Below are 113,063 nucleotides of genomic sequence, written 5' to 3'. Positions count from 1 at the left end.
CGGCCAGACAGGCCAGCAACAGCGGCGTAGCCAGGCGGACGGTCGAATCGAGGACCTGGATGAGGGTAACGAAAGTATCCATCGCTTAGCCCTCCTTCCGCATGGCAAGGAACAGCTTTTCCAGCGGCATGCGGACCATGTTGTCCAAGGCGCCGGTGAACAGGATCACCAGGGCCTGAATGACCACGATAAGCTCGCGTGGGATCGACGTCCACAACGCCAGCTCGGCCCCGCCCTGATAGAGGAAACCAAACAGCAGCGCCGCCAGAAACACCCCAAACGGATGGGATCGACCCATCAGCGCCACGGCGATACCGATAAAGCCAGCGCCCTCGGTCGAGTTCAGAACCAGCCGCTCTGCCTCACCCATCACGTTGTTCGTGGCCATCAGACCAGCCAGCGCGCCCGAGATCAGCATGGCGATGATGGTGATCCGAACCGGAGAAATACCGGCATAGACGGCACCGGTTTCCGAATGCCCATAGGCGCGGATCTCATAGCCCAGCCGGGTGCGCCAGATCAGCGCCCAAACGATCACACAGGCCAGGACTGCAACAAAGAATGAGATATTGGCAGGTGCGCCACGGAATACGACGTTTTCAGCGGTCGAGAACATCGACTGGAACGTCGGCAGATGCACCGCCTCGGGGAAGCGTGCAGTTGCCGGGTCTTGCGAGCCCTGCGGGCGCATGACGTTGACCAGCATATAGTTCAGCAAGGCAGCAGCGATGAAGTTGAACATGATCGTGGTGATCACGATATGGCTGCCGCGTTTGGCCTGCAGATAGGCCGGAATGGCCGCCCAAGCGGCCCCAAACACCATCGATGCGGCACAGGCGGCCAGCAAGGCGATGCTCCAATGCGGCCAGTCGATGTAAAGGCACACCACGGCCACGCCAAGCCCGCCCAGCATCGCCTGACCTTCGCCACCGATATTGAACAGCCGTGCGTGAAAGGCGACCGCCACAGCGAGTCCGGTGAACATGAAATTCGTGGCGTAATACAGCGTATAGCCCCAGCCATAGGTCGATCCCAGCGCGCCGGTGACCATCAGGTTCACCGCTTCGATCGGGTTTTCGCCAATGGCGAGGATCACCAGCGCCGACAGGATTGCAGCCAGAAGCAGACTGATCACCGGGATCAGAACGACATCGGCCCATTTGGGCATTTTTTCCATGTTACGCTGCCTCTCCCGCAACACCGGCCATCAACAGGCCAAGTTCTTTTTCATCAGTTTTATGGGGCAGGCGTTCGCCCATGATATGTCCGTCAAACATGACCGCGATTCGATCCGACAGCGAGAATATCTCTTCCAGCTCGACCGAGACCAGCAGGATCGCCTTGCCCTGGTCGCGCAGATCGACGATCTGTTTGTGAATGAATTCGATCGCCCCGATATCCACGCCTCGGGTCGGCTGACCGACCAACAGCAGGTCCGGGTTACGTTCGATTTCACGCGCGACGACGATCTTCTGCTGATTGCCGCCCGAAAAGCTTTTGGCCGACAGCCAGGGGTTCGGCGGGCGCACATCGAATTTTTCGATCTTGGCTTCGGTATCGGCGCGCAGGGCGGCGTTATCCATGAAGAGGCCACGCTTATAGGCCGGGTCACGGTGATAGCCGAAGGCCACGTTCTCCCAGGCGTGGAAATCCATGATCAGGCCTTCGCGCTGGCGGTCTTCGGGCACATGCGCAATGTGCTGCGCGCGCCGCGCCTGGCCATCTGACCCCGCCCCGCTGAGCGCAAGCGGCGTGCCGTTCAGTTTGATCTGGCCCTGGCCCGGGCGCATCCCGCCCAGAACCTCTAGCAGTTCGGATTGGCCATTGCCGGCGACGCCTGCGATGCCCACGATCTCACCAGCGCGCACGGTCAAGTCGATGCCTTTGACACGCTCGACGCCCGCGCTGTCGAAAACACGCAGGTTTTCAATCTCGAGGATGGGCTTACCGGGCTGTGCCGGAACCTTGTCGACCTGCAGCAGAACCTTGCGGCCCACCATCAGCTCGGCCAGTTCTTCGGGGCTGGTCTCGGCGGTTTTCACGGTGGCCGTCATTTGCCCGCGGCGCATGACCGACACGGTGTCGGTGTTTTCCATGATCTCGCGCAGTTTGTGGGTGATCACGATGATCGTCTTCCCCTCGGCCCGCAGCCGGTCGAGGATGCGGAACAGCTGATCCGCCTCGGATGGGGTCAGCACGCCGGTTGGTTCGTCCAGAATCAGGATCTCGGCCTTGCGATACAGCGCCTTAAGAATCTCAACCCTTTGCTGCATCCCCACACCGATTTCGTCGATACGCTTGTCGGGGTCAACGAACAGTTCGTATTCTTCTTCCAGCTCTTTCAACTCTTTGCGGGCTTTATTCAGGGACGGGGCCAACAGCCTTCCATCCTCGGCGCCCAGCACGATGTTTTCCAGAACGGTAAAATTCTCGACCAGTTTGAAATGCTGAAACACCATCCCGATGCCCGAGGCGATCGCGGCCTGGCTGTCAGGGATTTCGGTCTTTTGACCATTGATCCAGATTTCACCTTTGTCGGCTTTGTAAAAGCCGTAGAGAATGCTCATCAGCGTGGATTTGCCCGCACCGTTTTCACCGATGATCCCATGGATCGTACCGGGGGCGACGCTGATGGAAATGTCTTTGTTGGCCTGAACCGGCCCAAAGGATTTGGATATCCCTTTGAGCTCAATGGCGGGGACGGTCATGTCTTGTCCTCAGTTGCCGAAAGGACTGCCCGGTCATCCCGGTGCAGCAAAGTGGAATCGGGCCGGGAGCATCACCCCCGACCCGCGCGATATCAGAACTGCAGTGCTGGGCAGCTGTCGTTCTCGTAATAGCTGACAACTGAAACATTGCCGTCGATGATGTCCTGACGGGCTTTGTCGACTGCTGCTTTCATATCATCCGAAACCAGCGGAGCGTTGTTGTCGTCGATCGCATAGCCAACGCCGTCTTCGGCCAGACCCATGATATATACGCCGGTCTCAACGTTCTCGCCTGCGCTCATCGCCTCGTAAACAGCGACGTCCACGCGCTTCAGCATCGAGGTCAGAACTTTGCCCGGGTGCAGGTGGTTCTGGTTGCTGTCGACACCGATTGACAGGATGCCTTCGTCAGCAGCGGTTTGCAGAACACCAACACCGGTGCCGCCAGCTGCGGCATAGACCACGTCGGCACCCTGGCTGATTTGTGCCTTTGTCAGTTCCGAGCCCTTAACCGGGTCGTTCCATGCCGCAGGCGTTGTGCCGGTCATGTTGGCAACCACGTTGATATCGGGGTTCACCGCCTTGGCACCCTGAGCATAGCCGCAGCCAAAGTGACGGATCAGCGGAACATCCATGCCGCCGATGAAGCCAACAGTCCCGGATTCGGATGCCATCGCCGCCATCATACCAACGAGGTAAGACCCTTCGTGTTCAGCGAATCCAACCTGACGCAGGTTAGGCGCGTCCAGCCAGGTTACATCGACAACGACAAATTTCGTGTCCGGATAGTCGGCAACAACCGCGCTGAGCGGGTCAGCCATACCGAAACCCATGGTGATGATCGGGTTCGAGCCTGCTTCGGCAAAGCGGCGCAGGGCCTGTTCGCGTTGCGCTTCGGACTGCATTTCGATCTCGCGGTATGTGCCGCCCGTTTCTTCCGCCCAGCGTGAGGCGCCGTTATGCGCGGCTTCGTTGAACGATTTGTCGAACTTGCCGCCCAGATCAAAGATCAGTGCCGGTTCGGCCAGTGCGGCACCCGCTGTCAGTGCAACCGCCGCTGCGGCGCCCATCAAGGATTTCATCAGGGTCATTTGTTACTCCCGTTTGTTTTTTCGGTCGGAGCCAAGATAGCCCCGTTTACCCACTGTTAGCGAGCATAACCGTTGTGATGGCGGGAATTAAGGCCGTTTGCAACCGCCGCGGTCAACAGATTTTTGACCATTTGGTCCAAGAAAATTCGCGACCTGTCTCAGGTTAAATTGCATTCCATGACGATGGCATCAATTTTCTGATTATTTTCAACCGTATAGTAATTCTTGCGCGTGCCGCACACACGATACCCGCAATGCTTGTAAAGTGTAATCGCGGGCTGGTTGGCGATGGAAACATCCAGAATCGCCCGGATAGCGCCCAGTTTTTTGGCAGCCGCGTGCCATTCGACCATACGCTTCCTAGCCAGTCCCTGACGCTGAACTGTGGGATGGGTGGCAATCGTCAGCAGTTCGGCATCGTCAGCGATTGCCTGAAAAAGGGCAAAGGACTGGGTGTCGCCGACGATATGGGTAAAGCGATTCTGCAGCAGCTCTGCAAACTCTGTGGCGGTCCAGGGGCGCGCTTGCGTAAAAGCCGCCGCATGGGTATCGGCCAGGTCTTCCGGGGTCATCCGTCCAGCAACATCGGCGGTTGATCCTTGGAGGGCGCCGCGTCTGCGGGGCGTATGTATAGGGGGGCCGGTGCCTCGGTCGTAGTCTGCCATCTTTGCGCTGCCACGCGGGCAATAGCGCAGACCTGAGCCTTGGGGTTGTCGTTGAACATCAGTGTGCCCAGCGATTTTGCCTGATCAAGCTGGATCAGTGCCGGTTCCATATCAGGCTGAGAAACATAGACCTGATCTCTGGGCGCGCGAATTGCGGGCAACGCATCGCTGTCCAGGGTGGCAAGCGCGTCAAAGCCCGACACACCGATGGCCGGTATCCCCAGACCTAAGGCCAGACCCCGCGCGGCCGAGACCGAGATGCGGATGCCTGTGAAATTGCCTGGGCCTATTCCAACGCCGATCGCTGACAGGTCGCGCCATGAGCATTGTTCTGATGACAGCACCTCTTCGAGCAGCGGCATCAGACGTTCGGCTTGTCCCCGCGACATGGGCTCGACACAAGACGCCACAATCCGGTCACCGCGCAACAAAGCGGCCGCGCAATGCGCGGCCGATGTGTCAAACGCCAGAATGAGTGGTTCAGACGGCAACAGGGCGAACCTCGGTCACTTCGGGAATGTAGTGACGCAGCAGGTTTTCGATTCCCATCTTCAACGTCAGCGTCGAGGATGGGCAGCCTGCGCAGGCCCCTTGCATATGCAGGTAGACAATGCCGCGGTCAAAACCGTGAAACGTGATGTCGCCCCCGTCCTGCGCGACTGCCGGGCGCACACGGCTGTCCAGCAGGTCTTTGATCTGGTTGACCACCTCGGCGTCTTCGCCGCTGTGTTCAGCATGGCCCGAGGCCGTATTGGCATCCGCTCCCATGATCGGCTGGCCGGATTGATAATGCTCCATCACCGCGCCCAGAATGGCGGGTTTGATGTGGTCCCACTGAACGTCGTCCGCTTTGGTCACGGTCACGAAGTCATTGCCGAAAAAGACTCCGGTCACGCCACTCACAGCGAAAATGCGGTTGGCCAGCGGCGACTTTTCCGCAGCCTCAGCCGATGGGAAATCTGCAGTGCCCGCTTCCAGCACGGTCTGGCCGGGCAGGAATTTCAGGGTTGCAGGGTTCGGTGTGGATTCGGTCTGGATGAACATGGCGCGGCTCCGTATCTGTTGTCTCTGATATGCGGGTCCGCGCACTGGAAGTCAAGAATTGGAACGATTCTAAATTTATGCAGCCAAGCTTATCGCGTCGTCCAACCGATCATCGCCCCAGAACAGCTCATCCCCGACCAGAAAGCTGGGCGCGCCAAAAAGCCCTTTGGCCTGAGCGGTTTCTGTCTGCGAGATAAGCGCTGCTTTGATCGCCGGATTCTGGGTCTGGGACAGCAAATCTGTGGCAAGCCCGGCTGAGTTCAGGCATCCGGCCAGAACAGTATCATCTGCGATGTTCTGCCCTTCGGCAAATTCGGCGGAATAGACGGCGCGCACAAAGGCAGCTTTTTGCATCTGGTCGTCAATCGCCAGTGTTAACCTGGCCGCTTTCAGGCCGTTCTGCGGAAAAGGATCGGGCCGGACAAATGGCAAGCCGCGCTGGGCGGTCAGGCGTTCCATATCGCGCCACATGTACCGGCCTTTCGCCGGATACAGATTGAACGGAGAATTATCCCACCCTTGGGCGGCAAAGATCGGCCCCAGCAGAAAAGGCTGCCATTCAACCGACACGCCCTGGCGTGCGGCGACCTCTTCGATACGCATCGCGCTGAGATAAGAATAGGTCGAGGCGAATTCGAACCAGAATTGAATGCTGCGTTGCATCGGTGTGGCCTCAGGTAATCGCTTCGAGTTTTTCTTTGCTCAGATCACCAGGAACAATAGTGATTGGGATCGGCAGGCTGCCTGAGTTTTTGGTCAGTTGAGTCACCAATGGGCCAGGTCCCTTTTTGTCAGTGCCTGCACCCAGAACCAGAACGCCGATATCAGGATCGGATTGCACATGCTCGATGATCTGGGCAACGGGCTCGCCTTCGCGGATGGCCAGTTCAGGATCAACGTCTTGCTTGTCGCGCATCCATTTTGCGAAAACTTCAAAATGCGCATGGATACGCTCGCGCGCTTCTTCACGCATGACGGTGGCAACGCCGATCCAATGGTTGAATTCGTCCGGTGGGATTACCGACAGGATTGTTACGCCGCCGCCGGTATGGGCCGCGCGCATAGCCGCGAATCGCATCGCATTCAGGCATTCGCGACTGTCATCCAGAACCACTAGGAACTTGCGCATGGGTGTCCTCATTCATTTCCGGGGATCATGCCCGACTAGGTGCGTGCTGGCAACCAGAGCCTAACGCCCACTGGCGGCCCAGTCCCAATACAGGTCGCGTGCACGCCGGGCGACGGGCCCGACCTGAAACCGGGTGTCCTCCAGCGCGGTCACCGGGGTGATCTTGCTCATGTTGCCAGTCATGAATACCTCGTCGGCCCCGTAGAAATCCTCGAAACTCAGAACCGCCTCATGCACAGCCACGCCGTCGGCCCGCAGGTTTTTGATATGTCGTGCACGGGTGATGCCGGCAAGGAAGGTGCCGTTGGGGACGGGGGTAAAGACCTCGCCGTCGCGGACCATAAAGATATTGGCGGTTGCGGTTTCGGCTACGTTGCCCAATGCGTCAGCCACCAAAGCATTCGAAAACCCGTTCGCACGTACCTCGTTCAGCATCCGTGCGTTGTTGGGATACAGGCACCCGGCCTTGGCATTCACCACTGCTGATTCCAGTACCGGACGGCGGAATCGGGTCAGTCCCAGCGTGTCCGAGGCGGTCTCAGGCGCCATCGGAATCTCTTCCAGGCAGACAGCAAACCCGGTGCTGTTTTCCTGCGGTACGATCGCTGTCGCATCTCCGTCGATGCCCCAATACATCGGGCGGATATACACGGCCGCGTCGGGCGCATAGGCTTCAAGCCCTTCCAGCACGATCTCGACCATCTGGTCTTTGGTGACGGTCGGGGTCAGCATCAGCGCCTCGGCAGAGCGGTTCACGCGGGCGCAATGGGCCTCCAGATCCGGGGTCAGCCCGTTGAAGAACCGCGCGCCGTCAAAGACGGATGATCCCAGCCACGCACCATGATCCGCAGCGCGCATGATCGGTGCATCCCCATCATGCCATTGCCCGTTGAAATAGGTGCGGATGTTCTTGCCGACTGCCATGACGCCCTCCCAAGCTTTGAGGCAAACCTAGGAAGGCGTTAAGGCAACGTCCAGAGCCAATCAGCCCCGTTTCGCACCAACCATGCCGACGATGTCATAGGTCTGCTGCAGGATCGGGGCTGCAATCGCCCGGGCCTTTTCTGCGCCATTGGCCAGAATCCGATCAATCTCGGCCTCTTCACCCATCAGGCGGGCCATTTCGGTCGAGATCGGAGACAGTTTGGCAACCGCCAGATCGGCCAGCATCGGTTTGAACTCGCCAAATTGCTTGCCGCCAACGTCGGCCAGAACCTGATCCGCCGTCTGATCGCTGAGGGCGGCGTAGATATTCACCAGATTGCGGGCCTCGGGGCGGTTGTCCAAGCCATCGATTTCCGAAGGCAGAGCGTCCGGGTCGGTCTTGGCCTTTCGGATTTTCTTGGCGATCGTCTCGGCATCATCGGTCATGTTGATCCGGGTCATGTCAGAGGGGTCGGATTTGGACATCTTTTTTGACCCATCGCGCAAGCTCATGACCCGAGTTGCCGCACCTTTGATGACGGGTTCGGTCAACGGAAAAAAATCGACGCCATAGTCATGATTGAACTTAGTTGCGATATCTCGGGTTAGTTCCAGGTGTTGCTTTTGATCATCTCCGACGGGTACATGTGTCGCGTGATATACAAGGATATCTGCGGCCATAAGCGCCGGATAGGCGAATAGGCCCAACGATGCATTCTGTGCGTTCTTGCCAGCCTTATCTTTGAACTGTGTCATGCGCTGCATCCAGCCAAGCCGGGCAACGCAGTTAAAAATCCATGCTAGTTGCGCGTGCTCAGGAACCTGGCTTTGGTTAAACAGGATCGATTTTTCGGGATCTAATCCTGATGCGATATACCCCGCGCACAGCTCACGCGTTGCGTGCTGCAACTCTTTGGGGTCCTGCCAAACGGTGATCGCGTGCAAATCGACCATACAGTAGATTGTCTGATAGTCGGACCCTTGCATCCGAACCCAGTTCCGCAATGCGCCCAAATAGTTGCCAAGGTGCAGGTTACCGGATGGCTGTGCACCGGAAAACACGCGCGGCGTGAACTTGGAATCGGTCATCGAAGGGAACTCCCGTCTGGAAAAATCAGCCCCCGTCGCTTACCCATGAGGCAAAGGGACGTCAACAGCCGCGAAAGGCCCGCCCAATGAGCAGTGAGCATTATACACCCGCCGTGAACCCTCTGCCGCCCGTGGTGGTGGCTTTGTGTGTGTTCATCATGGGGGTTGAACTGGCATTTACTCTAGGTACGCGCGGGATCATTGGGGGGCCAACTGCTGTAGGCTGGCGCCTGGACGCTTTGCAGCACTATTCGTTTTCGCCGGATATCTTCGACTGGATGGTGGAAAACGGGCGCTGGCCATTCGAGCATCTGATCCGCTTTGTCACCTATCCGTTTGTATCCGGTACGTTCACACAGGCCATCTTTGTCTGCGTCTTTGTGCTGGCCATGGGTAAAATGGTGGCCGAGGTTTTTGGCAGCGTTCAGATGCTGGTGATCTTTGTGCTGTCGGGTGTGGGTGGTGCGCTGGCTTATGCACTGTTGCTGGATCCGCGCTTTCCGCTGGTGGGTGGGTTCCCTCCGGTCTATGGGCTGATCGGAGCGTTTACGTGGATATTATGGCGCAAGCTGTCGCTGGTGGGCGCAAACCAATCCCGCGCCTTCAGCCTGATCGCAGTTTTGATGGGCATTCAGTTGTTGTTCGGCCTGCTGTTTGGCGGAACGCTGGACTGGGTGGCTGATCTGGGCGGTTTTGCCACTGGTTTTGCCCTGTCGTTCCTGGTTGCTCCGGGGGGGTGGGCGCGGATTGTCGGGCGCATCCGACGCGACTGATCAGGATCGACGCAGAGCCTTTCTGAACTCGGAAAGTTTGAATGCACCAATCAGGTGGCCGAGCAGGAAATACGTGACTGCAGCAACGATGATCAAACCGAGCAGTGCCAGGTATCGCCAGCCTTCCAGGGCAAAGGCCCAGCCAAACAGCTCAATAGCGGCATACAGGACAGCTCCCATCCCCATGGACGCCGCAATGATCCGCCATGCCCTGTTCTTGAACCGGTCGTCAAACTGCGCTTCTTCCCCCATTTTTCGCGCGCCCAAGGCCAGCAGTCCAACCATGGCCCATCCGGCCACCGAGGCGGCAATCGCAGGTGCGAACCATCCCACCAACGGATACAGCCCGAAAGCCAGTGCAGCGTTCACGACCATCGCAAACACTGCATAGTGAAAGGGCGAGCGTGTATCTTCACGCGCGAAATACAAAGGCTGCAACAATTTCTGCAGCATGAACGCGGGCAGGCCGATGCCATAGATCGCCACGGCAAGTGCGGTGGCGGCGGTGTCTTCGGGGGTGAACTGTCCGCGCTCGAACAGAACCGAGACCAGCTGGGTGGGGATGAGCACAAAGGCAACGGTCGACGGGATGGTCAACAGCAACGTAAACTCACCTGCGCGAGAAAACGCATCGCGGGCGCCCGATTTGTCCCCAGCACGCAGGCGGCGAGATAGATCGGGTAACAGGACGATGCCGACGGCGATGCCCACGACACCCAATGGCAACTGGTACAAGCGATCCGCTGCAAACAACCAGCTGACGGCCTTTTCGGTTTTCGACGCAACCAGCTGGCCCACCACCAGATTGACCTGTGTAACCCCCATGGCCAAGGCGGCCGGAACCGCAATGCGGACCATGTTGCGCATTTCAGGGCTGAGTTTCGGCAGGCCCGGGCGGATACGGATGCCCGCACGTTCGGTTGCAACCCAGACCAGCGCTAGCTGCGCAACACCAGCGATGGGGATGACGGCGATCAGCCAACGGATGACCTCTCCGCCTGATATAGCGCCGGCGATCAGTGCTATGCAGGCAAAGATGTTCAGTAAAATCGGCGCGGCGGCGGCAGCCGCGAAACGGCCGGTTGCGTTCAGCACGCCCGAGAACAGCGCCGCTAGCGACATGAAAAAGATGTAGGGAAAGACCACATATCCATAATCCACGGCAAGGTCGAAGCGGTCGTCACCGTAAAAGCCCTCGGCCGTCAGCCAGACCAGACCAGGCATGAAAACCATCGCCAGCCCGACCAGCGCCAGCACCGCCACGGCCAGCAGGTTGAACGCGTCCTGTGCAAAGTCTTGCGCGTTTTCCCCGCCTTCGAGCCGTTTGGAAAACATCGGCACAAAGGCTGCGTTAAACGCACCTTCGGCAAAGAAGCGGCGGAACATGTTGGGCAGGCGAAAGGCGGCGACGAATGCATCCATTACTGGCCCGGGCCCGATGTAGGCGGTCAGCAGGATTTCCCGCAGAAAGCCCAGAATACGGCTGGCCAGGGTCCAGAACCCGACAGTGAACAGGCCTGAAAACAGCCGGATCTGCTTCATGAGACCGCGCGCTCGGCGCCTTCGGAGATGGCCTTGCGCAGCTTGGTCTCAAGCCCGCGCTGCTTGCTTTCCGAGTGATATTTCAACCCAAACATATCCTTGACGTAAAAGGTGTCCACCACTTGTTCGCCATAAGTCGCGATCACCGCATTGGCGATATAGACATTGGCGGCAGCAAGCGTTCGTGTCAGATCATAGAGCAGGCCGGGCCTGTCCCGGGTATCGACCTCGATGATCGTGTAGATCTCGGACCCGTCATTGTCGAAGATGATATGGGTCGGCACGTTAAAGGCCCGTTCGCGTTTCTTGATCTTGTCGCGTGATTTAAGGGCATCCCGCGCCACGACCTCGCCTTTCAGGGTCTTGTGGATCATCTGTGTCAGGCGCGGCAAGCGGCTGGCCTCGAACGGGTGTCCATCGGCGTCCTGAATCCAGAACGCATCGGTGACATAGCCGTCTTTGGTGGTGTAACTGCGCGCATCAACCACATTAGCCCCGACCAGCGCCAAAGCACCTGCGATACGGGCAAAAATGCCGGGGTGATCACCCATGGCAAAGCAGGCCCGCGTCGCATCGCGGTCTTCATCCGGGTGCAGACGGATTTCCATCGCGCCAGCATCACCGCTGCGGTCCAGCTCTTTCAGCATCTCGGCAAATTCTACATGGGTCGAAAGGTTCAGGCCCTGCCAATAGGGGTCATAGTGCCGACCCGTCTCGGTTTTGAGGGCGGCTTTGGTCCATTCCGCCAGCTCGGCCCGCAACGCCTTTTTGGCACCGGCACCGCGATTGGCACGGTTGAGGTCTTCCATCCCGGTCTCAAGCGCGCGCTTGGTTTCTGCATGCAGCGCGCGTAGCAGGGTGGCTTTCCAGTTGTTCCAGGTGTTGGGTCCAACGCCGCGAATGTCGCAGACGGTCAACACGGTCAGTAGGTCCAACCTTTTGACCGTTTTCACGGCCTTGGCAAAGTCGCGCACCGTGCGCGGGTCGGAAATATCGCGTTTCTGCGCCATGTCCGACATCAACAAGTGATACCGCACCAACCATTCCACGGTTTCTGAATCCGATTTGTTCAGACCCAGCCGAGGTGCAATCTTTCGGGCCATCTGTGCGCCCAAAATCGAATGATCCTCGGGTCGCCCCTTAGCAATGTCATGGATCAGCAGGGCAACATACAGAACCTTGCGATTGACCCCGCCCTCCAGGATTGAAGACGCCAGCGGCAGGGATTCCCCCAACTCTCCGCGTTCAATCTGGGCCAGATTGACGATGCACTGAATGGTGTGCTCATCCACCGTATAGCTGTGGTACATGTTGAACTGCATCATCGCCACGATGTGTTCGAACTCGGGCAGAAAGGCCGACAGCACTCCCAGTTCGTTCATGCGGCGCAGGGCGCGTTCCGGGTTGCCGTGTTTCAGCATCAGGTCGAGAAAGATGCGCCGCGCCTCTTTGTCTTCGCGCATGTCGTCATCAATCAGGTTCAGGTTGGCGCTGACCAGCCGCATCGCGTCCGGGTGGATCAGCATGCCGGTGCGCAGACCTTCCTCGAACAGGCGCAGAAGGTTCAGCTTGTCCGCCAGAAACTTGTTCGGGTCGGCTACATCCAGACGTCCATGGACGACTTTATATCCGGCTTTGATCCTGGGGCGGCGGCGGAAAATACGCTCTAGCAGAGGCGCGCTTTTCATATGCGTCGCCTCGAGTTTGGTCAGGAAGATGCGCGTCAGCTCGCCAACCTTCGTGGCCTCGCGGAAATAGCGCTGCATAAACACTTCGACCGCCCGTCGACCCGCCCGGTCTTCGTATCCCATACGGGAAGCGACCTCGACCTGCATGTCAAAGGACAGTTGTTCGGTTGCGCGCCCGGTCACCAGATGCAAATGCGAGCGAACGGCCCACAGGAAATCCTCGGCTTCCACAAAAGTGCTGAATTCCTCGGGGGTGAACAGACCCAGCGGTACCAACTCGGCCACGTCCTGAACGCCGTAGATATATTTGGCAATCCAGTAGAGCGATTGCAGGTCGCGCAATCCGCCTTTGCCCTCTTTTACGTTGGGCTCGACCATATACCGCTCGCCCTGTTTCAGATGGCGCGCGTCGCGTTCCTGCAGCTTGGACTCGATGAACTGGCGCTCAGTGCCTTTGAACAGATCGTCTTTCAGGCGCGTTTCCAACTCATTTGCCAGATCGGCGTCGCCAGCCAAATAGCGCTGTTCCAACATCGCGGTGCGAATGGTGAAATCCTCGGATCCCAGGCGCAGGCAATCCTTGATGGTGCGCGAAGAATGCCCGACCTTCAGCCGCAGATCCCACAGGATATACAACATGGATTCGATCACACTCTCGGCCCAGGCAGTGATCTTGTAGGGGGTCAGAAACAGCAGATCGACATCCGAGGACGGGGCCATTTCCCCACGCCCATAGCCGCCCACTGCCAGCACGGCCATTTTTTCTCCCTGTGTCGGCGTGGCCAGCGGGTGAAGCTCGCGACTGGCCACTTGCATCGCGGTGCAGACCAGCCCGTCGGTCAGGTAGGTATAGGAATGGGTCAGCCGCCGCGCGTCAAATGGATCGCGGACAAAGGCATCGGCGATTGCCTGACGACCGGATTTCTGGACGTTGCGCAAAATCCGCACGGTTTCGCCGCGCCTTTCGGCGTTATCAGATGTCTTGTCGAAGGCCTCTGACAGCTGTGCCATAACGGCTGCGCTGTCAAAGATTTCTTCGGGCTGGCAAATCAGGTCACCCCTTGGGATGAGTGTCAGAGCCAGCCGATCAGAATCCGGCGCCAGAGAAGCTTTGGGGGGCAGGGTCAATCACAACCACCTGTTTGTTCTGGATCGTGGCAATGGCCAGACCACGTTCATTCGTACCGTTGGGTCGCAGACGGAAGATACCGCCAACGCCCTGAAAACCGGCGTTCTGAGTTAGGGCAGATGCGGTCAGAGCGTCGGATTTGCCCTGGCTGACCAAGGCAGCAATCGCGGCTATGCCATCATAGGCTAGGCCACTGATCGGATGTGGTGCCTCGCCATAGGTGTTGTTGTACCGCTGACGATAAGCCTGTGCCTTGGATGGGTCCGGCAATGCGAACCAGCCACCCTGAACGCCTGGCAGTTCCAGTGTCTGGGCCGGGATGTCCCAGCGGGTCAGGCCCATATATTGCGTGGTTGCCGGGGAAACGCCTGCTTCTGGTAGAAGCTGGGAATACAGCGGCAACGCCCCTGCTGTGGTCGAAGTCAGAAAGATCGAATCCGCCCCCGAGGACGCTACAGTAGCCTTGATTGTCGGCACCGAGTTGATGACCCCCTGCTGAGAGCGGTCATAGCCGACCGTGCCTGCATTACCCACTCGGCTGTTGCTCAGCGCGGTTGCGATAGCCGATTGTCCAAGCCGCCCTGCGGCATCGTTGCTATGCACGATGACCGTTCCGGTCTTGCCGCGCGAACCGGCATAGTTGACCAACCGGTTGGCGGTGTTTTCAAAAGTAGGGCCGAGCACGAAGACATTACCGCCTGCGATGCTGGTATTGTTCGAAAACGACAGCAGGTTGACCTTGTTGTTCAATACCGCAAGACCAGCTGAGTTTGCCGCCTGGGCGTAGACCGGACCAATGATTATCTTTGCGCCGTCTGCCACGGCTTGCTGCGCGACTGTTGCGGCGGTACCCGAATTGCCCCGGGTGTCGTAGACCCGCAAATCAATCTGTACATTCTGCAGATCGGACATCGCCAGGCGGGCTGCGTTTTCAAGGCTGCGCGCCAGTTCAGCGTCCCCGGAATTTCCAGATCCGGCCGGAACCAGCAAAGCAACCGGTACAGGTTTTGAGGTGTTGATCGACGGGCCTCCGCCGATACTGCTGACGTCACACGCCGCCAGAATGGTCGCGGTGGCCAAGACGGCGGCTGCACGCGCCAACTTGCGAACGGGCTTGCAAACGGTAAACATCTAAATGAAAACTCCCTGATCCGGCGGCTTGGGATGCTGCCATTATTTGCGCCGCGATAATAGACGTCACGCTGTGAGGGTCCAGCTTTGAATTTTCAAAAAGTCAAATTGGGCACGGGCCTGTATTTTGTTGCCACTCCGATCGGGGCGGCGCGCGACATTACGCTCAGGGCGCTAGACGTGTTGGCGTCGGCGGACATGATTGCCGCCGAAGACACGCGCAGCCTGCGCCGGTTGATGGAGATTCACGGCGTTCCGCTCGAGGGCCGCCGCATTCTTGCCTATCACGATCACAGCGGTGCAGGCGCCCGCGGCAAAATCCTGGACGCGCTGGCTGAGGGGAAATCGGTGGCTTATGCGTCCGAGGCCGGGATGCCGCTGATCGCGGACCCGGGATACGATCTGGGACGACAGGCGGCCGAGGCGGGGCACACTGTCACCTGCGCGCCGGGGCCGTCCGCCGCGCTGATGGCGCTGACGCTGGCCGGTTTGCCGACGGATGCCTTTTTCTTTGCGGGGTTTTTGCCCAATGCCTCAGGCGCGCGCCGGACGCGGATCGAGACGCTGCGAGATGTGCCTGGGACGTTGGTATTTTATGAATCTCCGAAACGTGTGGCGTCCTGTCTGTCGGATCTGGCCGAGGTTCTAGGGGAAAACAGGCAGGCCGCGATGTGCCGCGAATTAACCAAGAAATTCGAAGAAGTTCGGCGCGGGTCGCTGGCAGAGCTGGCAGAAGAATTGGCGAGTCAGACGGTCAAAGGCGAAATTGTTCTGCTGGTAGACCGTGGGGCTTCGGAAACTGTTAACGATTCAGACATAGAAGAGGCTTTGATACGCGCCCTGGAAACTCATTCAGTACGCGATGCGGCGGATTTGGTGTCGCAGATGTATAAACTGCCGCGTCGACCGATCTATCAGAAGGCGCTGAATCTCGGGAAAGGGTAAGATGACCTCACGCAGCACTGTCCGAAGTTCGGTTTCTTATCATGCGGGTCAGGCGGCGGAACAGCAGGTTGCGGCAGATTACGAGCGGCGGGGATATTCCATAGCACATCGCCGTTGGCGCGGGGCAGGGGGCGAGATTGATCTGATCGTCCGCAACGGCGATGGATTGGTTTTCGTCGAGGTCAAGAAAAGCACAAGCTTTGAGATGGCTGCTGCCCGGATCAAACGGCGCCAGATGGACCGTATCTGTGCCTCGGCTGCCCAATTTCTGGAAGGGGAACCCAACGGCCAGCTGACAAATGTTCGGTTTGATGCGGCTTTGGTGGATGCGTTCGGCGCGGTGCAAATCATCGAAAACGCCTTTGATCAGGTCTGACCCCATTGAACCCCCGGCCTGGCTGGGCCATGTATCTGGCGTGAAACTGAGGGACACGCCATGAAAATTGCCTTTCAGATGGACCCGATCGGGGCCGTGGATATCAATGCCGACAGCTCATTCCGTCTGGCCGAAGAGGCACAGGTGCGCGGGCATACGCTGTTCTTCTACAGCCCTGACAAACTGGCTTATCAGGAGGGCCGGATCACGGCCCGCGGCCACGATATGACGGTGCAGCGCGTGGCTGGAAACCCGGCAGAATTGGGGCCCGAGCGCGAGGTTGATCTGGCCGAGTTCGACGTGGTCTGGCTGCGTCAGGATCCCCCGTTTGACATGCACTATATCACTTCTACCCACCTGCTGGACCGGCTTAAGGGACAGGCGCTGGTGGTAAATGATCCATTCTGGGTTCGGAACTATCCCGAAAAACTCCTGGTGCTGGATTTCCCTGATCTGACGCCACCGACAACCATCGCCCGCGATCTGCAGACGATTAAGGCGTTCAAAGAAAAGCACGGCGATATTATCCTGAAACCGCTTTATGGAAATGGCGGTGCGGGGGTGTTCCGGTTGGATGGCAACGACCGGAACCTGACATCTTTGCACGAATTGTTCACCGGGTTTTCGCGCGAACCTCTGATCGTTCAGAAATTCCTGCCCGATGTCAGCAATGGCGACAAACGGGTCATTCTGGTGGACGGTCAGGCTGTGGGTGCAATCAACCGTGTTCCCGCCAAAGGTGAAACACGATCCAACATGCATGTGGGGGGACGGCCCGAAAAGGTTGGTCTGACGGATCGCGATCTTGAGATTTGCGCAGCCATTGGACCTTTGTTGAAGGAAAAAGGGCAGGTTTTTGTTGGTATCGATGTAATCGGCGATTACCTGACCGAGATCAACGTGACTTCGCCAACCGGAATTCAGGAATTGGAACGGTTTGATGGCGTGAACATCGCAGAAAAGATTTGGCAGGCCATCGAAGCCAGGCTTTAAGATTCAATATTGGCGCTGATGCGAAAGCTCAGCGCCTCGGCCACATGGGGTCTTCGGACATCTGATGCGCCGTCCAGATCGGCGATGGTGCGCGCGACCCGCAAGATGCGGTGAAAGGCGCGCGCTGACAAACCAAATTTCTCAGCCGCTTTCAACAGCAGCTCTTTTCCTTCGGCATCCGGCGCGGCGATTTCTTCCAGCACATTGCCCTCAACATCCGCATTCTGGCGCGCGGACGTTCCAGTGTATCTTTGCGCTTGAACCGCACGCGTCTGCTCGACACGCGCGGCAACCGTGGCCGAACTGTCCCCGGATGGAGGCAGGTCAAGGTCGGTGAACCCGACCGGAGGCACCTCGATCCTCAGGTCGAACCGATCTATCAGCGGACCTGATATGCGCCCCAGATAATCCTCGCCGCAGACCGGCGCACGCGAGCAGGCCCGCGCCGGATCTGTCAGGTAGCCGCATTTGCAGGGGTTGGCGGCGGCAACCAGCATAAAGCGGCAGGGATATTTCACATGCGCATTGGCACGTGCAATCATGACTTCTCCGGTTTCGATGGGTTGGCGCAGTGTTTCCAGAACGGTTCGTGGGAATTCGGGAAATTCATCCATGAACAAAACCCCGTTATGGGCCAATGAGATTTCTCCTGGTTTGGCTCCTTTCCCTCCACCAACAATGGCCGCCATCGATGCCGTATGATGCGGCTCGCGAAATGGTCTGGTGCGGCTGATGCCGCCTTCGTCAAGCAGGCCGCACAGGGATTGGATCATCGAGGTTTCAAGCGCCTCGGTCGGTGTCAGCGGCGGCAATATCCCCGGCAGGCGCGCGGCCAGCATGGATTTCCCGGACCCCGGCGTGCCGATCATCATCAGGTGGTGCCGCCCTGCGGCGGCAATCTCCAACGCGCGTTTCGCCCGCTCCTGCCCTTTGACATCGCGCAGGTCGCGGGTGCTGGGGGAAAGGTTGACCTCGCCGGGCAGCGCAGCGGGCAAAGGGGCTTGGCCCGAGAAGTGGCGGACAACATCGCCCAAAGATTCAGCGCCGATCACCTGAGTAGCGTCAACCCAAGCCGCCTCGGCGCTGGAGGCCCGAGGGCACAGCAGGGTTCGGTCCTCGGCCGCGGCGGTCATCGCGGCAGGAAGCGCCCCGACAACAGGCACAAGAGACCCGTCCAGTGACAATTCCCCCAGTGAAACGGCCCCTTCAGCCGCGTCCTTGGGAATGATTTCCAGGGCTGACAGCAGAGCCACCGCAATGGGCAGGTCGAAATGGCTGCCTTCTTTGGGCAGGTCAGCGGGGGATAGGTTGATGGTGATACGCTTTGACGGCAGGGCAATGGCCATCGAGCTTAGCGCGCTTCGGACGCGATCGCGGGCCTCTGAAACTGCTTTGTCGGGCAGGCCGACGATGGAAAAGGCAGGCAACCCCGGTGAAACCGCGCATTGCACCTCGACCGGGCGGGCGTCGACACCTTGAAAGGCAACTGTATGAGAACGAGCGACCATGAACGACCTGCTTGGTTAACAGGTCGTTACTGGCACGCCGCCGGTTTAGGAATCGTTAACGGCGCTGACCATTTGAGTGAATTTCGGCCATGCCTCCGGATCGGCGAGGGTTTTGTCGCGGCAGAACCGATTGCAGAATCCCCAGCGCTGACCGTCCAGGTCCAGAAAATCTGTGACGGGCTCTCCGGAATAGGGGCAGGTCTGGTTGACCGAGGGGCCGCTCTGGGCGGCCACAGCAGACGATGCCCCGCCGATTGGCCAGGGATCCGATTGAAGGTCCAGCGAATACGGGAAAGGGTCGTACTGGACTGTCAGACCCATCGCACGCCACTGCCTGACAACCGGATCCGACAGGAGGGTCAGGCAATAGTCCCGGTTGGCGTCCGAAACAGGCAGCCCATAACCGATGATCCGCGCGGCAACGGGCGTGTAAAACACATCCACCAAAGAATATGTACCGAACAAAGGGCCGGTGTTCGCCCCAGACACTTGGCGCGCATGATCCCAAAGGGTTTCGATCCGGCGCAGGTCAGCAAGCGTTTCGGCCGCCGGTTCGAAACCCTTCCAACTATGAAGCAGCTGCATCGCGCATTCCCCGCGGAGGGCTGAAAACCCGACCACCATCTCGGTGCAAAGCCACCGTGCAGTGGCGCGGGCAGCCGCGTCAGAGGGCCACAATCCGACCTGTGGGTAGCGCTCAGCCAAGGTCTCGGCCATGGCAAGGCTTTCACCAACCACAGTTCCGTCTGGCAGGCGCAGAGCAGGCACCAGACGCGCCGGGAACAGGGGTTTCATATCCTCGGCCATAGTGCCTGAATAAAGGCCGATCATGTGGTTTCGATAGGGCAGGTCGAACTTTTCCAGCATCAACCAACCACGCAAGGACCAACTGGAAAACAGGCGGTCTCCGATAAACAAATCATAGGTCATGGGTCTAGGATGACTCAGGCTATTCAATCCGTAAAATAGAGATTTGTGCGCGGCCTGGTCACGGGCAGTGATTGATCCGACCGACCGACCAACCGTCGCCGTGATGAGTAATCTCAGTCACGGAAAGATTGTCGATCCGGTGGCCGAAAGCCTCTTGCGCGTCCACATCCATGGCACGCTGGACCTGTGTCAGGATGACGCCGAAATGGGCAACAATGATCAGGTCCTGGCCGGTGTGATCGCCAATCAACCTGTCAATAACCGCGTTGACGCGGGCTCGGACTTCATTCCAGCTTTCGCCGTTTGGCGGGCGAACTTCACCGGGATTGTCCCAGTAGGCGAAGGTTAGTTCGGGGTCTTCGGCCTCGATTTCCTCGAACCCGCGCAATTCCCAACTGCCAAAATTGATCTCTCGCAGGTCGGGGTGGTGGGGCAGGCGGTGCCGGGTGCCCTGTACCGCCGAAGCCGTGTCAACGGCACGGCACAGGTCGGATGAGATCAACAACCCGTTGGCCGGCAAGTAGCTTTTTAGCCGGCCAATGGCGGCGTGGTCGCTTAGGTCAGCAGGCAGATCGGACCAGCCGACCATGGTTTTGGCATGGGTCGGACCGTGCCTGACTAGATGCAGACGCGTCATGGCAGTTGCCCTTTCAATACCACAGGAAGCCCGGCAGTGACCTGAACCACCAGATCAGCCTGCGCGGCGAGCGCGATGTTCAGGCGGCCTTGCGCCTCGCGGAATTGGCGAGACAGGGCGTTGCCCGGGACGATCCCGTGGCCAACCTCGTTCGAGACGATGACGACCGGGGCAGGACAGTCTCGTAACGCATCAAGCAGTGCTGTCTGGGCCTGCTGCAGGTCGTGTTCCGCCAGCAGGTGATTGGTTAGCCACATGGTAGCACAATCTATCAGACAGATCTGATCCGGGGTCAGCTCGGCCAGCGTTGCGCCAAGGTCCAGGGGGGCCTCGATCGTGTCCCAACCGCTGCCGCGCTGTGAAACATGGCGCTTAACCTTATCGCGCATCTCATCATCAAACACTTGTGATGTGGCCAGATAAACGCGGCTTTTCCCTGATAAAACAACAAGTTGCTCGGCGAATGCCGACTTTCCTGAGGCTGCTCCGCCCAGCACAAAGGTTAAATCCGAACCCACGATCATTACCTTTTAAGTGATCCACCTGGTGTTGTTCTGCGTATCGACCATGGGTCGGCAAGGCAAGCCCGGGCCGCGCCAGCGAAAAAGGGAGATTTCCATGGCACTGGACAGCGCAAACGATTTCTCGATGTCGCGCAGGGCGATGAAGGCCGAGTTACTGGATGCAGAAACCGAGTTGAAGCTGGCCTATGCCTGGCGCGACCAGCGCGATGAAAAGGCGCTGCACCGGTTAATCACCGCCTATATGCGACTGGCAATTTCGATGGCGGCCAAGTTCAAACGTTATGGCGCGCCGATGAACGATCTGATCCAAGAGGCCGGATTGGGTCTGATGAAGGCCGCTGACAAATTTGACCCGGATCGCGGGGTTCGGTTCTCGACCTATGCCGTCTGGTGGATCAAGGCGAGTATCCAGGACTATGTAATGCGAAACTGGTCAATGGTTCGGACCGGGTCCACCTCTGCCCAGAAATCCCTGTTTTTCAACATGCGTCGCGTCCAGGCCCGGCTTGAACGCGAAGCGGCCACTGATGGGATGGCGCTGGACCGTCACCAGTTGCACCAGATGATAGCAGCCGAGATCGGTGTTCCGTTGCGCGACGTTGAGATGATGCAAGGCCGGCTGGCAGGGTCGGATTTCTCGTTGAACGCTGTGCAATCCACGGATGAAGACGGGCGCGAATGGATCGACGCGTTAGAGGATGAACGGGAACAGGCCGCTGAAACCGTTGAAAACAAGCACGACACCGAACAGTTGCGCGAATGGTTGGTGATGGCGATGCAGGCCCTCAACGACCGAGAGCGCTTCATCGTGCGCGAACGCAAGCTGCGTGAACCGGTGCGCACACTGGAAAGCCTGGGTCAGGAACTGGGCCTGTCGAAAGAGAGGGTGCGTCAGCTTGAAGCCGCGGCTTTTGTAAAAATGCGTAAGAACCTTGAAGCTCAATCGCGCGAGGTGCAACACTTCATCGCATGAAACAGATTGCGATTCTGATGTGTACGCTGATGGTTATGGCTGGGTCCGGTCATGCCGATGACCTGATCCCTGACGATGTTACGGCCGCGATGCGAATGGCAGACGTTGTTTTGTTGGGCGAAACCCATGACAATCCTCGCCATCATCTGGTTCAGGAACAGGCGATTACATTGATCGACCCCTCCGCCGTAGTCTGGGAAATGGTCACCGAGGAAGGCGCGCAGCGCCTGGCGCAAAAAGCGGCGTCCGATCCCGAAGAACTGTCACGCATCCTGCGTTGGGCGGAATCCGGCTGGCCCCCTCTCAGCCTGTATTACCCGATCTTTCAGGCCACGGATGCGCCGGTCTATGGCGCAATGGTCCCGCGTAAGGCAGCGCGTACAGCGATGGAACGTGGCGCTGCAACTGCGCTGGGCGCTGACGCAGCGCGATTTGGGTTGACCATACCTCTGTCAAAGGCGGAACAGGCGGCGCGCGAGGCTGACCAGATGGCGGCGCATTGCGATGCGCTGCCGGAAAGCGCTCTGCCGCAGCTGGTTGCGATCCAAAGGTTGCGCGATGCGGTGCTGGCACGGGCCATATTGCGTGCCGTTGACGAAACTGGTGGCCCGGTTGCCGTTATCACCGGAAATGGCCACGCGCGAAAGGACCGCGGTATTCCGACATTCCTGTCGCGTCTGCGTCCGGGTCTTATAGTGTATGTCCTGGGTCAGTCTGAAGACGGTACGATCCAAGGGGACTATGATGCAGTCATCGACAGCCCCACCGTGGACCGAGAAGACCCCTGCCTGGCCTTTCAACCGCAGAATTAACCGCTGGAACTGTCGGGCGCGCTTGCCTAATGTCGGGGCCGACCGAGACGGGAAGGGCACAACATGCTGGCATCGAAACGGATTCTGCTGATCATTGGTGGCGGTATTGCTGCCTATAAGTCACTGGATCTGATCCGGCGACTGAAGGAACGCGGCGCCGCCGTTACGCCGGTCCTGACCCGCGCAGCAGAAGAATTCGTGACACCTCTGTCTGTTGCCGCGCTGGCCGGCGAGAAGGCCTATCGCGATCTGTTCGATCTGACCGATGAGGCCGAGATGGGGCATATCCAGCTGTCCCGATCTGCGGATCTTGTCGTAGTCGCTCCGGCGACTGCGGATTTAATGGGCAAAATGGCAGGTGGGTTGGCGAATGATCTGGCCTCGACCCTATTGATGGCGACTGACACACCGGTTCTGTGTGCGCCTGCGATGAATGTCCGTATGTGGGATCACCCGGCGACGCGTCGTAATTTTGAACAGTTGCAGGCGGACGGCATTCGTTTTGTCGGGCCGAACGAAGGCGACATGGCCTGTGGCGAATATGGTCCGGGCCGCATGTCGGAACCGCTTGAGATCGTCGCCGCGGTTGAGGCATCGCTGGGCGGCGGACCGCTCAGCGGTAAACGCATTCTTGTGACCTCGGGTCCCACGCACGAGCCGATTGACCCGGTCCGCTATATCGCGAACCGCTCATCCGGGGCGCAGGGCACAGCGATTGCACGTGCTCTGTCTGCGTTGGGTGCAGAGGTTGTGTTTGTAACCGGACCTGCCGAGGTTCCTGCACCCGATGGGGTCGAGGTTGTGCGGGTTGAAACAGCCCAGCAGATGTCAGACGCGGTGGATTCAGCCTTGCCTGTCGATGCCGGGGTATTTGCCGCCGCCGTGGCGGATTGGCGGGTGGCCAGCGCGTCGGACCGCAAGCTGAAAAAGACACGCGACGGTCTTCCGGCGCTGGATTTTGCTGAAAACCCGGACATTCTGAAGCGGGTCGCCAAGCTGGACGATGGACGCCCCGCGCTAGTTGTTGGCTTTGCCGCGGAAACGGACAATGTGATCGAACATGCGACCGCCAAACGCGACCGCAAAGGGTGCGACTGGATCATTGCGAATGATGTCAGCCCGGGGACCGGGATCATGGGGGGGGCCGAAAACGCGGTGATCCTGATTTCCGACGATGGGGCCGAGGAATGGCCACGCATGGGCAAAGACGCAGTGGCCGAAAAACTGGCACGCAAGATTTCCGACGCGTTGGCCGGTTAGACAAGAGGATATCCGATGGTAGCAATTCGTGTGATCCGTGAGGACGGGGCCGACCCTTCGGTGCCCTTGCCATCTTATGAAACCACCGGAGCGGCAGGTGCGGATGTGCGTGCAAACTTGCCGGACAAGACGCCGGTCACGCTGCTGCCCGGTCAACGGGCTCTGGTTCCCACCGGACTGCGGATTGAAATCCCAAATGGGTATGAGGTGCAGGTCCGGCCCCGCTCGGGCCTTGCGCTGAAATACGGGATCACGCTGCCCAATACGCCGGGTACGATCGACAGCGACTATCGCGGCCCTCTGGGGGTGATCCTGTTGAACGCTGGGCAGGAGAGCTTTGAAATCACACATGGGGAACGTATCGCCCAACTGGTCGTCGCCCCGGTGGTGCAGGCGTCATTTGAGGCCACGGATACGCTCAGCGATACTGACCGCGGTGCAGGCGGGTTCGGTTCGACCGGGCGCGGCTGATGTTACTTGTCCTGATCATCGCCGCAGCGCTTTGGGGGCTCGGCTATCTGGCCGGCGTGTCACGCAATGCACGGATGATTTCGGTTGGGGTGTTGTTGCTGGGGGTAATCTCGGCACAGCTGGTTTTGCCCCTTGGTAACCCCCTGCGTCAGGCCACGGGTGGTTCTGCTGCGACCTGGTTGATTTTGGTTGGTACGGCGGTTCTGGTTCTGATCTATGGAAAGGGACTGAAAGCGCTGCGAAAACGCGCGGCGCCGGCCTCGAACAAGGAGCCAGCCATGCCCTCAGACAAATTCTCCGAGACCGAGCTTGACCGCTATGCCCGCCATATCGTGTTGCGCGAAATTGGTGGGCCAGGGCAGAAAAAGATGAAGCAGGCCCGCGTGCTTGTGATCGGCGCCGGGGGGCTTGGGGCGCCCGCTTTGCAGTATCTGGCTGCGGCCGGGGTCGGCACGATCGGGGTGATTGATGATGATGAGGTTGAGAACGCCAATCTTCAGCGTCAGGTGATCCACCAGGATGCGGATATCGGCATGCCCAAGGTTTTTTCGGCCCAGCAGGCCATGCTGGCGCAAAACCCGAATGTGGTTGTTCTGCCCTATCACCGCCGACTGACCGAAGAGGTCGCCACCGAGCTATTTTCCGATTTTGACGTCATCCTGGACGGAACTGATAACTTCGACACGCGCTATTTGGCCAATCGCACGGCGGTCGCGTTGGGTAAGCCGCTGATTTCGGGGGCTCTGTCGCAATGGGAAGGCCAGCTCAGCGTTTTCGACCCGGCCAACGATGCGCCTTGTTATCAGTGCATTTTCCCCGAGGCTCCGGCTCCAGGTCTGGCCCCGTCCTGCGCCGAGGCTGGGGTGATCGGCCCCTTGCCTGGCGTCGTCGGTTCGATGATGGCTGTTGAGGCGATCAAGGTGATCACCGGGGCGGGTCTGGCACTGAGGGGTGAGATGCTGATTTACGACGCTCTCTATGGCGAAAGCCGCAAGATTACACTGCCTCGCCGTGCAGATTGCCCCGTTTGTGGCAAAGGATAACCCCCCTGCTCTGGATCGAACGCGCCGTCGTTCTTAGGTAGGGGACAAAGGAGACTTCAATGACCAACCCGATTCTGTCCGCCTGGACCAGCGCGTTCGAAATTGCACCGTTCGACACGATATCCGACACGGATTTCGCCCCGGCCCTGGACGCGGCCATGCAGGCCCATAACGCTGAGATTGGCGCGATTGCCTCTAACCCGGAGGCCCCGACTTTTGCCAACACGGTCGAAGCGCTGGAAGCTGCAGGAGAGATGATGGACAAGGTTCTGTCTGTATTCTTCACGGTCGCGGGCGCAGACAGCAATCCCTTGCGTGAGGAGTTGCAGCGCGAATTTTCACCCAAGCTGGCCGCGCATTTCTCGGGGATTTCGTCCAACAAGGCGTTGTTTCAGCGGGTCGCCGACCTGTGGGCGCGCAAGGATGAACTGGGCCTGACGGATGAGCAGGCACGCGTTCTGATGCTGTCGCATCGCGGGTTTGTGCGCGCTGGTGCGGCGCTTGAGGGAAACGAAGACACGCGGATGCAAGAGATCAAAGCGCGGCTTGCCTCGCTGGGGACGTCCTTCACCCAGAACCTTCTTGCCGATGAGCGCGATTGGTTCATGGAATTGTCCGAAGATGACCTACAGGGGCTTCCTGATTTTGTGGTCAATTCTGCCCGGGCAGCGGGTGAGGAAAAGGGTGCAAAAGGACCGGTTGTCACCCTGTCCCGGTCACTGATCGTACCGTTTCTGCAGTTTTCACCGCGCCGGGATTTGCGCCAGAAAGCCTATCGCGCATGGACTGCCCGGGGGGCAAATGGCGGCGAGACTGACAACCGGGAAATTGCCGCCGAAATCCTGCAGTTGCGTCAGGAACGTGCAAAGCTGCTGGGCTATGAAAGCTTTGCCGATTTCAAACTGGAAACCGAAATGGCCCGCACGCCCGACCGCGTCCGTGATCTGCTGATGCAGGTTTGGGAGCCTGCCAAAACGCGCGCCAATGCTGATGCCGAAATCCTGACGCAGATGATGCAGAATGATGGGGTCAATGGGCCCTTGGAAGCGTGGGACTGGCGTTACTACGCCGAGAAACGCCGCAAGGCTGAACACGATCTCGATGAGGCGGCGCTGAAACCGTACCTGCAGTTGGATCGCATGATCGAGGCCTCTTTTGCATGCGCGAACCGTTTGTTCGGGCTGGAATTCAAGCAGTTGGACATACCGCTGTACCATCCGGACTGCCGGGCCTGGGAGGTGACACGGAACGGGCAACATATCGCGGTGTTCATTGGGGATTACTTTGCACGCGGCTCCAAACGGTCAGGCGCTTGGTGCAGCGCGATGCGCGGGCAGGCAAAGTTTCCCAAGGTGCAGGCTCCGGTCGTGATCAACGTCTGTAATTTCGCCAAGGGTGATCCGGCGCTGCTGTCTTATGACGACGCTCGGACTTTGTTCCATGAATTCGGCCATGCGTTGCACCAGATGCTGTCGAACGTGACCTATGAAAGCATCTCGGGCACCTCCGTTGCGCGCGACTTTGTCGAGCTGCCCAGCCAGCTATACGAACACTGGCTTGAAGTCCCAGAGGTTCTGGCCGAATTCGCCACTCATGCCGAAACCGGCGCGCCGATGCCGCAGGAGATGCTAAAGAAAGTGCTCAAGGCCGCCAATTTCGATCAGGGGTTCCAGACTGTAGAATATGTGGCCTCGGCGCTGGTTGATCTGGCCTTTCATGAGGGCGCAGCGCCCGACGAGCCGATGGCGAGACAGGCAGAAGTTCTGGCGGATCTGGGAATGCCCGCGGCAATCGGGATGCGCCATGCCACGCCGCATTTTGCGCATGTGTTTGCTGGTGACGGCTATAGCGCTGGCTATTACAGCTATATGTGGTCCGAGGTCATGGATTCAGACGCCTTCGCCGCGTTCGAAGAGGCGGGGGGCGCCTTTGATTCCGAACGCGCAAAAGCGCTGGAGGAAAATATCCTGTCCACCGGCGGTTCCCGCGAAGCCGAAGAACTATATCTGTCCTTCCGCGGTCGTTTGCCGGGGGTTGAGGCCCTGCTGAAGGGGCGCGGCCTTATCGCAGCCTAATATCCCAATTCGCGGTCAACGAGGTGCAGAAAAGGCTCGCCCGCCTCACCTCTGCGAATATTTTCACAGATCACCTGCGCCGATGTAACGGGGCGGGTTTCAGAGGCAATGTGAGGCGTCACCGTGACGTTTGGATGCGTCCAATACGGGTGGCTCGCAGGCAGCGGCTCGACCCGGAAAACATCCAGCGTTGCGTGACCGATCTGGCCCGTATCCAGAGCTGCCAGCAAGGCGTGATCGTCGATCAGCGGTCCTCGGCCCGGGTTGATGATATGCGCACCCTTGGGCATCAGCGACAGGGTTTCGGCGTTCAGTGTGTTTTCCGTGGCAGGCGTATCGGGCAGCAATAAAACCGCGATCTCGGCCTGTGTCAGTGCCGCACGCAACCCATCCTCACCGTGAAAGCAGGTGACCCCGGGGATGGCCTTGGCCGAGCGGCTCCAGCCGGTAACGTTGAAATTCAGTGTCGACAGCGCGCGGGCTGCGGCCTCTCCCAATGCGCCAAGGCCCAGGATGCAGACGGTTCTGTCCGAGGCCAGCGGTGGTGGATCTGGGGCCCAAACCCCATCCTGAACCGTGATGTGCCGGTCCATACCCAGATGATAGCGCAGCACGTGACCGACGACCCATTCGGTCATTCCCTGCGTCAACCCGTGGTCCACCATTCGCGCCAGCGGCACAGTCAGAGTGTCATTCTCGACGATGCTTTCGATCCCAGCCCATAGGCTGAGCACGGCCTTGAGGCGGGTGTAAGGTGCAAAATCCCGTAAGCCGCTATTGGGCGCATAGACGACGTAATCCACCTGATCTGGTTCAAACGTGGTGCCTAGCTGAAACACGACCCCGGCATTAGTCAGGTACTGTGTCATCAAGGGTTGATACACGGGCCATAGTTCGGGGCGTGCCGAGAACAGGATGTTTGCAGTCATAACGGGCCTTTCGGATCAGCGGGGGCGGTGAATATGGGCACTTTGGACGATGCCGAAAGCTGCCATCAAAACCAGCATGGCCGAACCGCCATAGCTGACCATCGGCAGGGGAACTCCTACGACTGGGGCCAAGCCCATGACCATCGACATGTTCACGGCAAAGAATAGGAAGAAGTTCAGTGCGATACCCAGCGTGACCAAAGAGGAAAACCTGTCCTTGGTTGTCAGGGCCGTAACCAGGCAGAAGATCAGGATCAGCCCATAGAGAACCAGCAGGGTGATGCCGCCGACAAATCCGAATTCTTCGGCCAGCGTCGTAAAGATGAAATCTGTGTGTTTCTCGGGCAGGAAGTTCAGGCGCGATTGTGTGCCCTGCATGAACCCGCGCCCGTTCCAGCCTCCGGACCCCAGCGCGATCTTGGATTGGGTGATGTGATACCCCGCGCCCAGCGGATCGGTGGAGGGATCAAGGAAGGTGTCGATGCGGCGGAACTGGTAATCCTTGAGCAACTGCCACTCGGTTCCGCGGCTGTTGAAGACCGTGGCGATCAGACCGACACCCGCGGCGATAACCGCAGCGAAATAGGCCCAGTGAACGCCGGCAAGAAACATCAGGCCTCCCCCCGCCGCCAGCAGCAGGATCGAGGTGCCAAGATCTGGCTGACGCAACACCATAAAGGTTGGGATCAGGATCAGGATGACAGGGATCAGAACCCAAAGGGGGCGCGACGTTTTATGCGATGGGAGCCAGTCGTAATAGGCCGCAAGCACCATCACCAGTGCTACTTTCATCACCTCTGATGGCTGCAGGCGCATGAACCCCAGGTCGATCCAGCGTTGCGCGCCCATGCCAACCGTTCCGAACAACTCGACCACCACAAGTAGAGCGATCGAGGCCAGATAAGCCAGAACCGACATATTTCGCCAGAACCAGATCGGGACCAGTGCCACAATGAACATCGCGGTTAAGCCCAACCCAAAGCGTTCCATCTGAGGTTCGGCCCAAGGGGTCCATGATCCACCCGCCACCGAGTACAGCATCAGGAACCCTGCGCTGGCCACGCTGATCAGCAGCAGGGTCAGGGGCCAGTTCATATACAGGAACTTGCGGAACCCCGATGGCGTGGATTTGACGGCATATTCAAGATAGCTCATGCGCGGTCCTTCTGGGGCGGACGCGCTTTGGGGCGGCGGTCGCCCTCCAGCCGTTTTTGCTGTTCCTTGATACGCTCACGATCGGCGGCCGGATAGGCTTCGAGTGGTGGCGTACCGTTGTACAGCGCCTGCAGCATGATATCCCGTGCAACCGGTGCCGCGGCCTTCGACCCCCCGCCGCCATGTTCCACCACGACGGCTACGGCGTATTTCGGGTTGTCATAGGGGGCAAAGCTGACGAACAGCGCGTGGTCACGGCGTTCCCACGGCAGGTCTTCGTTGCGGATAACGCCAGCCGCACGTTCTGCCTTGGTGATATTGCGGACTTGGCTGGTGCCGGTCTTGCCCGCCATACGGAACTCATCCGAGATGATACGGCTGCGATAAGCCGTGCCGCGCCGGTCGTTCGAGACCGAAAACATTGCCTTGCGGACATATTCCAGATTAGTCCGATTGACCGCGAGCGGTTCCCCCGCGCCCGAGGGTTGTTCAACCCCATTGACCGAACGCACAAGGCGTGGCGAGACCGCACGCCCAGTTGCAATCCGGGCTGTCATGACGGCTAGTTGCAGCGGTGAGGCCAGCATAAAGCCCTGACCGATTGAGGCATTGGCAGTGTCACCTACCAGCCATTCTTCGCCGTGGACACGCTCTTTCCAAGCCTGATTGGGGGCAAGCCCTGCAGCCACTGCGGACATCGGGATATCGTGTTTCACGCCCAGCCCAAAGATACGAGCCATGTCGGAGATATTGTCGATGCCTGTGCGCAGGGCAACGTCGTAATAATACACATCGCAGCTGCGTTTCAGAGACAGACCAAGATCAACTGTACCATGCCCGCCGCGTTTCCAACAATGGAACCGGCGACTGCCGACTTTCAAGTGGCCGGGGCAGTAAACAGTGTTTCCAGGACCGATGACCCCAGCCTCAAGCGCGGCCATGGCGGTGATCATCTTAAAGGTCGAGCCGGGTGGATAGGTGCCCTGTACTGTCTTGTTGGCCAACGGGCGATAGTTGTCTTGTGTCAGAGCCCGGTAATCGGCAACCGAGATTCCGCGCACAAAAAGGTTGGGATCAAAGCTGGGTGCGGAACTGATGGCTCGGATATCACCGGTCTCACAATCGATCACCACTGCTGCGGCGCTTTCACCAGCCAAACGGGCCTGAGCGTATTGTTGAAGATCGGCATCGACCGACAGTTGCAAATCGGCCCCGGCCAAACCTTCTTGACGGTCAAGTTCACGCATCACGCGGCCGGTGGCGTTCACTTCGACGCGTTTGGCGCCTGCTTTGCCGCGCAGACTGATTTCCTGTTTGGCCTCAAGCCCGACCTTGCCGATCTGAAAACGGGGAATGCGCAGAACGGGTTCCGGATCTTCTATCTGACTGAGGTCGTAATCGCTGACCGGTCCGACATAGCCGACGATATGCGCGAAATCCTCATATCTGGGATATTGCCGGGTCATCCCGACCTCGGGTGTGACACCGGGTAGGGCGGGGGCGTTGACGGCAACTTTCGAGATATCTTCCCACGTGACTTGATCGGCCAGAGTGACCGGCAGGAACGGGGCCGATCTGCGCATTTCGGTCATGGCGCGTTCGATCTCATCCTCGGTCAGTGGGATCAGTTCAGAAAGCTTGGAGATGACGGCTTCAACATCGCCCGCATCTTCGCGCACCATGACGATACGGTAGGAGGGAGAGTTTTGCCCGATGATCTGCCCGTTGCGATCGTATATTCGACCACGTGTGGGCGGGATCAGGCGGATGTTAATCCGGTTTTCCTCGGCCAACAGGCGGTATTCGTCAGCCTGATCTACCTGCATAAACCGCATCCGGGCGGCCAGACCTCCGATAAAAGCGGCTTGCAGGCCTCCAAGGATCAGCGCACGGCGTGGCAAACGTTTATAGGCGAGGCCCTGTGACTTGGGTTTGCGCTGTTTCATTACCGCCCTCCCGACAGGCCAGGGTCAGAAGGTGCGACACGATGCACACCAAAACCGTTCTGACTGAGCAGAACGATCAATGGGTAGATCCCGATTGTCAGAACCACTTGCACCACGACCATCCCCAATGCCGCTTGTTGCACGGACAGAATAGCAAGAATGACGCGATTCAGGAAAAAAACAGCTGTGATCACGACGGCAACGGTGGTCCATTCGCCCAAAAAGCCCGCGTCGCGCAACCCGGGTGTTGCGGACCGAAGATAGGCAGTACCCAACACAACAAGCGCGGCCAGCAAGCCGGGGGGACGTTGAAACAGAAGGTCGGCTGCCAGCATGATCAGGGCGACCAGCAGGGTTGGCACATATTCGGGGCGCCGCAGAACCCAGGCATAGGTCAACGCGATCAGGAAATCCGGAAACGGCCAGCGATCCGGCTGCGTGTCCAGTGGCAGCAGGTGCAGGAACAAGACCAGCAGCGCCAACAGCAGATACAGGCCACGTTTGAGCCACAGATTGGACGCGGCACTATCCATCGCCAGTCTCCGTCGGTGTCAGTGCCGCCTCGGGTTGGCGTGGGCCGACAATTCCTCCAGGGTCCTGAATAAGTGGCGCAGACTGATAGCGTAGCACTCTTAGAAATTTGAGCCGTTCAAAATCTGCAGACAGCCGCACCCGCAGGCGGCCACCCGGATCAGCGGTAATCTGACCGATCAGCAGGCCGCCAGGGAAAACGCCGCCATCCCCCGAGGTCACAACCCTGTCGCCTGGGCGCACCAGTTCGCGGTTCTCCAGAAACTCAACCACAGGCGCGGCGGTGTTGTCCCCGGCAATCAGAGCGGTCTGCCCCGACGGTTGAATCGTGGCAGGTATCGCGCTGGACGCGTCGGTCATCAGGATCACCCGTGCGGTATCTGGACCAACTCCCGAGATACGGCCGACAACGCCAATCCCGTCCATGGTGGCCCATCCATCCATAATTCCGTCACGCTCGCCCACGTTCAACAGAACCGACTGCCGGAACGGAGAACCGCTATCGGCCATGACAACCCCGGTAATATAGGTCAGGCGCGGATCGAGACGCACATTGTTTAGATCCAGAAGCCGGGCATTTTCCTGCTCAAGTTGTAGTGCGGCCTCTTTCCAGGCGCGCATCAGACGCAACTCGCTGCGCAATTCCTGGTTCTGCTCGCTCAGGCGTTGATAGCTCTGAAAATCCCGTGCCAGATTGACCGCAGCGGTAACCGGAACCATCGCCCAATCCATCGAGGGCACCACGTTGTCGACAACCTGCGCCCGAAACCGTTCGACGCGAGGGCTGTCAATGCGCCAGACCAGAAAGATGCCCAGAAGGCACAGAACCACGATCCCCAGCAACAAACGACGGAGCGGGGTGGTGTATTCATCGCGCTGTGATCGGTCCTTTGCCACAGGACTCCTTCCCGTGCTGCTCGCGCCCGAATGTACCCTTTAGAGGGTGCGCGCCTTAGCTTTCGTAGTCAATCGCGTGGCGCAGCTGTTTTTCGTATTCCAGTGCCTTGCCGGTGCCCAAAGCCACACAGTTCAGGCTTTCATCAGCAATTGACACGGCCAGACCTGTCTGTTCCCGCAGTGCCAAATCCAAATCGCCCAACAAAGCACCGCCACCGGTCAGCATGACGCCGCGGTCCACGATATCTGCGGCCAGATCAGGCGGCGTGGTTTCAAGTGCGGTCATAACGGCTTCGCAGATAGCCTGAACCGGTTCCGACAGAGCCTCGGCGACCTGCGCCTGGCTGATCTCGATTTCTTTGGGCACGCCATTCAACAGATCGCGGCCACGGATATGCATCGACTGGCCGCGCCCGTCATCAGGCATACGGGCGGTTCCGATGGTGGTTTTGATCCGCTCGGCGGTGGATTCACCCACCAACAGGTTCTGCTGGCGGCGCAGGTATGAGATGATCGCCTCATCCATCCGGTCTCCGCCGACGCGGACCGAACGGGCATAGACGATGTCGCCCAGCGACAGAACGGCAACCTCGGTGGTGCCGCCGCCGATATCCACGACCATGTTGCCGGTCGGGTCAGTGATGGGCATTCCTGCACCAATAGCCGCAGCGATGGGTTCGGCGATCAGGCCCGCCCGGCGAGCGCCTGCGGACATAACCGATTGGCGAATGGCCCGTTTTTCAACAGGCGTAGCACCATGGGGGACGCAGACAATGATTTTGGGCTTTGAGAATGTGGAGCGTTTATGCACCTTACGAATAAAGTGCTTGATCATTTCTTCAGCGGTGTCGAAATCCGCAATCACGCCTTCGCGCATGGGGCGGATTGCTTCGATCGAACCAGGGGTTCGGCCCAGCATCAGCTTGGCATCCTCACCGACGGCGAGGACTTTCTTAACCCCATCCTTGACGTGGTAAGCCACAACTGAAGGTTCCGACAGGATCACACCGCGCCCTTTGACATAAACAAGCGTATTTGCTGTTCCGAGGTCGATCGCCATGTCCGCTGAGAACAAGCCGCCCAGATTGCCAAAGATGCCCATGTTGTACTGATCCCGTTCGTCAGAATTTCTACTGCCCGCGACTCGACGGTTCCGGGACGGATGTCTTATAGGGTGCCATCTCGCCCGGTAAAAGGGCTGATTCCGCGTAACTCAGCACCTTTCCGCCTTATTGAGAGGGACTTTAGAAGGCAACATGCTCTCTTATCAACACATTTACCACGCCGGGAATCTGGCCGATGTTCAAAAGCACGCTCTTTTGGCATGGGTACTGGACTATCTGACGCGAAAAGATAAGCCGGTAACCTATCTGGAATCCCATTCCGGGCGTGGCCTGTACCAGTTAGACGCAGCAGAAGCCGTGCGCACAGGCGAGGCAGCCGTAGGTATCAAGCGAGCGCAGCGCGAAGGGTGGTTCCCAGCAGATCATCCATTGTCTCTGGCGTTGGCCAAGGTCCATGAACGGCACGGGGAAAACAGCTATGCCGGTTCACCGCTGATCGCGGCCAACCTGCTGAGGGATCAGGACAGTCTGCATTTCGCAGAGCTGCACCCGCAGGAATACGCGGCATTGTCGATGACCATGTCCCCCTTTGGGGCAAAGGAGTACAAACAGGACGGGTATGAGCTCGCGCAGTCTTTGCTGCCACCAACGCCGCGGCGCGGGATGCTGTTGATTGATCCCAGCTATGAGGTGAAGGCGGATTATGACCGGCTACCGGGCGTGATCTCAAAACTGCACCGTAAATGGAATGTGGGCGTCATCGCGCTGTGGTATCCGATCCTGACCGATCAACGTCAGGCCCCGATGGTTGCCGCGTTGAAGGCGCAGGGCTTTCCCAAGGCGATCTGTCATGAAGTCCGGTTTGCACCTGCGCGGGAAGGTCATCGAATGGTCGGATCAGGGATGTTCCTGCTGAACGCGCCCTTTGGCATCCAAGATGAAATGGACCGTCTGTCAGAGCTGTTCAAAGGGCTGTGACGCCAGTCTGATTTCGGACCACAGGGTTCTCCCGCCCCATTTGCCAGCATCTAAAGATGCCATCAAACGTGTTGGGCCCGGCAGCGCGCCGCAGGCGCGCTGCCGGGCCCAAAGCCGCAAGGGCGTCCGGCATAGCCGGGCACCCGCGGGTGCGGGAGCCCTTGGGAGTTTCATCTGGCGGTCAGGTCAGGTCCTTATAGCTGATTTCACGCGTGTCTGCACCTGGCCCGGCCTTTTCACGGCGCATGATCAGGCGGTTCAGTGCGTGGATATAGGCCTTGGCGGATGCCACGACCGTATCGGTATTCGCTGACTGACCGGTGGCGATCATGCCGTCCTCTTCCAGCCGAACCGATACGGTTGCCTGCGCATCAGTACCCTCGGTCACAGCATGGACCTGATACAGTTGCAGGCGGGCGGTGTTGGGATAGATTCGGCGAACGGCTTTGAAGGTGGCATCGACCGGACCGTCGCCATGTTCGGTGGCGACAATGTCCTTGCCATCCACTTCCAGCTCGACCGTCGATTCCGCCTGACCGCCGGTGCCGCAGGTGACTTTCATCGAAACCAACTGCAGGTGATCGTCGGCCTCATCATCCTGGCTCATCAACGCGATCAGGTCGTCGTCAAAAACCTCTTTCTTGCGGTCGGCCAGATCCTTGAACCGCACGAAGATGTCCTTGAGCTGATTGTCACCGACCTCATAACCGAGCGTTTCCAGCTTGTCGCGCAACGCAGCCCGGCCCGAGTGTTTGCCAAGCGGCAGAGAGGTGCCCGACAGGCCGATATCTTCAGGGCGCATGATCTCGAAATTCTCTCGGTTCTTCAGCATGCCGTCCTGATGGATTCCGCTTTCATGCGCAAAGGCATTCTTGCCGACAATGGCTTTGTTGAACTGAACCGGGAAGCCCGCAACCGTCGCAACCCGGCGCGAGATATGCATGATCTTGGTGGTGTCGATGCCGGTATGCCACGGCATGATGTCATTGCGGGTGCGCAGCGCCATCACAACTTCTTCCAGCGCAGTATTGCCCGCACGCTCGCCAAGGCCATTGATGGTGCACTCGATTTGACGCGCACCACCAGCGACAGCCGCCAGTGAGTTCGCCGTCGCCATGCCAAGATCGTTGTGGCAATGGGTGGCAAACACCACCTCATCCGCGCCCGGAACCGTTTCGATCAGGCGCTTGATCAGGTCAGCGGATTCGACAGGTGCCGTGTAACCGACAGTGTCGGGGATGTTGATCGTCGTGGCACCGGCCTTGATCGCGATCTCGATCACACGGCACAGATAATCCCACTCGGTCCGGGTCGCATCCATCGGCGACCACTGTACATTTTCGCACAGGTTGCGGGCGTGGCTGACGGTTTCGTGGATCTTGTCGGCCATCTCGTCCATGGTCAGGTTCGGAATGGCACGGTGCAGTGGAGAAGTGCCGATGAAAGTGTGGATGCGGTTCTTGCCAGCGTGTTTGATCGCCTCCCAGCAGCGGTCGATATCAGCGAAATTCGCACGGGCCAACCCACAGATGCGGCTGTTTTGTGATCGCTCGGCAATCTCGCTGACGGCTTTGAAGTCGCCTTCTGATGCGATCGGGAAACCGGCCTCGATGATGTCGACACCCATCTCGTCCAGCAGTTCCGCGATTTCCAGCTTTTCGGCATGGGTCATGGTCGCGCCGGGGCTCTGCTCGCCGTCGCGCAAAGTGGTGTCAAAGATCAAGACGCGGTCTTGGTCGGTCACATTGGTCATGGGATTCTCTTTCTTCTTCTGTCCTAAAGCCTATGGCGCGCGGGCGTCCTCCTCTGAGCGGGCGCGCCGGGTGGCACGCTCAGAGGCGGATTAGGATCAGTAGGCCCCGCAGAGACGCACCGCAGGGGGCGGTGTCGGCAACAAGGATATCTGCGCGGTTGATCATGGGGTTGAGCTTATACAGCGCATGCGGGGAATGAAAAGTAGGAATTTCATGCAGACGTCAAAACCTGCACGAATCGTGACGGTTGATTGCCGAGTGAAGACCGCTAGTTGATCCGGAATGGAGAAAGCTCTCATCATAGGTGCCTCGGGTGGTATCGGTGCCGCGCTGCAAAGGCTGTTGACCATGCAATCCGTAGACGTAACCACCTTGTCGCGTTCTGCTGATGGTTTCGACCTCACGAATGTCGAAGCTGTCGGCCCGGCTCTGGAAGCATTGCAATGCCCGTTTGACATGATCTTCGTTGCGACGGGTGCTTTGGAAATTAATGGTGCACAGCCAGAGAAGTCCATCAGATCAATTTCAGCGCAAGCAATGATGGACCAGTTTGCCCTGAATGCGGTTGGCCCGGCCCTTGTGCTGTCACAGGCCGCGCGGCTGTTGCCACGGGACAGGCGATCGGTTGTGGCGGTGTTGTCCGCCCGCGTCGGATCAATCGGAGATAATCGGCTGGGGGGATGGATCAGCTATCGGGCCGCAAAAGCGGCGGCCAATCAGATCGTGCGCACATCCGCGATTGAGCTGGCCCGCACCCACAAACAGGCGATCTGTGTGGCCCTGCATCCGGGCACAGTGCGTACAGAATTCACGCGCAAATATGTCGGGCGACACCCGGCCGTTGAATCGGATGAAGCCGCGCGAAACCTGCTGAGCGTCGCCAAGGCGCTTGTGCCCGCAGACACGGGCGGGTTCTTCGACTGGGCTGGAAAACCTGTGCCGTGGTGAGACCCGCTAACCGTCAGAGGCAGGGCTGGTTGCCGTTGTCGCGCTGTCGTCTGCCGGAGCACTCTCCTGCGGCTCGCTGGTGTTTTCACCCGGCAGAACACCGTTTTCCCAGACGCCGGTTTCTTCTTTGCCGTCTGCATAGCGCATCGTGCCGTCACCGTGGCGTTTGTTGTCCAAAAACCCACCTTCGTACACGTCACCAGTCGCATAGGTAGCGGTTCCGGTGCCGCTGATCTTCCCCTCGACCCAACCGCCTGTATAGGTGAAGCCGCGCGGTGTGGTTATCGATCCTTGCCCGTGGCGCTGCCCATCTTTGAAATCGCCCTTGTAGGTCGTTCCGTCCGGGAAGCTGGCTGTGCCCTCGCCCTGGCGCGCACCGTCGACCCAATCGCCTTCATATTTGTACCCGTTTGCAAATGTCAGAACACCGGTGCCGTGGTTCAGACCGTTCTTGAACTGCCCATCGTAGATGGCGCCGTTTGGGTAAGTGGCCTTGCCCTGACCCTCGAAGACGCCGGCGATCCAGTCGCCGTCGTAAATCAGGCCATCAGGATAGGTGTGCATTCCTTTGCCATGGGGCAGGTCTGCACTGAAATCACCGACATAGGTCGAACCGTCAGGATAGGTCAGCTCTCCGAGGCCCTCAATCTGGCCGTCTTTCCATTCACCAGTATAGTCAAACCCGTCCGTGCCCAGAAAACGGCCTTTGCCGTGGCGGCGATCATCGTGATAGTCACCTTCGTAAATGGCGCCACTGGCATAGGTTGCCTTGCCCTTGCCTTGTCGGCGCCCATCAAAAAAGTCGCCTTCATACAAATCGCCATTGGCTTGCAGTAGACGGCCTTTTCCGGTCATGCGATTTTCGGACCAGTCACCCGTATAACTCATACCTTCCGGCCGTGTCAGGCTACCTGTGCCATGACGCTTGCCGTCTTTGATGTCGCCCTCATACACGTTGCCTTTGGCTGAGGTGATCTTGCCTTTGCCCTGCTTGACCCCGTCGACCCAGTCGCCCTCGTAGACCTCTCCGGTCGGGTCGGTCAGAGTGCCTTTGCCGTGGTGCCGGGCATTCTTGAACCCACCTTCGTATTTCGCTCCGTTGGCATAGACGGCGACTCCTTGGCCGTTGAACGAGCCATCGGCCCATTCCCCTTCATAGCTGCCACCATCAGCATAGATGATCGTTCCGAACCCTTCGGGTTGACCGTTGGCAAAGGCGCCCTGATAGATCGACCCGTTAGCATAGCGCGCGATACCCTGACCCTGAATTTCGCCTTCGATCCATTCGCCTTCGTATTCGAAACCATCCGGCAACTGGTAGGTGCCGGTTCCGTGCCGCAGGCCATTTAGGAACGTGCCTTCGTATACGCCGCCCACTTCGTCATCGGCCACGACTACCTGATCGTTCTGGGCGAAGGCGGTCAGCGCTGACAGGGTCAATGCAACTGCGGCGATTGAAGTGCGAAAAACGTTCATGTTTGGTCCTGTCTGCGCGAGCATCGTGCTTTTGCGCAAAACTAGGATACCGACGCAGGCAGGGCAACGGCTTTTGCCTTATTGGTCTTTCACTCGCGGTGCGATCTGGTAAATGGCAATAGGACAGACGAGGGCAAGAGGGCAGTATGGCCGACCGTTTCCGTATCACTCTGGCGCAACTCAATCCCATTGTCGGGGATTTGGAAGGCAATGCGGCCAAGGCTTTTTCTGCGTGGGAACAGGCGCGCGAGGCCGGTGCCCAACTTGTTGCTTTCCCCGAGATGTTCATCACCGGCTATAATACGCAGGACCTTGTGATCAAGCCCGCGTTCCACAAAGCCGCAATGAAAGCTGTTGAGGCGCTTGCGGAACGTTGCGCCGATGGACCTGCGATTGCGATCGGTGGGCCGTGGTTCGAAGATGACCGGCTGTATAACGCCTATCTCATCCTCAAGAACGGCAGGATCAGCAGTAAAGTGCTGAAACATCACCTGCCGAATGAGACAGTCTTTGACGAAGTGCGCCTATATGATTCCGGCCCGCTGGGCGGTCCCTATTCGGTTGGCAACTCTCGGATCGGCAGCCCGATCTGCGAAGACAGCTGGCATCCGGATGTTGCCGAGACGCTGGAGGAGACAGGAGCCGAGTTTCTGCTGATCCCCAACGGCTCGCCTTATTTCCGAAACAAATATGATGTGCGCCTGAACCATATGGTGGCGCGCGTGGTTGAGACCGGATTGCCGCTGATTTACCTGAACATGGTCGGAGGGCAGGACGATCAGGTCTTTGACGGGGCGACCTTCGGGTTGAATCCAGGCGGAGAACTGGCATTCCGAATGCCTGTGTTCGACGAAGCGATAGCGCATGTGGATCTTGAACGCGGCGATGCAGGTTGGCGTATAATTCCGGACGAGATTGTGCCGCAGCCAGATGCGTGGGAGCAGGACTATCGCGCGATGGTCCAGTCTCTGCGTGATTACATGGCCAAAACCGGGTTCAAAAAGGGTGTTCTGGGTCTCTCTGGCGGCGTTGATTCAGCCCTTGTCGCGGCAATAGCGGTGGATGCGATTGGCGCTGAAAATGTTCGCTGCGTGATGTTGCCGTCGGAATATACCAGCCAGGATTCTTTGGATGATGCCGAAGCGGTGGCTAAGTCGTTGGGTGTTCACTATGATTTCGTCCCTATTGCACAGGGGCGCGCGGCGATCACGGATACGCTTGCCCCATTGTTTGCCGGGCGAGACGAAGATCTGACCGAAGAAAACATCCAGTCCCGCCTGCGGGGGCTGTTGCTGATGGCCCTGTCGAACAAGTTCGGCGAGATGCTGCTGACCACAGGTAACAAATCCGAAGTCGCCGTTGGATATGCCACGATCTATGGGGATATGAACGGTGGTTATAATCCAATCAAAGACCTGTACAAAACCCGCGTGTTCGAGACCTGCCGCTGGCGCAATGCCAATCATCGCGGCTGGATGAAAGGCCCCGAGGGTGAGGTCATCCGACCCTCGGTCATCGACAAACCTCCTAGTGCCGAGTTGCGCGAAGACCAGAAGGACAGTGACAGCCTGCCGGATTATCCGGTTCTGGACGCCATTCTGGATATATTGGTTGATCAGGATGGGTCGATCGCGGATTGCGTGGCCGCCGGGTTCGAAGAAGCCGTTGCGCGCCGGATCGAACATTTGGTCTATATCAGCGAATACAAACGGTTTCAGTCCGCCCCGGGGACACGTTTGACCAAGCGGGCATTCTGGCTGGATCGTAGGTATCCTATCGTGAATCGTTGGCGCGACAGGACCTGACGCCTTACAGGAATCACCATTCTGACGCGAAAACTGTTTCCAATTTTTAGGCAATAGTCGCTTTCTACTGGAACTGTTTTTGTTTTTGAGTGCAGCGGCTTAGATTTTCTTGGGCGTATCCGAGCCCCACTTGATGCTCGGTCTTTTTTTTGCCACATTTTAGCTTGATTGTTGCCCCATGTGGGGCGGATGCGACGCATTGTGGGAAATAGGTGTTTATGAGCTTTCCCTTCGGTCTTTAGCGACGCGTCCGAAATTGGATGTCTGAGTTAACGATTTGGTGCCATTATGTACGATGAATACGATAAACCGCTTCATTCACCGCCAAAATGGCGGTCTATGCAATCCGAAGGTCGGTCTCTGGATGAGGCAAAGGTAGATGCTGCCATTGCCAATTTGTTAAATGAAGAGGTGCCCAAAGAGGAATCCACGACGGTGGGCCCCGGCGCGCAGTTTCTGGAAACAGAAGCCGAGGTGCCGGAAGGCGGTATCGCTACCTCTTTGCGTCAGAAACTGGCTGAATTGTGCGGCGCGGCCTGAAGTTTTCAAAATCCTGAATTAGATGCGCTGGCTTGCCACGTTGGCCGAATGGTCACAGGCCTGAGCAATAGTCATTGAAGCGAAGTTTCTTCTGTTGCGTCTGTCCTGATCCCGCGCCTTCATTGCGGTCCGTGCAATGAATTATGAGCGGTTGATGCCTGGCCCCAAGCCTAATGCTGTTGAACCAGATCTAAAGCTGCCAAAAGCCGCTGATGTTGTTGTCATTGGTGGAGGAATTATTGGGGCATCAACCGCCCTCGAACTGTCAGAGCGGGGAATGTCTGTCCTTCTGTGCGAAAAGGGACAAATTGCCTCCGAGCAGAGTTCACGGAACTGGGGATGGGTGCGTTTGGGTATGCGCGATCCTCGGGAAATCCCGCTGATGCAGGAATCACAGCGTATCTGGGCGCAGCTCGATCAACGCACTGGGCGCAAGACAGGTTTCACACAGGCCGGTATCCTGTTTGGCGCCTCTGGCAAGCGGGAACAGGGCAATCTTGAACGCTGGCTTCGCCATGTGGAGGGGTTGAATACTGGGGCAAGGATGGTGTCCGGGGCTCTGTTGGCGGAACTTATGCCAGACCATCAGACGGGGTTGGATTGCGCATTGTTTATGCCGCAAGACGGTAGGGCGGAACCGCAATGGGCTGCACCCGCAATCGCCGAAGCTGCGCGTGACCGGGGGGCCCTGTTGATGACCAACTGTGCAGTGCGCTGTCTGGATACAGAGGCGGACCGTGTCGTCGGTGTCTTCACAGAACGCGGTCGCGTGGCCTGCGGCAATGTCGTACTGGCGGGCGGTGCGTGGTCGCGCTTGTTTGCAGGGAATGCCGGAGTTGATTTTCCACAACTGAAGGTGCTGAACACCGTATTCCGAACCTCTCCGGTTTCCGGTCCTGAGGCTGCCTTGTGGTCGGACAATTTTGCAATACGCAAGCGGGACGACGGAGGGTATACGATTGCGTCCGGGCACGAAAACACCGTTGATATCGTGCCGGATAGCCTTCGTCTGGCGTGGCAATTTCTTCCTGCGTTTCGCCAGGAGTGGCGGTCGCTGCGGTTTCGGGTGTCGAAGCGGTGGGCCGAAGAGGCGCGACAAGATCGGAGGTGGTTGCCCACGGATGTGACACCGTTCGAACTTTGCCGCACTCTGGATCCCGAACCATCGCTCCGGGTGTTGCGGCGGGCTTGGAAAAGCGCAATCAGTGGTATTCCCGCGCTAAAGCAGGTTGAAATCGTTCAAAGCTGGGCAGGGATGATTGATGTAACGCCGGATGCGATCCCGATCATCTCGCACGTGGACCACAGGCCCGGCTTGTTCATCGCTACGGGTTTCTCGGGTCATGGGTTCGGAATCGGGCCCGGTGCCGGGCGGCTGATGGCTGATCTGGTCTCGGGCAATGTCCCCTGTGTTAATCCGGCCGTTTTCCGCCTGTCCCGCTTTACGGACGGGTCGAAAATCCGGCCGGACCTGGGGTATTAGACGTTAACCCATCATCTGATAGCTGACCGGGACAAATCGGAACCCATCGCCGCGCGTCTCGACGAAACCGGCGGCAGGGAAGGGCATGTGATATCCGATCATCGGGATTTTGTCCGCCGCCAGCATTCCCAGCACATTACGCCGAGAAGCGGCGGCTGCGGCTTTGTCCATGTCGAATTTCACTTCCCACTCGGGTTGGGCGAAGGACCAGACATAGTGATTGGCCAGATCGGCCGTCAGCACCAGACGTTGACCGTTGCTTTCCAGATGAAAGACCGTGTGTCCGGGGGTATGCCCATGCGCTGAAACGGCGGTTATTCCGGACAGAACCTCGCCGCCATCGCCGACAAAGGTCATCTTTTCGGCCATTGGGGTCACTTTGGCGGCGACCAGATCGCCGACCCGATTGCCGGAATCCTGCGCGGCCCAAAAGTCATACTCGGATGATGCGGTGACATAGCGCGCATTCGGGAAGGTTGGCGCGTCATTTGTGGTCATGCCGCCAATATGGTCAGGGTGCATATGGGTGATGACGACGACGTCGATTTGATCCGGGTTCACGCCTGCATCTGCCAATGCCGCCTGAATGCCGCCTTGCCCAAGGCCAGTATCAAACAGCACAAGTTCAGATCCGGTATTGACCAGCGTTGGTGTGAAAAAGAACTGGGCTTTATCGGCAGGAATAAAATTCTGGGCCGATACGTTTGCAAATTCCTCATCCGTGGCGCCGCCGCCGAAAATCTCTTTGGCGCCATCGCGCGGCAGGCTGCCATCCAGCAGAGTTGTTACGGTGAAATCGCCCAGCTGGAACGACTTCGCGATGGTTGAATTCGCTTTGGTATCGCTTGCTGCAGCCAGGATGGGGGTAGCAGCTGATGCAAAAGGCAATGCTGCCGCCGCGCCCAGTGCGGCCCTACGAGTTAGTGTAACGGTCATTTTGAGATCTCCCTGTGTGTGCCAGCACTTTGAAGATAGGGTATCGCCCGAGGATTGCCACCTGACGTTGGCGTGAACCGGTGCGGTGGCTGGACAATTTGCCCATCCTGTGAGAAGAGCCGCGCCAACAGGAGACTCCTATGACAACCACCCGTTTCGCCCCGTCACCCACCGGTTACATCCATGTGGGCAACCTGCGCACAGCGCTGATGAACTACCTGATTGCCCGCAAGGCTGGCGGCACGTTCATCCTGCGTATCGACGACACAGACCCCGAGCGGTCGAAGGAAGAATATGTCGATGCCATCAAACAGGACCTCGAGTGGCTGGGCCTGCATTGGGACCGGGTCGAACGACAGTCCGAGCGTCTGGACCGCTATGCTGAGGCAGCCGACAAGCTGCGGGAGATGGGCCGGTTCTATGAAGCCTTCGAAACCCCGACCGAGCTGGACCTCAAGCGCAAGAAGCAGCTGAATATGGGCAAGCCGCCGGTTTATGACCGCGCAGCATTGAACCTTAACGACGCCGAGAAAGACGCGCTGCGGGCAGAACGTGGCAACGGTGTCTGGCGCTTTAGGCTGGATCATGAACGGATCGAGTGGACCGACGGTATTCTAGGCGATATCTCGATTGATGCATCCTCGGTGTCGGATCCAGTACTGATCCGGGGCGACGGTCAGGTTCTGTACACGATTGCGTCGGTGGTCGATGATACCGAAATGGGTGTGACCGATGTGGTGCGTGGCTCGGACCATGTAACCAATACTGCGACGCAGATTCAGATCATCCAAGCGTTGGGCGGTACTTGCCCGCGTTTTGCACATCATTCTCTGCTGACCGGCCCCCAGGGCGAGGCGCTGTCTAAGCGACTGGGCACGCTGGCTCTGCGTGATCTGCGTGAGCAGGGCGTACAGCCGTTAGCATTGCTCAGCTTGATGGCGCGTCTGGGCTCATCCGACCCGGTTGAGTTGCGGACAGAGATGGCCGAGCTGATCGATGGATTTGACATTGGTCGTTTTGGTGCCGCGCCGACCAAGTTTGACGTTCAGGACCTGTTTCCGTTGACGGCAAAACACCTGCAATCTTTGTCATTGGCCGACGTTGCGGATGCTGTGGCAGATGCGGGCGTACCGGCCGAACTGGCCGAACCGTTCTGGGCCATGGCCCGCGAGAACATCACCACTCTGGCAGACCTGAAAGGGTGGTGGGAGCTGTGCCTTAACGGTGCCGAACCACTGATTGCCGATGAAGACCGAGAGTTCATCACCGAGGCTGTGGCGTTGTTGCCAGAAGGCCCGTTCGACGGCGCGACCTGGGGGCAGTGGACCAGCGCGGTGAAAGACGCGACAGGCCGCAAGGGCAAGAGTCTGTTCATGCCTTTGCGCAAGGCACTGACAGGGATGGAGCGCGGCCCCGAGATGGCAACCCTGTTGCCCCTTCTGCAGGTGATCCGCGCGCGCGGCTGATCTTAGTGCCTTAGATTGTGATAAGGCGTGGTCTGCTGGCCGCGCCATTTTTCTATTAGGTCTCTGCGATCTGGGCTGCTATTCGCTTCAGCCGATCATCCACAAAACAAGTCTCATCTGGTTTCAATGCCTGGTGGCGCGGATACCGCGGCTCTGCCCGGTCATTCAGGATCGGGGCGTCCCAGCCATCAGTGGTAGCAAAAAAGCGATCGGCGCCCTCGGACCCGAACGCACGCAAATAGCCTTGCACAACCACGTCGATATAGCTCATCAGCAGGGGGTGGCGCCGGCTGGCCGCGGATTGACGGTCATCAGGTACGGCATAAACAGCGATCTCAACCTCGTGTGGCAGAGAATGGGTGACGGCCTTAGTCGCTGGAACGCGGTCGTAGGCCCACTCACGTTGATCCAGCGCGTCCCAGTCATTTCCCGGGACATGGGCAATCATGCCGTCGATTTCAGAAGTGGGATCCGGAATGGCGGTCAGGAAAGCGACCGGGCGCAAATCGGTATGCCGCCAGGCCCGCCGCCATCCCTTCAACTGCGCAGGATGCGGGTCGGGGAAATCGTGGGTCGCGAGGTTCACGAGGCTGCCGTAGCCAAAGAAATAGGGGTCTGCCATGCGGGATCACTTCTGACCGGGAATTGATGTATGTCAAACCGCTTTTTTGCCCAACATGCAATAAGGCAGCATGTTGAACTTAGGGAGGCAAACATGCGGATAACCAAGCGGACAAATATTGCTGTGCGCCTACTGATGTATTGTGCAGCAAATCCAGACAGGTTGGTGACCAAATCCGAGATCGCAAAGGCCTGCAATATCTCGGAAAACCACTTGGCGCAGGTGATCAACCAACTCAGCCAGTTAGATTATCTGAGCACTCATCGCGGTCGCAATGGTGGTATGGTACTCGCTAGATCTGCTGATCAGATACGGATCGGTTCGGTTTTTCGACATATCGAGGGCGACTTGCCGATTGCCGAGTGCTTTGCGGATGCCGACAATACATGCCCGCTCACCAACGCCTGCCGGCTGCGCCTTGCGCTGCGGGACGCGGCCGAGGTCTTTTATGCCTCGCTGGACGAAATCACGCTGGATTCGCTGGTGTGTGACAATGCAAATCTGCTGACGATTTTGCAGCCCGTCGCCTGCGTCCGATAAACTCAGTCGCTGGCGCGCAAGATGCGCGCCGGGCGAACGGCAAGGGGTTTCAAGGCAAAGATCAACCCCGCGCCCAGCGTGACGATGATCCCGGCCAATACGATGCCGATGGCAGATGGCCAGATGACGTCAAAGCTGGTGTCGAAAATATATGTCGCAACAGCCCAGCCGCCGAGGATGCCCACCATCAGAGCTACAATTCCAGCGGCAGACCCCAGCAGAACAGCCCGAAGGGCAAAGCTGATCAATATGCGCCGTCGGTCGGCACCGATGGTCTTCAGGACTGCGGCCTCGTACCGCCGGGCTGGTTCACCCGCTGCCGCGGCGCCGATCAGGACCAGAAAGCCGGTTAGCAGCGATACACCAGCCCCATAAGACGTCGCAGCGGCCAACCCGGCCAGCAGACCCGAGACCCGGTCAATCGCATCGCGGACACGGATTGCGGTGATATTGGGGAATTTACCCGCCAGATCACGAAGGATCGCGGCTTCGGCCTGCTCTTCGGCATAGACGGTGGCAATGAAGCTATGCGGGGCGCCGGCCAGGGCCGACGGGTTCATGGACATGATGAAACCCATCCCGGCGGTCGAGAAATCCACCTCGCGCAGAGAGGTGAGCTCTGCGGTGATGTCGCGCCCCAATATGTTGACGGTCAGTTGGTCACCCAGCTTCAGGCCCATCTCTTCGGCCTCTTCAGCGGCGAAGCTGACCTGAGGCGTTCCGGAATAGTCTTCGGACCACCATTCCCCGGCGGTGACCCGTGCGTTCGAGGGCGGGGCGTCGGAATAGGTGACCCCGCGGTCGCCTTCCAGTACCCAGTGGTCCCCGGCGACCTCAATCGCGGGCTGCCCGTTAATCTGCGTGATGATTCCGCGCAGCATGGGCGCGCTTTGGATCCGGCTTACGGCAGGGTCGTTTTCCAGCCGTTCGGTAAAGCCAGGCATCTGCTCTTTCTGGATATCGACGAAGAAATAAGAAGGGGCGACATCGGGCAGGTTTCCTGAAATCGCGTTTCGCAGGGTGCCGTCGATTTGCCCGACTGCGGCCAGTACCGACAGGCCCAACCCCAGCGACAGGACAACCGATGCGGCCCCTTCGCGCGGATCGGAAATGGCCGACAGGGCCCATCGCAGGGGAGGATTCCCTCGGGCGGGTTTTGTGGTCAGGCGCGCCAGTTTGCGGATCGCCAGCGCTGCCATCGAAAGCAGAACCAGCGCTCCGGCCAGCCCGCCGCTGGTCCAAAGGGTCAGGTGGGTCGATCCGCTGAAAAAGGCGGCTGCGCTGATCAGCGCCGCAAGCCCGATGCCTGTGGCAAGAACATATTTTGCACGAGGCAAGAAGCGCGCCGAAGACAGCGCATCGCGAAACAGGGTGGCTGCACGGACTTCTTCAGTACGGGCAAGGGGCCAGAGTGTGAATAAAAAGGCGGTGAGCACGCCGTAAAGCGCGGCTTCAGCCAGAGGCTGCGGATAGAACGAGAACACTGCGGGCACAGGCAGGCGAGCTTCGATCAGTGGCGCAAGCAGCAGAGGCATCGATCCACCCAATATGATGCCCAGAAAAATGCCGATGCCAGAGAGAATACCGATCTGGATCAGATAAGTCTGAAACACGGTCGCCCGATCGGCACCCAAAGTACGCAAGGTAGCGATGGTTTCAGTCTTTTGCGCCAGATAGGCGCGCACCGCCGCAGAAACGCCGATGCCACCGACGGCCAGCCCGGATAGCCCAACCAGAACCAGAAAAGCGCTGAGCCGGGCAACAAACTCTGAAATGCCGGGGGCACCGTTCCGTGCATCGGTCCACCGCATTCCGCTGCCTTCAAGGGCTTCGCTTGCCTGCGCCGAAAGAGCTGTAAGATCAGACCCCGGCGGTAGATCCAGACGGTATTTGGTGGAAAACAGAGTACCCGGTGCCAATAATCCTGAATTCAGCAAGTCCTGTGTGCGGATCAGCGTGCGCGGACCCAATCCAAACCCGTCTGCCGCCCCGTCCGGTTCGTGGATCAGGGCTGCCATCAGGACAAATTCCTGAGTTCCAAGTGAAAACCGATCCCCAACCGATAGCTGAAGGCGGTCGATCAGAGCGGCAGCCATTACGGCACCGGGCGCCCCTTGCTGGCCTGTAAAGGCGTCACGCAAGGGCATCTGGGGCTCTAGTATGGGCTTGCCCAACAATGGATAGGAGTCGTCAACGGATTTGACCTGCGTAAGCGCCCGCTGTGGGTCACTATTCTGCTGCGTGACTGCCATTGACCGAAAATCGACGACTTCGGAGATGGCCAAGGCCGCGTCGTTCATCCATGCACGCTCAGCCTCATCCGCAAAGCGATAGGTGAATTCCAGCTGTGCATCCCCGCCCAGCAAAGCCGCGCCTTCTTGCGTCAGTCCGGTTTGGATGGCGTGGCGGACCGAACCCACAGCGGCAATGGCAGCGACCCCAAGTGCAAGACAAGCCAGAAACACCCGAAAACCGCGCAGACCTCCGCGCAGTTCCCGCCGCGCCAGCCGCCCGGCCATCCGCAGGCTCATTCGGCGGCCTCTTGCCTTGTGTCATCGGCAATCCTTCCATCGCGCAGCCGGACAACACGGTCACATCTGCGCGCAAGGCTGTGGCTATGGGTCACCAGAACTAAAGTAGCACCATGCCTGTCGCGCAGGCCAAGCAGCAGATCAATGATGGCGGCTCCGTTTGTTTCGTCCAGATTGCCGGTAGGCTCATCCGCCAGCAGGATCTGTGGTCGCGGGGCAGAGGCACGGGCGAGCGCGACGCGCTGCTGCTCTCCTCCGGAGAGCTGCGCCGGATAATGGTCGCGTCGATGCGTCAGCCCTACGGACTCCAATTCGGCTTCGGCCCGTTGAAAGGCATCTTTGTGACCGGCCAACTCCAGCGGTGTGGCCACGTTCTCAAGGGCAGTCATCGTGGGGATCAGGTGGAAATTCTGAAATACAACGCCCATGCTGTTGCGTCGGAATCGCGCGAGCTCGTCTTCGTTCATGCGGGTCAGACTTTGCCCGAGTGCGGTTACCTGGCCGCCCGTCGCCTGTTCCAGCCCGCCCATCAGCATTAGTAACGACGATTTTCCTGACCCGGACGGCCCAATCAGACCCAGTGTCTCGCCCTTGTGTACGGAAAGCGTGATGTCGTGCAGGATATCTACCTGACCGGCATTGCCATCCAGCGATAAAGCGGCATTTTCAAGCGATAGAACAGTTGCGATCATGGGTTGGTCCGAACCGAGGTAATCAAATGGGATATGGAGCAGTTGAGATGTTGCGCAAGGCTTTGATGCCGGTGCTTATCACGTGTTGCGGCTTTGCGGCCACAGCAGAAACCGTAGTGATTGCCGCTCTCGGGGATTCTTTGACTCAAGGGTACGGCCTGCCCGAGCAAGACGGATTTGTCCCGCAGCTGGATCGTTGGTTGAAAGATCACGGAGCGGATGTGCGCCTGATCAATGCGGGTGTATCCGGGGACACCACCGCCGGAGGGGCGGCACGTGTGGACTGGACACTGACGCCCGACGTGGATGGGATGATCGTCGCATTGGGCGGGAACGATCTGTTGCGAGGGCTTGATCCGGCAGTTGCACGCGCAAATCTTGAGACGATCCTGAAAGCAGCAGATGGCGCTGAGGTCGCCGTGTTGTTGGTCGGGATGCAGGCGCCGGGGAATTACGGCCCAGATTACAAAGCCGCATTTGATGCGATCTACTCCGATCTGGCGGATCGATATCAGACTGGATATGCGCCAAGTTTTTTCACAGGTTTGACTGCGGCAGGAAACCCCGAAGAAGTACGGGAACACATGCAGGCAGATGGCATCCATCCCAACGCCAGTGGTGTGGCCCTCATCGTTGAAGACCTTGGACCAAAGGTTTTGGAACTTGTGAAATCAGCAGAAGATTGATCAGACGACCGTCACAACTGTTCCAATCGGCACCCGCTGGTACAGGTCGATGACATGCGTGTTCAGCATGCGTATACATCCGTTCGAGGCCGCACGGCCTATGGTCTGCGGCTGAGTGGTCCCGTGAATTCGGAAATAAGTGTCAACGCCGTTCTGGAACAGATAAAGCGCCCGTGCACCTAACGGATTGCCGTCACCGCCAGGCTGCACATAGTCGTTATCCTTGAAACGAGCATATGTAATTGGTTCACGCTCGATCATTTCATTGGTGGGGCGCCAGGTGGGCCACTCCTTTTTGACGTCTATGGTCGCTGTTCCGGTGAACTCCAGCCCGGCTTTGCCCACCCCGCACCCGTAACGGATTGCCTTGCGAGGTTCTGTTACGAAGTACAGATAGAACGAGCGTGGAACCACCAGAAGCTGGCCTGGCAGGAATTGCTTTTTGATTCGAACAAATTGAGGAGTGGGGTCGTATTCGACGGCTTTCTTTGCCGACGCGGCGGTCGAAACAAGGCTTGCTGCTGCTGTTGCAGTCAGGAATGTACGGCGTGTCAACATATCAGCTCTCTTCAATACAACAGAAAAATCATGACCATAGTGTCCGGATGATATCCGATCCGGTCAATCGTCGGGGAAGAGTAACTGAATTGTGATGTAATCGCCGGGACACACTTTTACAGGTGGTCGCTCAGGCACAAATAGAAAAGGGCAGAGGAAAACCCTGCCCTTACAGCGGCTTACGCCAGCTGGATGTCGTCGGCGCTTTCGCGACCGTCACGACCCGAGCGCAGCTCGTACGTGACTTTCTGGTTGTCGGCCAGACCGGTCAGGCCCGAGCGTTCGACGGCCGAGATGTGAACGAAGATGTCTTTGCCGCCATCTTCGGGTGCAATAAAGCCGTAGCCTTTGGTGGTGTTGAACCATTTTACGGTGCCTGAAGGCATATCCGTGTTCTCCTTATCTGGTGCTGCCCACGGAGTTGCGACAGCCTGGCGTCGTCGTCTGTATCGATAGACTGAACGCCGTAGAAGGAGACAGTGGGTCGAAATAGAAAAACGGTAGCACTCTGAGTATGCCAGTTCAGACGAGATGTGACAAGCCGGATTTGCAATCCTGAACGACTGAAACTAGCGCCAGGCATCAGAATCTACGCATCAGAATATCCTGAAACAATCTATACAATGTATGTGGTTAGACTGAATTTTTTGGATTCGCGAGCGCCCGGAAGAACGTCACGCGCCAGACCGTCCGAGGATCACTTTGCGAGCGGCAATTTGCCCACGATCTCGTTCATTTCGGGCGAGGCCACAAAACATCTGGGAAGCTGGGAAATCACTTCGTCAATCGGATCGTAGATTTGGCTCGCGGCCTTTCGCAGATCTTCCGGAATATCTTTTTCAGCCCGTTCACGCCGCGGAGCCGGTACAAATTTCAATCCGGTAAATTCAGAGATTTCGTCCTGATATTCCCACAACGCATCGTAGTGAACGCACAATACCGGGATGTCGTCATAAGTGACCCATTCCTTGATCTGCCGTGCCTGTTGCAGCACATCACGTTCGAAAAGCTCGTCATATGTGCCCGTCGCATGCAGATTGTAGAAGTGCTTTTTTATCCACTCAGGGCCATAGCCTTCCATCGCTGTGTAGACTGAAAAGGTAGAGTCCTTTGTCGAGCCAAAGCAAAAGACGACTCGGGTATCTTTTGACCAGTTTGACAAAACCTGCGGAAAATCATGCGTCTTGTAAAGAAACGGCGCCTGGAAGGTGGCGTCGTCCAACCGAGACACGAAACTGGCCTGACCCGAGAGGTTTGGGTCCAGCCTTTCCAGTGCATCGCGCAGCGCATGGTAGGTCATGGTGCTGCCCGACCGGCCATTGCTTGCGACGATCACACAGTAATCTGTCTTGTACATTTGCCGGATGCGCTTGCGCAGCGGTGCGCTGATTTTCAGCGCGCTACGTTGCCATTTTTCCAACCGTCTTTTGAGCTTCCGTCTCATCGCGCAAACTTCTTATGCTTCAACCGCTTCGGCTCCAGCGCGTCTGGTCCCAGTCGGCGTTTCTTGTCCTCTTCGTAATCCTCGAAGTTGCCCTCGAACCATTCGACATGGGCATCACCCTCAAACGCCAGGATATGCGTGCAGATCCGGTCGAGGAAGAAGCGGTCGTGGCTGATGACCACGGCGCAGCCGGCGAAATCGACCAGCGCGTCTTCCAGCGCGCGCAGGGTTTCGACGTCCAAATCGTTGGTCGGTTCATCGAGCAGCAGAACGTTGCCGCCCTCTTTCAGCAGGCGGGCCATGTGGACGCGGTTGCGCTCACCCCCTGACAGCAAGGAGACCTTTTTCTGCTGGTCGCCGCCCTTGAAGTTGAAGGACGAGCAATAGGCGCGGGAATTGACCTGCGCATCGCCCAACTGAATGATCTCGGCGCCGCCGGTGATCGCTTCCCACACGGTTTCGTTGTCCTTCAGGTCATCGCGGGATTGGTCGACATAGGACAGTTCAACCGTGTCGCCAAGTGTGATGGTGCCTGCGTCGGGCTGCTCTTGACTAGTAAGCATCTTGAACAGGGTCGATTTACCGGCGCCGTTGGGCCCGATGACGCCGACAATACCGCCGGGGGGCAGGGTAAAGTCGAGGTTCTCGATCAGTTGCTTATCGCCCATGTGTTTGGACAGGCCTTCGACCTCGATCACCTTACCGCCAAGGCGCTGGCCGTTGGGGATGACGATCTGTGCGCGGGTCAGCTTTTCGCGCTCGGACTGTTCCGCCAAATCATTATAGGCGTTGATCCGGGCCTTTGATTTGGCCTGACGGGCCTTCTGGCCTTGGCGCATCCAGTCGAGTTCGCGTTGCAGGGTCTTCTGCTTAGACTTGTCCTCGCGGGCTTCCTGCTCCAGCCTTTTGGCCTTTTGTTCCAGCCACGCGGAATAGTTGCCCTCGTAAGGCAGACCACGACCCCGGTCGAGTTCGAGGATCCAGCCGGTGATACTGTCGAGGAAATAGCGGTCGTGAGTGACGATCAGGATGGTGCCTTTGTAATCGATCAGGTGCTGTTGCAGCCAGGCGATTGTTTCGGCATCCAGGTGGTTGGTCGGCTCGTCGAGCAGCAGCATGTCGGGCGCTTCGAGCAGCAATTTGCACAGCGCGACGCGGCGTTTTTCACCGCCTGAGAGGTTGGCGATATTGGCATCGTCTGGCGGGCAGCGCAGCGCCTCCATCGAAACGTCGATCTGGCTGTCGAGATCCCAGAGGTTCTGGCTGTCGATCTCGTCCTGCAGCTTGGCCATCTCATCCGCGGTTTCGTCTGAGTAGTTCATCGCCAGTTCGTTATAGCGGTCGAGGATCGCCTTTTTCTCGGCCACGCCCAGCATGACGTTTTCGCGCACGCTGAGGCTTTCGTCCAGCTTCGGTTCCTGCGGCAGGTAACCGACTTTGGCGCCTTCGGCCGCCCAGGCCTCGCCGGTGAAATCCTTGTCGAGGCCGGCCATGATCTTCATCAGCGTCGATTTACCCGCGCCGTTGACGCCGACAACACCGATTTTCACGCCGGGCAGAAAGCTCAGGTGGATGTTTTCAAAGCACTTCTTGCCACCGGGATAGGTCTTGGAGACACCCTGCATGTGGTAGACATATTGATAGGCGGCCATGTCGCGTCCTTTGGGTCGGAGGAATTTGGTTGGACGGTGTGATACCCGAGCCGACAAGGGCGAGCAAGAATAGTTCTGAGCTTATTCGAAGGCTTCCAGCAATTTGTCGGTGAAAGATCTATTTTCGATTACGAGACCTTCTTCGTGGATGCGCCGAACAATTTCGGGTTGAACCATCTGAGCCGCTTTTGCACCGGCCACCTGACCCGTTTTTGCGCCATGCTGCATCATTGCAGGCGTTAATCGGAGTAGCTTCTTTCCCGTCGGGCTGTCGTAGAACTGGGTTATTTCGTGCAATTCAGAAGCTGAGAAATTTTCAACATAGAATTGAGCCGTTGGAATCCGCAGTTCGTGGATGAATCCATCCATGAATACGTCCATCACAATGTCGAAAAACGCTTCGGTATCAGATACTTTTATGCCCCTGGAAATTAGATCTTGTTGCACCGCTTGTATCAGGACCGGACGCATTGCGACCAGCACACCTTGCATGACTTCTTCGTTTACGGTGACGTTGGCTATATAATCGGCATCCTCCTGTGCGCCTGCATACAAAACATTCGACGAGAGGGCGAGGAAAGCAGTGGCCAATGATAGGTTGCGCAATAGATTGTTCCTATTGATTTAGTGTTTTTCTGTCGGGGTAGTGCTTATCCAGTCAGTACAGGTGCTGCAAGCTATGGCAGTGCCTTGACTCTGCAAATAATCCTTGCGTTGTGGGCTTGGAGGGAAGCTAGGAAACTGCAAGAAGGTCCGTTCAGTAACGCAGACTGAAGGAACCGCTATAACAACGGCATTCCAATACGTTATTTCTTGCTACTCACAAGCAGGTTGCGCTGACTGGATTAGTTTGCGGCCTGCGCTGCGGAATGAGATAGTCGCTGTAGAGGGGGCCATGTTCTCTGCTAATGGGCCGGACGGAGACCGCAGCTGCGCGGGCAAGCGAGCCGTGACCCTGATCCAGCGGGAACATCTGTCTGCGATAGGCTCCTATCTCGGGTAGGGTCTGGTTGCGCCTGAAACCCTGCGACGCAATCTGGTGGTATCAGGAATCAATTTGGCGGCGCTCAAGGGGCGTGAGGTGCAGGTGGGCGAGGCCATCCTGCGTTTCACTGTGATCTGCGCGCCGTGCAGCCGGATGGAGCAGGCGCTCGGCAAGTGTGGTTATTCCGCCGTACGGGATCATGGCGGTTCGTGTGCCGAGGTGGTGCGTCGCGGGCGGGTTCGTTTGGGCGACGTGATGCAACCTGTTGATTGACAACCCCGCCGAGTTCTGAACATCAGCAAGAGATGCAGCGTAGCTCTATCCCATATGCGCGGCCCGGGCAGGTCGTGGGGTTGTTCGGGGGGTCATTTGATCCGCCGCATAAGGGCCATGTGCATGTGACACTCGAGGCGATGAAGGCCTTTGGGCTGGATCGGGTGTGGTGGCTGGTCTCTCCGGGCAATCCGTTGAAAGAGCGCGGGCCTGCGCCGTTGGCGCGGCGGGTGAAGGCAGCGCAAGCTGTGATGCAGCATCCACGTGTCGAGGTGACGGATATCGAGGCCCAGACCGGCACACGCGCCACGGCGGATACTGCCGCCGCCCTGCAGAAGCTTTATCCGCAGGTCAGGTTTGTCTGGCTGATGGGCGCGGATAACCTGGCGCAATTCCATAAGTGGCAAGATTGGCAGTCGATTATTGAATCCGTACCGGTTGGCGTTGTTGCCCGTCCCGGAGACCGCATCTCTGCACGTATGTCCCCTGCGGCGCGTCGCTATGCCAAATACCGCATCGACGGGCAGGCGCGGCATTTACTGGGCCGGGCACAGGCCCCGGCGTGGTGTTTTGTGAATGTGCCGATGCTGGATGTCAGTTCGACCCAGTTGCGCATTCAGGGGGTTTGGGGCAACAAGGTGTTGCCTGAATAGCCCCTGTGGGCCCATAATTCGGATCTCAGGTTGTTTGCCTGTGATCTCTGGGATTTTAATTAACCCATGAATGATCGTTATTCGCGACGAGGATTTATTGCTGGGCTGGGCGCGGCCCTGATGCCTGTAGCCGTTATGGCTGAGGCACCGCTTACATCATTGAGGCCTCAGATTCGTGATGAGCCGATCGTAGGTGTTGTGCGCTTGGTCGAAGCCGCGAACCTGCGCGGCGAAGTCGCCTTTGCTGTAGCCGACGCTGATACAGGCACGGTGCTTGAAGCCTATGGTGGCGACCGGGGTTTGCCACCGGCAAGTGTTGGCAAGGCCCTGACCGCGCTTTACGCGCTGAATGTGTTGGGTGCTGACTACAGGTTCGAAACTGCGTTGGTCGCTGAGGGGCCCATAGAAAACGGCATTTTGAACGGCGATCTTGTTCTTGTTGGCGGTGGTGATCCTTTGCTGGATACGGATGCGCTGGCCACGATGGCGGCAAACTTGCGCGAGGCCGGAATCACCGAGGTCCGCGGCGCGTTCAAAGTTTATGATGGCGCGTTGCCTTACGTGTTCAGCATTGATCCGGGGCAGCCAGATCATTTGGGGTACAGCCCTGCGATCAGCGGCATTTCTCTGAATTTCAATCGCGTGCATTTCGAGTGGAAAAAGCAGGGCGCCAACTATGACGTGACCATGGATGCCCGCAGCACGCGCTATACGCCTGCAGTGGACATGGCGTCGATGAAGGTCGAGGGCCGCAATCTGCCGATCTATACCTACGAACCCAGCGCCCGTCAGGACCGGTGGACTGTTGCCAAAGGCGCGTTGGGTAGCGATGGGGCGCGGTGGCTGCCTGTCCGCAAGCCCGCGCTTTATGCAGGCGACGTTTTCAGAACATTGGCCCGATCCAACGGAATTGTGCTGGGGCGGACGCAGGTCACGCGGCAGATGCCGAATGGAACCCCTTTGGTCATTCATCAAAGCGACCCGCTCGAGAGCATATTGCAGGGCATGCTGAAATACTCGACCAATCTCACTGCCGAGATGGTGGGGCTCGCTGCCTCGAGGGCGCGTGGTACGCGACCGCAGACTTTGGCGGAGTCAGCCGCCGAGATGAACAGATGGGCCACAGAGACCTATGGTGTGACCGGGGTTGCGATGGTCGATCATTCAGGGCTTGGGGGCGATTCACGCGTAGCGCCCGAGGACTTGGTGGTCGCGCTGCTGGCGGCGCAGAAAGCCGGAGACCTCCGGCCTTTGCTGAAGAAATTTACCCTTGCCGACAGTCAGGGGCGGCCGGTCAAGGATCATCCGATCAGAGTGAATGCGAAAACCGGAACCCTGAACTTTGTCTCGGGCCTGGGTGGGTTCATAACCTCACCGGATGGGGCAGAGCTGGCATTTGCGATATTCACGGCCGACATAGAACATCGCGCAACGATCCCCCGAGCGTATCGTGAACGGCCCGAAGGCGGGCGGAGCTGGAATAACAGGTCGCGCAAATTGCAGCGCGCACTGATCGAAAGGTGGGGGAAGCTGGCCGGCAGCAGCTGATGTCAGGTCGTGTGCCGTGCCCGCGCGCCGCGCTCGATGGCAGCGGCATGCAAACGGTCGATGTCCAACTCGTAACGGATTTCCTCGAGCAGCCGCAATTCGGATTCTGCCAGCGTACCATCTGCCGCCGCAACATCACATGCAAGCGCATAGGAGGTTTCGTTCAGGCGTTCGGGCAGGTTGTCGCGAATCAGTCCAAACAGGGCATCCAGACCATCTTCTTGTTCAAACAGATCGAAGACGATCTGGGAAACGCGATACATCCGGTCGATGTCATATTCTGCAAAGACAGGCAGCATGTTGACCGCGCCCTCGATTTTGACCAGCTCGGCGGTGCGGATGGTCTCATCTGATGCAGAGATCGCAACCATAATCGCCACGAGGCAATCTTGAGGAGACATCGGGTGTGGCACTTGGTTGGTCATAGGGGTGTCCTGATTGAACTGTTCTGATCCCGCACGATAGGTGGGGCAGGGAATAGGTTCAACGGATTTTGGAGCGATAGATCAAAGAATGGGCAATGGGCCACGTGTTTTCGTCTGCCGCAGTACAAAATTGCTGCGAGTGTCGCGGACTAACCCCGATTTCAACAGCCTTTGCATGATGAACGCCTCAAGATCTTCGGGTGTTTTCGAATAGACTTTCAGAATGAAGTCATGATCCCCGGTGATTGAGGCGCACTCGACAATCTGAGCCTCGGTCTCAACCAGCCGCAAAAACGAAGTGATGCTGTCTTCCTGATGATCGCGCAGCGCAACATGAACATAGGCTATTGCGTTCAGGCCAACGGATTTGGCGGGCACACGAGCGGTATAGCCTGCCACAACCCCGGCAGCTTCGAGATCGCGAACCCGCCGCCAACACTGCGAGGCAGACAGGCCGGTACGATCCGCGAGCTCTTGCATAGACAGACGGCCATCGGTCTGAAGCTCTTGCAGGATGGCGATATCGGCGTTTTGAAGCATTTGCGTCACTTCATATAGATTTGTGAAGCGTTTCGGTCATATTGTATGATTTTGAAAAACATTCAAACGATTTATTTCACGATGGCTGGCTATACTCGTTTCAGGAGGAGCCTTCATGCCAAAGTCGACCAAATACGTCGCCAAGGTGGCCAATGCCAATGGTCACATCACATATACCGACGAAGAGGATGCTGTCTGGGCTGATCTTTATGCCGCTCAGCAAGAGAACGTGCAGCGCTATATGGCGCGTGATTATCTCGCGGGGCTGGACCGGCTGGAGCTTCCGAAAACCCGTGTTCCATCATGCGCTGATGTTTCTGAGAGGCTTCTGGATATGACAGGCTGGAAAGTGCAGCCTGTACCCGCGCTGATCGGGTTCAAGACCTTCTTTGGGATGTTGGCCGACCGGGTTTTCCCGGCGGCCTCGTTCATCCGGTCCCGCGAGGATTTCGATTACATCGAAGAGCCTGACATCTTTCATGAGATTTTCGGCCATACCCCACTGCTGAGCGATCCGCGATTTGCCGCCTTCAGCCACGCTATCGGATTGGCGGGGGTGCAGGCCGGTGAAAAAGACTATGCCTGGCTGATCCGGCTGTATTGGTTCTCGATCGAATTTGGCCTGCGGCGTCAGGATGGGGTGATCAAGGCGCTGGGATCGGGGCTTGCCTCATCCCCGACCGAACTTGTCTACGCGGTGGAAAACGAAATACCCGACCGCGATCCCTTTGACGTTCTGACGATCCTGCGCACGCCCTACCGGATTGATATGCACCAGATGGGCTATTTCGTGCTGGACGACCCCGAGGAACTGTTTGCTGCCGCCGATCGGGATTTGCTGGCGGATGTGCATAAGGCGCAATCACTGGGCCTGTTGCCGAATAAGTTTCCCGAAAAGGCAACAGCGGCGGAGTAAGCTGGACATGACCACATCAGAACAAACCTGCACCCTATCGGATCGGACCTGTGCCCCTTGTTCCGGCGGCATTCCAGCTTTGAACCGTGATGCGGCAAGCGCGCATCTGGCCCAGTTGACCTCCGATTGGTCGCTGGATGCGGATGCAAAAACTCTCAGCCGTCATTTCAAATTCAAAGGCTTTGCCAAGGCGACCTATCTGGCAAACCTTTGCGCCTGGCTGGCCGATCAGCAAGGGCATCATCCCGACATCAGATTTGGATGGGGATATGTGGATGTTCAACTGACGACCCACGAAATTGACGGCCTTAGTGAGAATGATTTCATCTGGGCGGCCAAGTTGGATCAGTTAGTCGTCTGAGGCCAGTTTCCAGACAGGAAAAACGGCTTGCTTTATTGACTCATGCTGCACCGGCACAATAGGAGGGGTCGGTCGGCGGCAAACGAAAGCCGACGCTGTTTTCCCGATGGAGCTTAAAGAAAATGTCTGAACTGCGTGAAACCGCGATGTCGTCCAAGGCCTGGCCTTTTGAAGAGGCGCGCCGGTTGCTCAAACGCTATCAGAAAGGGGCTCCGGACAAGGGGTATGTGTTGTTCGAGACGGGCTATGGCCCGTCCGGCTTGCCGCATATCGGGACATTTGGCGAGGTGGCGCGGACCACCATGGTCAAGCGTGCGTTTGAGGCGCTGTCGGATATTCCGACCAAGCTGATCTGTTTCTCGGACGATCTGGACGGTATGCGCAAAGTTCCCGGCAACGTGCCGAATCCCGAAGCGCTTGAAGAGCATTTGCAGCGTCCTCTGACTTCGGTCCCTGATCCGTTCGGCGAATACCCAAGCTTTGGCGAATACAACAACGCAATGTTACGCCGGTTCCTCGACACTTTTGGGTTCGAGTATGATTTCTATTCGGCGCGCGACTTTTATCGCTCGGGTCAGTTTGACGAGATTCTGAAGCGGGCGGTCGACAACTATGATGCCGTAATGGCCATCATGTTGAAAAGCCTGCGAGAAGAGCGGCAGCAGACCTATTCGATCTTCCTGCCGATCCACCCCGAAACGGGTCGGGTTCTGTACGTGCCGATGAAAAAGGTCTGCGCCGAGACCTATACCGTCACCTTTGATGACGACGACGGCAAGGAATGGACGCTGCCGGTCACGGGGGGCAACGTAAAGCTGCAGTGGAAGCCGGATTTCGGTGCGCGCTGGGCCGCGCTGGGCGTTGATTTTGAAATGTACGGCAAGGAACATGCCACCAACGAAAAGATCTATGACGCGATCTGCCGGGCGTTGGGTGGCCGTGCGCCAGAGCATTTCAGTTATGAGCTGTTTTTGGATGAGAACGGTCAGAAGATTTCGAAATCTTCGGGCAATGGCGTCTCGATCGACGAATGGCTGACCTATGCACCGACTGAGAGTCTTGCGTATTTTATGTATCAAAAGCCTAAGACCGCCAAGCGGATGCATTTTGATGTGATCCCCAAGGCCTATGATGAATATCATCAGCAACTGCGGGCCTATCCGGGGCAGGAGCTGAAGGCGCAGTTGAACAATCCGGTGTGGCATATCCACGGCGGGGAGGTTCCTGAATCGACCCTGATGGTGCCGTTTGCGATGCTGTTGAATCTGGCGTCGGTTTCGGGGGCTGAAGACAAAGAGGCGCTGTGGGGGTTCATCCGCCGCTATGCGCCTGAGGCCACGGCTGAGACGCATCCTGATCTGGATCAGGCGGCGGGCTTTGCGGTCCGCTACTTTAACGATTTCGTCAAGCCCACCCGCCAGCACCGGGCGCCGACGGATCAAGAGCGCGAAGCGCTGGAGGCGTTGAAAGCAGAGCTGGCGGCATATGACGGACCGATCGAGGATGAGGCGCTGCAATCGGTGGTCTACTCTGTCGGGCGCGAGCGGTTTGACCCTATGCGGGGCTGGTTCACCGCGCTCTACGAGGTGTTGTTGGGCGCATCCCAGGGGCCGCGATTTGGCGGGTTTATCGCGCTTTACGGCGTGCCGGAAACCATTGCGCTGATAGACAAGGCGCTGGCTGGAGAGCTGGTCTGATTTGACCTGATCGCGTGTGGGGCTATCCTTCGATCAGGAGGTGGCCCCATGCGTCGTTTATTGCTTGCTGTATCTTTGAGTGCCGGACTGGCATCAGGAGCCTTTGCCCAAAACGCCGAGATCGAGGCGAATATCGCGGGGCAGATACAGGCATTCAAGGCGGATGATTTCGCAACCGCCTTTACCTTTGCCAGCCCCACCATCCAGCGCCTGTTCGGAACGCCCGAGAATTTCGGGGTCATGGTCCGGCGTGGCTATCCAATGGTCTGGCGACCTGCGGATGTGCGGTTTCTGGAACTTCGCGAAATTTCAGGGGCGTTGTGGCAGAAGGTGATGATCACGGATGGCGACGGGCAGGTTCACATTCTGGACTATGAGATGATCCCTCAGGAAGAGGGCTGGAAAATCAATGGCGTGCAGCTTTTGGGCAATTCGGATCCGGCGGCGTAACGCAACACCACCGTCACGGTGATATGAACGGCGGTTAATTCCTTTTCGATACTCAGACTTTTGCGTTCGGGGTGCGTGGCCCTGGGCACTGGGTTTATGCGCACGGCGACTGACCGCAGCGCGATTGGGAAAGGGATTTCTATGAATAAGGCAATCACTGACGGCATCGTATTCATGCCGCCTGTTTTCGCATCCGGTCTGAACGTGTGGTCGAGCGGCGATGGTACTCCGGGTTCGCCAACCTATGACGGATCGGGGAACGGCGTATATGTCCCGGCCGATGCGGATTTTGGCGGATGTCTGGAAATCCTGAAGGTAAACGCAACACAACAGCTGCGCTATATGGGCCAGACACCGCTGCTGCCGGGATGCTACTTGCAGATCAAAGCTCGGGTAAAAGCGATTAGCGGCCCCTTGCCCGAAGTTCGTATCGCCGCCTGGGCGGGCGGGGCAGGTGATGTTCAGGTGCCGGGCGTGGTCGAACAGGGCCCGGCAACACAGCTGTCCGGGTACGGCACCGTGCATGAAATCACTGCGATTGTGGGCGCGGGGCAACGGACGGGTGTGGATATGCCTTGGGGTGTTTCCACCCTGTACGGGCATTTCGGGCTGGATATTGAAGGCACCAACGGCGCTGTGGTCCGGATCGACGATATCGAGATTACGGATGTCACCAATGTGTTCCTGCGCGACATGATCTCTCTGGTCGATATCCGTGATTTCGGGGCGGTCGGTGATGGTGTAGCGGATGACACAGCAGCGTTTGTCGCCGCTGATCAGGCAGCGAATGGACGACGTGTCTTTGTCTCGGATGGCACCTACCTGTTGACGGAAAACACGACGATCTCGTCTGAGATTGAATTTGAGGGCATGGTCACAATGCCCGATGACAAGATGCTCTTGCTGACGAAGAACTTTAACCTGCCGGCCTATATCACGGCCTTCGGCGCCGAGGACCTGGCATTCAAAAAGGCCTTTCAGGCTTTGCTGAACAACTCGGATCATGAATCGCTGGATCTGGGCGGGCGCAAGATTTCGGTGAGTGAGCCGATTGACATGGCAGCGGCGGTTCCGAACAAACAAACAGGGTTTTCGACACGCCGGATCATCCGCAATGGCCAGTTCGATGTTCAAAGCAGTTCGGCCTGGGGCACCGAGACATTCACATCTCTGGCAACCTACAGCCCGTCGGACCCAACGCGTTTGACCAATGTTGCGAATGTAGCCAACATTCCTGTCGGCGCGCTGGTGCAGGGCAGCGGCGTTGGCCGCGAGATCTATGTCCGGTCCAAGGATGAGGGGGCGGGAGAGATCACTTTGAACGCGCCGATCTATAACGCATCCGGGACGCAGACATTTACCTTTTTGTCTTTCAAATATCTGCTTGATTTCAGCGGTTTCAGCACGTTGCGCAAGTTCGGAATGGAAGAGATCGAGTTTCAATGCAATGGCCGCTGTAGCGCAATCCGCCTTGCGCCGTCAGGCAGCACATTTGCCATAACGAACTGTTTTATCAGCCGACCTTTGGATCGCGGTATCACCTCGATCGGTACAGGGTGTCAGGGCATGTTGGTCGATAATTGTCAGTTCCTGTCTTCTGAAGAGTCCTTTGACGTCTCGGATCGCAAGTCGATTGCGTTGAACTCAACGGCCAATGACATCAAGTTGCGCCACAATCGCGCGGTTCGTTTCCTGCATTTTGCGGTGCTGGCAGGGACCAACAACATGGTCCTAGGCAACCATTTTTTCCAGGGAGACAGCATCACTCAGGGGGTGCGCTCGGCCGGTTTGGTCATGATCGGAACTTACAACAGCTCGACCATCGCCGAGAACTATGTCGATAACTGTTTTGTCGAATGGACAAATGAGCGGGATTCAGACCCTGTTTACACCGCTGGCTTCTCATTCAGCGCCATGAGCATTACCGACAATATCTTCTACTCGAACGAGGTCGCGCCCTGGTTCAGCAGCATTGTCATTCGTCCCTATGGCGCCGGGCATTTCCTGAACGGCGTCGTCGTGACGGGAAACAAATTCCGGTCCATCAACGGAGGGATCGACCGGGCCGAACGCGTGGACACGACATTCGCTGATCTGAACAACACAGCCCATTTGAACGTGACGTTTGAAAACAATACGTTCCATGGTGTGACTGCTAAAACCGCAAATCCACTGAGGGTACGGCACGCACAGAACACAGCTGCAACGGCGTGGACGGTGTCTTCTGAGGACCGGTTGCCCTTTGGTGGCAAGGCGCGCAGTTGTGACTCGGTTACCGTTCTGGGACCTTTGAAGACAGCGCTTGGGTCAACCAAATATTCGCACCCCTATGTCCTGCTGGAGCACGGGGTGGATGGATCTGATATCCAGTTACGCTGGCCTGAGGGTCTGAAGGGCGAGGTTTCAGCAATCCTGAGGATGGAGCGCTGACGGTGCGGGCGTCTGCCGGAATTAATGTAGGAACGGATTGGACTTAGAATTCGTTCCACAAAGCCAGTTTGATGCCCGTGTTTTTGCGGGCATCATTTCTTTCCACCCCCAGAATCCAGGTAGTAGAACTGTCTTTGGTTCGGATCATGACCGAGGGGCGTGCCTTCCAATATATCGAGTGCCCAGACCTGTAGGCCGTTTCGATTTGGATAAGGGGATTGATCAACCTGTCCGATGAAAGCCCTGTTGTCAGGTCGAGCTTTCGATAGATGTCATCATGTGTTCGGTTTTCGATGGCGGCATCAATCGCGATCCAACCGCTTCCCAAGGCGCTCCGGAATCCTTTACCGTAAGACAGCGTCACTTTGTACTGTGCCCAGGCCCGTTCATGTTCGTGATATGCACCGGCACCAAATTCAGCAGCGAACCGACCCCATTGGCCCAAATCCGCTACTGGGACACGGGCAAAGATGAGTGCATGGCCATAGAGGTCTTGGTTTTGTTCGAAATCAAAGCCGACCGTCAGGTTCTGGCTGTATCCCCATTCCGCATAGAGAGAGGTTTTATAGTCGTACCCATCCTCAGGGAGCCGAAAAGCTGTCAGTGAGGCGGCTGTGAATGCTGCATCCTTTTCTCGCAGCCATGCACCTGACCAGGCAGGAGAGGCCATCAGCAACAGGTGCAATATCAGGGCAATGCGATACATGCTTGCAGCTTCCGTCAGCATGGTTAACGGAGTGTTAGTGTTTTGTTTATTTTTCGAATTGAAAAGAGCGCGCCTAGGCCAAAAGGAAACACAAGACCTTTCAGAATCCTGTGTTAGGTTTGAGACAGACAAGGGAGTTTCAAGATGCCAAAGATTTCCAAAAACGCTACTGTGCAGACCGTAATCACAACATTTGAAATGACGCCTGGCACCTGCCAGGATCTGCTTGAGGCGTTGACGGATGCCTATGCCAGCTTCATCTCAAAGCAACCTGGATTTGTTGCAGCGGGATTGCACGTGAACGACGCCCAGACCCGGATTGCCAATTATTCGCAATGGGAGCGTCGCGAGGATTTTCTGGCCATGCTGCGTACGTCAGAAATGCGTGATAGAAACCGTAAAATCAACGAGTTGTGCAAGAGTTTTGAGCCCGTCATGTACGATGTTGCGGAAACCTTCAACTGATCCTGACCTGGATCAAGGTCACGCGCCTGGTAATCGACCAGTATACTTGAGCAACCAAGGAGGCGCGTGCCATGTATCACAATATTCTTGTACCAATATCATTCGACGACGCGCGTGATATGCCGTCCGCATTGAAACTGGCGCAACTGTTGGCGGCACCCGAGTCACAGGTCACGCTGCTGCACGTGGTCGAACATATACCGGCCTATGCCAGCGCTTATATGCCGGTCGGGTATCTGGACGATGCGCGCAAGGCCGTTCAGGCCGAGTTGGATGCGCTGGCGGAAAATATTTCGGGCGCCCGCGGAGTCGTTGTCGAGGGGCATTCCGGTCGGACGATCCTTGACTGGGCCGACGTGAATAAGCCGGATCTGATCATCATCGCGTCTCATCGACCAGGTATGCAGGATTTGCTTTTGGGCTCCACCGCTACCCATGTTGTCCGCCACGCTGCATGCTCAGTGCACGTGGTGCGTTAGGTCTCTGCCAGATCACAAGCGAGCAGCCAAGAAATTGGCCGGTCTGTCTTGTTTGCTTGGCCCTGGTTCGTAAAGCGTCCTGCATCGTGACAGAGTTTCACAGATATGTTTGTCCCTTAGGTATCGGCATCCCACGGATACTGGTGTATTGATCGGGAATGCAGCCAGAAAAGACCACTCCAAAGGCGCTGTTCACGGATCCGAAATCGGCCAAACGTGTTCAACGCGCCGAAGCTCTGCGCCGGCGCGCATTGTCACCGGTGCGGATTCTCCTGATGGTTCTCATGTTGCCGCTGACGACCGGCATCATTGCCCTGAGCGTCTGGTTGCGCACTTCCGAATTCGAGCGTGATGAGGCGGTTTTACATCTTGTTGCTCTTGCCGGATGTGGAGCTGCGCTCTCAGTTCTTCCTGGTCCGTTTCTGGAGGGCGAGCCGGGCTATCACCTGCAAAACGATCCCGATCAGGATGGTGTGGCCTGTGGAGTGATTGCCCCGAATGCAGAACAAAGCGCTGCCCCTCAAAAACGCGTTGGCAATGCCAAATTCGTGAGGCCCTGACAGATGGGTAAGGACTTCGGAACAAAGAGGCTGAGCCGATGGCGCGAGCAGAGTTCAACAGTTTCTGCGCGGGCCTGAAGGCCAGCTCTCATGTGGTTCAATGGGGCAATGCAGACGTGTGGAAAGTGGGGGGCAAGGTGTTTGCGATCTGCGGCTGGAACGACGGTCAGGACGCCTTCACCTTCAAAGCCACTGAACTGGCCTTTGAGGTGTTGAGCGACGAACCCGGAATTCGCCCTGCGCCATATCTGGCCTCGCGCGGGATGAAATGGCTGCAGGTCTATGAGGACCGCGGGATGAGCGACACGTCGCTGCGCGAGCATATCGTGACGTCCTATGATCTGGTCGTGGCCAATCTGACCAAGAAGATGCGGGCGGAACTGGGCGTATAGGAATGGGTCATCCCATCCGCCACCCAGCCCATTTCACCTTTACTCACTTGCGCCAATAGTTGTTCGCTGCCGCCACAGTCTGGTAATTTGTCGCCACGACATGCGACACCATGGTCAGGCTGTCCGCATCGTTTTCGTAGATCGGCCTCAGGCGCTGACGAATCTCGTCATTGGGCTGCGTCTTCTTAACCGCCATCCGTGATAGTTTGATTGCCAGGTCAAATCCCTCCTCGGGTGTCTCGGTGATGAGCGTTGGTAGCCAGGACATGTGTTGTCTCCTATATCGCGTACAATAATATCGAGCACGATATAAACTGCCTTGTGGGCGTGGGTCAATGAATTATATCGTGCACGATATAAGCGAGCGAAGGTGCTGCCGTGACAGATTCTCCGACCCAACCGAAGACCGACGAGATGTTTTGCCATGCGGTCTATACGTCATGGCATGTAATCAACCGCGCTTATAAGAGACACCTCGGCCCGCTAGGGCTGACCTATCCGCAATACATCACCCTGACTCTGCTGTGGCAGAGAGACCGGCGAAATGTCAGTGAGTTGGCCAACGCGTTGTCGATGGAAACCAGCACGCTGACCCCGCTGCTGAAACGCCTTGAGGCCGACGGGCTTGTCGACCGAACCCGTAGCAAAGAGGACGAACGCCAGGTTGTTGTTTCTCTGACAGGGGCGGGATCGGCCTTGCGGTCTGTGGCGCATGAGATCACCGCCTGCATGATCGCCGATACCGGGCTGGACGAACCTGACTTAGACCGCCTTTTGAATACGCTGGAGAAGCTGAAAGCCGGCTTGTCACAGGCCGGCAGTTAGCACAGGCCGCAGACACGGTGAACGGCGCTTTGGTAGTTCGGGATCGGTCTGGCTGCGGCTGTGGAATCACAATATGTGATTCAGATGTCGAGCCTTCCGCGCTGGGCAGCAACTCTGGCGTGTCAGTGGCCCAAATACAGTGAGGCGTATGGTTGAAAATGGCCGCAAATCACGCGTATCAATGTGAGATTTCGGGCTGCCGTGCTAGGTTGCGTGCGGCGGGGTCGTTCCGACCGCGTCACATGGCGATATCGCCGGACGAGGGAGGAAGATCATGTTTGCACGTATTACTCAATTCAAGATGAAGCCCGGCACGCGCGAGGCGGCGACGGCGAAAATGAACGCATTGAAATCAGAAATCATGGGCATGCCCGGCATGCACAGCTTTACCAATGTGATGAACGAGGACGGGTCGGGCTATGTGATCTCGGTCGTTGAAAGCGAGGCGACCTCGAACGCAAACGCACCCAAAGTGGCCGAGCTGTGGGGCCATTTCGCCGAGTTCATGGAAAGCCCGCCAACGCCGGTTGGGTATGATGTGATTGCCCATTGGGATAAGGGGTAAGGTATCGGGCGGGATATTCCCGCCCTTTTTTTGCAAAAGAACCTGTGCCAGATCCTCGGCCAGCACCAAACGGGTGCCGCGCACCCGGTGAATGGCGCTTTGGTACTCATGGGTACTGGGCAGGGTGTGGGAGGTTGTCATGGCAACAGGTTGGGATCACAATTCGTGATTTCAAACGTGGAGGAGAGGGCGCTAGGCTGTAAGTTTGAAGTGCGGGTACCTTGAATTGCGAACGTGTTGGGTAGTGCTTTCACCCATATTTGGTTGGCAATCCGAAAAAATGGGAGCGAGCAATAGACGAAATTCGCAGTGCTCGACTGATAGACTAGAGAGCGGGTGCGTAAGACTCCAATAGATTGATATCTACAGATCGCTTGCACAGGTAAAGTAGTATCCGCATAGTTCATACGCGCAGCTTGGAATCAGTATACGTGGAACTTCAAAGGAAGCATCTGATGATTGGGCTGATAACCCTGATTAAAGAATTCTGTGTCTTTAACTCTGGCGCTCTAAAAGTGCTGGTTTGCTTGAGCCCAGGTGTCGTTTGGAAATTTGTGTACCCTGAAATCTATTATTCGTCTGGGTGGTCAGGATATGCCGACTTTAGCATTTTGATTCTAATGCCGTTGATGGTAATTTTCATGATTTGGGAATTTATCAAGCACAAGCGCCAACCTGCATAAATTGGTGCAAGAACCAAGTAACTTGGTCGTGCGCGAAGGGAACGTGCGTCGGTAGTTTCAGAAAAGTTAACTTTTGCGAGACTGAAGCAATGAGAGTGAATAGGTACGCGGGCGCGATATGGAAGGTTCGCAAATAGATATCTTCTCAGCCTACCTCTTCCGCCGCTTCACATTCCCGCCCCGCTGCCCTGGTCTCCCAGCCGTTGACCGGCCCTTCGATTTCACCGCGTCTTCCGAGGCTTTCTCGACCGCCCATTGGCGCGCCATGGGGTCGTCGGCGATGGCCAGATCGACCGCTTCCAGACGTTTGATTTCATCCCGGATGTTGGCGGCCTCTTCGAATTCCAGATTTTCGGCGGCTTTGCGCATCTTGTCGCGCAGCCCGTCCAGATGGGCCTCGAGGTTCGCGCCGTGCATCGGTTTGTCGATGGTGGCGGTGACGCGGTTCATGTCGACGTCGCCCTTGTAGAGACCGGCCAGAACATCCTCGACGTTTTTCTTCACCGTTGCTGGGGTGATGCCGTGTTCCTCGTTATAGGCGATCTGCTTGGCGCGGCGGCGATCGGTTTCGTTCAGCGCGCGCTCCATGGAACCGGTGATCTTGTCGGCATACATGATCACCCGCCCGTCGGCGTTGCGCGCGGCGCGGCCAATGGTCTGAACCAGTGAGGTTTCCGAGCGCAGGAAGCCTTCTTTGTCGGCGTCCAGAATGGCGACCAGCCCGCATTCGGGGATGTCGAGCCCCTCGCGCAGCAGGTTGATGCCGATCAGCACGTCAAACGCGCCCAGACGCAGGTCACGCAGAATCTCGATGCGTTCCAGCGTGTCGATGTCCGAGTGCATGTAACGGACCCTGATGCCCTGTTCGTGCATGTATTCAGTCAGGTCCTCGGCCATGCGTTTGGTCAACGTTGTGACCAGCGTGCGATAACCGTCGGCGGCGACCTTGCGCACCTCGTCCAGCAGATCGTCGACCTGCATGCCGACGGGGCGGATTTCGACCTCGGGATCCAGCAGGCCGGTGGGGCGGATGACCTGTTCGGTGAAAACGCCGCCGGTCTGTTCGATCTCCCACTTGGCAGGCGTGGCCGAGACGAACACGGATTGCGGGCGCATGGCGTCCCATTCCTCGAACTTGAGGGGGCGGTTATCCATGCAGGATGGCAGGCGGAACCCGTGTTCGGCCAGGGTGAATTTGCGCCGATAGTCGCCCCGGTACATGCCGCCGATCTGCGGCACGCTGACGTGGGATTCGTCGGCAAAGACGATGGCGTTGTCGGGGATGAATTCGAACAGCGTCGGGGGCGGCTCGCCCGGCGCGCGACCGGTCAGATAGCGCGAGTAGTTTTCGATTCCGTTACAGACGCCGGTGGCCTCCAACATCTCCAGATCGAAATTCGTGCGTTGTTCCAGACGTTGCGCTTCCAGAAGTTTGCCCTCTCCGACCAGTTGATCCAGTCGGATGCGGAGTTCCTTCTTGATGCCGATGATCGCCTGGTTCATCGTTGGCTTCGGCGTCACGTAGTGCGAGTTGGCGTAAACCCGCACCTGTTCCATATTCGCGGCGCGTTCACCGGTCAGCGGGTCGAACTCGGTGATGGTTTCCAATTCCTCACCGAAGAACGAGAATTTCCAAGCGCGATCTTCAAGGTGGGCGGGCCAGATTTCCAGGCTGTCACCCCGCACCCGGAACGAGCCCCGTTGGAATGCCTGATCATTTCGGCGGTATTGCTGGGCGACCAGATCGGCCATGATCTGGCGCTGGTTGTATTCGCCGCCAACCTTCAGGTCCTGCGTCATCGCCCCATAGGTTTCGACCGAGCCGATACCGTAGATGCACGACACTGAGGCGACGATGATCACGTCATCGCGTTCCAATAGCGCCCGCGTGGCCGAGTGGCGCATCCGGTCGATCTGTTCGTTGATCTGGGATTCTTTCTCGATATAGGTGTCGCTGCGCGCGACATAGGCCTCGGGTTGGTAGTAGTCGTAGTAAGACACGAAATACTCGACCGAGTTTTCCGGGAAGAAACCTTTGAACTCACCATAGAGCTGCGCCGCCAGTGTCTTGTTGGGCGCAAGGATGATGGCGGGTCGCTGGGTTTCTTCGATCACCTTGGCCATGGTGAAGGTCTTGCCCGTCCCGGTCGCGCCCAGCAGGACCTGTTCTCTTTCGCCGTCGAAGATACCGTTGGTCAGCTCTTTGATCGCGGTGGGCTGGTCGCCTGCCGGTGAGAACTCGGTATGCATGACGAATTCTTTACCGCCTTCCAGTTTCAGGCGGGCGCGGACGTCATCAGCAGTCAGCTGAGTCTTGTCGGAATGGGCGTAAGGCATGGGCAGGCTCCGGGTCAGGCCCCTACATTTGTTCTTATTTTGTCCAACTGCAAGACCTGATCCGATCTAGAAACGGCAGTTTCAGTAATACGCAAACCGATGATCCGGTATTTGATCCGAACGCACCTTTTCTTCAAGCGCTTTCAGGTTGTCACCCAGGACACGCCCCATCATCGCTTTCAGCACAGTCTGCCCCATCAGCCATCCCAATGGACCAAACTTCATTTGATAATCCATGCTCCAGACTACTCTGGATTGGTTGTTGGCAAGGGGTTCAACGGCGATTGCTGCATGTGCTTGGGTCAGAGGCATTGCAGACATCTCAGACAAGCGGACACGGTAGCCCCGGTTGATTTGCCAATCCGTGACTTCTTCTACCAGAGACGTCCCATTTTCAAAATGGCATCGTCGTTTCGATCCCACCCCATCCGCACCTTGTGTTAGCGCATCTACTGATGTCACCTGCGGGGCGAAATCGTCGATATGCATGAACCGGCTCAAAATGGCCCAGATATCTTCGGGTCGGGTATCAATGTCGAGGCTGCGTTCGTGGTGGATCATCTTGCTGTCCTTGTTGTGGCGTTTGAATGATTATACCATTCCCCTAATGACAGTTTTCGTCATCAGAACATCCTTGTCCTCCGCGACATTTGCCACCTTGTCCCAGGCCTCGCTCTGACGCATAAACAACTTCAGCCAAGTGAGTACGGAGAGGCGACATGCGCGCACGGATCTACCAGCCTTCGCGGAATGCGATGACATCGGGTACGGCCAAGACCCGGCATTGGGTGTTGGAATATGCCCCAGAATCCACGCGCGAGGTTGATCCGTTGATGGGCTGGACGTCTTCCAGTGACACCCAGACCCAGGTGCGTCTGAATTTCGACACCAAGGAAGAGGCGCTGGATTACGCCAGGGACAACGGTATCGACGCACAGGTCAGTGAACCGCATAAACGCAAGCCGAACCTGCGCGCGCGCGGTTATGGCGAGAATTTTGCCACCGATCGGCGCGCACCCTGGACGCATTAAATGATCGACATTCGCGAGGCTGACCCAACCTCCGACGCATTGCGCCCGGTGGTCGAGGCGCATTTTGCCCATAGCGAAACCGCCGGGCCAGCCGAGAGCAATCACACGATGGATGCCAGTGCCTTGGCTGGGCCCGGAATGCGGTTCTGGGCTTTGTATGAGGGTAACAAGGTGCTGGGCTGCGGCGCGCTCAAGGCGCTGCCGGATGGGACCGCCGAAGTCAAATCCGTGCATATCCTTGCCACCGCACGTGGCCGCGGTCTGGCGCGAGTGATGATGACCCATCTTGCTGATCACGCACGGGTCGAAGGGACCTCGGCGCTGGTTCTTGAGACGGGCGCCGATCATCTGTCCTACTACGACGCCGCGCGCAGGCTGTATGAAGCGCTGGGCTATTCCTATTGCGGCCCGATCTACGGCTATGAGGCCGACCCCAACAGCGCCTTCATGCGATTGGATCTAAAGCCCGCAGAATAGGCCGGTTGTTAGGCACTACCTTCGTTCAGCAATGCCACGACCTGTTGCGTTTCGGGCCTTTGCCGCGTTGCGCCAGGTATGTGGACGAACAGAAAGCGGCCCGTTGGGCAGGTGTATTCGCTTGCAGACTTAAGAGCGCCGCTTGCCAAGGCATCCTCAAGCAAACATAGATGCCCCATCAGAATACCCGCACCTGCCTTCGCTTCTTCCACGGCCAGGCTGTACAGAGAGAACTGCGGCCCGGTCTGCGCATCCTGCAGTTCAATTCCCGTGTTCTGTGACCAGATTGTCCAATCGTCGTTCCAGGTCTGGTCATGCAGAAGGACGGTGTCGCCAAAGTGGTTCATACGTTCAATCTGGCTAGGCGCGCCGACCGGAGAGATGAGATCGGGGCAGATGCAAATCTGCTCGGGCTCAGCATCGGGTTCGCCAATGAATATGGCCAGATCGAACAATTCCCGATCAAGACTGGGTGGATTTTCCATCGCGGTCACCGAAAAATTGATATGCGGAAACTGCGCCCTGACCCGGCTTAGCCGTTTTGGTAGCCAAAGCTGCGCAACAGATGGCAAGGCGGCGATATGAAAATCGGCGTTGGGTTTGAGGTTGCGGAGGGCACGCGCCGCCTCGGCCAACCCGTCGAACGCCGCAGAGAATTCAGCCACCAGCGAAGCCCCGGCCTTGGTCAGTTCCACCCCCTGCGCGTTGCGCCGAAACAACGCGGTACCTGCCCAGCCCTCCAATGTCTTGATGTGCTGCGAAATCGCTCCGGGCGTGACGCTCAATTCCTCAGCGGCGGCGACAAAGCTGACATGACGTGCGGCAGCTTCAAAGGCGCGCATTGCATTCAGCGGGGGCCCTTTCGGGCGTTTGGGCATGACACTCATTTCAAGCCTTAGTTTTTCTACGCCAAGAAATAGCAAATCTGCTTTGCGCTGTCACGAAATGGCTGCCACCATGCTGCAAAACGGAGGACGTCCAATGACGCTTGCACAACGAGATTGGGTGCCGAGCACCAGTGAAACCCTGATTCAGGACATAGCGGCCACGACGGCGTCCGCAACGTCTGCCGATCTGCTGGCCCGTATCGAGCAGCTGGCCGAGCAGAACCGAGTGATCCATGAGGAAGAGTGCTTTAACCTCAACCCTGCGACCAATGTGATGAACCCGAAAGCCGAAGCGCTATTATCCTCTGGCATCGGGTCGCGCCCCTCTTTGGGGTATCCCGGCGACAAATACGAAATGGGACTGGAAGCGATCGAGGAAATCGAAGTGATCGCGGCCCAGCTTTGCGCGGATGTGTTCGATGCCAAATTCGCCGAGGTTCGTGTGCCTTCTGGTGCGATTGCCAACCTCTATGGCTTTATGGCCACCTGCAAACCGGGCGACACAATCATTGCGCCGCCCGCATCCCTAGGCGGGCATGTGACGCATCATGTCGATGGCTGCGCCGGCTTATACGGCTTGCGCACGATAGAGGCCCCGGTGAATGCCGATGGCTATACCGTTGATCTGGACCAACTGCGGGCGCTGGCACGGGCCGAGCGGCCCAAGTTGATTACGATTGGTGGCAGCCTGAACCTGTTCGAGCATCCCGTGTCCGAAGTGCGGTCCATCGCCGATGAGGTCGGGGCCAAGGTCATGTTCGATGCGGCCCATCAATGCGGCATTATTGCCGGGCGCGCCTGGTCCAACCCGCTGGCCGAGGGCGCGCATTTCATGACGATGAGCACCTATAAAAGCCTTGGTGGCCCTGCAGGTGGGCTGATCGTTTCGAATGATGCAGAAATCGCCAAAGCGCTGGACGCTATCGCCTTTCCCGGCATGACGGCCAATTTCGATGCGGCGAAAACTGCCGCACTTGCGGTCACGATGCTGGACTGGAAAGACTTTGGCGCGGCCTATGCGAAAGAGATGATCGCTATGGCGCAGGCATTGGCTGCGGCTTTGGATGCACAAAATGTGCCTGTGTTCGCTGGGGCCGGGGGCTTTACCAACTCTCACCAGTTCGCTGTGCTGGCCGAGCCATTCGGGGGCGGGCAAGCGGCCTCAAAAACCTTACGCCAAGCTGGGTTCCTTGCCTGCGGCATCGGTCTGCCAGTGGCGGCGGTTGAAGGTGATATGAACGGTCTGCGAATTGGCACGCCTGAGCTTGTGCGCTGGGGGATGACCGCAGGCGATGCGGATCGTCTGGCTGGGTTGATCAAACAAGGTCTGCAGGGCGCGCCGATTGCCTCCGAGGTTTCAGCCTGGAGACGCGCGTTCAATACGCTGTGCTTTGTCCATTAGATCACCGTTTCCAAAAGCAACCGGCGCGCACGGTGTTTGGTGATCGTTCAATCCCGGCCTTCACAAATGAATGGCCGGGATCTGTTCCGCTTGATCCAAACTTAGTTTCCCAGAATTCCAGGCAGGCGCAGCCCGTGTTCACGAGCGCAATCCTTGGCCAGGTCATAACCCGCATCGGCGTGACGCCACACACCCGAGGCAGGGTCGTTCCACAAAACGCGCTCCAGGCGTTTGGCAGCATCATCGGTGCCGTCGGCGCAGATCACCACACCCGCATGCTGGGAAAAGCCCATGCCAACGCCACCGCCATGGTGCAGAGATACCCATGTCGCGCCCGAGGCAGTGTTGACCAGTGCATTTAGCAGAGGCCAGTCCGAGACCGCGTCAGACCCGTCCTTCATCGCTTCGGTCTCGCGGTTGGGCGAGGCGACTGAACCGGAATCCAGATGGTCACGACCAATGACCACCGGCGCGCTTAGCTCGCCCGTTCTGACCATCTCGTTAAACGCCAGACCCAGGCGATGTCGGTCACCCAGACCAACCCAGCAAATACGCGCAGGAAGGCCTTGGAATGCGATCCGTTCGCGCGCCATATCCAGCCAGTTGTGCAGATGCGTGTTATCGGGCAGCAGTTCTTTGACCTTTTGATCGGTCTTGTAGATGTCCTCGGGGTCCCCCGACAAGGCCGCCCAGCGGAACGGGCCAATGCCACGGCAGAATAGCGGACGGATATAGGCAGGCACAAAGCCCGGGAAGGCGAAGGCGTCTTCCAGACCTTCCTCAAGCGCCATTTGCCGGATGTTGTTGCCATAGTCGACGGTTGGAACACCGTCATTGTGAAAGGCGACCATCGCCGCGACCTGCACCTTCATCGAGGCGCGGGCTGCCTTTTCCACTTCCTTCGGAGCGGTTTCAGCCTTGGATCGCCACTCGGCTACGGTCCAACCTTGAGGCAGGTATCCGTTGATCGGGTCATGCGCGCTAGTCTGATCGGTGACGATGTCGGGCTTGACGCCGCGCTTGTGTATTTCGGGGAAGATATCGGCGGCGTTTCCGATCAGCGCCACGGATTTGGCTTCGCCCGCTTTGGTCCAGCGGTCGATCATGTCCAGCGCCTCGTCCAGGCTGTGGGTTTTCTCGTCGACATAGCGCGTGCGCAGTCGGAAATCGGCGGATTTCTCGTCGCACTCCACGGCCAGACAGCAGGCACCCGCCATCACAGCAGCCAGTGGCTGAGCACCGCCCATACCACCCAGACCCCCGGTCAGGATCCAACGGCCTTTCAGACTGCCACCATAGTGCTGGCGTCCTGCTTCCATGAAGGTCTCATAGGTGCCTTGGACGATGCCCTGCGACCCGATGTAAATCCAGGAACCCGCAGTCATCTGGCCATACATCGCCAGACCTTTCTTATCCAACTCGTTGAAGTGATCCCAATTCGCCCAATGCGGCACCAGGTTCGAGTTGGCAATCAGCACGCGCGGTGCGTCCTTGTGGGTTTTGACGATGGCGACGGGCTTTCCCGACTGCACGACCAGGGTTTCGTCCGCTTCCAGGTCTTTCAGGCTGTCGACGATCAGGTCGAAATCCTTCCAGGTTCGCGCGGCCCGGCCAATGCCGCCATATACTACCAGCTCGTGCGGGTTTTCTGCCACGTCAGGATGCAGGTTGTTCATCAGCATCCGCAGTGGTGCTTCGGTCAACCAGCTTTTGGCATTCAGTTCGGTCCCGGTTGGCGGATAGATGTCCCGGCTGTTCTTACGAGGATCGCTCATCGATCATTCCCTTCAGATTGGATAGAGCCCGACAGGGCAAGGGCATTGAAGTTTTCAATCATGTGTCTCGGCTGCGGTCGCGCGCCATCATGGCAAAGACCGCCATCAGGTAAGGCCCGGCAAAGAGGCGTTCAGTGCGTTCAGCAACGCACCCGACGCGACCAATTCCTTTGCCGCTTTCAGATCGGGCGCCATATAGCGATCCTCTTGCAGGCTCGAAACATCCTCGCGCAGCCGTGCGATGGCCTGTTGCAGCAAAGGGCTGGTCTGGAGGGGCGCGCGGAATTCGATGCCACGCGCGGCACAGAGCAACTCGACCCCAAGGATATGGTTGAGGTTTTCGACCATGCGGGCCAGCCGCCGCGCACCATGCGCTGCCATCGAGACGTGATCTTCCTGATTGGCGGAGGTGGGTGTTGAATCGGTGACACATGGGTTGGCCAGATGCTTGTTCTCGCTCATCAAAGCGGCTGTCGTCACCTCGGCAATCATCAGGCCGGAATTCAATCCGGGTTCAGGCGTCAGGAAGGGCGGAAGATCGAAGCTGAGCGTTGGATCGACCATCAGAGCAATACGCCGTTGACTGATCGCGCCAATCTCGGACAATGCCAGCGCAATCATGTCAGCAGCGAACCCAACGGGTTCCGCGTGAAAATTACCACCGGACACGATCATATCCGCTTCGGTCAGCACAAGTGGGTTGTCTGTTGCAGCATTCGCTTCGATCAAAAGGGTCTGTGCGGCCTGTCGCAGGACATCCATCGCCGCACCAGTCACCTGCGGCTGACAGCGGATGCAATAGGGATCCTGAACACGTGTATCATCATCCCGGTGGCTTTCTCGAATTTCGGATTGCGCCAGTATCTCACGCATCGAACCTGCCGCTTCGATCTGGCCACGATGTCCTCGCAGCGCATGGATTTCGGGCTGCAGCGGAGCCGTTGAACCCATGATGGCATCGGTGGACATGGCCGAGATGACCAGCGCATTGCGCACAGCACGCCAGACTTCGAACAGACCGGCAAGCGCATAGGCCGTTGAAAACTGTGTGCCATTGATAAAGGCCAAACCTTCCTTGGGGCCAAGCTCGATCGGGGACAGGCCAGCCTTTGCAAGCGCCTCGGCACCCGGAAGAATTTCGCCTTTATATTCCGCCTCTCCCTCACCGATCACCACTGCGGTCATATGTGAAAGAGGTGCCAGATCGCCTGACGCGCCAACCGATCCTTGATTTGGAACAACAGGGGTGACGCCTTTTTCCAGCATGTCTTGCATAAGCTCGATCAGTTGCCAGCGGACGCCAGATGCGCCACGGCCAAAACTCAATAGCTTAAGAGACATCATAAGCCGAACCATCCGGCGGGGCATCGCGTTTCCTACGCCGCAGCAATGGCTGAGGATCAGATTTCGCTGCAAAGTGGCGGTGTCTTCAGATTTGATCTTGAGACTGGCCAATTTGCCAAAACCTGTGTTGACGCCATAAACCGGTACATCACCCGCAGCGGCGATAGCGATCCGTTTCGCGGCCGCCTCGACCGCAGGACGACACGTCGGATCAAGTATGACCGAGGCTTCATCCCAATAGATGGTTTCAAGCTGAGGCAGAGTAGCCTGCCCGGGCGCCAGAGTGAGAGTTGTCACGCTTGACCTCCAAAGATGCGTTTGTGAAGCGGGTTGAACCCGATACGATAAGAAAGCTCGGCCGGACGGCCCACATTCCAGACCGCCAGATCGGCCCGCTGACCCGCGGCGATCATACCGCGATCACTCAAACCAAGGGCACGCGCGGCGTTACAGGTCACGCCCGCAAGTGTTTCCTCTGGCGTCATGCGGAACAGCGTGCAGCCCATATTCATGGTCAGAAGAAGAGATGTCAGGGGGGATGATCCCGGATTGCAATCGGTTGCCAGTGCCATTGGGACATCGTGTTTGCGCAGCAGCTCAATCGGAGGCTGACGCGTTTCACGCAGAGTATAGAACGCACCGGGCAGGATTACGCCCGCTGTTCCCGCCTGGGCCATGGTGATCACGCCGTCTTCGTCAAGATACTCGATATGATCCGCAGACAATGCGCCATAGGAGGCGGCAAGCTGTGCCCCGCCCAGATTAGAAAGCTGCTCGGCATGCAGTTTAACCGGAAGGCCAAGGGCAGCGGCGGCGTCAAAGACACGGGCGATCTGTTTGGGCTGAAAGGCGATCCCTTCGCAGAATCCGTCAACCGCATCGACCAGCCCTTCTACATGGGCGGCCCGCAAGGTCGGAATGACGACCTCGTCGATATAGGCGTCATCGCGCCCCTTGTACTCTGGCGGAGTCGCGTGGGCGCCCAGATATGTGGTTTGAACAGAAACCGGGCGACGTTTTCCAATTTCGCGCGCGGCGCGCAGCATGTTCAGCTCTGTCTGTTGTTCTAGCCCATAGCCGGACTTGATTTCGATAGTGGTCATGCCCTCTTGGATCATCGCGTCGACGCGGGGCAATGCACTTTCTATCAGCTCTTCCAGGCTGGCGGCCCGTGTCGCTTGAACGGTTGCGTTAATACCGCCTCCGGCGCGCGCAACCTGTTCATAGCTTGCACCATTCAGGCGCATTTCAAACTCTTGGGCGCGGTCGCCGCCAAATACAACATGGGTGTGGCAGTCGATCAAACCGGGCGTCACAAGGCGTCCGTTCAGATCCTCGGCCTCAAGCTCGGTATATTCATCGGGCAGATCGCGTCTGGGTCCGACCCATTCGATAAACTCACCTGATATTACGATGATGCCATCCTCGATTAGCCCATAAGGGCCCTGCTGGCTGGCTTGTGTTGCAATTTTTGCGCCACGAAGGGTTGTTTTACCAGTCATGAGAATCTGATCCCAAGTTGCAATGCTTCTGAAATAGGTATACTGATTACTGCATAATGTGTACACAAAATAATGAAAGGCATCGCGCCGAAGCCGCCTTCTTGGAGTCAAATTAGGTGGAGGTCTTAGGTGCGGGGCAGAGTTACATGCTTCATTGCAGATGTCTTATGTGTATGTATAAGCCAAATAAGGCTGGTTTTTGAGTTGGGGAGTTTTATGGCAAGACCTCAGGGGAACATGAGCTTTCGGGACATCAAGCAGGTGGTTTTGGATCGAATCCAAACCGGTATCTGGAGCCCGGATTCCATTTTGCCAAGCGAGATGGATTTGGCCGCTGAATTCTCAAGTACACGAACAACGGTCAACCGGGCGTTGAGAGAGCTTGCCGAAGAAGGATACCTGGAAAGAAAACGCAAGGCCGGCACGCGGGTTCTGAATTCTCCCATCAGAAAGGCGCAATTTGCGATCCCTTTGGTGCGTGACGAGATAACGGCCACCGGTGCGGCCTATCGGTACTCTTTGGTGGACCGAGAGGTGCAACCCGCACCGTCCTGGCTGGCATCACGCCTCGACCTGAAAAAAGAGCAGGACGTCTTGCACCTGCGATGTATGCATTATGCCGACAACGTAGCGTTTCAGCTTGAGGTGCGATGGATTGTTGCCGACGTTGTACCTGAAGTGTTGGAGGAAAGTTTCGAACAATCGGGGCCGAATGACTGGTTGGTTAACAGGGTGCCATTCAGCAATCTGGAGCTTAGTTTCATGGCGACCAAGGCTGATGGTGAAATCTCCAAGTTCCTGGACACGCCACCTGGCGACCCGATCTTTACTGCCGAACGCATTACCTGGCTGCGTCGCGCGCCGGTGACATATGCCAAGCTTTACTTTGCGCCGGGATACCGGATGACGACGCATCTCTGATCTGACCGGAGTCCAGCTTTTGGGGCGGTAAAAAATGTCGGTTTTCGTCGGTCCGCCGAATTATGGGCTGACAGAACATCAAACAAAGGGAACGCGATGGCTGTTCAGAATCTGATGACGTTTAAGGCGGGTTCAACGCCGATTTTGCTGAATGTCCCACATGCCGGAACCTTGCTGCATCCGGAGGTAGAACGCCGTTTGCGACCCGCCGCGCTGGAGCTGAAGGATACGGATTGGCACATGGACAAGCTGGCGCTGCCTTGTGCCGAATTGGGTGTGGGTGTCATGGCGGCGCAGTATTCGCGCTATGTGGTGGACCTGAACCGTTCAGCTGATGACGCGCCGCTTTATTCCGGTCCGACAACCGGCCTGATATCGCAAATCGATTTTGACGGTCAGCCGCTTTATCTGGAAGGGCAAGAGCCAGATGGGCAAGAGACAAAGGCGCGCATCCAATTCTATTGGGCACCGTATCATCAGGCGCTCAAGGCTGAGATTCTGCGGATCAGGGCGCAGTTTGGCACCTGCATACTGTTGGATCTGCATTCCATCCGTTCCGAGGTGCCAAGGCTGTTTGATGGGGTGCTGCCGGATTTGAATCTGGGCACAAATAGCGGGGCCAGCACAGCCGCGCGCTTTGAGGCCTGCGCCGAAAGATCGCTGGGGTCCGGCCAATACAGCTTTGTCAAAAACGGCCGCTTTAAGGGAGGCTATATTACCCGGCACTATGGCCAACCCGACCAGAACATTCATGCGCTGCAACTCGAAATTGCACAGTCCACCTATATGATCGAGCACGCCCCTTGGGACCTTGTGCCCCCTAAGGCAGAGATGCTTGGCGCCGCGATCAAGAACCTTGTTACCGCGTTGCTGGATGAGGTTAACACCACCCGTGGATGACCCAAACAGACTCGCCGATACGGCATCCAAGTAAAGGAAAGTGGATGACAACTGGATTTCATTTCAAACAGGCACTGACGGACCAGGGCTGGCTTAGCAATATCTCCGTAACCGTTACGGAATCTGGTGAGTTCGGAGCACTGGTCGCGGACGACAATCCCAACGCCTATCCGGTGATTGAAAGCCCGGTTGTGCCAGGCATGCCCAACCTGCACAGTCATTCCTTTCAATACGCGATGGCGGGGTTATCAGAAGTGCGCCGGAATCCGGTCGACAGCTTCTGGTCCTGGCGCGAAATGATGTATTATTTCGCTCATAACGTATCGCCCGAGGACCTGCAGGCAATCACTGCCAAGCTGTATATGGAATTGCTCAAAGGCGGCTATACCGAGATTGTCGAGTTTCATTATCTGCACAACGAAGAGGATGGAGCGTACTACGCCCGACCTGAGGAGCTGTCTTCTGCTATTGTCTCTGCTGCAGATCGAACGAGCCTCAGCCTGACGCATCTTCCGGTGTTTTATGCACACGCAAATTTCGGTGGCGTGTCTCCGCAAGATGCTCAGAGGCGATTCACCAACACACGTGATCAATACGCTTTGCTGATCGAAACCCTGAAGCAGCAGCATGAAAAGCTTAACCTCGGAATCGCGCCGCATTCCCTGCGCGCCGTAACCGAGGATGAAATGTCATGGCTTATGGAGCTTCGGCAAGACCAGTTGCCGGGGTGTCCAGTTCACATCCATGTGGCCGAACAGACCAAAGAGGTGGAAGACAGTATCGCCCATAGTGGCAAACGCTCTGTTTCGGCGCTGATGGACCAGGTCCAGATTGACGCCGCGTGGTGCCTGATCCATGCCACCCATCTGGATGATGCCGAGGTTGCGGCCATTGCCGCTTCGGGCGCGACCGTGGGTCTGTGCCCGCTGACGGAATCAAATCTTGGAGACGGGATTTTCCGGGCGGTCGATTTCGTGGCAGCAAATGGCCATTTTGGTATCGGCTCGGACAGCAACATCTGTACCCAGGCAGTTCAGGAGCTGCGCACACTGGAATATAGTCAGCGCCTGCTGCACCGGCAGCGCAATGTTATGTGCTCCAAGGACATGCCCAATGTTGGCGGTTATCTCTGGCAAGCCGCCGCCCAAGGTGGAGCGCGTGCAGCCGGGCGCAATATCGGCCGTATCGCAGAAGGGTGCCGTGCCGATTTTGTAGAACTGTCTTACGATAGGAATGGTCTGATGGCGGCGGTGTCGCCCGGAGCCGTGCTGGATTTCCACATGTTCTCGGGTCAGCAGGCAGAAATCATTGCCGTCTATGTTGCTGGTCAAAAGGTCATTGAAGATGGTCAGCACCCCGATCACGAGTCCATCGACGCCGGATATATTTCCACCATGCGTCGGTTGGCGCAAAAACTATGATGAAGGGTGAATAGAACCAACGGAACTCATTACTGCGCGAGCTTAAGAACCTTGGGGCACTTGGTGCTGGTCAGGCTGAAAACATTGTCCGAGATCGCCAAGGAATTTTTGTCACCCAGCCCATTGGTTTCGAACATTCCAGTTGGTTCGCGCCTTCCGTACCTTGTCACATCAATGGCGGGCGTGATGCTGGCGGATCTGAGCGAAACGGAACTGGATCACCGTACCCCCCCCATGACGGGTCTGGGCATGTGTGCGGTGCTATTAACAATTCCGGCCACCGCAATCAGCTGGGATCTGCGGAAGATCTGATCAAACAGGTTTGCCACTGCGCGGCGCAATATCAAATTGCAGTGATGCAGGTGACGGCATCCCAGTTTGCCGATGTATTCCGTCATCGTGACAGGCTGCAAATGCGGCCTGAATTAGTCTGGTAAGTTCGACTCGGTTAGGGCCTTTTGAGGCATGGCTTCGAGGTGCAGTTCACCCAGCAATCAAGGTACCTGTATAAGCTTGCTCCGGTCAGAGATAATGCTGAAATCAGAGAGGTTTTTTGCCCCAAAACCTCATCTCTCCATCAAGTTGACAAGGCGAGGGATTTGGCTGATACAGCCAGAATATGAGCGGGCCGTTAGCTCAGCTGGATTAGAGCAGGGAACTTCTAATTCTCAGGTCGGGGGTTCGAGTCCTCCACGGCTCGCCAAATGCACAATTCCTAATTGAGTATACATCCGCCACCCTCAGATTACGACGTTGGCAAAGCTCTCGACTGTGACGATCGGACGTGGTTGTCCCGCCAGGCTTTCTGCATCGGTCAGACGCTGCGCCAATGGGTCGGCATCGCTAAGGGGGCCAAAGTTCAGCCCGGTTAATTTTTCCAAATCCCGGACGCGGATCTGGAATGTCTTATAGGCACCAAACTCAAATCCACCGACAGATTCCACGCTCCCCTGGTTCGAGAGCATCTGTTGGATGACCTCAACCTGGCTGAGCACATAGGCGGTGGAATGAAGGCGAAGAATGCCTTCGCTGCCATCCTCTTCGGCCAGCATGGTCACAAGCTTGAAGAACTTCAGGGGTACCGGCGATCCGGTATCTTTCAACATCGGCTCGTCACCGGTCAGGATTGGTCCGGTGAACACACAGGCCTTGAATCCATGTGTGCGCACATTTGTCATGATAAAGTTCTCAAGACCCAACCATTGCGCGTGGCTCCGGTTAAAGGCCCGGTGCTGCGGGGCAGCAGCGGTATAGTGAAAGCTGTCATCATTGGCCTGTTTGGCCTGTGCATCATCGACACCCCAATTTGTCGCCGCACGGCGAACCAGGTGGCCCCGGTCAATATCTGCGTGATCATAATCCTCTTTGCCGAGTTGGACATTTGCCGGGATGCGCAGGTCAGCGAACCACTTGTCGCTACCTCGTTTTTGCGGTCGGGTCTTGGCACCATCGATATTCAGCGCGGCAATGATCGGTGTTTTGAAAGTCGCAGAATAGAGAATGCCGAAATTCTGATAGCGCAATTCGTTGGGGCGTTCCGGGGTCGCATCCGACGGAGTGGCAAGTCCAAACGCATTCGGTACCACCGGCAGAGGCACCTCTGCCACTTGAAGGAAGTCCGGGTTGTACCCGTCGCGCGGTTCAAAATGGTCTGCGTCATGGTTTCCGTCAGGTCGTTCTGGCCGGACGATTTCAGTTCCGGGGATCGAGGTCGGCACCGCCCCGTCCAACAATGCGTTGACCGTGCTGATCCTGACCGCCGAGTTTCCGACGCCGAAGGTACCTGCATAATGCAGACCAACCGCTTTGCCGCTGTCCAACGAGATCACAGGCGAGCCCGAGTTGCCGCCCAAAGTCGTGCAGTCATGGCGCAGGATCGTCACGCCGCCATCTTCGATGAGAAATCCGGGCGAAAAGCGTTTCACGTCATACAGGTCGTTGAAATAGTTGGACATCTGCGTGGGGTCATTGCGCAGGGAATCCTTGGCGGGATACCCGATCACCGCGACGCATTCGCCGTGCTGCGCATCCGTATCGGCGCGCGGGATCGGCGTAGGCGTGAAATTGGCCGTATCTGCGGGCAGGTCGATCTTTCCAAGCGCGATATCTGCGGCCGCATCTTCGGCGATATAGGTGAACTTGCGAATGTCGAAAAGCCGGTCGGGGTCGGGTGTCGAGCCGACCTCTTCCAGGAAATCTATCCGGGCGCCATAGCGGGCATTGCCGGGGGCAAACATGAAGACACCATCGCCCAGGAAACTGCGCCGCGCGACCAGCTTGGCAACATGGCGATTGGTGATGATCAGCAGATGGTCGTCCTTCTTTTCGATCACCCAGCCAGTGCCACCCCAGCTAAAGTCATGATTGATAAACTCGATCCGCCCGACCGAGGCGATATTGTCTTCGGCCTTGCCGATACGAATGTCGATATCCGGCGGAAAGTCGGATGACAGCGATTGTTTGCCTTCAACCTTGCCGCCACGCACAATCAGGGGAGGGCGTCCCACGGCGCGCACGATGGCTTCAAGTTGCGAGGGCGTAGAGCCAAAGCTTTCCAGCTTGTTCAGCTGCGCGCCCATCAGTTCACGGGCACGATCCGGCGTCAGGCCCATTTCGCCAAGAATGCCGGGACTGGCATCCAGAACCTCGCGCGCCTTGTCGATCGCGCCGGCATTTCCAAGGCCTTCCAGCCGGTTGAAGGTTTCCTTTTCGAAATCGCTCATGACATTGGTTCCTCAGCTAATATGAAGTTTTCTAAGTCAATCGGTCTGACCTTTGGGATCGAGGTAATCTGGCCGCATCCCGGTTTCGACAAGCATGGCCAGCGCCGGGTGAAACACCACCGGCGCCCGGCTTTTGGTCAGCCGACCCAGGATGGCCTCGGGTCCTGACCCCTGGGTAAGCCCTTTGGCAACACTCGCCAGACGGCGTTGCAGGGTCTGAGTGGATTTCTTGCGCCCTTCGTTCAATGGGTCCGCCCAAAAGCTAAGAACACGGTCTGCCAGGCCATGACTGCCACGTTCCAAAAGCTCGAGGGTTCGGCTGGACGTCAGGTCGCTCCATTTCCGAGAGGAATTCCATTCCGGAGGCGGGGGCGACGGGAAGGCCCAATAGCCGCCGATGACCTGCTGCCAACGTCTGGCCGCACGCGCAAGCGTTGGGAGATCGGGAATCGGGTGGTAAAAGCTGTATCCTTCGGCCCAGTCCGAGGTCAGGCCCATGGCGCGCAGCAATGACAGCACGTCGGTGGGCCGGTCGGACATCTGGGCCATTGCGTCATCGATCCCCTGCAGGCCCGGGGCAAAGATGTCAGCCGCCTCATACAGGCCGGTGGCAAGGTTGGACAAATCGCTCAGAACACGACCCCGGCCGCTCACCTGAAACTCGTCGACAAGTGCCAGCATCCGGTCGAAATAGGGGTTCAACGGGGCCAGGGCGAGCCCGTAATCATCCGTCGGTAAGTCTGGGTTGGGCATGTCTGGTTCCGAATACTCCAACCCGAATTCCTGACGGATACCCCCCGCGAAGCGCAGTCTTTCATAGGTTAGTTCACGCGGGCCGTGATCCAGATAGGGGGCGATCAGGCCCAGAACCTCATGATCCCCCTCAAAGCTCATGCCCATTGCGATAAGCGCGAATTCCAGCGCTGCGGACTGCATTCCAATCCGGGATGATCGGTTCACAACGCGCAACGCGACTTCGTGGAATTCCTTGTCGTGCAGGTTCTCGATCAACTGTCTGAACCGGAACTCCCCCAATACCTCCAGCAGGATGCGGCCTTCCAGCTCGGGCCGCTCGTGCATTTGCCTTAGCACTGTGTCTTCGGGCAGAAGGTTGAACAGATCACGTGCCATGGACCAATGACCGCTTTGCCAGTTGTGGCACAGGATCAGGATACCAACCTCGCTTGCCGGAACATAGGCGCCCCGCAGCCCCTCGCGGATGATATGGGTCGCTTCGCGACGCTGGCCCTGTTCCAACATCGCGCGCAGGTCATTGACAGCGCGCTCATCCGGTGAGGCGACATATCCGCGGCTTTTGATAATCTGCGCCCGTGCAGTGGCCGCTTTTGGGGAAATTTGTACCAGTTTCGATGGGGGCAGATCGGAACCGCTGTCCAGCCCGGCTGCGCTGTATTCCCGCTGCTCGGTCTTTTGCACCGGGGCCGAACGCTGGCCGCGTGCCTGACGGATCAGGTCCTGCGCGTCGATTGGCAGCTCGGTCAGAAGATGTTCGGGGAAGCGTTCGGCCAATGAGGGGTCGATGCTTGGCGCGGCTTCTCCGACGCGCATAAGCTGAAGCGAATGGTACAGGAACAGCAGCGGATCGCGGTCGGCGTAATACGCACAGGCCGCGCGGTTGACCTGCGCGGTTTCGATGGGGCTTTGGCTGTAGGTCGGTTCCAACAGGTCCCGCCGCATATCGGCCTTATGGGTCAGTTGACCTTCGGTGGCGGCGTCCATCAGCCAGGATTGCAGACCAAGATCCGCGACGATTGTGCCTGCTTCGTCGCTGAGGTCGCCCAGCCCAAGCGCCGGTGCGACGATGCCGTTCAGATTGTCGGCGTTTATCTCGCTAAGAACCATGCCGTAATTGGCAATGCCGCGCAGATGCACGGGCAGGCGCGATGTGACGGCCCGGTTTACGATGCCTGCAGCAATCGGGTCATTCTCGTCTTCGGAGACTTCGGCCAATCGGCCCTCGGTCTGCACCTCGTCAATCAACAGCCGCAATTTCAACGGGTTGCCCTGACAGCGCAAAATGATCTGATCGCGGAATTCCTCGGGGATTCCGGCCTCATCCAGCGTTTGATTGACCAACTCGTCTTCGATCTGGTCGAGCTTGATGTATTCGCCCCGTCTTGGGTGATCATCGCCGAAAATCGGCCCGCGACCGGCAGAGATGATCGATACTTCGATCTGTTCCTTTTCCACAAAACGGTCCAGATCGCTCATCAGGTTGTTCACGAAAGTAGCGCCCTGACCATCCAGAACTTCAAGCGTATCCAGCAGGATAACCAGGCGCAGACCGGCATCAGCCACCGCATTGATCATCGCCCGGATCAACTGACGCGGTGTAAGGTCCGAGCTTTCGTAGATCTCTCGGGTGACCTGTTCGGAATAGCGCAGCCGCAATCTGCGCAAATCGGGCGCCGCCTGTGGTATCGCGGTGCCGATCTGGCGCGAGACCTCTTCAAAGATCGGACCGGTCTGCAATGAGGGCTGATCGAAATCCAGCCGGATCAGGATGACGTCTTTGCGTTCGCTTGTAATCTGGATGATGCGTTCCAGAAGGTAGGATTTTCCGATCCCGTACTGACCTTCGATATGCAGGGTTTTCAAAGGGGCATGGCGCAACGGATGGTCGATCCAGCGTTGAATCTTGTCGATTTCGCTGACACGCCCCACGAATTTTTCGCCCAGGCGCTCTTTTGATCGGCGCTCGCGTCTGAGCAGGTTCAATCGGCTGCGCAGCCTGAACAGGCGGTCATATCCCGGCGCTTTTTGGCCTGCACGCTCTAACGTGACAAGGTGCTGCGACAGGTTTTGTTCATCTGTTTCCGCCTCGATAAGGTGATCCAGAGCGCTCGGTGCGAAACCTTCTCTTCCCGACAGAGCCTGCACGATATCGGTCTGCGTTGACGCCGAGTCGAACTCTTCGATCCCGGATAATTCGCGATGTCGTGCAGTCAGGCGCAGTATCCATTTCGTAGAGCTGCCCGACTTATCAACATGGCTCAACTCGCGCAGGGATGACATCAGCCGGGCCCGTAGCACCCGGTTGCCGTACTCATCTTCGCTCAGCACCTCGCGCATAAGCTGCCGTGGTTCAAATGCCCCTCGAAGGGCTGCAGCGCGCAGCAGGCGCGAACGAAGTTCTTCCTGCGCCTGGTTCATTCTTCTATCTCCAGAAAGCGTTTGGCCTCTTGGCGAACACGGGTGACAACGGTTTCCAGATGTTCGCCATCGAATTCACCTGTGTTGTCAGGGCTCAACCCGGCCAGAGCAGAGTCCACCATTGCCCGTCGAGCAGCCGGTGTCAGCTCTTTTGCCGGGTCAAGCGAAGTGATCATGCTGTTAATTGTAGCCTCAACATCGCTACGTGTGAATGGTCCCAGCTCTTCCACCAATAGGCCGCTGCGCTGCGCGCCGTCGACAGCGCCGACATTGGCAAAACGCAGGGGGGACAGGCGATAGGTCTCATAACCTGCGAGGATCAGGCGCAGGTTCTCGGATGTGGGCAAGCATTTGGCGATGTGCTCGAACTGTACCTGGGCACGTGGTGAGAGCCCTTCGGGCGGGTTGTCGAAATAGATCCACCATGTTTGCCCTGCGGTTTGGGCGGCCAGGTCCATGTCCGCAATCAGGGTCTCCGCGCGGCTGCCCTCGAATGCAACATCGGTGGTCTGGGCGGCGGTTGTTCCAGCAGCAGCGTCTGGCGAGGCGACGGTCCCGTTGGCCTTCTCGGCGAGATCAGCAAGTAAATCGTCCGTATTCAGGGTCGGCCCCAAACGGATGCAACGATGTTGCGGCGCGGCGTTAGGTGCTTCTTGCATCAGCAGATAGGATTCCAGCATGTCATAGCTGAATCCGAGACCGCGAATAGACGTCGTATCCTCGCGCCTGATCCAGATCCCACGCAGTTTGGATTTGGGATGATCCAGCATATGGGCAAGCCCGGTTACGAATTGGTTGCGGCCGATGATGATGGTTCCGTCAATGTCGCGGCTCAGCGACCACATGTCCCGCTGGTTCGAGTTCTTGCTGATCAGATCCTGGAAATCGGGGTCATCGTGGAACTGCTCGAAAGGGACAAGCCGTTTGGTCGTCTCCCATTTGCCCTGGTGGATGCCCAAAAACCTGAACTGGCTGTCAAAACCGGGGCCACCTGATGAGCCACCGGATGTGTCGATGTCATGAGGGAACCGTTTGGCTCCGGGTTCGCGGTGTACCTTGCCGGGCATGAACCCCTTGGTGACACCTTCGGGGTAGTGGACCAATGTGAACAGGTCTGCACCCTCAAAATCGGGGGGATCGCCGGTCACATCGACACTGCCATAGGTATGCCCCAGCGGCAGGAATATCCGCAGCAGCGCGATATCCACCTCATCGCCCGGCGGCAGGTTCCCGGCCTTTTCACTGTCGTGATAGGGCCAGAGCTTTACGCATTTTGCCCGGTACCGCTTTTCGTCCGAGGCAAGTATTTCAAGCCGAGGGTCGACCCCGGCGGGCACGGAGTTTAGCGGGTCCAGAACATGGGCTGCAGTCAGCACCAGATTGGGGGCAACAAACGCGCCGGAGCCTTCGAATGTGTTGTTGATCCAGATCTGACAGCGAAAGCTCTCTGCGCGTGGGGCAAAATCGCCCAATGCAGCAAAGTCGAACGAATTATTCGCCGGTGTGCCGATCAGGGTGCCGTCAAACCGAGCGGTGTTTTCGGCAAAAATCAGGTTACGGTCGCGCGGCACAGGGTCCGCGCCGCGCGCGCGCAGAAAATTGAGGAACTGCTTGACCTTCGCAGCGTCGACCAGAATTTCCAGCAAGACATCAGCAAGCGTTTCTCCGATATCTTCGTCTACACTTTCTTCGACGGCCTCATAGTTCACCGGGTCATCAGGGTCGGGAAACAGCGCGGTCAATGCATGACGCACAATCGGCTCATGCTTTCGGATCGCAATCCGGATATGCGCTGCATTCACCATCCGTGGCTTATCCCATGCCCAAATAGGCGCTGAGGGCCGGTTTGTCCGACAATGCGGTGTCCAGCCCCGAGGTCGGGGCGTCTTCTCCAACCATGGCCTCGGCCCCACCATCGCTTTCGGCGATGCGTTTGCGGGCCCCACGGCGATAGCTGAGCCAGATGATCTCATTGGCGTAATCGGCCATGTCAGGGGTAACCTCTCCGGCGGCGGTGCTGTCTGTTCCCGCAAGATGCGAGACCAGAATGTTCAATGTTGGGGTCGCATTCGGATCGGGTGCCGCCGGGCTTTCGGCGCCTGTGGGTAGCGGCGCGTCCAGGACCGCCTGAGCGTTGATGATGCCCGCGCCAAGATCGGTGGCCCCGTTCCAGACGGCTGGCTTGTTCATCCCGTGTTTGGCACAGTGCAACCACATCGCCTGAACGGTGGTCCCAGCATTCTGGGCCTTTTGCAACAGCGCCGCCCGACCGCCGTGATGTGCGACCCACAGCGCTGCAACGCCTCCAGTCATTGAGGTGGCAAGCGTGGTACCCTGGCTGGCGCGGATACCCGAGTTTGGGTCGGTCGCCTTGTTCTTGGCCGCGCCCCACACGTTTTCGCCATAGGCCGAAAAGCTGACCTCGGGGCCACGCCCAGTTTTGCGCCAGGGGCGTCTGTCGGGCTGCAGTGCAGCGACAGCTGTGCAGATTTCCAGTGATGCATAGGCGGCGGGAAAGACCACGTTCGGATAACAGTTGCCCGCGGCGCAGACGATGACCAGTCCGGCCTGTACCGCATTGCGCAGCGCCTGTTCGGTTGAAGAGACCCGCACCGGCCCGCCAAGCGCCATCACGATGACATCGGCGTTTTGGTTGACCGCATGAGAGATTGCCGCAGGAATACGCAGCTGTGTCATGTCGATCACCGATTTGATCGCCCGGATTGGCAGAACCTTGGCCGCAGGGGCCGTACCGGTTATCGCCCCCGGCGAGGTGGTATCGCCATTCATATCGGCCCCGCCCCGCGATCCGACGACCGAGGTGACAAGCGTGCCATGACCAGGATGTTTAAGGACGCCGCCTGAAAACCGGTCACGCGCATCCCCGTTCCCTTCGACAAAATTCCACATGCCGTTGGTTTCAATCACGCCCGCCAGTTCGCTATGGTCGGAATAGCCCGTGTCGATCACCGCGACCTTGCTGCCCTGACCCCGGGTGTGCTGCCAGGCCAGCGGTGTCTTGATCCGTTTGTGGTGCCAGCCATAGGGCCGAGAGTTGTCGCGCTTGGTTTCGCAGAAACTGAGAAAGCTTTCCGTACCCACATGTGCAGCCCCGTACAGGCTGTCTGGCAAGACCGGGTTGGCCTCGGCTACGTCCAGCGCCATACGGAGGGCACGGCCAAATGCAAAAACCTCACGCTCTTGGCCTTTTGGATCGATCTCGGGGAATTCAACAAAGAAAAATCGATCCGCATCTGCGTCGAAGACCGCTTGGGTACTGGTGGCAACATCAGGAAGTGCACTACCCACACGTTCTTGAATAGCCGACAACGATTGCGGTGTATCCGAGACCACTTCAATGACTAGCGGATCGCCGTCGAGCGAGACATCGGACCTTGTTAGGGCGTCATATTCCTGCATGGCAAATATCCTTATACAAAAGCAAAAGATGGTGGGGCGCATGGGCCAACGCCGTAAGCGCCAGCGCGGTCAGCAACAGGGTGAATGCGCTGGCGCGGGGGTCGGGGCGAAGAACGGCGCGCTCCGACAGGATGATCACTGTCAAAAAGATCATGACGGCAAAGTCGTGGGTCCCCAGCATGACAAGCATCATCGGCAAGCAAGAGGTGATGCAATCGCGCGCATAGGTCAGCCCAAAGATCAGCACATCGCGGTCGGCACTTGGACCAAAGGCGGCCAGGACCGGACGGCTGTGGCATTTCCTTAATGCGCTGCGTTTTTGCGGGCTGAACTGCCATGCTGCGGCGCACAGGCAAGCCAACGGTGCAAACACGGTTTGGTGCAGAACCGGCGCCAGAAGAAACGCAGCAAGCGCGCCTGCGACCAGCCAGGCCAACAGATATGGCAGAACAAACAGAAGTGCCGCGCGTGATCTTCGATCTGCGAAGCTGCGCGCGCGGACATGTGCGATCTGCGGAACAAGCGTTGGAAGCATCATCGCCAGAACCATCGCCGGCCAATGCAATGAGGGCGCGGGCACCAAAGCAAGCCAAAGCCATGCAAGCGCGGCCACGCCAAGTGTCGTGCGTATTTCGATATCGGCCCGTCCAAACAGGCGAGGGCGATCTATTCCGGTAGCCGACGCCATGGGCGATCAGTCGAAATAAAGGTTTATGCGGCCGATCTCAATGTCTGGCTGCTGTTCTGTTGGGGCGATCTGTTCCAACCCTGGTACTTGGCCAAAGGCCTGGCTGTCATCAAACATCCGTTGAAACCGGATTTGCAACCTGTTGGCGTCGCCTTGGCTCAGCCCCAGTGCGAAGGCCAGCTTTGTGATCTCGTAAGTCACCGCAAGGCCGTTGCCGCCATGTGGGCCGTCCGGGTTGCTTGCCTGTTCAAGGCCAAACGGCGACAAGGTGCCGATAATCGCTGGCGGCAAAGCGTCATCCGGAAGATCCAGCATGACGCGGTAAGATCCGGGCATGCCACGGCCCTTGATCCCCTCAAGATGCAGGTGAACGCGCCGGGTGGTGCCGGGGGCCTCGGCGCCGGAAATCAACGCGACTGAAGTGTCGAGCTTTACGCCGGCAGTGGTCATTGCACCACGCAACTTGACCGGAGCTTCGCTTGCGCCGGCAAGCTCGGGTTCCTTGCCTGCCATGACGAACTCCTCTGCTGGAATGGCGGGTTCTACTGCTGGTGGAACGCCGTCATATTGAAACCCGTGCAGGACGTTTGTGCTGTCCAGCATTTCTTCGCTGTTGAAGGTGAATGCCGTGCCATCGCCATCATGCATCGAGAATGTCTGGCCAGTGCGCCACAGTGGCGAGGGTGGGGCGACATGGCTCGGGTCGGCGTTGCGCCAGACTTCCCATAGCCGATCAATGTTGCAATGGTGCAGCCAGAAAATCGGATCAAAGGCCGCAGTGGCCGGATTTGCCATAAAACCGCCAGAGCCCCCAATCCAAACGTGTATGTCGTTATGGGGCGTGCTTTCCAATGCGCCATTGTCCCCACCGCCGGGGTGAAACCCGGTTTGCGGGCCACCAAACCCTGATGAGAATCCGGGCGTATCATTGGTGAAATCTTCATGATCCAACGCATCCAGCGACACCACGTCGTCCGGAAATCCGAAATCTCCATTCACCACTACACGTCGGCGGGAAAACAGGAAGTTGCGCGTGCCGTCTGACTTGGTCGGCTCACGGAACGCCACAGGAAGGCGGCGCGCATTCGGGTTTTCTGACAGGGGTTGGGAATAGTCCCAATAAGGCAGCGCCCAATCCTGCGGCCCGCCCAGATCGGCGACGGCTTTGCCGACGACGGCCTCAAATGCGGTGATATATCCGCGGTGCCAGGGCAGGAAGAACCAGCTTTGGTGCTGGCATTGGTTCCAGAATTGTCCGGAACCGGGAATGTCCGGAAAATTCTGCGGCTGCCCATGAACTGCGCCCATGAAAAACCACGATGTCGGGTCTTCCAGATCTCGGTCCCAGAGAGCTTCGACAGCACGCTCATACCAGATCAGAGTTTCGTCGTTGGCTGGCAGGGTCCAAACGTTTTTGCGGATTCTTGTGGCCATAACAATACCTCAAACTGCAAATAAATCTTGGAATCTAATAATGCGCCGAGTGTAACACTTGCGTGGTTTTATGTTAACCAAAATGAATCCAAGCCATAGCAGGGTAGGCCTGGACAGGTGTTGACTGAGCCAATGTGCGTTTCCCAGACAAGGTGATTTCAGGGTGACGCGCGGCCTTTCGCTTGCGTTCTAAGTCAGAGGTGCCAGTTACTGTTTATTTGTGAATTGGACGGCCGCAGCTGCAGTGGGCACACTTGCCGAGTACCCGAAAACAAGGGTGAATTCGCGTATCTGTGAAATAATTCTTGCAACCGGTTGCAAAGAGAATCATTGTGGTGTCGAAAAAAGGGATTCGGGGGCGCGGGATGCTAAAAGTAGGATTGCTGGGGGCTGGGCGCATTGGGCGTGTTCACGCGCAGGCTATTGCGGCGCATCCTTACAGTGAACTGAGCGCGGTGTCTGATGCACTGCCCGAAGCGTCGGCGCGTTTGGCCGAGGAATTCGGGGCCAATGCGCGACAGTCACAAGAGATTATTTCCGATCCTTCGATAAATGCAGTGCTGATCGCCACGCCGACGGATACGCATTCCGACCTGATCGAAGCGGCCACCCAAGCCGGGAAAGCGGTATTGTGCGAGAAGCCGGTTGATTTGAGCCTTGAGAGGGCTGTCGCCTGTCAATCCGTTGCAAAAGCCACCGGCCAGCCCGTCATGGTCGGTTTCAATCGTCGATTCGACCCGAATTTTGCTGCTTTGAAGGCTGCGTTTGAGGCTGGTGAGGTCGGCAAGGCCGAGTTGTTGTCCATTACATCTTTCGACCCCGCGCCGCCACCGGTGAGCTATGTCAAAGTATCAGGAGGGCTGTTTCGGGACATGATGATTCATGATTTCGACATGGCGAACTTCCTGATGGGTGACCTGCCGGAAGTAATCTCGGCAGTGGGCACATCGGTTGTTGACCCCGAAATCGGTGCCGTAGGTGATGTGGACACGGCGGTCGTGACAATGACTTATGCCGATGGCCGGATCGCTGTGATCAAAAACTCTCGGCGTGCGGCTTATGGGTATGATCAGAGGGTTGAACTGCTGGGATCAGAAGGGATGCTTCAGGCGCAAAATATCCTTGAAAACTCAGTGGTTAAGTCAACTTCGAATGGCGTGACCGGTGCCAAGCCGACTTACTTTTTCCTTGAACGCTACATGTCTGCCTATCGCGCCGAATGGGATGCATTCGTTAGGTCAGTAAATTCTGGATCAGGGGTGCCTGTAACTCTGGACGACGGTGTCGCCGCGCTTGCTATGGCCGAGGCCGCAACCCGTTCTGCGCAGTCCGGACAGTCGATGGTTTTGGCCAAAGTTTTGAAACCGGTTGCAAAATGATCGGATATACGGAAACTTGGGGCAGCTTCGCCCCGGATCGGGGCGAAGAAGATTCGGTTTAATCGGAAGATTGGGGCCAAGACCCCAACACACTGTTCAAACGGGAGGAGAAACCATATGAATAATTTCTTTAAAGGCGCACTGGCAGCTGGTGCACTGGCGATGGCTACGCCTGCATTCGCGCAGGAGATCGTCGTTGTGTCTCATGGTCAGGCCAATGACGCCTTCTGGAACGTCGTGAAAAACGGCGTTGAGCAAGCGGGCAAGGATGTCGGCGTGAACGTGGAATACCGCGCACCCGAGACCTTTGACATGGTTGCGATGTCACAGCTGATCGACGCCGCCGTGAACCAGGAACCGGACGGGTTGATTGTCTCGATCCCGGATGCCGATGCGCTTGGCCCGTCAATCGAACGTGCTGTTGCTGCCGGAATTCCGGTGATCTCGATCAACTCGGGTTCGGACGTGTCCAAACAGCTGGGCGCATTGCTGCATGTCGGTCAGGACGAGTTTGATGCGGGCAAGGCCGCAGGCGAAAAGCTAGCTTCGATGGGTGGCGCAAATGCGATCTGTGTGAACCACGAAGTCGGAAATGTGGCGCTTGACCTGCGTTGCGCCGGTTTTGCCGAAGGCTTTGGTGGCAGCGTCGAAGTTCTGCCGACCTCGAACGATCCTTCAGAAATCGAAGCGAAGGTCTCGGCCGCTCTGGCCGCGAATGACGCTGTCGACACAGTCATGGCGCTGGGTGCAAGTTCGGCTGGTGAACCCACGGTAGCGGCTGTGAAAGCATCGGGCCGTGATGTGAACGTGGCCTCGTTCGACCTGTCTGCGAACTTCCTGCAGTCCATCGCCGATGGAGATGCGGCATTTGCCATTGACCAGCAGCAGTATCTGCAGGGCTATCTGTCTGTGAACTTCATGGGCCTGCATGCCAAATACGGTCTGATGCCAGGTGGCAACGTGCCATCGGGTCCGAACCTGATCACACAGGACAAGGCAGCCCAGGTTATCGACCTGTCGGCACAGGGTATCCGCTGATCCGTTTGGGACAGTGAAAAACAGAAACGGCGCCAGGTGCGCCGTTTCAACCGAATTGGGAGGGAAACATGAGTGAGTCAGCGCCCGTCACTACGGACGAACGCGTAAAGAAAGAACCGTTTCTGACCAAGCTGATGAAACGTCCAGAGCTTGGTGCCATGGCCGGTGTGGTACTGGTGGTCATTTTCTTCGCGCTCACGGCAGACGATTCCATGTTCACGCTGGCTGGAGTTATGAACTTCATGACGCCCGCGGCACAGCTGGGTATCCTGGCTATCGGAGCGGCGCTGCTGATGATCGGGGGTGAGTTTGACCTGTCGATCGGTTCGATGGTTGCCTTTGCAGGCCTGTTCTTTGGTGTCTGCGTGGTGACTTGGCAGTTACCTCTGATCATTGCGATCCCAATGACATTTGTTTTTGCGGCCTTTGTTGGGGCGGTGAACGGCAATATCGTCATACGGTCGGGTTTGCCTTCTTTTATTGTAACTCTGGCTTTCCTTTTCATTCTGCGCGGTCTCTCACTGGTGGGTCTCAAAGCAGCCACTGGGGGGTCAACCCAGCTGCGTGGCGTGCGCGATGTAGTCGAAAACGACTGGCTGGCCCCGTTCTTCTCGGGCGAAGCTTTTGCCGGTTTGTTTGCCTGGCTGGCTGCAAACGGATTGATCGACACATTCAAAAACGGGGCGCCGAAAGTACCGGGCATTCCGGTCGAGATTTTGTGGTTTATCGTTCTGGCCCTAGCGGCGACCTATGTTTTGCTGCGGACCCCAGCTGGAAACTGGATTTTTGCCGCCGGTGGCGACAGTAATGCGGCGTCGAATTCTGGTGTGCCGGTGAGCCGTATCAAAGTTTCTTTGTTCATGCTAACCGCCTGCTGTGCGGCGCTGGTTGCAATCATCACCGTAATCGACGCGGGATCGACCGATGCGCGCCGTGGCTTCCAGAAAGAGTTTGAGGCCATCATTGCGGCGGTGATCGGGGGCTGTCTGCTGACCGGCGGCTATGGATCGGCCATCGGGGCGTTCTTTGGCGCGATCATCTTTGGCATGGTGGTCATCGGGCTGACTTACACGGATTTCGATCAGGACTGGTTCCAGGTGTTCCTGGGCGCAATGCTTCTGATCGCGGTATTGTTCAACAACGCCATCCGCAAACGCGTAACCGGGGAGCGCTGATATGACTGAAGACAGCAAGTTCCATCACGGGGATGCGGTAAAGGATGTCGCGCCGATCGTGCAAATGAAGAATATCGAAAAGCACTTTGGTAACATTATTGCCCTGGCAGGCGTCAGCTTTGACGTCAGGCCTGGCGAATGCCACTGCCTGCTGGGCGACAACGGTGCCGGAAAGTCGACCTTCATCAAGACCATGTCCGGAGTTCACAAACCCACCAAGGGCGAGATCTTTTTCGAAGGCAAACCGCTGCAGTTTGACACGCCACGCGATGCGATGGAGGCGGGCATTGCGACCGTGTTTCAGGATCTGGCGATGATCCCGCTGATGAGTGTGACGCGGAATTTCTTCATGGGTCGCGAACCGACCAAGGGCAAGGGATTGCTGAAACGGTTCGATATCGACCAGGCCAATGAGGTCTGTATGGCCGAGATGCGCAAGATGGGTATCAATCTGCGCGGGCCGGATCAGGCCGTTGGAACCCTGTCAGGGGGCGAGCGTCAGACGGTTGCCATTGCCCGGGCGGTTTACTTCGGGGCCAAGGTTTTGATCCTTGATGAGCCGACCTCGGCACTTGGGGTACGTCAGACATCGAATGTTTTGGCAACCATCGACAAGGTGCGTAATCAGGGCGTGGGTGTGGTGTTTATCAGCCATAACGTGCGCCATGCGCTGGCAGTGGGTGATCGCTTTACCGTGCTCAATCGTGGCAAGACGCTGGGCACGGCCACACGTGGAGAGATCACACCCGAGGAATTGCAGGACCTGATGGCCGGAGGTCAGGAAATGGCCCAGCTGGAAGGCTCTTTGGGCGGAACGGTTTAACCGTTCCCCCGTCTGGGCCACAGGCCCGCTAATTTCGAAATTGCAGGAATGGCCGAGATGGCCTTGTGTTGAAAGGTATCACTATGGGCAACACAGTCCGACTGACCGCAGCGCAAGCTTTGGTGCGCTATCTGGGCGCGCAGATGAACGAAGCGGGCGAGCCCTTTATCGCCGGTGTCTGGGCCATTTTTGGCCATGGCAATGTGGCCGGGCTGGGCGAAGCGCTGCACGGCGCGAAAGACAGCCTGCCAACCTATCGCGGGCAAAATGAACAGACAATGGCACATTGCGCGATTGCCTATGCCAAGCAGACGCGGCGGATGCGGGCGATGGCGGTGACCTCATCCATTGGACCGGGGGCGACCAATATGGTCACCGCGGCGGCGTTGGCGCATGTGAATAGGTTGCCGGTTCTGATTATCCCCGGCGATGTGTTTGCCACCCGTGGGCCTGACCCTGTGTTGCAACAGATCGAAAGCTTTGGTGATGGTACGGTTAGTGCCAATGACTGTTTTCGCCCGGTCAGCCGGTACTATGATCGCATCTCGCGGCCTGAACATCTGTTGACGGCCTTGCCTCGTGCCTTTCGCACCATGACCGATCCGGCCGATTGCGGGCCTGTGACGTTGGCCTTTTGCCAGGATGTTCAGGCCGAAGCCTATGACTATCCCGAGAGTTTCTTCGAGCCGAGGGTCTGGTATCAGCGCCGCATTCGCCCGGATGAGGCGGAGTTGGCCCGTGCGGTGGCTGCGATCAGATCAGCCAAACGTCCCGTTATCGTTTCCGGAGGTGGCGTGCATTACTCCGGAGCGACGGATGTGCTGCAGAGCTTTGTGGAATCCCACAATATCCCGATCACCGAGACGCAGGCCGGGAAATCGGCGCTGGCTTGGGATCATCCGTTGAACCTTGGCCCGGTTGGTGTAACCGGTGGTGAACCGGCCAACGCCACCTGCGCCGAGGCCGATCTGGTGCTTGCTGTTGGGACGCGGTTGCAGGACTTTACCACCGGGTCCTGGGGGCTGTTTTCCAATCCGAACCGCGAGATGATCTGCCTGAACACAGCCGCCTATGACGCCGAAAAACACGGCGCAATGCCGCTGCAAAGCGATGCGCGTGTCGGGTTAGAGGAACTTGGCGAAGCCTTGCACGGCTACCGGGCCGACCCGGTGGCGGACACGCTTAAGGCAGATTGGTTTGGCAAGGTGGATGCACTGACCGACGCGCCCGGTGACGGAAACGCGTTGCCTACGGATATGCAGGTAGTGGGTGCGGTGCAACGCGCCTCGGACAATAACACGGTAGTCATGTGCGCCGCGGGCACGATGCCGGGTGAGCTGCACAAGCTGTGGAAAGCGCCCCGCCCAGGTGCCTATCACATGGAATACGGGTTCAGTTGCATGGGCTATGAAATCGCCGGTGCAATGGGCATCAAGATGGCCCAGCCTGATCGCGACGTCATCTGCTTTACCGGTGACGGCACCTATATGATGGCGAACTCCGAAATGGCGACGGCAGCGATGATGGGCATCTCCTTTACTGTCGTCGTGACCGACAATCGTGGGTTTGGCTGCATCAACCGCCTGCAAATGGGCACCGGCGGGGCCGAGTTTAACAATCTGCTGGATCATGCGGTGCACGAAACGCCCTCGGCCATAGACTTCGCTGCGCATGCGGCGGCGATGGGGGCGACTTCGGTCAAGGTGGGCTCGATCGTTGAGCTGGAGCAGGCATTGGCCAAACGTGGCGAAGTCACCGGCCCCTATGTGGTCGTCATAGACACCGATCCGTACCCGTCGACCGAATATGGCGGCACCTGGTGGGAAGTGGCCGTGCCCGAGGTCAGCATCCGCCCGGAAGTGAATGAAAAGCGCGCAGCCTATGAGGTTGCCATCAAAGAAAGAAACACGAAATGAGCGTGAAGATCGGCATCTCTCCGATTGCATGGCAGAATGATGATCTGCCGGACCTGACCGCGGCTTACACGATGGAACAGGCCCTGAAAGAGGCGCGCGAGATCGGCTATACCGGCGTCGAACGCGGTCAGCGGATGCCCGGCGATACCGAAGGTCTGCGCGCCTATCTCGACACCAATGATATCGCCCTGTGTGGCGGTTGGTGTTCTGGGGCTTCTCTGGTTAACGATTTTGCCGCCGAGCGCGAGGCCGTGCGAGCGCAGGTCGAACAATTCGTAGCGCTCAACAGCCCGTGCATCGTCTATGCCGAATGTTCGAACACCGTGCAGGGGCAGATCGGGGTCGCGGTTAATGACCGGGTGAAACTGTCCCGGGATGAGGTGTTGGCCTATGCCGCCAAAATCACCGAGCTGGCCAAATGGATGGCTGATCAGGGCATGCCGATGGCCTATCACCACCACATGGGCACGATTATCGAAAGCGAAGAGGATGTGAACTGGTTGATGGAAGGGTCGGGCCCCGAGGTCGGCTTGTGCTTTGATACCGGCCACTTGCTGTTTGGTGGCGGCAACGTGATGGCGACCCTCAATCGGTGGGGTGACCGGGTGCATCACGTCCATTTCAAGGATATCCGTCCGGCGGTCGTACAGGATGTGCGCGAAAACAACCGCAGCTTCCTGGATGCTGTCGTCGCGGGAGCGTTCACTGTGCCTGGCGATGGTTGCATTGATTTTCAAGCCGTGGCGAATGCGTTGAAATCTATGGGTTATAGCGGCTGGATCGTGGTCGAGGCCGAACAGGACCCCGCCAAGGCCCCACCCCAAGAGTATTCCAAGATGGGCTACGACCACATTGTCGATGTCTGCGCTCAGGCAAGATTGGAGATCACCAACTAACAAACCGTCCCAAGGGGCAACACCAAGGCCATGAAGAAGGAGAAAATCATGGTAAGTCAAAGAATTGGATATGTCGGGTATTTTGACCGGGAATCCTGTGATCTGGACGAATTCAAGGTGTTGACCTCTCGGAAACTGACCTCGGACATGGTTCCGCAGGCCGCGATGATCGAAAAGAACGTCCCCGTCTATGACATGAATGCCCTGCGTCCCGCGCTGGAAGATACAGGGCAACGGCGCGCTTTGATGGCGGAATGGGGCCATGTGCTGAACCAATCCGCCGGGGTGATCGCGCTGAAAGGGGCCTATCAGGATCTGTCGGTGATCGACCGGGCGACCGAGGTTTTTCGGCAGATCATCGACGAGGAACGCCAAAGCGGCGAAGGCGAGGGTGATCATTTTGCCGCCTCGGGTGCGAATGACCGGATCTGGAATGCGCTGCAAAAGCACTGCCTGCGCGATCCGGAAGGTTTCTCAAAATACTTCGGCAACGCTGCTGTTGCCACCGCCTGCGAGGCATGGCTGGGGCCGAACTATCAGGTCACGGCTCAGGTCAATCAGGTCCGCCCCAGCGGCAAGGCACAGCAGGCGCATAGGGACTACCATCTGGGCTTTCAGACCGCTGAAAGCGCTGCACGGTACCCTGTGCATGCACATCTGCTGACGGCGGCGCTGACCTTGCAGGGGGCAGTGGCACATTGTGACATGCCGGTGGAAAGCGGGCCCACCAAACTGTTGCCGTTTTCACAGCTATATCCAGCCGGATATATTGGCTTTCACGACCCCGCGCACAGGGACCACTTTGAGAAGAGCTATGTTCAGGTGCCGTTGAACAAAGGCGACGCGGTATTCTTCAACCCCGCGCTGTTCCACTCGGCCGGCGAGAACCGCAGCACGGATATCGACCGTATGGCGAACTTGTTGCAGATCTCATCCGCTTTTGGTCGTGCGATGGAGGCCATCGACCGCCGGTCCATGGCGCTGGCCGTACTGCCGTCACTGGTGGCCTTGAAGCGAAGCGGCGAGCTGACTGGGTCCGAGCTGGACGCGGCCATCGCGGCGACTGCCGAAGGCTATCCGTTTCCGACAAATCTGGACACAGATCCCCCGATTGGCGGTAATGCTCCGGAAAGCCAGGCGGATATCTTGCGGCGTGCGGTCGCCGAAGAATGGACGCCAGAGCAACTGACCTCGGCACTTTCGGCTTTGAAAACCCGACAATCCGCCTGACGTTACGAACCGGGCCAGCGCGCCCAGAAAGGAGGCCCCATGGCCAACCTGCTCAGGAAACCACGCGGCCCCTATGGCAAGGTGCATGACATCACCCCTGCCTCTGCGGGATGGCGTTATGTCGGGTTCGGTCTTTACCACCTACGCGCAGGCGACAGGGCGACCGAAGAAACCGGTGACAATGAGGTCATACTGGTCATGGTCGAGGGCAAGGCGCATATCACCGGGGCCGGGCAGGATTGGGGTGTGCTGGGTGACCGCATGGATGTCTTTGAAAAGACGCCGCCGCATTGTCTGTACCTGCCCAACGGAACCGATTGGCAGGCCGTGGCGGAAACCGATTGTGTTGTGGCCGTGTGTTCGGCTCCCGGCACAGGTGGCCACCCGGCGCGACGGATCGGGCCGGGTGGCATCACACTGACCGAACGCGGGAAGGGTGTGAATACCCGCTATATCAACAATATCGCGATGGAGGCCGAAGACGTCGCTGACAGCCTGCTGGTGACCGAGGTCTTCACGCCCAATGGCCACTGGTCCTCCTACCCCAGCCATCGCCATGATGAGGATGACTTTCCTCGCATAACCTATCTGGAAGAGACCTATTACCACCGTTTGAACCCCTCGAACGGGTTCGGCATTCAGCGGGTCTATACCGATGATGGCGATCTGGACGAGGCTATGGCTGTATCTGATGGCGATGTCGTGATCGTCCCGCGCGGGCATCATCCCTGCGGTGCGCCCTATGGGTTTGAGATGTACTATCTGAACGTCATGGCCGGCCCATTGCGGAAATGGCGCTTTGTTGCCGCCCCCGAAGTTGAATGGATCATGGAGCGTGACGCATGAGCGCGAATTTTGCGAATTACCCCGGTCTTGCGGGAAAAACAGTTTTTATCACCGGCGGGGCCGGGGGGATCGGCGCCGAAACGGTTCGCGCCTTTGCCGCCCAGGGGGCCAGGGTCGGGTTTGTTGATCTGAACGCAGATGCGGGCCAAGCGCTGCTGGCAGAACTGGATGGGCAGCATGCCTTTGCCCAATGCGATTTGCGCGACATTGAGGCATTGCAGGCCGCCTTCGAGCGGCTGGTCGCCGCGCTGGGCGAGGCGGATGTTCTGGTCAACAACGCTGCCCATGACGAACGCCACGACTGGCGCGAGGTAACGCCGGAGTATTGGGATGACCGAATGGCAACCAATATCCGCCATATGTTCTTTGCCATCCAGTCGGTGGCCCCGGGCATGATCGCTAAGGGCAGGGGGGCCATCGTCAACCTAGGCTCGAATTCCTGGTGGGAATGCGGGGCGGGGTTCCCGGCCTATGCCACCGCCAAATCTGCCGTTCACGGCCTGACCCGCACCATGGCGCGCGAGCTGGGCGACCATCGCATCAGGGTGAACACGGTAGTTCCGGGCTGGATCATGACGGAGAGGCAAAAAGAGTTATGGGTGACACCCGAGGCGCTGGCCAAGCAGGTGGATCGTCAATGTCTCCCGGACCCGATTGAGCCGATCTATGTGGCGCGCATGGTCCTGTTTCTGGCCTCGGACGACGCGGCCATGTGCAGCGCGGGGAATTTCATGGTCGAAGGCGGCTCGATCTGAGGTGATGCTGCTTGACGGTGCGCTCCCGACCGACTGGTAACTTGACGCCCTAATGCTGCGGCGGGGCGCCAAAGGCACGGATCACGGTGCGGGCAGCAGCCTCAACTGGGTCGTGCGTTTCCTTCAGGATCGTGACGCGGTCAAACCGTTCAGGATCACGATTGACGGCTTCACGCATGGCATTTCCGAATGCCATACGCAGCTCGGTCCCGATATTGAACTTGCAGATCGAGGTCTCGCGCGCCAGCTTCATACGCTGCTCTACCGGCACACCGGACCCACCATGAATGACCAAAGGCACTTCGGTCACGGCATCGATTTCGGCGATACGCGCCTCATCCAGGCCACCTTCTTTGTTTTGCTGCAAGTGAACATTGCCAACCGAAATCGCCATCGCGTCGACGCCGCTTTCGCGTGCAAACTTCGCGGCTTCCTCGGGGTCGGTGCCATTTGAGCCTTCGACACCGGAATACCCCACAAAGCCGATCTCTCCCTCGCATGAAATCCCTGCCGCATGGGCCATTTCGGCAATGGCCGCGGTCTCATCGATGTTTTGCTGCAATGGCTTGCGCGACCCGTCGAACATCAGCGAGGTAAAGCCGCTGTCCAACGCGATTTTGCAGTCCTCGAACGTATACCCATGGTCCAGGTGGGCGACGACGGGGACAGAGGCGTTTTCGGCCAGATAGCGGAACATCTTGCCCAGAACAGGCAGGGGTGTGTGTTCGCGGCAGCTTGGACCAGCCTGAAGGATCACCGGCGCATTTTCGGCTTCGGCTGCGGCCACATAGGCGCGCATATCCTCCCATCCTAGCGTGACCAGGCCGCCCACGGCATAGCCTTGTTCATGCGCCGGTTGCAGAACGTCTTTCAGTGTGGCGAGGGTCATTTGAATTTTGCAATCATGTCTTTGATGCCCGGTATGGTTTCGATCTGATAGGCATGGGTGGGTTGGAAATACTGGACCAGCGAGCGTTGGGTCAGGCCGCCGAGGATCGTGAAATAATACATCTCATACCCCGGCAGGACGCAGCAGGGGTGATAACCCTTGTCGATACAGACGGTCGATCCGTCCATGATATGATAGGCGTCGCCCGGTTCGTTATCCTCGCGCTGCAGCATCTGTAGGCCAGAGCCCCAGTTGGGTTTGAAACGGAAATTGTAGGTCTCGTCGTGCCGCGTCTCGTCGGGCAGACGGTTCGTGTCATGCTTGTGGCTGGGGAAGCCGGACCAGCCGCCTTGACCAACAGTGAACAGCTCACTGACCAGCAGGCGACCGACTTTGTCGTGCTGTTTCTGGCCCAGGATGTGCTTGATCTTGCGGTGGGTTTTGGTGTCGTCGCTGCCGTATTGTACCAGATCATGCTGGCGGACATCGAACGGGTCCAGAACCTTGTCGTATCTGGCGCCTGCGATGAAGACTTCGGAATGATCCGAGATGCAGACGATCTGCACCTTGGCGCCAACGGGTGCATAAACGCCCTCTGGCTCTCCATCCCAGACATCCTCTCCTCGGTTACCCAGCATGGCAAATTGCACGCTTTCGACATCCACATCGACCGAACCTGTGGCCGGGACGATGCAGGTCTCATACCCCGGCACTTGATATTCGAACGCCTCGCCCTGTTTCAGTTTGACGATGTTGAAATAGTTCAGGGGCACCATTGGGTCATCGGCATCCACGATGGGTTTGTTCTGGTTCTCATAGGGGGCGATATGCATTGGGATCTCCTATGCCGTGGGGCCGGGATGGGTGGCCAGAAACGTGTCCAGCTGTTCGGTGGTCGGCATCGCGGGCGCGCAGCCGGGTTGAGACACGACGATCGAGGCGCAGGCCGACCCGCGCATCACCGCGTCCTTCAGCGAGTACCCCGCTGCAACCGAGGCCAGTAACCCGGCCATGAAACTGTCACCTGCGCCATTCGGCTTGACGGCGGTCACCGGATAGATGCCTGTCTGAAATTCCTGCCCGTCCATCAGCGTGATGGCGCCTTTTTCACCCATTTTATAGATCACCACGCGGCCTGGTTTGGCCGCCAGTTCCTGCGCCTTGGCAAACCCTTTGTTTATCCCGCCCGCCATGAAACCGAATTCTTCGTCATTGCCTACGATCAGATCACTGGCGTCACCGGCGCGGGACAGGACCTCGGACGCGACTTTGGGTGAGGGCCAACTGTAAGGGCGATAGTCTATGTCAAATATTACGGGCACACCGGCCTTACGGGCCGTGTCGATGGCCCGGAATGTGGCGCTGCGCGAAGGCTCGGCCGCAAAGACGGTTCCGGCCGAGATCACAGCCGAGAAGGAGCTGAAATCGACCTGGTCCATATCCTCTTCGGTGACTTGGAAATCGACTGCGCCATTGCGGTAGATGACATTCTGGAAATCTTCTGTCCGGCTTTCGTAGATTGCCAGCGACATGCGGTATTCGCCCCTTACAACCCGTATGTTGGACGTATCGACGCCGTAATGCGCCAGCCGGTTCAGGCAGAACCGCGCGACCGCGTCGTCAGATACCGAGGTGATCAGCGACGCTCGACTGCCCAGCTTGACCAGACCCACACATATATTTGCCGATGAACCGCCCAGATCGGCCCGGAACGCGTCGGCATCCTCACTTTTCTCGCCGATGGGATCGGCAAACAGGTCCATGCCCGCACGACCCAAGACGCCAAAGCGGTTTCCTTTGATACCGTCCATCAAAGCGGTCAAGTCATTTCCTCCGGCGAAAAGGGTCGGCAAGGTGTGTTGATCCTTGCGTTGAATCGATTCACACGATACTGATTTTGCAACCGGTTGCAAATGATATGTGCGAGGCCGCGGCAGATGCCTGAAATTGGAATTGGAATTGTTGGCGGCGGCTATATGGGCAAGGCCCACTCGGTCGCGATGTCAGCGGTAGGTGCGGTGTTCGACACCGTGCTGCGCCCGCGACTTGAGGTGATCTGTGCCTCGACATCTGCAAGCGCGGAAGTCTATCGTGCCGCCTACGGGTTCCAGCGCGCCACCGATGACTGGCGCATGTTGGTCGAGGATCCAAAGGTCGAGGCCATTGTGATCGCCTCACCTCAGTCGACACACCGTCAAATCGCTGAGGCGGCGTTTGCCCTTGGTAAACCGGTGCTGTGCGAAAAACCCTTGGGGGCGTCCTTGGACGACAGCCGCGCGATGGTGGCGGCAGCCGAGGCCACAGGTGCAATCAACATGGTCGGGTTCAACTATATCCGTACGCCCGCCAGCCAATATGCGCGTCAGCTTATTGTTGAAGGGGAAATCGGTCAGGTCACATGGTTCCGTGGCGAACATACTGAGGATTTCTATGCCGACCCCGAGGCCCCGGCAACCTGGCGCACAACGGGAATGGCCAATGGAACCATCGGCGATCTTGCTCCGCATATGGTGAATGGTGCGTTGGCGCTGATCGGGCCGATCACTCAGGTTATGGCCGATGTGGAGACGGTGCACCGGCATCGCCCCGGCGGCGAAGTTACCAATGATGATCACGCGCAGATGATGTGCCGTTTTGAAAACGGGGTCATGGGAAACCTTTATTTCAGCCGCGTCGCAACGGGTCGCAAGATGGGTTACGCCTATGAGATCTCGGGTACCAAAGGTGCGATCCGGTTCGATCAAGAGGATCAGAACGCCCTGTGGCTGTATCGCCGCGAAGGCCCCGAGGCCACGCGCGGGTTCACCAAGATCCTGACCGGCCCCGCGCATCCGGATTACGAGCCCTTTTGCCAGGGCCCTGGCCACGGGACAGGATATCAGGATCAGATCATTATCGAGGCCAAGGATTTCCTGCAGGCCATCCATTCCGGGCAGAATATCTGGCCCACCTTCCACGATGGGCACGAGGTGAACCGCGTTCTGGCGGCTGCATTGGCATCGTCAGACGGGCGGCAATGGACAGATATCAGCGATTTCTGAAAGCACACCACCCAATTTCCAAAGAGAGACTAAGACCATGACAAAGCTGAGATGGGGCATGATCGGTGGCGGTGAAGGCAGCCAGATTGGCCCTGCGCACCGCCTTGGCGCACAGGCCGATGGGCTGTTTGAGTTCGCTGCCGGAGCGTTGGACCACCGCCCCGACGTGGGACGTGAATATGCACAGCGTCTGGGCGTTGCAACTGATCGCGCCTATGGCGACTGGCAAGAGATGCTAGCCGGTGAAAAAGACCGTAGCGACCGCATCGATCTGGTTACAATCGCGACACCGAACTCGACCCATTTTGAAATTGCCAAGGCCTATCTCGAGGCGGGTTTTAACGTTCTGTGCGAAAAGCCGATGACGATGACCGTGGAAGAAGGCGAAGAGATCGTGCGCATCGCCGAAGCATCGGGCAAGCTATGCGCCGTGAATTATTGCTATTCGGCTTATCCGATGGTGCGCCAGGCACGTGCAATGGTGAGGGTCGGGGATATCGGCAAGGTGCGTCTGGTCGTGACGAATTTCAGCCACGGCCACCACGGGGATGCCACTGACGCCGACAATCCGCGCGTGCGCTGGCGGTATGATCCGGCGATGGCCGGTGTCTCGGGGCAGTTCGCGGATTGCGGTATACACGCGCTGCATATGGCCAGCTTCATTTGCGATGATGAGGTCACGTCGCTGTCCGCCGACATGGCCTCGACCATATCAAGCCGCGTGCTGGAGGATGATGCCATGGTCAACTTCCGGACAGAGCGTGGCACCGTCGGGCGCTTGTGGACTTCGTCCGTTGCGATCGGGCGCCAACATGGGTTCGACATTCAGGTCTTCGGTGAAACCGGCGGTCTGCGCTGGACCTCGGAACAGCCCAACCAGTTGCTCTATACACCGGTCGGCGGCCGCACACAGATCATTGAAAAGGGCGAAGGTGGCTTGTACGAGGACGCCCAGCGCCTGTCGCGGGTGGCCATCGCACATCCTGAAGGGTTTCCCTTGGCTGTGGCCAACATCTATTGCGATCTGGCCGATGCCATTCGTGGCGAAACCCGCGACGGGTTGCCAGGCGCAGCGGATGGGGTGCGGTCTATCGCAGCGGTCCATGCTGCCGTTGCGTCGGGCAATGAAGACGGAGCCTGGAAGGATGCGCGCCCCCCTATGTTCCGCTGACTAGGTGCGGGGGCGCAGCGTGCCCCTTTCGACTACGCGGCAGGGGAAAATGCGGGCCTCGGGATAACGCTCGGGGTCTTTCAGCATCTCTTCCACCAGATCCACAGACGAGGTGATGATTTGCTTGATCGGTTGGTGGATGGTCGTCAGATTCACGCTTTCCCAACGCGACATCTCCATGTCATTCAGGCCGATGATCCCGATATCCTTGCCCGGTTTCAGCCCGTGATCCGACAGAGCGGACAGCGCACCGACGGACAGAATGTCATCGCCGCAGAAATAGCTTTCGGCTGGTTGACCCTTTAGCAGATCCAGCATTTCAGCGCGCCCCGCCTCAAATGAATAGGCCCCGGCGAAAGAGTATGTCACCTCAAGATCGGGGTGCTTTTCGACCTCTTCCATAAAGCCCTGATAGCGATCCATGGCCGAGGTCGCATCTTTTGGCCCGCCTAAATATCCAACGCGCCGATAACCCCGCGCCTTTAGCTCGCGGGCTGCCATGCGACCACATTCGACATTGTCGATCCCGACGACATGTACCTCTGGTGAGGTCGCCGAGCGCCCGAACGTATGCACAACCGGAACACCGGCATCGTGAAACGCCTTGGCGAAACTAGGCGGCAGGGTCGAAGAGGCCACGATGGCAGCGTCAACAGAATACTGGCGCAGCATCCGAACGGAATTGGCAGGCTCGGTCTCATCCGTCAGATTCACGATCAACGGGCGTAATCCACGTTCTTGCAAGGCACGTGTGAACTGATCGAACACTTCAAGGAAAATCGGGTTGTGAAAGTTGTTCGAGATCAACCCAATCAGTTTTGTCCGCCCCGTGGTCAGGGACGAGGCCAGGGCGTTTGGGCTGTAACCCAGTTCCGCCGCGGCCTTTTCCACCTTGCTTCGGGTTTTTGCCGAAACCGAGGCGCCCTCGGTAAAGGTGCGCGACACGGCAGAGCGCGACACCCCGGCCAGAGCTGCGACGTCTTTTAGGGTGACGCTCATGTTTCGTACCTGCAGAAGAAAGTTGGGATGACAGACATTTTCATGTCGTGATACTAAGCCAGTTAGTCTGGCGGCTGCAATCGGTTGCAAATGATTGCTCGTTTGACGCGGGGCCCGGTTTATTGACCCCGAGCAGCTTCTCACCAGTCGATTCTTTCTGACGGGAGATCAGGTAAATCTGCCGCCGCGCACCGTAAATCGGTCCGCGATTTGACGCATTTCCGCCCAAAATGATCGAAAATTCGCCCTAAGCGGGAATTTCTTTTCGTTTGTGGGGAGGTTTCGGCACCTCCTCATAGGTAACGATTTAGTTAACGGGGGTGTGTTCCTCGTGTCAGTGCGGGATTTCGCACTTTGGTAAAACAGTCTGGAGTTCAAGTAATGTTGAATGGAATTCGCAAAGTATTTCTGAAGCTGCGCAAAGACGAGCGTGGCGCCACCCTGGTTGAATATGGCATCGCGCTGTTTGTTGCGATTGTCGTCGGCGGGACAATTCTGACCAATTTGGCTGGCACGACCAGTAGCAACTTTAGTGATGCAAACTCGGCAGCCCAGCGGGGAACAACACCAACCCCTTAACCTGCACGCCAATATTCCAAGTAAAAAACCTGACTTCCCGCTCGCAAGTGCGGGGCGTCAGTTTCCTACCAGACCACCTTTGATTTGCATAAGCGGTCTGTTTGGCCATTCAGGCCCAATTAAGTAATTATCCTGAGTTTTCCCGGGAATTGGAGGATACCATGCGTATTAAATCATTTTTGATGACTTTCCTGGGAATAGGTTTGGCGGGTGGCGCAGTCATTCTGGCACAGGATCAGATCCGACGGAATCAGTCAGCGGGTGAACCAACCATAGTTCGTGTTGTGGCCGTGGCCGAAGATATCGCGTTCGGAACGCCGATCGAAGGGCACAAGCTGACGACCATTGATTGGCCTGCTGCATCTGTGCCTGCAGGTGTTTTTACAAGCTTTGATGATGTCCTGCCTGTCGCCGGCATAGAACCTCGCCGGGCCAAGCGCGCTTTGGCGCAGGGCGAAATTCTTTTGACCTCGAAAGTTTCCGAATTTGGTGAAAAAGTGACAATCGTTCAGACGATTGGCCAGAATAACCGCGCGATGGCGATCAATGTTGACGCGCAGACAGGGGTAGGCGGATTTGTAACGCCTGGCGACTTTGTCGACATTGTTCTGACCCGCGGCACCAATGATACGCTGCGTGCAGTGACGATCCTCCAGAATATCCGGGTCATCGGCGTGGACCAAACTGCGGATGAAGAGCTTGACCAACCGGGCATTGCCCGCACGGTTACGATCGAGGTCACCCCGGATGAAGGCCAGAAGTTGGCTCTGGCGCAGAAGGCCGGGCAGCTCAGCCTGTCTCTGCGGTCTCTGCAAACAGAAGAGGATAAGCCGCTGGAAGCGGTTCGCCTCAGCGACATCCTCCTTGAAAAATCACCGCTAGAAGAGGGCACGCCCAGGCCGATTGTGAAAGTTCGCCGTGGGGCATCCGACGTTCAGGAAATTCAGGTCTTTGGGAACACCAGCGCAACAACTGAGCCGGTGAACTGAGGTCAGGTTGGTCTTTCGAGGGAGGTTGATATGACTTCGCTACGCAAAATCAGGGACAAAGAAGACGGCACAATTCTGGTATTTGTCGGCATGTTTATGGTCGTCATGATCGGAATGGCTGCACTGACTTTTGATCTGGGGCGTATCGCCTCTACCCAAACTGACATGCAAGCCTATACCGACCACGTTGCGCTTGCCGCCGCAGGAGAGCTGGATGGCAATGCTGACGCCATCACCCGTGCAACAGCTGCGGCATCCGGCATGATCGACGACGAACAGTTTTTCGCTGATGGCAGCCAAAGCCTTGGAACTTCTGCGGATTTTTCGCTTCGTTTTCTGACCGGATTGCCTACTCCGGGGGCAGACCCAGACGATAACGACTCGGTTACGCCCTTTGTGACGACAGACCCGGCGCGTGCTGTCTTGGTCGAGGTGACCGCGACACCACGGACTGTTTTCCTGCCTTTTGGCCGATCGCTGGCCAGCTTGCTGGGCGTCGCCAGCCCGTCCGGAGAGGTGAATTCAGTCTCGATCGCTGGGTATTCAGCATATGCCTGTGACGTAACGCCGTTGATGTTCTGCATCCCGTCGGGCTGGACCTCCAGCGCCAATATCGGCGCTTCCATCAAATTGCGTACTGGCGGCAACAACTCGGCCTGGGGGCCGGGGAATTTCGGATTTCTGGATCCAACGGATATCGGGATCAATCCAAACGGGCCATGCGCCGGTCTGACTGGTTCAAAGCTGTATATCTGCCTCATTGCTGCGAATGGGAACCTGACCAAATGCGTGTCTCAGCGCGGTGTCGACACCGAACCCGGTCAGCGGAACGGGATTGGCAGCGCGATCTACAAT

General features: G+C 57.9%; 108 protein-coding genes and 1 tRNA gene (2 of these 109 running past the window's edge). 54 read left to right on the top strand and 55 right to left on the bottom strand.

The features are described 5' to 3' along the window. The 11 genes from AC2FH2_RS05910 to trpS all read right to left on the bottom strand — a co-directional run. Positions 1-82, bottom strand: the beginning of a protein-coding gene (locus AC2FH2_RS05910) for an ABC transporter permease (protein ID WP_142635533.1). It extends 887 nt beyond the left edge of the window; 82 of the gene's 969 nt are visible here — the first part of the coding sequence; its start codon is at positions 80-82; its stop codon lies off the left edge, out of view. 3 nt (positions 83-85) lie between these two features. Beyond that, the gene (locus tag AC2FH2_RS05905; RefSeq protein WP_142635535.1) at positions 86-1,177 is read right to left on the bottom strand and encodes an ABC transporter permease; all 1,092 of its coding nucleotides are present in this window, start codon (positions 1,175-1,177) and stop codon (positions 86-88) included. 1 nt (position 1,178) lies between these two features. Next, entirely contained in the window at positions 1,179-2,708 is a 1,530-nt protein-coding gene (locus AC2FH2_RS05900; RefSeq protein WP_496823138.1) for an ABC transporter ATP-binding protein, read from the bottom strand. Between the two features lie 92 nt (positions 2,709-2,800). Continuing rightward, positions 2,801-3,799 carry a BMP family lipoprotein gene (locus AC2FH2_RS05895; protein ID WP_142635539.1) on the bottom strand — a complete coding sequence of 333 codons (999 nt, stop codon included), beginning with the start codon at positions 3,797-3,799 and terminating at the stop codon, positions 2,801-2,803. 158 nt (positions 3,800-3,957) lie between these two features. After that, positions 3,958-4,371: a GNAT family N-acetyltransferase gene (locus AC2FH2_RS05890; RefSeq protein ID WP_496688963.1), complete on the bottom strand. Its 414-nt coding sequence runs from the start codon at positions 4,369-4,371 to the stop codon at positions 3,958-3,960. Beyond that, positions 4,368-4,955, bottom strand: coding sequence for a tRNA (adenosine(37)-N6)-threonylcarbamoyltransferase complex dimerization subunit type 1 TsaB (gene tsaB / locus AC2FH2_RS05885; RefSeq protein WP_496693588.1), 588 nt, complete (start codon positions 4,953-4,955; stop codon positions 4,368-4,370). The genes AC2FH2_RS05890 and tsaB overlap by 4 nt, the downstream gene beginning before the upstream one ends. After that, positions 4,945-5,508 (bottom strand): NifU family protein, encoded by a 564-nt coding sequence (locus AC2FH2_RS05880; protein ID WP_496688961.1) that lies wholly within the window; start codon positions 5,506-5,508, stop codon positions 4,945-4,947. Before AC2FH2_RS05880 ends, tsaB begins: the two co-directional genes overlap by 11 nt. 75 nt (positions 5,509-5,583) lie before the next feature. Continuing rightward, positions 5,584-6,171: a 2-hydroxychromene-2-carboxylate isomerase gene (locus AC2FH2_RS05875; RefSeq protein ID WP_496688959.1), complete on the bottom strand. Its 588-nt coding sequence runs from the start codon at positions 6,169-6,171 to the stop codon at positions 5,584-5,586. Positions 6,172-6,181: 10 nt separating this feature from the next. Then, the gene (locus tag AC2FH2_RS05870) at positions 6,182-6,637 is read right to left on the bottom strand and encodes a universal stress protein (RefSeq protein WP_142635548.1); all 456 of its coding nucleotides are present in this window, start codon (positions 6,635-6,637) and stop codon (positions 6,182-6,184) included. Positions 6,638-6,697: 60 nt separating this feature from the next. Then, entirely contained in the window at positions 6,698-7,561 is an 864-nt protein-coding gene (locus AC2FH2_RS05865; protein ID WP_496693589.1) for a branched-chain amino acid aminotransferase, read from the bottom strand. Between the two features lie 60 nt (positions 7,562-7,621). Beyond that, on the bottom strand, positions 7,622-8,650 hold the full coding sequence (gene trpS / locus AC2FH2_RS05860; RefSeq protein WP_496823137.1) for a tryptophan--tRNA ligase: 1,029 nt from the start codon (positions 8,648-8,650) through the stop codon (positions 7,622-7,624). Positions 8,651-8,736: 86 nt separating this feature from the next. Between trpS and AC2FH2_RS05855 the strand changes: the two genes are divergently transcribed. After that, positions 8,737-9,423, top strand: a complete 687-nt coding sequence (locus tag AC2FH2_RS05855) for a rhomboid family intramembrane serine protease (RefSeq protein ID WP_142635554.1) — start codon at positions 8,737-8,739, stop codon at positions 9,421-9,423. Here AC2FH2_RS05855 and murJ read toward each other — a convergent pair whose 3' ends face one another. Genes murJ through AC2FH2_RS05840 form a run of 3 tightly spaced genes read right to left on the bottom strand, consistent with a single transcriptional unit; the run spans position 9,424 to position 14,913 of the window. Continuing rightward, positions 9,424-10,965: a murein biosynthesis integral membrane protein MurJ gene (gene murJ, locus AC2FH2_RS05850; RefSeq protein ID WP_496823136.1), complete on the bottom strand. Its 1,542-nt coding sequence runs from the start codon at positions 10,963-10,965 to the stop codon at positions 9,424-9,426. Further along, on the bottom strand, positions 10,962-13,781 hold the full coding sequence (locus AC2FH2_RS05845; protein WP_496823135.1) for a [protein-PII] uridylyltransferase: 2,820 nt from the start codon (positions 13,779-13,781) through the stop codon (positions 10,962-10,964). The genes murJ and AC2FH2_RS05845 overlap by 4 nt, the downstream gene beginning before the upstream one ends. Beyond that, entirely contained in the window at positions 13,741-14,913 is a 1,173-nt protein-coding gene (locus tag AC2FH2_RS05840) for a penicillin-binding protein activator (protein ID WP_282021626.1), read from the bottom strand. Before AC2FH2_RS05840 ends, AC2FH2_RS05845 begins: the two co-directional genes overlap by 41 nt. An 87-nt stretch (positions 14,914-15,000) precedes the next feature. Here AC2FH2_RS05840 and rsmI point away from each other — a divergent pair, with 87 nt between their 5' ends. From rsmI to gshB, 3 genes are read left to right on the top strand one after another with little or no spacing between them, the layout of a single operon-like run. After that, the gene (gene rsmI / locus AC2FH2_RS05835; RefSeq protein WP_496823134.1) at positions 15,001-15,858 is read left to right on the top strand and encodes a 16S rRNA (cytidine(1402)-2'-O)-methyltransferase; all 858 of its coding nucleotides are present in this window, start codon (positions 15,001-15,003) and stop codon (positions 15,856-15,858) included. 1 nt (position 15,859) lies between these two features. Next, positions 15,860-16,234: a YraN family protein gene (locus tag AC2FH2_RS05830; protein WP_142635564.1), complete on the top strand. Its 375-nt coding sequence runs from the start codon at positions 15,860-15,862 to the stop codon at positions 16,232-16,234. A gap of 60 nt (positions 16,235-16,294) precedes the next feature. After that, complete coding sequence (gshB, locus tag AC2FH2_RS05825) at positions 16,295-17,227, top strand: glutathione synthase (protein ID WP_281972526.1); 933 nt, start codon at positions 16,295-16,297, stop codon at positions 17,225-17,227. Here gshB and AC2FH2_RS05820 read toward each other — a convergent pair. From AC2FH2_RS05820 to cobU, 4 genes are read right to left on the bottom strand one after another with little or no spacing between them, the layout of a single operon-like run. Continuing rightward, a complete protein-coding gene (locus AC2FH2_RS05820; protein WP_496823133.1) occupies positions 17,224-18,735 on the bottom strand; it encodes a YifB family Mg chelatase-like AAA ATPase in 1,512 nt (503 codons plus the stop codon). The genes gshB and AC2FH2_RS05820 overlap by 4 nt on opposite strands. Before the next feature lie 45 nt (positions 18,736-18,780). Further along, the gene (locus tag AC2FH2_RS05815) at positions 18,781-19,665 is read right to left on the bottom strand and encodes a glutathione S-transferase N-terminal domain-containing protein (protein ID WP_496823132.1); all 885 of its coding nucleotides are present in this window, start codon (positions 19,663-19,665) and stop codon (positions 18,781-18,783) included. 58 nt (positions 19,666-19,723) lie between these two features. Next, positions 19,724-20,302 carry a histidine phosphatase family protein gene (locus AC2FH2_RS05810; protein ID WP_281972524.1) on the bottom strand — a complete coding sequence of 193 codons (579 nt, stop codon included), beginning with the start codon at positions 20,300-20,302 and terminating at the stop codon, positions 19,724-19,726. Beyond that, positions 20,299-20,820, bottom strand: coding sequence for a bifunctional adenosylcobinamide kinase/adenosylcobinamide-phosphate guanylyltransferase (gene cobU / locus AC2FH2_RS05805; RefSeq protein WP_271948371.1), 522 nt, complete (start codon positions 20,818-20,820; stop codon positions 20,299-20,301). Before cobU ends, AC2FH2_RS05810 begins: the two co-directional genes overlap by 4 nt. Before the next feature lie 100 nt (positions 20,821-20,920). Here cobU and AC2FH2_RS05800 point away from each other — a divergent pair, with 100 nt between their 5' ends. The 6 genes from AC2FH2_RS05800 (at position 20,921) to AC2FH2_RS05775 (ending at position 27,460) form a co-directional block, all read left to right on the top strand. Further along, positions 20,921-21,799, top strand: coding sequence for an RNA polymerase factor sigma-32 (locus tag AC2FH2_RS05800; RefSeq protein ID WP_271948369.1), 879 nt, complete (start codon positions 20,921-20,923; stop codon positions 21,797-21,799). After that, entirely contained in the window at positions 21,796-22,611 is an 816-nt protein-coding gene (locus AC2FH2_RS05795) for a ChaN family lipoprotein (RefSeq protein WP_496823131.1), read from the top strand. The genes AC2FH2_RS05800 and AC2FH2_RS05795 overlap by 4 nt, the downstream gene beginning before the upstream one ends. A gap of 63 nt (positions 22,612-22,674) precedes the next feature. Then, entirely contained in the window at positions 22,675-23,871 is a 1,197-nt protein-coding gene (coaBC, locus tag AC2FH2_RS05790; protein WP_496823130.1) for a bifunctional phosphopantothenoylcysteine decarboxylase/phosphopantothenate--cysteine ligase CoaBC, read from the top strand. A 15-nt stretch (positions 23,872-23,886) separates the two neighbouring features. Beyond that, positions 23,887-24,342: a dUTP diphosphatase gene (dut, locus tag AC2FH2_RS05785; RefSeq protein ID WP_496688939.1), complete on the top strand. Its 456-nt coding sequence runs from the start codon at positions 23,887-23,889 to the stop codon at positions 24,340-24,342. Continuing rightward, a complete protein-coding gene (locus AC2FH2_RS05780) occupies positions 24,342-25,385 on the top strand; it encodes a HesA/MoeB/ThiF family protein (protein ID WP_281972520.1) in 1,044 nt (347 codons plus the stop codon). The genes dut and AC2FH2_RS05780 overlap by 1 nt, the downstream gene beginning before the upstream one ends. 59 nt (positions 25,386-25,444) lie before the next feature. Further along, positions 25,445-27,460, top strand: a complete 2,016-nt coding sequence (locus AC2FH2_RS05775; RefSeq protein ID WP_496823129.1) for a M3 family metallopeptidase — start codon at positions 25,445-25,447, stop codon at positions 27,458-27,460. Here the strand turns inward: AC2FH2_RS05775 and AC2FH2_RS05770 are convergent. Genes AC2FH2_RS05770 through AC2FH2_RS05745 form a run of 6 tightly spaced genes read right to left on the bottom strand, consistent with a single transcriptional unit; the run spans position 27,457 to position 34,020 of the window. Next, positions 27,457-28,389 (bottom strand): 2-hydroxyacid dehydrogenase, encoded by a 933-nt coding sequence (locus AC2FH2_RS05770; protein WP_281995379.1) that lies wholly within the window; start codon positions 28,387-28,389, stop codon positions 27,457-27,459. The genes AC2FH2_RS05775 and AC2FH2_RS05770 overlap by 4 nt on opposite strands. Positions 28,390-28,404: 15 nt before the next feature. Continuing rightward, positions 28,405-29,544, bottom strand: coding sequence for a rod shape-determining protein RodA (rodA, locus tag AC2FH2_RS05765; protein WP_281995378.1), 1,140 nt, complete (start codon positions 29,542-29,544; stop codon positions 28,405-28,407). After that, positions 29,541-31,490 carry a penicillin-binding protein 2 gene (mrdA, locus tag AC2FH2_RS05760; protein ID WP_271948353.1) on the bottom strand — a complete coding sequence of 650 codons (1,950 nt, stop codon included), beginning with the start codon at positions 31,488-31,490 and terminating at the stop codon, positions 29,541-29,543. Before mrdA ends, rodA begins: the two co-directional genes overlap by 4 nt. After that, positions 31,490-32,023, bottom strand: coding sequence for a rod shape-determining protein MreD (locus tag AC2FH2_RS05755; protein ID WP_271948352.1), 534 nt, complete (start codon positions 32,021-32,023; stop codon positions 31,490-31,492). The genes mrdA and AC2FH2_RS05755 overlap by 1 nt, the downstream gene beginning before the upstream one ends. Beyond that, positions 32,016-32,918 (bottom strand): rod shape-determining protein MreC, encoded by a 903-nt coding sequence (gene mreC, locus AC2FH2_RS05750; RefSeq protein WP_281972515.1) that lies wholly within the window; start codon positions 32,916-32,918, stop codon positions 32,016-32,018. Before mreC ends, AC2FH2_RS05755 begins: the two co-directional genes overlap by 8 nt. A 55-nt stretch (positions 32,919-32,973) precedes the next feature. Beyond that, positions 32,974-34,020, bottom strand: a complete 1,047-nt coding sequence (locus AC2FH2_RS05745) for a rod shape-determining protein (protein ID WP_142635599.1) — start codon at positions 34,018-34,020, stop codon at positions 32,974-32,976. Between the two features lie 154 nt (positions 34,021-34,174). Between AC2FH2_RS05745 and rlmJ the strand changes: the two genes are divergently transcribed. After that, a complete protein-coding gene (gene rlmJ, locus AC2FH2_RS05740) occupies positions 34,175-34,960 on the top strand; it encodes a 23S rRNA (adenine(2030)-N(6))-methyltransferase RlmJ (protein WP_496823128.1) in 786 nt (261 codons plus the stop codon). Positions 34,961-35,141: 181 nt separating this feature from the next. Here rlmJ and AC2FH2_RS05735 read toward each other — a convergent pair whose 3' ends face one another. Continuing rightward, a complete protein-coding gene (locus AC2FH2_RS05735; RefSeq protein ID WP_281972513.1) occupies positions 35,142-36,713 on the bottom strand; it encodes a 2-isopropylmalate synthase in 1,572 nt (523 codons plus the stop codon). A 283-nt stretch (positions 36,714-36,996) separates the two neighbouring features. Here AC2FH2_RS05735 and AC2FH2_RS05730 point away from each other — a divergent pair, with 283 nt between their 5' ends. Further along, the gene (locus AC2FH2_RS05730; protein ID WP_496688925.1) at positions 36,997-37,662 is read left to right on the top strand and encodes an SDR family NAD(P)-dependent oxidoreductase; all 666 of its coding nucleotides are present in this window, start codon (positions 36,997-36,999) and stop codon (positions 37,660-37,662) included. A gap of 6 nt (positions 37,663-37,668) precedes the next feature. On the opposite strand, the gene AC2FH2_RS05725 is transcribed toward AC2FH2_RS05730, so the two are convergent. Continuing rightward, positions 37,669-39,138, bottom strand: a complete 1,470-nt coding sequence (locus AC2FH2_RS05725) for an MORN repeat-containing protein (RefSeq protein WP_142635608.1) — start codon at positions 39,136-39,138, stop codon at positions 37,669-37,671. 146 nt (positions 39,139-39,284) lie between these two features. Here AC2FH2_RS05725 and AC2FH2_RS05720 point away from each other — a divergent pair, with 146 nt between their 5' ends. The 3 genes from AC2FH2_RS05720 to AC2FH2_RS05710 all read left to right on the top strand — a co-directional run bounded on the left by AC2FH2_RS05720 (position 39,285) and on the right by AC2FH2_RS05710 (position 42,966). Continuing rightward, positions 39,285-40,943 carry an NAD+ synthase gene (locus AC2FH2_RS05720; RefSeq protein ID WP_281995373.1) on the top strand — a complete coding sequence of 553 codons (1,659 nt, stop codon included), beginning with the start codon at positions 39,285-39,287 and terminating at the stop codon, positions 40,941-40,943. A gap of 288 nt (positions 40,944-41,231) precedes the next feature. Next, the gene (locus tag AC2FH2_RS05715) at positions 41,232-41,483 is read left to right on the top strand and encodes a hypothetical protein (RefSeq protein ID WP_496691760.1); all 252 of its coding nucleotides are present in this window, start codon (positions 41,232-41,234) and stop codon (positions 41,481-41,483) included. Between the two features lie 154 nt (positions 41,484-41,637). Continuing rightward, positions 41,638-42,966 carry an NAD(P)/FAD-dependent oxidoreductase gene (locus tag AC2FH2_RS05710; protein WP_496823127.1) on the top strand — a complete coding sequence of 443 codons (1,329 nt, stop codon included), beginning with the start codon at positions 41,638-41,640 and terminating at the stop codon, positions 42,964-42,966. Between the two features lie 3 nt (positions 42,967-42,969). Here AC2FH2_RS05710 and AC2FH2_RS05705 read toward each other — a convergent pair whose 3' ends face one another. Beyond that, entirely contained in the window at positions 42,970-43,902 is a 933-nt protein-coding gene (locus AC2FH2_RS05705) for an MBL fold metallo-hydrolase (protein ID WP_496823126.1), read from the bottom strand. 140 nt (positions 43,903-44,042) lie between these two features. On the opposite strand from AC2FH2_RS05705, the gene gltX reads away from it, so the two are divergent. Further along, positions 44,043-45,368, top strand: coding sequence for a glutamate--tRNA ligase (gene gltX, locus AC2FH2_RS05700; protein ID WP_496688920.1), 1,326 nt, complete (start codon positions 44,043-44,045; stop codon positions 45,366-45,368). A 55-nt stretch (positions 45,369-45,423) separates the two neighbouring features. On the opposite strand, the gene AC2FH2_RS05695 is transcribed toward gltX, so the two are convergent. Beyond that, complete coding sequence (locus tag AC2FH2_RS05695) at positions 45,424-45,990, bottom strand: gamma-glutamylcyclotransferase family protein (RefSeq protein WP_496823125.1); 567 nt, start codon at positions 45,988-45,990, stop codon at positions 45,424-45,426. A gap of 93 nt (positions 45,991-46,083) precedes the next feature. On the opposite strand from AC2FH2_RS05695, the gene AC2FH2_RS05690 reads away from it, so the two are divergent. Beyond that, a complete protein-coding gene (locus AC2FH2_RS05690) occupies positions 46,084-46,530 on the top strand; it encodes an RrF2 family transcriptional regulator (protein ID WP_142635622.1) in 447 nt (148 codons plus the stop codon). A 2-nt stretch (positions 46,531-46,532) separates the two neighbouring features. On the opposite strand, the gene AC2FH2_RS05685 is transcribed toward AC2FH2_RS05690, so the two are convergent. Next, positions 46,533-49,061 carry an ABC transporter permease gene (locus AC2FH2_RS05685; RefSeq protein WP_496823124.1) on the bottom strand — a complete coding sequence of 843 codons (2,529 nt, stop codon included), beginning with the start codon at positions 49,059-49,061 and terminating at the stop codon, positions 46,533-46,535. Next, on the bottom strand, positions 49,058-49,753 hold the full coding sequence (locus AC2FH2_RS05680) for an ABC transporter ATP-binding protein (protein WP_496706259.1): 696 nt from the start codon (positions 49,751-49,753) through the stop codon (positions 49,058-49,060). The genes AC2FH2_RS05685 and AC2FH2_RS05680 overlap by 4 nt, the downstream gene beginning before the upstream one ends. Positions 49,754-49,779: 26 nt before the next feature. On the opposite strand from AC2FH2_RS05680, the gene AC2FH2_RS05675 reads away from it, so the two are divergent. Then, the gene (locus AC2FH2_RS05675) at positions 49,780-50,439 is read left to right on the top strand and encodes an arylesterase (protein ID WP_496823123.1); all 660 of its coding nucleotides are present in this window, start codon (positions 49,780-49,782) and stop codon (positions 50,437-50,439) included. On the opposite strand, the gene AC2FH2_RS05670 is transcribed toward AC2FH2_RS05675, so the two are convergent. The 5 genes from AC2FH2_RS05670 to AC2FH2_RS05650 all read right to left on the bottom strand — a co-directional run bounded on the left by AC2FH2_RS05670 (position 50,440) and on the right by AC2FH2_RS05650 (position 54,684). Further along, a complete protein-coding gene (locus AC2FH2_RS05670) occupies positions 50,440-50,997 on the bottom strand; it encodes a L,D-transpeptidase (protein ID WP_142635628.1) in 558 nt (185 codons plus the stop codon). It lies immediately after the preceding gene. Between the two features lie 179 nt (positions 50,998-51,176). Continuing rightward, complete coding sequence (locus AC2FH2_RS05665; protein WP_142635630.1) at positions 51,177-51,383, bottom strand: cold-shock protein; 207 nt, start codon at positions 51,381-51,383, stop codon at positions 51,177-51,179. Between the two features lie 311 nt (positions 51,384-51,694). Beyond that, positions 51,695-52,441 (bottom strand): hypothetical protein, encoded by a 747-nt coding sequence (locus tag AC2FH2_RS05660; protein ID WP_142635632.1) that lies wholly within the window; start codon positions 52,439-52,441, stop codon positions 51,695-51,697. Next, positions 52,438-54,093 carry an energy-dependent translational throttle protein EttA gene (gene ettA, locus AC2FH2_RS05655; protein ID WP_496688912.1) on the bottom strand — a complete coding sequence of 552 codons (1,656 nt, stop codon included), beginning with the start codon at positions 54,091-54,093 and terminating at the stop codon, positions 52,438-52,440. Before ettA ends, AC2FH2_RS05660 begins: the two co-directional genes overlap by 4 nt. 81 nt (positions 54,094-54,174) lie before the next feature. Beyond that, positions 54,175-54,684 carry a DUF2059 domain-containing protein gene (locus AC2FH2_RS05650; protein ID WP_496688910.1) on the bottom strand — a complete coding sequence of 170 codons (510 nt, stop codon included), beginning with the start codon at positions 54,682-54,684 and terminating at the stop codon, positions 54,175-54,177. A gap of 448 nt (positions 54,685-55,132) precedes the next feature. Here AC2FH2_RS05650 and AC2FH2_RS05645 point away from each other — a divergent pair, with 448 nt between their 5' ends. The 3 genes from AC2FH2_RS05645 (at position 55,133) to dacB (ending at position 57,552) form a co-directional block, all read left to right on the top strand. Continuing rightward, complete coding sequence (locus AC2FH2_RS05645; RefSeq protein WP_496823122.1) at positions 55,133-55,351, top strand: hypothetical protein; 219 nt, start codon at positions 55,133-55,135, stop codon at positions 55,349-55,351. Between the two features lie 32 nt (positions 55,352-55,383). Next, entirely contained in the window at positions 55,384-56,004 is a 621-nt protein-coding gene (locus AC2FH2_RS05640; RefSeq protein WP_496823121.1) for a nicotinate-nucleotide adenylyltransferase, read from the top strand. Positions 56,005-56,070: 66 nt separating this feature from the next. After that, the gene (gene dacB, locus AC2FH2_RS05635) at positions 56,071-57,552 is read left to right on the top strand and encodes a D-alanyl-D-alanine carboxypeptidase/D-alanyl-D-alanine endopeptidase (protein ID WP_496823120.1); all 1,482 of its coding nucleotides are present in this window, start codon (positions 56,071-56,073) and stop codon (positions 57,550-57,552) included. Between the two features lie 2 nt (positions 57,553-57,554). Here dacB and AC2FH2_RS05630 read toward each other — a convergent pair whose 3' ends face one another. Together AC2FH2_RS05630 and AC2FH2_RS05625 are read right to left on the bottom strand one after the other, a co-directional pair. Continuing rightward, a complete protein-coding gene (locus tag AC2FH2_RS05630) occupies positions 57,555-57,977 on the bottom strand; it encodes a tellurite resistance TerB family protein (protein ID WP_142635642.1) in 423 nt (140 codons plus the stop codon). Positions 57,978-58,058: 81 nt separating this feature from the next. Then, a complete protein-coding gene (locus tag AC2FH2_RS05625) occupies positions 58,059-58,517 on the bottom strand; it encodes an Lrp/AsnC family transcriptional regulator (protein WP_142635958.1) in 459 nt (152 codons plus the stop codon). A 115-nt stretch (positions 58,518-58,632) separates the two neighbouring features. Here AC2FH2_RS05625 and phhA point away from each other — a divergent pair, with 115 nt between their 5' ends. From phhA to AC2FH2_RS05600, 5 genes are all read left to right on the top strand, one after another. Then, positions 58,633-59,433, top strand: coding sequence for a phenylalanine 4-monooxygenase (gene phhA / locus AC2FH2_RS05620; protein ID WP_496823119.1), 801 nt, complete (start codon positions 58,633-58,635; stop codon positions 59,431-59,433). A gap of 7 nt (positions 59,434-59,440) precedes the next feature. Beyond that, a complete protein-coding gene (locus AC2FH2_RS05615) occupies positions 59,441-59,794 on the top strand; it encodes a 4a-hydroxytetrahydrobiopterin dehydratase (RefSeq protein WP_142635646.1) in 354 nt (117 codons plus the stop codon). A 122-nt stretch (positions 59,795-59,916) separates the two neighbouring features. Further along, positions 59,917-61,491, top strand: coding sequence for a lysine--tRNA ligase (locus AC2FH2_RS05610; protein WP_281972498.1), 1,575 nt, complete (start codon positions 59,917-59,919; stop codon positions 61,489-61,491). 48 nt (positions 61,492-61,539) lie between these two features. Then, a complete protein-coding gene (locus tag AC2FH2_RS05605) occupies positions 61,540-61,941 on the top strand; it encodes a DUF4864 domain-containing protein (RefSeq protein WP_271948323.1) in 402 nt (133 codons plus the stop codon). A gap of 141 nt (positions 61,942-62,082) precedes the next feature. After that, positions 62,083-64,371: a glycosyl hydrolase family 28-related protein gene (locus tag AC2FH2_RS05600; RefSeq protein ID WP_142635652.1), complete on the top strand. Its 2,289-nt coding sequence runs from the start codon at positions 62,083-62,085 to the stop codon at positions 64,369-64,371. A gap of 43 nt (positions 64,372-64,414) precedes the next feature. Here the strand turns inward: AC2FH2_RS05600 and AC2FH2_RS05595 are convergent, their stop codons facing one another. Beyond that, positions 64,415-65,098, bottom strand: coding sequence for a hypothetical protein (locus tag AC2FH2_RS05595; protein ID WP_496823118.1), 684 nt, complete (start codon positions 65,096-65,098; stop codon positions 64,415-64,417). A gap of 123 nt (positions 65,099-65,221) precedes the next feature. On the opposite strand from AC2FH2_RS05595, the gene AC2FH2_RS05590 reads away from it, so the two are divergent. From AC2FH2_RS05590 to AC2FH2_RS05575, 4 genes are all read left to right on the top strand, one after another. Next, positions 65,222-65,542, top strand: coding sequence for an antibiotic biosynthesis monooxygenase family protein (locus AC2FH2_RS05590; RefSeq protein ID WP_142635654.1), 321 nt, complete (start codon positions 65,222-65,224; stop codon positions 65,540-65,542). 71 nt (positions 65,543-65,613) lie between these two features. Beyond that, positions 65,614-66,021: a universal stress protein gene (locus AC2FH2_RS05585; RefSeq protein ID WP_281972496.1), complete on the top strand. Its 408-nt coding sequence runs from the start codon at positions 65,614-65,616 to the stop codon at positions 66,019-66,021. 158 nt (positions 66,022-66,179) lie between these two features. Continuing rightward, positions 66,180-66,581, top strand: coding sequence for an excalibur calcium-binding domain-containing protein (locus AC2FH2_RS05580; protein WP_246097187.1), 402 nt, complete (start codon positions 66,180-66,182; stop codon positions 66,579-66,581). Between the two features lie 38 nt (positions 66,582-66,619). Further along, the gene (locus tag AC2FH2_RS05575; protein WP_496823117.1) at positions 66,620-66,973 is read left to right on the top strand and encodes an MmcQ/YjbR family DNA-binding protein; all 354 of its coding nucleotides are present in this window, start codon (positions 66,620-66,622) and stop codon (positions 66,971-66,973) included. Positions 66,974-67,016: 43 nt separating this feature from the next. Here the strand turns inward: AC2FH2_RS05575 and AC2FH2_RS05570 are convergent, their stop codons facing one another. Next, a complete protein-coding gene (locus AC2FH2_RS05570) occupies positions 67,017-67,241 on the bottom strand; it encodes a hexameric tyrosine-coordinated heme protein (protein WP_142635660.1) in 225 nt (74 codons plus the stop codon). A gap of 110 nt (positions 67,242-67,351) precedes the next feature. Here AC2FH2_RS05570 and AC2FH2_RS05565 point away from each other — a divergent pair, with 110 nt between their 5' ends. After that, entirely contained in the window at positions 67,352-67,798 is a 447-nt protein-coding gene (locus AC2FH2_RS05565; protein ID WP_496696318.1) for a MarR family winged helix-turn-helix transcriptional regulator, read from the top strand. A 274-nt stretch (positions 67,799-68,072) separates the two neighbouring features. Further along, on the top strand, positions 68,073-68,363 hold the full coding sequence (locus tag AC2FH2_RS05560; RefSeq protein WP_142635662.1) for an antibiotic biosynthesis monooxygenase family protein: 291 nt from the start codon (positions 68,073-68,075) through the stop codon (positions 68,361-68,363). 833 nt (positions 68,364-69,196) lie between these two features. On the opposite strand, the gene uvrB is transcribed toward AC2FH2_RS05560, so the two are convergent. After that, the gene (gene uvrB, locus AC2FH2_RS05555; RefSeq protein ID WP_496676451.1) at positions 69,197-71,383 is read right to left on the bottom strand and encodes an excinuclease ABC subunit UvrB; all 2,187 of its coding nucleotides are present in this window, start codon (positions 71,381-71,383) and stop codon (positions 69,197-69,199) included. A gap of 81 nt (positions 71,384-71,464) precedes the next feature. Then, on the bottom strand, positions 71,465-71,944 hold the full coding sequence (locus AC2FH2_RS05550) for an SRPBCC family protein (protein ID WP_271948305.1): 480 nt from the start codon (positions 71,942-71,944) through the stop codon (positions 71,465-71,467). Positions 71,945-72,102: 158 nt separating this feature from the next. Between AC2FH2_RS05550 and AC2FH2_RS05545 the strand changes: the two genes are divergently transcribed. Then, entirely contained in the window at positions 72,103-72,414 is a 312-nt protein-coding gene (locus AC2FH2_RS05545; RefSeq protein ID WP_496712094.1) for an ETC complex I subunit, read from the top strand. Further along, complete coding sequence (locus tag AC2FH2_RS05540; protein ID WP_142635670.1) at positions 72,415-72,891, top strand: GNAT family N-acetyltransferase; 477 nt, start codon at positions 72,415-72,417, stop codon at positions 72,889-72,891. Positions 72,892-72,899: 8 nt separating this feature from the next. Here the strand turns inward: AC2FH2_RS05540 and AC2FH2_RS05535 are convergent, their stop codons facing one another. After that, positions 72,900-73,769, bottom strand: a complete 870-nt coding sequence (locus AC2FH2_RS05535; RefSeq protein WP_496823116.1) for a LysR family transcriptional regulator — start codon at positions 73,767-73,769, stop codon at positions 72,900-72,902. 103 nt (positions 73,770-73,872) lie between these two features. Here AC2FH2_RS05535 and glyA point away from each other — a divergent pair, with 103 nt between their 5' ends. Beyond that, on the top strand, positions 73,873-75,180 hold the full coding sequence (gene glyA / locus AC2FH2_RS05530; protein WP_496823115.1) for a serine hydroxymethyltransferase: 1,308 nt from the start codon (positions 73,873-73,875) through the stop codon (positions 75,178-75,180). A 101-nt stretch (positions 75,181-75,281) separates the two neighbouring features. Here the strand turns inward: glyA and hutU are convergent, their stop codons facing one another. The 3 genes from hutU to hutI form a co-directional block, all read right to left on the bottom strand. Beyond that, positions 75,282-76,955: a urocanate hydratase gene (hutU, locus tag AC2FH2_RS05525; RefSeq protein WP_496823114.1), complete on the bottom strand. Its 1,674-nt coding sequence runs from the start codon at positions 76,953-76,955 to the stop codon at positions 75,282-75,284. 105 nt (positions 76,956-77,060) lie between these two features. Next, positions 77,061-78,596, bottom strand: a complete 1,536-nt coding sequence (gene hutH, locus AC2FH2_RS05520; protein WP_496823113.1) for a histidine ammonia-lyase — start codon at positions 78,594-78,596, stop codon at positions 77,061-77,063. Continuing rightward, positions 78,593-79,801, bottom strand: coding sequence for an imidazolonepropionase (gene hutI, locus AC2FH2_RS05515; protein ID WP_281972488.1), 1,209 nt, complete (start codon positions 79,799-79,801; stop codon positions 78,593-78,595). The genes hutH and hutI overlap by 4 nt, the downstream gene beginning before the upstream one ends. A gap of 216 nt (positions 79,802-80,017) precedes the next feature. Between hutI and hutC the strand changes: the two genes are divergently transcribed. From hutC to AC2FH2_RS05490, 5 genes are all read left to right on the top strand, one after another. Further along, positions 80,018-80,722 (top strand): histidine utilization transcriptional repressor HutC, encoded by a 705-nt coding sequence (gene hutC / locus AC2FH2_RS05510; protein WP_246097191.1) that lies wholly within the window; start codon positions 80,018-80,020, stop codon positions 80,720-80,722. Between the two features lie 96 nt (positions 80,723-80,818). Beyond that, entirely contained in the window at positions 80,819-81,622 is an 804-nt protein-coding gene (hutG, locus tag AC2FH2_RS05505) for an N-formylglutamate deformylase (protein WP_496823112.1), read from the top strand. Between the two features lie 44 nt (positions 81,623-81,666). Next, complete coding sequence (locus tag AC2FH2_RS05500) at positions 81,667-83,043, top strand: formimidoylglutamate deiminase (protein WP_496823111.1); 1,377 nt, start codon at positions 81,667-81,669, stop codon at positions 83,041-83,043. A 63-nt stretch (positions 83,044-83,106) separates the two neighbouring features. After that, positions 83,107-83,355 (top strand): hypothetical protein, encoded by a 249-nt coding sequence (locus tag AC2FH2_RS05495; RefSeq protein WP_496823110.1) that lies wholly within the window; start codon positions 83,107-83,109, stop codon positions 83,353-83,355. 313 nt (positions 83,356-83,668) lie between these two features. Further along, positions 83,669-83,746 (top strand) — tRNA-Arg (locus tag AC2FH2_RS05490). 37 nt (positions 83,747-83,783) lie between these two features. On the opposite strand, the gene AC2FH2_RS05485 is transcribed toward AC2FH2_RS05490, so the two are convergent. Genes AC2FH2_RS05485 through AC2FH2_RS05460 form a run of 6 tightly spaced genes read right to left on the bottom strand, consistent with a single transcriptional unit; the run spans position 83,784 to position 94,482 of the window. Next, on the bottom strand, positions 83,784-85,766 hold the full coding sequence (locus AC2FH2_RS05485) for a DNA/RNA non-specific endonuclease (RefSeq protein WP_271948284.1): 1,983 nt from the start codon (positions 85,764-85,766) through the stop codon (positions 83,784-83,786). Between the two features lie 36 nt (positions 85,767-85,802). Next, positions 85,803-88,940, bottom strand: coding sequence for an ATP-binding protein (locus AC2FH2_RS05480; protein ID WP_496823109.1), 3,138 nt, complete (start codon positions 88,938-88,940; stop codon positions 85,803-85,805). After that, positions 88,937-90,745, bottom strand: a complete 1,809-nt coding sequence (locus AC2FH2_RS05475; protein ID WP_496823108.1) for a S1 family peptidase — start codon at positions 90,743-90,745, stop codon at positions 88,937-88,939. Before AC2FH2_RS05475 ends, AC2FH2_RS05480 begins: the two co-directional genes overlap by 4 nt. Positions 90,746-90,752: 7 nt before the next feature. Further along, positions 90,753-92,360: a S8 family peptidase gene (locus AC2FH2_RS05470; protein WP_281972481.1), complete on the bottom strand. Its 1,608-nt coding sequence runs from the start codon at positions 92,358-92,360 to the stop codon at positions 90,753-90,755. Beyond that, positions 92,347-93,048: a copper chaperone gene (locus tag AC2FH2_RS05465; protein ID WP_281995353.1), complete on the bottom strand. Its 702-nt coding sequence runs from the start codon at positions 93,046-93,048 to the stop codon at positions 92,347-92,349. The genes AC2FH2_RS05470 and AC2FH2_RS05465 overlap by 14 nt, the downstream gene beginning before the upstream one ends. 6 nt (positions 93,049-93,054) lie before the next feature. Continuing rightward, the gene (locus AC2FH2_RS05460) at positions 93,055-94,482 is read right to left on the bottom strand and encodes a tyrosinase family protein (protein ID WP_496823107.1); all 1,428 of its coding nucleotides are present in this window, start codon (positions 94,480-94,482) and stop codon (positions 93,055-93,057) included. Between the two features lie 365 nt (positions 94,483-94,847). On the opposite strand from AC2FH2_RS05460, the gene iolG reads away from it, so the two are divergent. The 9 genes from iolG to AC2FH2_RS05415 all read left to right on the top strand — a co-directional run bounded on the left by iolG (position 94,848) and on the right by AC2FH2_RS05415 (position 104,540). After that, positions 94,848-95,861, top strand: coding sequence for an inositol 2-dehydrogenase (iolG, locus tag AC2FH2_RS05455; RefSeq protein WP_496823106.1), 1,014 nt, complete (start codon positions 94,848-94,850; stop codon positions 95,859-95,861). A gap of 117 nt (positions 95,862-95,978) precedes the next feature. Next, a complete protein-coding gene (locus AC2FH2_RS05450) occupies positions 95,979-96,899 on the top strand; it encodes a sugar ABC transporter substrate-binding protein (protein ID WP_142635704.1) in 921 nt (306 codons plus the stop codon). 68 nt (positions 96,900-96,967) lie between these two features. Beyond that, positions 96,968-98,074 (top strand): ABC transporter permease, encoded by a 1,107-nt coding sequence (locus AC2FH2_RS05445; RefSeq protein WP_142635706.1) that lies wholly within the window; start codon positions 96,968-96,970, stop codon positions 98,072-98,074. A 1-nt stretch (position 98,075) separates the two neighbouring features. Continuing rightward, the gene (locus tag AC2FH2_RS05440; protein WP_142635708.1) at positions 98,076-98,897 is read left to right on the top strand and encodes an ATP-binding cassette domain-containing protein; all 822 of its coding nucleotides are present in this window, start codon (positions 98,076-98,078) and stop codon (positions 98,895-98,897) included. A gap of 83 nt (positions 98,898-98,980) precedes the next feature. Continuing rightward, positions 98,981-100,813, top strand: coding sequence for a 3D-(3,5/4)-trihydroxycyclohexane-1,2-dione acylhydrolase (decyclizing) (gene iolD, locus AC2FH2_RS05435; RefSeq protein WP_281995352.1), 1,833 nt, complete (start codon positions 98,981-98,983; stop codon positions 100,811-100,813). Beyond that, positions 100,810-101,709: a myo-inosose-2 dehydratase gene (iolE, locus tag AC2FH2_RS05430; protein ID WP_496700784.1), complete on the top strand. Its 900-nt coding sequence runs from the start codon at positions 100,810-100,812 to the stop codon at positions 101,707-101,709. Before iolD ends, iolE begins: the two co-directional genes overlap by 4 nt. A 48-nt stretch (positions 101,710-101,757) precedes the next feature. Continuing rightward, a complete protein-coding gene (locus AC2FH2_RS05425; RefSeq protein ID WP_496700782.1) occupies positions 101,758-102,939 on the top strand; it encodes a phytanoyl-CoA dioxygenase family protein in 1,182 nt (393 codons plus the stop codon). A gap of 39 nt (positions 102,940-102,978) precedes the next feature. Then, complete coding sequence (iolB, locus tag AC2FH2_RS05420) at positions 102,979-103,785, top strand: 5-deoxy-glucuronate isomerase (RefSeq protein ID WP_281972475.1); 807 nt, start codon at positions 102,979-102,981, stop codon at positions 103,783-103,785. Beyond that, positions 103,782-104,540, top strand: a complete 759-nt coding sequence (locus AC2FH2_RS05415; RefSeq protein ID WP_496823105.1) for an SDR family NAD(P)-dependent oxidoreductase — start codon at positions 103,782-103,784, stop codon at positions 104,538-104,540. Before iolB ends, AC2FH2_RS05415 begins: the two co-directional genes overlap by 4 nt. Positions 104,541-104,589: 49 nt before the next feature. Here AC2FH2_RS05415 and AC2FH2_RS05410 read toward each other — a convergent pair whose 3' ends face one another. Genes AC2FH2_RS05410 through iolC form a run of 3 tightly spaced genes read right to left on the bottom strand, consistent with a single transcriptional unit; the run spans position 104,590 to position 107,240 of the window. Continuing rightward, positions 104,590-105,429: a class II fructose-bisphosphate aldolase gene (locus AC2FH2_RS05410; protein ID WP_496823104.1), complete on the bottom strand. Its 840-nt coding sequence runs from the start codon at positions 105,427-105,429 to the stop codon at positions 104,590-104,592. Further along, entirely contained in the window at positions 105,426-106,262 is an 837-nt protein-coding gene (locus AC2FH2_RS05405; RefSeq protein ID WP_282021588.1) for a 5-deoxy-glucuronate isomerase, read from the bottom strand. The genes AC2FH2_RS05410 and AC2FH2_RS05405 overlap by 4 nt, the downstream gene beginning before the upstream one ends. A 9-nt stretch (positions 106,263-106,271) precedes the next feature. Then, positions 106,272-107,240, bottom strand: coding sequence for a 5-dehydro-2-deoxygluconokinase (gene iolC / locus AC2FH2_RS05400; protein WP_496823196.1), 969 nt, complete (start codon positions 107,238-107,240; stop codon positions 106,272-106,274). 126 nt (positions 107,241-107,366) lie between these two features. Here iolC and AC2FH2_RS05395 point away from each other — a divergent pair, with 126 nt between their 5' ends. Beyond that, the gene (locus tag AC2FH2_RS05395) at positions 107,367-108,470 is read left to right on the top strand and encodes a Gfo/Idh/MocA family protein (RefSeq protein ID WP_496693633.1); all 1,104 of its coding nucleotides are present in this window, start codon (positions 107,367-107,369) and stop codon (positions 108,468-108,470) included. A gap of 37 nt (positions 108,471-108,507) precedes the next feature. Beyond that, the gene (locus AC2FH2_RS05390) at positions 108,508-109,641 is read left to right on the top strand and encodes a Gfo/Idh/MocA family protein (protein ID WP_496693634.1); all 1,134 of its coding nucleotides are present in this window, start codon (positions 108,508-108,510) and stop codon (positions 109,639-109,641) included. Here AC2FH2_RS05390 and AC2FH2_RS05385 read toward each other — a convergent pair whose 3' ends face one another. Next, positions 109,642-110,640, bottom strand: a complete 999-nt coding sequence (locus AC2FH2_RS05385; RefSeq protein WP_496693635.1) for a LacI family DNA-binding transcriptional regulator — start codon at positions 110,638-110,640, stop codon at positions 109,642-109,644. A gap of 381 nt (positions 110,641-111,021) precedes the next feature. Between AC2FH2_RS05385 and AC2FH2_RS05380 the strand changes: the two genes are divergently transcribed. The 3 genes from AC2FH2_RS05380 to AC2FH2_RS05370 all read left to right on the top strand — a co-directional run. Continuing rightward, on the top strand, positions 111,022-111,219 hold the full coding sequence (locus tag AC2FH2_RS05380) for a Flp family type IVb pilin (RefSeq protein ID WP_496823103.1): 198 nt from the start codon (positions 111,022-111,024) through the stop codon (positions 111,217-111,219). A 161-nt stretch (positions 111,220-111,380) separates the two neighbouring features. After that, complete coding sequence (gene cpaB / locus AC2FH2_RS05375) at positions 111,381-112,208, top strand: Flp pilus assembly protein CpaB (protein WP_496823102.1); 828 nt, start codon at positions 111,381-111,383, stop codon at positions 112,206-112,208. Between the two features lie 30 nt (positions 112,209-112,238). After that, positions 112,239-113,063 carry the 5' portion of a pilus assembly protein TadG-related protein gene (locus AC2FH2_RS05370; protein ID WP_142635733.1) on the top strand. 660 nt of this gene lie beyond the right edge of the window, so 825 of the gene's 1,485 nt are visible here — the first part of the coding sequence; it begins with the start codon at positions 112,239-112,241; the stop codon falls past the right edge of the window.

It is taken from the genome of Ruegeria sp. YTSA105 (assembly GCF_059610225.1).
The sequence above is the reverse complement of the archived record's forward strand: the minus strand, read 5'-3'. Positions and strand labels throughout refer to the sequence as shown.

Excerpts from the sequence above, each read along its gene's own strand:
- AC2FH2_RS05905 (WP_142635535.1), bottom strand. The coding sequence starts at position 1,177 with ATGGAAAAAATGCCCAAATGGGCCGATGTCGTTCTGATCCCGGTGATC.
- AC2FH2_RS05900 (WP_496823138.1), bottom strand. The coding sequence starts at position 2,708 with ATGACCGTCCCCGCCATTGAGCTCAAAGGGATATCCAAATCCTTTGGG.
- AC2FH2_RS05895 (WP_142635539.1), bottom strand. The coding sequence starts at position 3,799 with ATGACCCTGATGAAATCCTTGATGGGCGCCGCAGCGGCGGTTGCACTG.
- AC2FH2_RS05890 (WP_496688963.1), bottom strand. The coding sequence starts at position 4,371 with ATGACCCCGGAAGACCTGGCCGATACCCATGCGGCGGCTTTTACGCAA.
- AC2FH2_RS05880 (WP_496688961.1), bottom strand. The coding sequence starts at position 5,508 with ATGTTCATCCAGACCGAATCCACACCGAACCCTGCAACCCTGAAATTC.
- AC2FH2_RS05875 (WP_496688959.1), bottom strand. The coding sequence starts at position 6,171 with ATGCAACGCAGCATTCAATTCTGGTTCGAATTCGCCTCGACCTATTCT.
- AC2FH2_RS05870 (WP_142635548.1), bottom strand. The coding sequence starts at position 6,637 with ATGCGCAAGTTCCTAGTGGTTCTGGATGACAGTCGCGAATGCCTGAAT.
- AC2FH2_RS05865 (WP_496693589.1), bottom strand. The coding sequence starts at position 7,561 with ATGGCAGTCGGCAAGAACATCCGCACCTATTTCAACGGGCAATGGCAT.
- trpS (WP_496823137.1), bottom strand. The coding sequence starts at position 8,650 with ATGACCGATTCCAAGTTCACGCCGCGCGTGTTTTCCGGTGCACAGCCA.
- AC2FH2_RS05855 (WP_142635554.1), top strand. The coding sequence starts at position 8,737 with ATGAGCAGTGAGCATTATACACCCGCCGTGAACCCTCTGCCGCCCGTG.
- murJ (WP_496823136.1), bottom strand. The coding sequence starts at position 10,965 with ATGAAGCAGATCCGGCTGTTTTCAGGCCTGTTCACTGTCGGGTTCTGG.
- AC2FH2_RS05840 (WP_282021626.1), bottom strand. The coding sequence starts at position 14,913 with ATGTTTACCGTTTGCAAGCCCGTTCGCAAGTTGGCGCGTGCAGCCGCC.
- AC2FH2_RS05830 (WP_142635564.1), top strand. The coding sequence starts at position 15,860 with ATGACCTCACGCAGCACTGTCCGAAGTTCGGTTTCTTATCATGCGGGT.
- gshB (WP_281972526.1), top strand. The coding sequence starts at position 16,295 with ATGAAAATTGCCTTTCAGATGGACCCGATCGGGGCCGTGGATATCAAT.
- AC2FH2_RS05820 (WP_496823133.1), bottom strand. The coding sequence starts at position 18,735 with ATGGTCGCTCGTTCTCATACAGTTGCCTTTCAAGGTGTCGACGCCCGC.
- AC2FH2_RS05815 (WP_496823132.1), bottom strand. The coding sequence starts at position 19,665 with ATGACCTATGATTTGTTTATCGGAGACCGCCTGTTTTCCAGTTGGTCC.
- AC2FH2_RS05810 (WP_281972524.1), bottom strand. The coding sequence starts at position 20,302 with ATGACGCGTCTGCATCTAGTCAGGCACGGTCCGACCCATGCCAAAACC.
- AC2FH2_RS05800 (WP_271948369.1), top strand. The coding sequence starts at position 20,921 with ATGGCACTGGACAGCGCAAACGATTTCTCGATGTCGCGCAGGGCGATG.
- AC2FH2_RS05795 (WP_496823131.1), top strand. The coding sequence starts at position 21,796 with ATGAAACAGATTGCGATTCTGATGTGTACGCTGATGGTTATGGCTGGG.
- coaBC (WP_496823130.1), top strand. The coding sequence starts at position 22,675 with ATGCTGGCATCGAAACGGATTCTGCTGATCATTGGTGGCGGTATTGCT.
- dut (WP_496688939.1), top strand. The coding sequence starts at position 23,887 with ATGGTAGCAATTCGTGTGATCCGTGAGGACGGGGCCGACCCTTCGGTG.
- AC2FH2_RS05780 (WP_281972520.1), top strand. The coding sequence starts at position 24,342 with ATGTTACTTGTCCTGATCATCGCCGCAGCGCTTTGGGGGCTCGGCTAT.
- AC2FH2_RS05775 (WP_496823129.1), top strand. The coding sequence starts at position 25,445 with ATGACCAACCCGATTCTGTCCGCCTGGACCAGCGCGTTCGAAATTGCA.
- AC2FH2_RS05770 (WP_281995379.1), bottom strand. The coding sequence starts at position 28,389 with ATGACTGCAAACATCCTGTTCTCGGCACGCCCCGAACTATGGCCCGTG.
- rodA (WP_281995378.1), bottom strand. The coding sequence starts at position 29,544 with ATGAGCTATCTTGAATATGCCGTCAAATCCACGCCATCGGGGTTCCGC.
- mrdA (WP_271948353.1), bottom strand. The coding sequence starts at position 31,490 with ATGAAACAGCGCAAACCCAAGTCACAGGGCCTCGCCTATAAACGTTTG.
- AC2FH2_RS05755 (WP_271948352.1), bottom strand. The coding sequence starts at position 32,023 with ATGGATAGTGCCGCGTCCAATCTGTGGCTCAAACGTGGCCTGTATCTG.
- AC2FH2_RS05745 (WP_142635599.1), bottom strand. The coding sequence starts at position 34,020 with ATGGGCATCTTTGGCAATCTGGGCGGCTTGTTCTCAGCGGACATGGCG.
- rlmJ (WP_496823128.1), top strand. The coding sequence starts at position 34,175 with ATGCTCTCTTATCAACACATTTACCACGCCGGGAATCTGGCCGATGTT.
- AC2FH2_RS05735 (WP_281972513.1), bottom strand. The coding sequence starts at position 36,713 with ATGACCAATGTGACCGACCAAGACCGCGTCTTGATCTTTGACACCACT.
- AC2FH2_RS05730 (WP_496688925.1), top strand. The coding sequence starts at position 36,997 with ATGGAGAAAGCTCTCATCATAGGTGCCTCGGGTGGTATCGGTGCCGCG.
- AC2FH2_RS05725 (WP_142635608.1), bottom strand. The coding sequence starts at position 39,138 with ATGAACGTTTTTCGCACTTCAATCGCCGCAGTTGCATTGACCCTGTCA.
- AC2FH2_RS05720 (WP_281995373.1), top strand. The coding sequence starts at position 39,285 with ATGGCCGACCGTTTCCGTATCACTCTGGCGCAACTCAATCCCATTGTC.
- AC2FH2_RS05715 (WP_496691760.1), top strand. The coding sequence starts at position 41,232 with ATGTACGATGAATACGATAAACCGCTTCATTCACCGCCAAAATGGCGG.
- AC2FH2_RS05710 (WP_496823127.1), top strand. The coding sequence starts at position 41,638 with ATGCCTGGCCCCAAGCCTAATGCTGTTGAACCAGATCTAAAGCTGCCA.
- AC2FH2_RS05705 (WP_496823126.1), bottom strand. The coding sequence starts at position 43,902 with ATGACCGTTACACTAACTCGTAGGGCCGCACTGGGCGCGGCGGCAGCA.
- gltX (WP_496688920.1), top strand. The coding sequence starts at position 44,043 with ATGACAACCACCCGTTTCGCCCCGTCACCCACCGGTTACATCCATGTG.
- AC2FH2_RS05695 (WP_496823125.1), bottom strand. The coding sequence starts at position 45,990 with ATGGCAGACCCCTATTTCTTTGGCTACGGCAGCCTCGTGAACCTCGCG.
- AC2FH2_RS05690 (WP_142635622.1), top strand. The coding sequence starts at position 46,084 with ATGCGGATAACCAAGCGGACAAATATTGCTGTGCGCCTACTGATGTAT.
- AC2FH2_RS05685 (WP_496823124.1), bottom strand. The coding sequence starts at position 49,061 with ATGAGCCTGCGGATGGCCGGGCGGCTGGCGCGGCGGGAACTGCGCGGA.
- AC2FH2_RS05680 (WP_496706259.1), bottom strand. The coding sequence starts at position 49,753 with ATGATCGCAACTGTTCTATCGCTTGAAAATGCCGCTTTATCGCTGGAT.
- AC2FH2_RS05675 (WP_496823123.1), top strand. The coding sequence starts at position 49,780 with ATGGGATATGGAGCAGTTGAGATGTTGCGCAAGGCTTTGATGCCGGTG.
- AC2FH2_RS05670 (WP_142635628.1), bottom strand. The coding sequence starts at position 50,997 with ATGTTGACACGCCGTACATTCCTGACTGCAACAGCAGCAGCAAGCCTT.
- AC2FH2_RS05665 (WP_142635630.1), bottom strand. The coding sequence starts at position 51,383 with ATGCCTTCAGGCACCGTAAAATGGTTCAACACCACCAAAGGCTACGGC.
- AC2FH2_RS05660 (WP_142635632.1), bottom strand. The coding sequence starts at position 52,441 with ATGAGACGGAAGCTCAAAAGACGGTTGGAAAAATGGCAACGTAGCGCG.
- ettA (WP_496688912.1), bottom strand. The coding sequence starts at position 54,093 with ATGGCCGCCTATCAATATGTCTACCACATGCAGGGTGTCTCCAAGACC.
- AC2FH2_RS05640 (WP_496823121.1), top strand. The coding sequence starts at position 55,384 with ATGCAGCGTAGCTCTATCCCATATGCGCGGCCCGGGCAGGTCGTGGGG.
- dacB (WP_496823120.1), top strand. The coding sequence starts at position 56,071 with ATGAATGATCGTTATTCGCGACGAGGATTTATTGCTGGGCTGGGCGCG.
- AC2FH2_RS05630 (WP_142635642.1), bottom strand. The coding sequence starts at position 57,977 with ATGACCAACCAAGTGCCACACCCGATGTCTCCTCAAGATTGCCTCGTG.
- AC2FH2_RS05625 (WP_142635958.1), bottom strand. The coding sequence starts at position 58,517 with ATGCTTCAAAACGCCGATATCGCCATCCTGCAAGAGCTTCAGACCGAT.
- phhA (WP_496823119.1), top strand. The coding sequence starts at position 58,633 with ATGCCAAAGTCGACCAAATACGTCGCCAAGGTGGCCAATGCCAATGGT.
- AC2FH2_RS05615 (WP_142635646.1), top strand. The coding sequence starts at position 59,441 with ATGACCACATCAGAACAAACCTGCACCCTATCGGATCGGACCTGTGCC.
- AC2FH2_RS05610 (WP_281972498.1), top strand. The coding sequence starts at position 59,917 with ATGTCTGAACTGCGTGAAACCGCGATGTCGTCCAAGGCCTGGCCTTTT.
- AC2FH2_RS05605 (WP_271948323.1), top strand. The coding sequence starts at position 61,540 with ATGCGTCGTTTATTGCTTGCTGTATCTTTGAGTGCCGGACTGGCATCA.
- AC2FH2_RS05600 (WP_142635652.1), top strand. The coding sequence starts at position 62,083 with ATGAATAAGGCAATCACTGACGGCATCGTATTCATGCCGCCTGTTTTC.
- AC2FH2_RS05595 (WP_496823118.1), bottom strand. The coding sequence starts at position 65,098 with ATGCTGACGGAAGCTGCAAGCATGTATCGCATTGCCCTGATATTGCAC.
- AC2FH2_RS05590 (WP_142635654.1), top strand. The coding sequence starts at position 65,222 with ATGCCAAAGATTTCCAAAAACGCTACTGTGCAGACCGTAATCACAACA.
- AC2FH2_RS05585 (WP_281972496.1), top strand. The coding sequence starts at position 65,614 with ATGTATCACAATATTCTTGTACCAATATCATTCGACGACGCGCGTGAT.
- AC2FH2_RS05580 (WP_246097187.1), top strand. The coding sequence starts at position 66,180 with ATGCAGCCAGAAAAGACCACTCCAAAGGCGCTGTTCACGGATCCGAAA.
- AC2FH2_RS05575 (WP_496823117.1), top strand. The coding sequence starts at position 66,620 with ATGGCGCGAGCAGAGTTCAACAGTTTCTGCGCGGGCCTGAAGGCCAGC.
- AC2FH2_RS05570 (WP_142635660.1), bottom strand. The coding sequence starts at position 67,241 with ATGTCCTGGCTACCAACGCTCATCACCGAGACACCCGAGGAGGGATTT.
- AC2FH2_RS05560 (WP_142635662.1), top strand. The coding sequence starts at position 68,073 with ATGTTTGCACGTATTACTCAATTCAAGATGAAGCCCGGCACGCGCGAG.
- uvrB (WP_496676451.1), bottom strand. The coding sequence starts at position 71,383 with ATGCCTTACGCCCATTCCGACAAGACTCAGCTGACTGCTGATGACGTC.
- AC2FH2_RS05550 (WP_271948305.1), bottom strand. The coding sequence starts at position 71,944 with ATGATCCACCACGAACGCAGCCTCGACATTGATACCCGACCCGAAGAT.
- AC2FH2_RS05545 (WP_496712094.1), top strand. The coding sequence starts at position 72,103 with ATGCGCGCACGGATCTACCAGCCTTCGCGGAATGCGATGACATCGGGT.
- AC2FH2_RS05540 (WP_142635670.1), top strand. The coding sequence starts at position 72,415 with ATGATCGACATTCGCGAGGCTGACCCAACCTCCGACGCATTGCGCCCG.
- AC2FH2_RS05535 (WP_496823116.1), bottom strand. The coding sequence starts at position 73,769 with ATGCCCAAACGCCCGAAAGGGCCCCCGCTGAATGCAATGCGCGCCTTT.
- glyA (WP_496823115.1), top strand. The coding sequence starts at position 73,873 with ATGACGCTTGCACAACGAGATTGGGTGCCGAGCACCAGTGAAACCCTG.
- hutU (WP_496823114.1), bottom strand. The coding sequence starts at position 76,955 with ATGAGCGATCCTCGTAAGAACAGCCGGGACATCTATCCGCCAACCGGG.
- hutI (WP_281972488.1), bottom strand. The coding sequence starts at position 79,801 with ATGACTGGTAAAACAACCCTTCGTGGCGCAAAAATTGCAACACAAGCC.
- hutC (WP_246097191.1), top strand. The coding sequence starts at position 80,018 with ATGGCAAGACCTCAGGGGAACATGAGCTTTCGGGACATCAAGCAGGTG.
- hutG (WP_496823112.1), top strand. The coding sequence starts at position 80,819 with ATGGCTGTTCAGAATCTGATGACGTTTAAGGCGGGTTCAACGCCGATT.
- AC2FH2_RS05500 (WP_496823111.1), top strand. The coding sequence starts at position 81,667 with ATGACAACTGGATTTCATTTCAAACAGGCACTGACGGACCAGGGCTGG.
- AC2FH2_RS05485 (WP_271948284.1), bottom strand. The coding sequence starts at position 85,766 with ATGAGCGATTTCGAAAAGGAAACCTTCAACCGGCTGGAAGGCCTTGGA.
- AC2FH2_RS05480 (WP_496823109.1), bottom strand. The coding sequence starts at position 88,940 with ATGAACCAGGCGCAGGAAGAACTTCGTTCGCGCCTGCTGCGCGCTGCA.
- AC2FH2_RS05475 (WP_496823108.1), bottom strand. The coding sequence starts at position 90,745 with ATGGTGAATGCAGCGCATATCCGGATTGCGATCCGAAAGCATGAGCCG.
- AC2FH2_RS05470 (WP_281972481.1), bottom strand. The coding sequence starts at position 92,360 with ATGCAGGAATATGACGCCCTAACAAGGTCCGATGTCTCGCTCGACGGC.
- AC2FH2_RS05465 (WP_281995353.1), bottom strand. The coding sequence starts at position 93,048 with ATGGCGTCGGCTACCGGAATAGATCGCCCTCGCCTGTTTGGACGGGCC.
- AC2FH2_RS05460 (WP_496823107.1), bottom strand. The coding sequence starts at position 94,482 with ATGGCCACAAGAATCCGCAAAAACGTTTGGACCCTGCCAGCCAACGAC.
- iolG (WP_496823106.1), top strand. The coding sequence starts at position 94,848 with ATGCTAAAAGTAGGATTGCTGGGGGCTGGGCGCATTGGGCGTGTTCAC.
- AC2FH2_RS05450 (WP_142635704.1), top strand. The coding sequence starts at position 95,979 with ATGAATAATTTCTTTAAAGGCGCACTGGCAGCTGGTGCACTGGCGATG.
- AC2FH2_RS05445 (WP_142635706.1), top strand. The coding sequence starts at position 96,968 with ATGAGTGAGTCAGCGCCCGTCACTACGGACGAACGCGTAAAGAAAGAA.
- AC2FH2_RS05440 (WP_142635708.1), top strand. The coding sequence starts at position 98,076 with ATGACTGAAGACAGCAAGTTCCATCACGGGGATGCGGTAAAGGATGTC.
- iolD (WP_281995352.1), top strand. The coding sequence starts at position 98,981 with ATGGGCAACACAGTCCGACTGACCGCAGCGCAAGCTTTGGTGCGCTAT.
- iolE (WP_496700784.1), top strand. The coding sequence starts at position 100,810 with ATGAGCGTGAAGATCGGCATCTCTCCGATTGCATGGCAGAATGATGAT.
- AC2FH2_RS05425 (WP_496700782.1), top strand. The coding sequence starts at position 101,758 with ATGGTAAGTCAAAGAATTGGATATGTCGGGTATTTTGACCGGGAATCC.
- iolB (WP_281972475.1), top strand. The coding sequence starts at position 102,979 with ATGGCCAACCTGCTCAGGAAACCACGCGGCCCCTATGGCAAGGTGCAT.
- AC2FH2_RS05415 (WP_496823105.1), top strand. The coding sequence starts at position 103,782 with ATGAGCGCGAATTTTGCGAATTACCCCGGTCTTGCGGGAAAAACAGTT.
- AC2FH2_RS05410 (WP_496823104.1), bottom strand. The coding sequence starts at position 105,429 with ATGACCCTCGCCACACTGAAAGACGTTCTGCAACCGGCGCATGAACAA.
- AC2FH2_RS05405 (WP_282021588.1), bottom strand. The coding sequence starts at position 106,262 with ATGCATATCGCCCCCTATGAGAACCAGAACAAACCCATCGTGGATGCC.
- iolC (WP_496823196.1), bottom strand. The coding sequence starts at position 107,240 with ATGGACGGTATCAAAGGAAACCGCTTTGGCGTCTTGGGTCGTGCGGGC.
- AC2FH2_RS05395 (WP_496693633.1), top strand. The coding sequence starts at position 107,367 with ATGCCTGAAATTGGAATTGGAATTGTTGGCGGCGGCTATATGGGCAAG.
- AC2FH2_RS05390 (WP_496693634.1), top strand. The coding sequence starts at position 108,508 with ATGACAAAGCTGAGATGGGGCATGATCGGTGGCGGTGAAGGCAGCCAG.
- AC2FH2_RS05385 (WP_496693635.1), bottom strand. The coding sequence starts at position 110,640 with ATGAGCGTCACCCTAAAAGACGTCGCAGCTCTGGCCGGGGTGTCGCGC.
- AC2FH2_RS05380 (WP_496823103.1), top strand. The coding sequence starts at position 111,022 with ATGTTGAATGGAATTCGCAAAGTATTTCTGAAGCTGCGCAAAGACGAG.
- cpaB (WP_496823102.1), top strand. The coding sequence starts at position 111,381 with ATGCGTATTAAATCATTTTTGATGACTTTCCTGGGAATAGGTTTGGCG.